The 103,559-nt window shown below is 37.3% G+C and carries 92 protein-coding genes, 2 pseudogenes and 1 other annotated feature (1 of these 95 cut by a window edge); of the genes and pseudogenes, 20 read left to right on the top strand and 74 right to left on the bottom strand.

All coding sequences use genetic code 11. The annotated features are described in order from the left end of the window. Positions 1–302: 302 nt before the first annotated feature. The 3 genes from ACE199_RS11290 (at position 303) to ACE199_RS11280 (ending at position 2,060) form a co-directional block, all read left to right on the top strand. A complete protein-coding gene (locus ACE199_RS11290) occupies positions 303–695 on the top strand; it encodes a DUF1259 domain-containing protein (protein ID WP_375349854.1) in 393 nt (130 codons plus the stop codon). Between the two features lie 378 nt (positions 696–1,073). Further along, positions 1,074–1,427, top strand: coding sequence for a hypothetical protein (locus ACE199_RS11285; protein WP_375349852.1), 354 nt, complete (start codon positions 1,074–1,076; stop codon positions 1,425–1,427). Between the two features lie 147 nt (positions 1,428–1,574). Further along, positions 1,575–2,060, top strand: coding sequence for an HXXEE domain-containing protein (locus tag ACE199_RS11280; protein WP_375349851.1), 486 nt, complete (start codon positions 1,575–1,577; stop codon positions 2,058–2,060). A 1,213-nt stretch (positions 2,061–3,273) separates the two neighbouring features. Here ACE199_RS11280 and ACE199_RS11275 read toward each other — a convergent pair. Both ACE199_RS11275 and ACE199_RS11270 read right to left on the bottom strand, forming a co-directional pair. After that, positions 3,274–3,399 (bottom strand): hypothetical protein, encoded by a 126-nt coding sequence (locus tag ACE199_RS11275; protein ID WP_257467276.1) that lies wholly within the window; start codon positions 3,397–3,399, stop codon positions 3,274–3,276. A gap of 258 nt (positions 3,400–3,657) precedes the next feature. Beyond that, positions 3,658–4,839: an acetyl-CoA C-acetyltransferase gene (locus tag ACE199_RS11270; RefSeq protein WP_375349850.1), complete on the bottom strand. Its 1,182-nt coding sequence runs from the start codon at positions 4,837–4,839 to the stop codon at positions 3,658–3,660. Positions 4,840–5,665: 826 nt separating this feature from the next. Here ACE199_RS11270 and ACE199_RS11265 point away from each other — a divergent pair. Further along, positions 5,666–6,571: a LysR family transcriptional regulator gene (locus ACE199_RS11265; RefSeq protein WP_375349849.1), complete on the top strand. Its 906-nt coding sequence runs from the start codon at positions 5,666–5,668 to the stop codon at positions 6,569–6,571. 387 nt (positions 6,572–6,958) lie between these two features. Here ACE199_RS11265 and ACE199_RS11260 read toward each other — a convergent pair whose 3' ends face one another. From ACE199_RS11260 to ACE199_RS11220, 9 genes are all read right to left on the bottom strand, one after another. After that, a complete protein-coding gene (locus ACE199_RS11260) occupies positions 6,959–7,618 on the bottom strand; it encodes an anti-sigma factor domain-containing protein (protein WP_375349848.1) in 660 nt (219 codons plus the stop codon). A gap of 59 nt (positions 7,619–7,677) precedes the next feature. Next, the gene (locus tag ACE199_RS11255; RefSeq protein ID WP_375349847.1) at positions 7,678–8,223 is read right to left on the bottom strand and encodes an RNA polymerase sigma factor; all 546 of its coding nucleotides are present in this window, start codon (positions 8,221–8,223) and stop codon (positions 7,678–7,680) included. A gap of 96 nt (positions 8,224–8,319) precedes the next feature. Further along, the gene (locus tag ACE199_RS11250; RefSeq protein WP_375349846.1) at positions 8,320–8,808 is read right to left on the bottom strand and encodes a hypothetical protein; all 489 of its coding nucleotides are present in this window, start codon (positions 8,806–8,808) and stop codon (positions 8,320–8,322) included. 38 nt (positions 8,809–8,846) lie between these two features. Then, a complete protein-coding gene (locus ACE199_RS11245; RefSeq protein WP_252289607.1) occupies positions 8,847–9,650 on the bottom strand; it encodes an extracellular solute-binding protein in 804 nt (267 codons plus the stop codon). 563 nt (positions 9,651–10,213) lie between these two features. After that, entirely contained in the window at positions 10,214–11,002 is a 789-nt protein-coding gene (locus ACE199_RS11240) for a glucose 1-dehydrogenase (protein ID WP_375349845.1), read from the bottom strand. A gap of 257 nt (positions 11,003–11,259) precedes the next feature. Continuing rightward, entirely contained in the window at positions 11,260–11,736 is a 477-nt protein-coding gene (locus ACE199_RS11235) for a 2,4'-dihydroxyacetophenone dioxygenase family protein (protein WP_375349844.1), read from the bottom strand. A gap of 216 nt (positions 11,737–11,952) precedes the next feature. Continuing rightward, positions 11,953–13,251, bottom strand: a complete 1,299-nt coding sequence (locus ACE199_RS11230; RefSeq protein WP_375349843.1) for an MFS transporter — start codon at positions 13,249–13,251, stop codon at positions 11,953–11,955. 213 nt (positions 13,252–13,464) lie between these two features. After that, a complete protein-coding gene (locus ACE199_RS11225) occupies positions 13,465–14,520 on the bottom strand; it encodes a TauD/TfdA family dioxygenase (protein ID WP_375349842.1) in 1,056 nt (351 codons plus the stop codon). Positions 14,521–14,935: 415 nt separating this feature from the next. Continuing rightward, positions 14,936–16,243: an MFS transporter gene (locus ACE199_RS11220; protein ID WP_375349841.1), complete on the bottom strand. Its 1,308-nt coding sequence runs from the start codon at positions 16,241–16,243 to the stop codon at positions 14,936–14,938. Positions 16,244–16,793: 550 nt separating this feature from the next. Between ACE199_RS11220 and ACE199_RS11215 the strand changes: the two genes are divergently transcribed. Next, positions 16,794–17,567, top strand: coding sequence for an SDR family NAD(P)-dependent oxidoreductase (locus ACE199_RS11215; protein ID WP_375349840.1), 774 nt, complete (start codon positions 16,794–16,796; stop codon positions 17,565–17,567). Between the two features lie 136 nt (positions 17,568–17,703). On the opposite strand, the gene ACE199_RS11210 is transcribed toward ACE199_RS11215, so the two are convergent. The 7 genes from ACE199_RS11210 to ACE199_RS11180 all read right to left on the bottom strand — a co-directional run bounded on the left by ACE199_RS11210 (position 17,704) and on the right by ACE199_RS11180 (position 26,003). Beyond that, complete coding sequence (locus ACE199_RS11210; protein ID WP_375349838.1) at positions 17,704–18,711, bottom strand: alpha/beta hydrolase; 1,008 nt, start codon at positions 18,709–18,711, stop codon at positions 17,704–17,706. A gap of 76 nt (positions 18,712–18,787) precedes the next feature. Beyond that, a complete protein-coding gene (locus ACE199_RS11205) occupies positions 18,788–19,786 on the bottom strand; it encodes a TauD/TfdA family dioxygenase (RefSeq protein ID WP_375349836.1) in 999 nt (332 codons plus the stop codon). Between the two features lie 201 nt (positions 19,787–19,987). Beyond that, positions 19,988–20,776 carry an SDR family NAD(P)-dependent oxidoreductase gene (locus ACE199_RS11200; protein WP_375349835.1) on the bottom strand — a complete coding sequence of 263 codons (789 nt, stop codon included), beginning with the start codon at positions 20,774–20,776 and terminating at the stop codon, positions 19,988–19,990. A gap of 49 nt (positions 20,777–20,825) precedes the next feature. Then, entirely contained in the window at positions 20,826–22,115 is a 1,290-nt protein-coding gene (locus ACE199_RS11195; RefSeq protein ID WP_375349834.1) for an MFS transporter, read from the bottom strand. Between the two features lie 104 nt (positions 22,116–22,219). Further along, a complete protein-coding gene (locus tag ACE199_RS11190; RefSeq protein ID WP_252289629.1) occupies positions 22,220–23,275 on the bottom strand; it encodes a TauD/TfdA family dioxygenase in 1,056 nt (351 codons plus the stop codon). A gap of 33 nt (positions 23,276–23,308) precedes the next feature. After that, a complete protein-coding gene (locus tag ACE199_RS11185; RefSeq protein ID WP_375349833.1) occupies positions 23,309–24,829 on the bottom strand; it encodes a long-chain-fatty-acid--CoA ligase in 1,521 nt (506 codons plus the stop codon). A 277-nt stretch (positions 24,830–25,106) separates the two neighbouring features. Next, a complete protein-coding gene (locus ACE199_RS11180; protein ID WP_375349832.1) occupies positions 25,107–26,003 on the bottom strand; it encodes a LysR family transcriptional regulator in 897 nt (298 codons plus the stop codon). Between the two features lie 120 nt (positions 26,004–26,123). On the opposite strand from ACE199_RS11180, the gene ACE199_RS11175 reads away from it, so the two are divergent. Both ACE199_RS11175 and ACE199_RS11170 read left to right on the top strand, forming a co-directional pair. Then, the gene (locus ACE199_RS11175) at positions 26,124–27,164 is read left to right on the top strand and encodes a YeiH family protein (RefSeq protein ID WP_375349831.1); all 1,041 of its coding nucleotides are present in this window, start codon (positions 26,124–26,126) and stop codon (positions 27,162–27,164) included. A 1,218-nt stretch (positions 27,165–28,382) separates the two neighbouring features. Next, the gene (locus ACE199_RS11170) at positions 28,383–29,090 is read left to right on the top strand and encodes a DNA alkylation repair protein (protein ID WP_375349829.1); all 708 of its coding nucleotides are present in this window, start codon (positions 28,383–28,385) and stop codon (positions 29,088–29,090) included. Positions 29,091–29,428: 338 nt separating this feature from the next. Here ACE199_RS11170 and ACE199_RS11165 read toward each other — a convergent pair whose 3' ends face one another. The 3 genes from ACE199_RS11165 to ACE199_RS11155 form a co-directional block, all read right to left on the bottom strand. Then, complete coding sequence (locus tag ACE199_RS11165) at positions 29,429–29,800, bottom strand: hypothetical protein (protein ID WP_375349828.1); 372 nt, start codon at positions 29,798–29,800, stop codon at positions 29,429–29,431. Between the two features lie 538 nt (positions 29,801–30,338). Then, a complete protein-coding gene (locus ACE199_RS11160) occupies positions 30,339–31,211 on the bottom strand; it encodes an HNH endonuclease (protein WP_375349825.1) in 873 nt (290 codons plus the stop codon). A 211-nt stretch (positions 31,212–31,422) separates the two neighbouring features. Beyond that, the gene (locus ACE199_RS11155) at positions 31,423–33,045 is read right to left on the bottom strand and encodes an ATP-binding protein (protein WP_375349823.1); all 1,623 of its coding nucleotides are present in this window, start codon (positions 33,043–33,045) and stop codon (positions 31,423–31,425) included. Between the two features lie 1,632 nt (positions 33,046–34,677). Here ACE199_RS11155 and ACE199_RS11150 point away from each other — a divergent pair. Next, entirely contained in the window at positions 34,678–35,526 is an 849-nt protein-coding gene (locus ACE199_RS11150) for a dimethylarginine dimethylaminohydrolase family protein (protein WP_375349821.1), read from the top strand. Between the two features lie 772 nt (positions 35,527–36,298). On the opposite strand, the gene ACE199_RS11145 is transcribed toward ACE199_RS11150, so the two are convergent. From ACE199_RS11145 to ACE199_RS11125, 5 genes are all read right to left on the bottom strand, one after another. Continuing rightward, complete coding sequence (locus ACE199_RS11145; RefSeq protein WP_375349820.1) at positions 36,299–37,093, bottom strand: fumarylacetoacetate hydrolase family protein; 795 nt, start codon at positions 37,091–37,093, stop codon at positions 36,299–36,301. A 131-nt stretch (positions 37,094–37,224) separates the two neighbouring features. Beyond that, on the bottom strand, positions 37,225–38,640 hold the full coding sequence (nhaC, locus tag ACE199_RS11140) for a Na+/H+ antiporter NhaC (protein WP_375349819.1): 1,416 nt from the start codon (positions 38,638–38,640) through the stop codon (positions 37,225–37,227). 105 nt (positions 38,641–38,745) lie between these two features. Further along, positions 38,746–40,185 (bottom strand): aspartate ammonia-lyase, encoded by a 1,440-nt coding sequence (gene aspA / locus ACE199_RS11135; protein ID WP_375349817.1) that lies wholly within the window; start codon positions 40,183–40,185, stop codon positions 38,746–38,748. Positions 40,186–40,326: 141 nt separating this feature from the next. Continuing rightward, positions 40,327–41,340, bottom strand: a complete 1,014-nt coding sequence (locus tag ACE199_RS11130; RefSeq protein ID WP_375349815.1) for an asparaginase — start codon at positions 41,338–41,340, stop codon at positions 40,327–40,329. Positions 41,341–41,622: 282 nt separating this feature from the next. Continuing rightward, entirely contained in the window at positions 41,623–42,633 is a 1,011-nt protein-coding gene (locus ACE199_RS11125; RefSeq protein WP_375349814.1) for an asparaginase, read from the bottom strand. Between the two features lie 457 nt (positions 42,634–43,090). Between ACE199_RS11125 and ACE199_RS11120 the strand changes: the two genes are divergently transcribed. Further along, positions 43,091–43,471 carry a helix-turn-helix domain-containing protein gene (locus ACE199_RS11120; RefSeq protein ID WP_286676579.1) on the top strand — a complete coding sequence of 127 codons (381 nt, stop codon included), beginning with the start codon at positions 43,091–43,093 and terminating at the stop codon, positions 43,469–43,471. Between the two features lie 658 nt (positions 43,472–44,129). On the opposite strand, the gene ACE199_RS11115 is transcribed toward ACE199_RS11120, so the two are convergent. From ACE199_RS11115 to desA, 10 genes are all read right to left on the bottom strand, one after another. Then, on the bottom strand, positions 44,130–45,833 hold the full coding sequence (locus tag ACE199_RS11115) for a 2-isopropylmalate synthase (protein ID WP_375349812.1): 1,704 nt from the start codon (positions 45,831–45,833) through the stop codon (positions 44,130–44,132). A gap of 68 nt (positions 45,834–45,901) precedes the next feature. Beyond that, positions 45,902–46,145 (bottom strand) — a binding site (T-box leader). Between the two features lie 247 nt (positions 46,146–46,392). Further along, complete coding sequence (locus ACE199_RS11110) at positions 46,393–46,761, bottom strand: nitroreductase family protein (protein ID WP_375349868.1); 369 nt, start codon at positions 46,759–46,761, stop codon at positions 46,393–46,395. A 103-nt stretch (positions 46,762–46,864) separates the two neighbouring features. Continuing rightward, a complete protein-coding gene (locus ACE199_RS11105) occupies positions 46,865–50,167 on the bottom strand; it encodes a DEAD/DEAH box helicase family protein (protein WP_375349811.1) in 3,303 nt (1,100 codons plus the stop codon). 14 nt (positions 50,168–50,181) lie between these two features. After that, complete coding sequence (locus ACE199_RS11100; protein ID WP_375349810.1) at positions 50,182–51,960, bottom strand: phospholipase D family protein; 1,779 nt, start codon at positions 51,958–51,960, stop codon at positions 50,182–50,184. Next, positions 51,953–53,158: a DUF6361 family protein gene (locus ACE199_RS11095; RefSeq protein WP_375349809.1), complete on the bottom strand. Its 1,206-nt coding sequence runs from the start codon at positions 53,156–53,158 to the stop codon at positions 51,953–51,955. Before ACE199_RS11095 ends, ACE199_RS11100 begins: the two co-directional genes overlap by 8 nt. Before the next feature lie 176 nt (positions 53,159–53,334). Then, positions 53,335–54,354 (bottom strand): hypothetical protein, encoded by a 1,020-nt coding sequence (locus ACE199_RS11090; RefSeq protein WP_375349807.1) that lies wholly within the window; start codon positions 54,352–54,354, stop codon positions 53,335–53,337. Between the two features lie 73 nt (positions 54,355–54,427). After that, positions 54,428–55,483: a flavin-containing monooxygenase gene (locus ACE199_RS11085; protein ID WP_375349866.1), complete on the bottom strand. Its 1,056-nt coding sequence runs from the start codon at positions 55,481–55,483 to the stop codon at positions 54,428–54,430. Between the two features lie 202 nt (positions 55,484–55,685). Then, a complete protein-coding gene (gene hprK, locus ACE199_RS11080; protein ID WP_375349806.1) occupies positions 55,686–56,606 on the bottom strand; it encodes an HPr(Ser) kinase/phosphatase in 921 nt (306 codons plus the stop codon). A 282-nt stretch (positions 56,607–56,888) separates the two neighbouring features. Then, positions 56,889–57,434, bottom strand: a complete 546-nt coding sequence (locus ACE199_RS11075; RefSeq protein ID WP_375349805.1) for a response regulator — start codon at positions 57,432–57,434, stop codon at positions 56,889–56,891. Positions 57,435–57,514: 80 nt separating this feature from the next. Continuing rightward, positions 57,515–58,546, bottom strand: a complete 1,032-nt coding sequence (gene desA / locus ACE199_RS11070; RefSeq protein WP_375349803.1) for a Delta(5) desaturase DesA — start codon at positions 58,544–58,546, stop codon at positions 57,515–57,517. A gap of 354 nt (positions 58,547–58,900) precedes the next feature. On the opposite strand from desA, the gene tnpA reads away from it, so the two are divergent. The 3 genes from tnpA (at position 58,901) to ACE199_RS11055 (ending at position 60,783) form a co-directional block, all read left to right on the top strand. After that, positions 58,901–59,299, top strand: coding sequence for an IS200/IS605 family transposase (tnpA, locus tag ACE199_RS11065; protein WP_375349801.1), 399 nt, complete (start codon positions 58,901–58,903; stop codon positions 59,297–59,299). A 4-nt stretch (positions 59,300–59,303) separates the two neighbouring features. Further along, on the top strand, positions 59,304–60,380 hold the full coding sequence (locus ACE199_RS11060) for an RNA-guided endonuclease InsQ/TnpB family protein (protein WP_375349800.1): 1,077 nt from the start codon (positions 59,304–59,306) through the stop codon (positions 60,378–60,380). 253 nt (positions 60,381–60,633) lie between these two features. Next, positions 60,634–60,783, top strand: coding sequence for a hypothetical protein (locus ACE199_RS11055; protein WP_375349798.1), 150 nt, complete (start codon positions 60,634–60,636; stop codon positions 60,781–60,783). An 87-nt stretch (positions 60,784–60,870) separates the two neighbouring features. On the opposite strand, the gene ACE199_RS11050 is transcribed toward ACE199_RS11055, so the two are convergent. From ACE199_RS11050 to ACE199_RS10975, 16 genes and pseudogenes are all read right to left on the bottom strand, one after another. Then, positions 60,871–61,029, bottom strand: a complete 159-nt coding sequence (locus ACE199_RS11050; RefSeq protein ID WP_375349797.1) for a hypothetical protein — start codon at positions 61,027–61,029, stop codon at positions 60,871–60,873. 191 nt (positions 61,030–61,220) lie between these two features. Continuing rightward, positions 61,221–62,180, bottom strand: a complete 960-nt coding sequence (locus ACE199_RS11045; protein ID WP_252289748.1) for an aldolase catalytic domain-containing protein — start codon at positions 62,178–62,180, stop codon at positions 61,221–61,223. Positions 62,181–62,430: 250 nt separating this feature from the next. Next, complete coding sequence (locus ACE199_RS11040) at positions 62,431–63,030, bottom strand: hypothetical protein (RefSeq protein ID WP_375349796.1); 600 nt, start codon at positions 63,028–63,030, stop codon at positions 62,431–62,433. 165 nt (positions 63,031–63,195) lie between these two features. Beyond that, positions 63,196–64,662: a protein adenylyltransferase SelO gene (locus ACE199_RS11035; RefSeq protein WP_375349795.1), complete on the bottom strand. Its 1,467-nt coding sequence runs from the start codon at positions 64,660–64,662 to the stop codon at positions 63,196–63,198. A gap of 265 nt (positions 64,663–64,927) precedes the next feature. Further along, positions 64,928–65,119 (bottom strand): annotated as a pseudogene (locus ACE199_RS11030) (gamma-glutamylcyclotransferase); the annotation flags it as partial. 166 nt (positions 65,120–65,285) lie between these two features. Further along, positions 65,286–66,458 carry an IS200/IS605 family element RNA-guided endonuclease TnpB gene (tnpB, locus tag ACE199_RS11025; RefSeq protein ID WP_375349794.1) on the bottom strand — a complete coding sequence of 391 codons (1,173 nt, stop codon included), beginning with the start codon at positions 66,456–66,458 and terminating at the stop codon, positions 65,286–65,288. Positions 66,459–66,780: 322 nt separating this feature from the next. After that, a complete protein-coding gene (locus ACE199_RS11020) occupies positions 66,781–67,512 on the bottom strand; it encodes an exonuclease domain-containing protein (protein ID WP_375349793.1) in 732 nt (243 codons plus the stop codon). After that, a complete protein-coding gene (locus tag ACE199_RS11015; RefSeq protein ID WP_375349792.1) occupies positions 67,509–68,519 on the bottom strand; it encodes a DUF294 nucleotidyltransferase-like domain-containing protein in 1,011 nt (336 codons plus the stop codon). Before ACE199_RS11015 ends, ACE199_RS11020 begins: the two co-directional genes overlap by 4 nt. Before the next feature lies 1 nt (position 68,520). Then, on the bottom strand, positions 68,521–69,792 hold the full coding sequence (locus ACE199_RS11010) for an ammonium transporter (protein WP_375349791.1): 1,272 nt from the start codon (positions 69,790–69,792) through the stop codon (positions 68,521–68,523). A gap of 373 nt (positions 69,793–70,165) precedes the next feature. Then, positions 70,166–70,420: a GlsB/YeaQ/YmgE family stress response membrane protein gene (locus ACE199_RS11005; protein ID WP_127760642.1), complete on the bottom strand. Its 255-nt coding sequence runs from the start codon at positions 70,418–70,420 to the stop codon at positions 70,166–70,168. A gap of 307 nt (positions 70,421–70,727) precedes the next feature. Then, positions 70,728–72,140 (bottom strand): threonine synthase, encoded by a 1,413-nt coding sequence (gene thrC / locus ACE199_RS11000; RefSeq protein ID WP_375349789.1) that lies wholly within the window; start codon positions 72,138–72,140, stop codon positions 70,728–70,730. 350 nt (positions 72,141–72,490) lie between these two features. After that, positions 72,491–72,735 (bottom strand): annotated as a pseudogene (locus ACE199_RS10995) (heterodisulfide reductase-related iron-sulfur binding cluster); the annotation flags it as partial. Then, a complete protein-coding gene (locus ACE199_RS10990; RefSeq protein WP_375349865.1) occupies positions 72,728–73,531 on the bottom strand; it encodes a CoA-transferase subunit beta in 804 nt (267 codons plus the stop codon). The gene ACE199_RS10990 and the pseudogene ACE199_RS10995, both read right to left, overlap by 8 nt. Positions 73,532–73,557: 26 nt before the next feature. Continuing rightward, entirely contained in the window at positions 73,558–74,532 is a 975-nt protein-coding gene (locus ACE199_RS10985; protein ID WP_375349788.1) for a CoA transferase subunit A, read from the bottom strand. 38 nt (positions 74,533–74,570) lie between these two features. Beyond that, the gene (locus ACE199_RS10980) at positions 74,571–75,767 is read right to left on the bottom strand and encodes an acyl-CoA dehydrogenase (protein WP_375349787.1); all 1,197 of its coding nucleotides are present in this window, start codon (positions 75,765–75,767) and stop codon (positions 74,571–74,573) included. A gap of 135 nt (positions 75,768–75,902) precedes the next feature. Next, positions 75,903–77,081: an acetyl-CoA C-acetyltransferase gene (locus tag ACE199_RS10975; RefSeq protein ID WP_375349786.1), complete on the bottom strand. Its 1,179-nt coding sequence runs from the start codon at positions 77,079–77,081 to the stop codon at positions 75,903–75,905. 336 nt (positions 77,082–77,417) lie between these two features. On the opposite strand from ACE199_RS10975, the gene ACE199_RS10970 reads away from it, so the two are divergent. Next, complete coding sequence (locus ACE199_RS10970; protein WP_375349785.1) at positions 77,418–78,011, top strand: TetR/AcrR family transcriptional regulator; 594 nt, start codon at positions 77,418–77,420, stop codon at positions 78,009–78,011. Between the two features lie 810 nt (positions 78,012–78,821). Here the strand turns inward: ACE199_RS10970 and ACE199_RS10965 are convergent. The 6 genes from ACE199_RS10965 to ACE199_RS10940 form a co-directional block, all read right to left on the bottom strand. After that, positions 78,822–78,998: a hypothetical protein gene (locus ACE199_RS10965; protein WP_252289779.1), complete on the bottom strand. Its 177-nt coding sequence runs from the start codon at positions 78,996–78,998 to the stop codon at positions 78,822–78,824. Between the two features lie 112 nt (positions 78,999–79,110). Then, on the bottom strand, positions 79,111–79,443 hold the full coding sequence (locus ACE199_RS10960) for a hypothetical protein (RefSeq protein ID WP_375349784.1): 333 nt from the start codon (positions 79,441–79,443) through the stop codon (positions 79,111–79,113). 194 nt (positions 79,444–79,637) lie between these two features. Further along, positions 79,638–79,994 (bottom strand): hypothetical protein, encoded by a 357-nt coding sequence (locus ACE199_RS10955; protein ID WP_375349782.1) that lies wholly within the window; start codon positions 79,992–79,994, stop codon positions 79,638–79,640. Positions 79,995–80,157: 163 nt separating this feature from the next. After that, positions 80,158–80,937: a hypothetical protein gene (locus ACE199_RS10950; protein WP_375349780.1), complete on the bottom strand. Its 780-nt coding sequence runs from the start codon at positions 80,935–80,937 to the stop codon at positions 80,158–80,160. A gap of 190 nt (positions 80,938–81,127) precedes the next feature. After that, entirely contained in the window at positions 81,128–81,913 is a 786-nt protein-coding gene (locus ACE199_RS10945; protein WP_375349779.1) for a LysM peptidoglycan-binding and 3D domain-containing protein, read from the bottom strand. A 506-nt stretch (positions 81,914–82,419) separates the two neighbouring features. Then, the gene (locus ACE199_RS10940) at positions 82,420–83,103 is read right to left on the bottom strand and encodes an SLC13 family permease (protein WP_375349863.1); all 684 of its coding nucleotides are present in this window, start codon (positions 83,101–83,103) and stop codon (positions 82,420–82,422) included. A gap of 450 nt (positions 83,104–83,553) precedes the next feature. Between ACE199_RS10940 and ACE199_RS10935 the strand changes: the two genes are divergently transcribed. Further along, on the top strand, positions 83,554–83,934 hold the full coding sequence (locus ACE199_RS10935; RefSeq protein WP_375349778.1) for an SLAP domain-containing protein: 381 nt from the start codon (positions 83,554–83,556) through the stop codon (positions 83,932–83,934). 104 nt (positions 83,935–84,038) lie between these two features. Then, the gene (locus ACE199_RS10930) at positions 84,039–84,230 is read left to right on the top strand and encodes a YbxH family protein (RefSeq protein ID WP_375349776.1); all 192 of its coding nucleotides are present in this window, start codon (positions 84,039–84,041) and stop codon (positions 84,228–84,230) included. Positions 84,231–84,325: 95 nt separating this feature from the next. Here the strand turns inward: ACE199_RS10930 and ACE199_RS10925 are convergent, their stop codons facing one another. The 5 genes from ACE199_RS10925 to ACE199_RS10905 all read right to left on the bottom strand — a co-directional run bounded on the left by ACE199_RS10925 (position 84,326) and on the right by ACE199_RS10905 (position 89,049). Next, positions 84,326–84,583 (bottom strand): DUF2533 family protein, encoded by a 258-nt coding sequence (locus ACE199_RS10925; protein ID WP_375349775.1) that lies wholly within the window; start codon positions 84,581–84,583, stop codon positions 84,326–84,328. Between the two features lie 439 nt (positions 84,584–85,022). After that, complete coding sequence (locus ACE199_RS10920; RefSeq protein ID WP_375349773.1) at positions 85,023–86,411, bottom strand: amino acid permease; 1,389 nt, start codon at positions 86,409–86,411, stop codon at positions 85,023–85,025. A gap of 363 nt (positions 86,412–86,774) precedes the next feature. After that, complete coding sequence (locus ACE199_RS10915) at positions 86,775–87,440, bottom strand: GNAT family N-acetyltransferase (RefSeq protein ID WP_375349772.1); 666 nt, start codon at positions 87,438–87,440, stop codon at positions 86,775–86,777. 2 nt (positions 87,441–87,442) lie between these two features. Then, positions 87,443–88,309 (bottom strand): carbon-nitrogen hydrolase family protein, encoded by an 867-nt coding sequence (locus ACE199_RS10910; protein ID WP_375349771.1) that lies wholly within the window; start codon positions 88,307–88,309, stop codon positions 87,443–87,445. 26 nt (positions 88,310–88,335) lie between these two features. Beyond that, a complete protein-coding gene (locus tag ACE199_RS10905; protein WP_375349769.1) occupies positions 88,336–89,049 on the bottom strand; it encodes a hypothetical protein in 714 nt (237 codons plus the stop codon). Positions 89,050–89,237: 188 nt separating this feature from the next. Here ACE199_RS10905 and pxpB point away from each other — a divergent pair, with 188 nt between their 5' ends. The 3 genes from pxpB (at position 89,238) to ACE199_RS10890 (ending at position 93,013) form a co-directional block, all read left to right on the top strand. Further along, complete coding sequence (pxpB, locus tag ACE199_RS10900; RefSeq protein ID WP_375349768.1) at positions 89,238–89,951, top strand: 5-oxoprolinase subunit PxpB; 714 nt, start codon at positions 89,238–89,240, stop codon at positions 89,949–89,951. A 29-nt stretch (positions 89,952–89,980) separates the two neighbouring features. Then, complete coding sequence (locus ACE199_RS10895) at positions 89,981–90,994, top strand: 5-oxoprolinase subunit C family protein (RefSeq protein WP_375349766.1); 1,014 nt, start codon at positions 89,981–89,983, stop codon at positions 90,992–90,994. Positions 90,995–91,225: 231 nt separating this feature from the next. Beyond that, positions 91,226–93,013, top strand: coding sequence for a S9 family peptidase (locus ACE199_RS10890; protein ID WP_375349765.1), 1,788 nt, complete (start codon positions 91,226–91,228; stop codon positions 93,011–93,013). Between the two features lie 80 nt (positions 93,014–93,093). Here ACE199_RS10890 and ACE199_RS10885 read toward each other — a convergent pair whose 3' ends face one another. The 4 genes from ACE199_RS10885 to ACE199_RS10870 all read right to left on the bottom strand — a co-directional run bounded on the left by ACE199_RS10885 (position 93,094) and on the right by ACE199_RS10870 (position 95,265). After that, a complete protein-coding gene (locus ACE199_RS10885; protein ID WP_375349763.1) occupies positions 93,094–93,420 on the bottom strand; it encodes a DMT family transporter in 327 nt (108 codons plus the stop codon). A gap of 52 nt (positions 93,421–93,472) precedes the next feature. Continuing rightward, positions 93,473–94,324: a metallophosphoesterase gene (locus tag ACE199_RS10880; protein WP_375349762.1), complete on the bottom strand. Its 852-nt coding sequence runs from the start codon at positions 94,322–94,324 to the stop codon at positions 93,473–93,475. Positions 94,325–94,541: 217 nt separating this feature from the next. Further along, positions 94,542–94,745, bottom strand: coding sequence for a helix-turn-helix transcriptional regulator (locus ACE199_RS10875; RefSeq protein WP_127760669.1), 204 nt, complete (start codon positions 94,743–94,745; stop codon positions 94,542–94,544). Positions 94,746–94,755: 10 nt separating this feature from the next. After that, complete coding sequence (locus ACE199_RS10870; RefSeq protein ID WP_375349761.1) at positions 94,756–95,265, bottom strand: DUF6773 family protein; 510 nt, start codon at positions 95,263–95,265, stop codon at positions 94,756–94,758. Between the two features lie 279 nt (positions 95,266–95,544). On the opposite strand from ACE199_RS10870, the gene ACE199_RS10865 reads away from it, so the two are divergent. Further along, a complete protein-coding gene (locus tag ACE199_RS10865; protein ID WP_127760671.1) occupies positions 95,545–95,817 on the top strand; it encodes an HU family DNA-binding protein in 273 nt (90 codons plus the stop codon). Positions 95,818–96,032: 215 nt separating this feature from the next. Here ACE199_RS10865 and phnE read toward each other — a convergent pair whose 3' ends face one another. The 5 genes from phnE to phnX are packed head-to-tail and all read right to left on the bottom strand — an operon-like array spanning position 96,033 to position 100,506. Beyond that, entirely contained in the window at positions 96,033–96,833 is an 801-nt protein-coding gene (gene phnE / locus ACE199_RS10860; protein WP_375349760.1) for a phosphonate ABC transporter, permease protein PhnE, read from the bottom strand. Beyond that, a complete protein-coding gene (phnC, locus tag ACE199_RS10855) occupies positions 96,820–97,602 on the bottom strand; it encodes a phosphonate ABC transporter ATP-binding protein (protein WP_375349759.1) in 783 nt (260 codons plus the stop codon). The genes phnE and phnC overlap by 14 nt, the downstream gene beginning before the upstream one ends. Before the next feature lie 26 nt (positions 97,603–97,628). Beyond that, positions 97,629–98,516, bottom strand: a complete 888-nt coding sequence (gene phnD / locus ACE199_RS10850) for a phosphonate ABC transporter substrate-binding protein (protein ID WP_375349758.1) — start codon at positions 98,514–98,516, stop codon at positions 97,629–97,631. Next, positions 98,513–99,670, bottom strand: coding sequence for a phosphonoacetaldehyde reductase (locus tag ACE199_RS10845; RefSeq protein WP_375349757.1), 1,158 nt, complete (start codon positions 99,668–99,670; stop codon positions 98,513–98,515). Before ACE199_RS10845 ends, phnD begins: the two co-directional genes overlap by 4 nt. After that, positions 99,646–100,506 (bottom strand): phosphonoacetaldehyde hydrolase, encoded by an 861-nt coding sequence (phnX, locus tag ACE199_RS10840; protein ID WP_375349756.1) that lies wholly within the window; start codon positions 100,504–100,506, stop codon positions 99,646–99,648. Before phnX ends, ACE199_RS10845 begins: the two co-directional genes overlap by 25 nt. Positions 100,507–100,752: 246 nt before the next feature. On the opposite strand from phnX, the gene ACE199_RS10835 reads away from it, so the two are divergent. Continuing rightward, positions 100,753–101,526 carry a DeoR/GlpR family DNA-binding transcription regulator gene (locus ACE199_RS10835; protein WP_375349755.1) on the top strand — a complete coding sequence of 258 codons (774 nt, stop codon included), beginning with the start codon at positions 100,753–100,755 and terminating at the stop codon, positions 101,524–101,526. A 69-nt stretch (positions 101,527–101,595) separates the two neighbouring features. Here the strand turns inward: ACE199_RS10835 and cls are convergent, their stop codons facing one another. Together cls and ACE199_RS10825 are read right to left on the bottom strand one after the other, a co-directional pair. Further along, entirely contained in the window at positions 101,596–103,044 is a 1,449-nt protein-coding gene (gene cls, locus ACE199_RS10830) for a cardiolipin synthase (protein ID WP_375349754.1), read from the bottom strand. Positions 103,045–103,224: 180 nt separating this feature from the next. Next, positions 103,225–103,559, bottom strand: the end of a protein-coding gene (locus ACE199_RS10825; RefSeq protein ID WP_375349753.1) for a sulfite exporter TauE/SafE family protein. Its footprint extends 442 nt past the window's final position; the window shows 335 of its 777 coding nt (coding positions 443–777); the start codon falls outside the window, past its right edge — the gene reads right to left on this strand; the stop codon is at positions 103,225–103,227.

Here is a 103,559-nt window from a genome sequence, read left to right as displayed (position 1 = left end):
GTTGTTTAAATTCTTGTGTAAATGTTCTCCGCTCTCTTTTGGTCATGGTAGGTTCTCCTCGTTTATATTAACTGTAGTCTACTTGACCTTAAAATTTCTGTCCAACTAAGTGTAGCCTATCCACATTGTCCAACCGTTAGTAAAAAAAAAACGCCTCCACATATTGTAGAAACGCCCCATTAGTTAAATAAGAATCTTCTTTTGTTGCATATAATCAACGAAATACGCATTAACATCACGATTATTAGTTCTAGACCTTCCCCTTAATTCATAAATTTTAGAAAAAAATGAGGTGTTTTACTATGCTGAACTTCCATGATATATGCCATCAATATGCTCAAATTGTTAACGGGAAGGCTAGTGTGAAACATGGAGTTTGTTCAGTAGAAATCAATCGAAATCTTCATGTCACTATTCAAGGACGTCCAAGTCGTGGTGAACTTCACGCAGGAATATCGTTTGAATCAATGGATCACGAAGGAAATGCACTTAATCTTGGAGAAGTTGTCCTCCTAGAAGAAGAAATCTCGCCTTTTGTTAATATATTAGTTCGTAATAACCTAATCATAAGCGCTATTCATAATCACTGGATTTTTACCAATCCCAATATTTTATATGTTCATTTTCAATCTGTGGAACCTCCATTAACGTTTGCACAAAAAGTCGCAAAAGCCTTTAGTGTTTTAAAACTTTAGATTACTTGACTCTTCGAACGGATTATTCCCAGCAATGTTAGTCTCAAATTATCATAAATATCTATTTGTTTTTATAGAATTTTAAACTTTGTTAAATGAAAACAGCACTACAGACTCATACTGTTTAGCCCCCCCTACCTCCATCTCAACATGGAGGTTTCTTAATGTCAGTTAGAAAAGCAGGTAAAGTATGGTCACTTCGAATGGATGATGGAATTGATAAGCGAACCGGCAAACGGAAACAAAACATCTAAATCCTATGAATATAGCATTTTTTTCATATTTTTAGCTACATCAATATGCTAAAATATCCCTATAATATAAAAGAGGAAGAAGTTAAGGTTGTAATATAACAAGAAGGAAAGGGATTTAATTTATTTGTTAAAATCAAAAGTATTTATAATAACTGCACTAATATTTAGCCTTTTATCTATATTTATCATCCAAAAAAGAGAAGTAATTTTCCAAGAGGGAAATCCTATTCCATTAGTTGTAGCTATATCAAAAATGATTTTTCAAGATAGAGAAATGGTTGACGTGTGGAAAGATGAAGAATATTTAGTGAAACAAGGAGAGTTCGCACCTTTTATTGAAATGATGGATAGAGACGGATGGAATTCAGTTGAAATAATAAAAAATGCAAATCATTTAGTTTTTGAGAAAGATAATATGACGAAAAGTATTTCTTATAAAGATTATACAAGGTACTACACAATAATTTATTCCTATTAGGCTACTACAGATAGCCTTTATTCAATAAAGAAAATACTTAATAAGCTGTTTAATGTTATTCACAGACAACAAGAAGCAGATATTGTCCTATATCTCGATATTTGTTAATTTAAACAATCAAACAAACAGTTATAAGGAAGTGGATTTATGCAAGAATCACTTTTAATTTTCTTTTGTTTAGCCATCACATTACATAATTTAGAAGAAGCTTTATGGTTACCACAATGGTCTCAACAACCTTCAAAATTTCAAAGGGCAGTAAGTGCAAATGAATTTCATTTTGCTGTGTTGGTTATTACATCACTAGCTTATTTATCTGCATTTAGTTATTTTTATTTTCCTGAGTCTATTCTAGTTAAATGGGTGTTTATTGGATTTTTAGGTTCAATGATACTTAATGCCATTTTCCCTCATCTTCTTGCAACAATTGTGATGAAAAGATATGCACCTGGTCTTTTAACAGGGGTTTTACTAAACATTCCTATCAATTCTTTAATATTATATAGAATGTTTATGGATGAACTAATTTCCTTAAAAGAAACTGTTTTTTCCACAATTATTGTAGGAGCAATTTTAATATTAGTAATTCCTTTATTATTTAGAATTGGGAAAAGAATATTCCCTGTTTATTAATTTCTTTATAGTTAATTTAGAGGCTTTACATAAAGATATTGCTCGTGAATTAAATAACTTTATTACTCAATTTTCACGCCAACAATCATAAATATGATTAGAACTTAAACAACTTAAACAACCTTCCAAAAATATAATAGTTGGAAGGTTTGTTGGTTTTAGAATTATGAAATTAAAGGACTTTATTATCACTAAACAGATACAAGATAAATTCCTGTATCTGCTCATATCCAATCACAAGTTATTGATAGAGCTAAATTTTGTTATGTTGTTGATGAATGTCATTGTCTGTCATTTGAACATATCTCCGTACCATCTCTATAGATGAATGTCCTAAAATCTTTTGAAGGGTCATGACATCCCTATTATTTTACAAGTGATATTTTACAAATGTAGATCTAAATGCGTGAGGTGAAACCCTTACACCTGTTATACCTGCATCTTTTCCATACCGCTTGCCCCTTTATATAAGCCTAACTTTCTCAATGATATTTCTATAAACAGTTGTAAAGAGGTATTCATTATTAAATTCTTCTGTTTCTGCAATCAGCCATCTTAATAATTTATTTGTTTTTTGACTGACTAGAACAACATTCAAAGGAACTCCAACCCTTGATCAATTTTACAGGTATAAAGCAAAAAAACCTGATAACTGAAAAATCAGTAATATCCAAGGGTTTCCGTAAATAATGACCTGTGAGGGACTTGAACCCCCGACCCCCATCCTGTCAATCTTATTAAGTAAAATCAATCTAGTTCAACGGAATTAAATAAGTCCAGAAAAGATTAATATATCAAGGTTTGTTAAAGGTTCAAAATTAGCTCAGTTAAATAAGTTTAGCTCAAAAAAATAAGTATGTTAGCAAGATGTCGAGCAAGTGGTCCACTAAAATCAAATTGAATAAAGCAGTATAATACATTTCTAACTCTGTATTAATAAAAAAACTAAGTAAGGGATAATAATTATTTTTTATATCCCTCACTTCACATGGTTTGAAAAGTGTAATTTTAAAAAGGTTATTAGCATTTTTATATCATGCCGCCCGTAATACGAGAGTGTGTAACATCTTTAAATAGAATTTACCGTTTTTCACTTCATTGCGTTAGCAAAATATTAACATTTTGTCAGCACACACTTGACTACATATCGATTACAAAAAAGTAGAATTAACTATAAACAAAATCTCAACTCTTTTTAAAGTTCAATTATAAATTATTTTTTAGATAAACTTTTTATTAAATCTTTTAGACTGTTAAAACCAAGTGCATTTAATTCTTTCTGCATCCCCTCAGAATAGAAGTTTTCATAACCGAAGATGCTGCCTTCTCTTTCGAACATGGCTTTCCCTCTCTCAATCATAAGGTTGCTAATGGAAAAAACTAATGAGAAACTAGTTTTTTCTTCAATATTGGTATAAACAATTTATAATTCACTTCTTTTCTACAAAATTGGCAAACAAACTTTGTGGAAGAAGCCTTTTCAACATGAGGTACTTGAATTGAATGGATTCCTTTAATCAAATGTTCCTTACAAACATAAATCATTACAATCCCCGCCTTACCATTGTGAGAGCATGTAATTCTATAGAATGTAATGTTACACAGATTCAATAATCATGGAAATTCCTTGTCCTCCGCCGATACACAAGGTAGCCAATCCATATTTCTTTCCTTGATTTTTCAATTCAATTGCTAATGAATTCAATATTCTTGCACCACTTGCTCCAACTGGATGACCTAATGCGATTGCACCCCCATTTACATTCACTTTCTCCCGATTAAGTCCAAGTTCTTTTTCGACAGCAAGGTACTGGGCGGCAAACGCTTCATTCGCTTCAATCAAGTCGATATCATTCATGCTTAAACCTGCTTTTTTTAATGCGATTTTAGTTGCTGATACAGGGCCGATTCCCATGATACTTGGGTCGACTCCAGCTATTCCCCACGAAACAATTCTAGCCATTGGCGTTACATTTTGTTTCTTTGTCACATAAGATTCGCTGGCCAAAATTATAGCTGCAGCTCCATCGTTGATACCACTGGCATTTCCAGCAGTAACCGTTCCGTCCTTTTTAAAGGCTGGCTTTAAATAAGCTAACTTTTCTAAGGTAGCATCATGGCGAATATGTTCATCCTCCTCAATATTAATTTGTTTTCCTTTATTCTCTACAATAACAGGCGTAATTTCCTGTTTAAACCGTCCTTCTTGCTGTGCTCTAGACGCTTTCTTTTGCGATTCTAGAGTAAATTGATCTTGTACGTCACGCCCTATTTCATATTGAGTAGCCAGATTTTCCGCCGTCATCCCCATTCCGCAACCCACATATTCATCCGTTAACGTCGCCCAAAGCATGTCATCCATTTCAGGAGATTTTAAACCCGTTCCAAAACGAACATTCCTTAAAACATGAGGTGATTGACTCATATTTTCCGTACCAAGGGCTAGAACGACTTGTGCTTCGTCCAACAAAATCGTTTGTGCTGCAGAAACAATGGCTTGCAAGCCGGAACCGCATAAACGATTGAGTGTTAAAGAAGGGCTCTCAATCGGTATCCCGGACTTTAAGGCTACATGCCTACCAAGATAAGTTGCATTTTTTGACGTATGAATAACATTACCAGCAAACACATGCTCAATTTCTTTCGCTTCCACCTTACTCTTTTCAATCGCTCCCCTGCTAGCAATCACTCCAAGCTCCACAGCAGAAACATCCTTTAAAATTCCACCAAAACTACCAAACGGAGTTCTCGATCCTCCTAAAATATAAACATTGGTCATTTGTCATTCCCCCTAAACCAGTTTTTCAATTCGTTTGACTAATTTACCTTAGTTTTCAATTCTCCTATCAACAGCCACTATTCGTTCTATATCCTAATTAGTAGCTCAGAGGCCATAAAAAGAAGCTCATACTACATTATTTTTTCTACTCCATCACTATTGAAATTTCGGAAAATAATGACGGGAACAAAAATTGTACAGACAGATTCATAATCTAGTACATTCCATCCTAGGGAAAGTACTTATCTTCCTAACGATTCCCCCCTTTACTCGCATGGAAGCGATTTTTTTGATTATTCTTACTATTATGATATTGATTATACTGATAAGTTGTAGTTAAATAAAATTAAAGATTTTAATTTGCAAGTAAGTTGGACTACTATTTAAAGCCTAGTGGGAATCTACCAAGCACTAAAACATAAAAAGAACTATAGCCAAAGACGGTATACCTAATAATCCTCGATATTTTTACTAGTTTTATTCCCAACTAACGCGAAGCTAGGCAAATGAAAGGATGTGAATAAGTAGCTCTTAAGTACAAATGATAGAACAATCTCGCTAGCTTTTAAAGCTACTGTGCGATTGCTTTACGATTCATCTCAGCAATAGTTTCAGCCACCAGCTCTTCCATCGCAGTCAATCAAATCGCAATTGGTCAGCAAAGACACTAGCATCTAAACAGTCTTGCTTAACAAGGGAATCCTACCTTATCTTGAAAAGCAACTTTTCTTACATTACATACATGATCTACCTTTAATTTCCCCATCGATTGAGATAACACAATATTTATTTTGGATAGGAATATACTAATATAAGGAGAAAAACTATGAACTTTGAACAATTACTATATATTGTTGAAGTCGCAAAACACAACTCCCTCTCTATAGCAGCACAGAATCTTCATGTGACTCAATCTGGTATTAGCCAGTCCATTACTGGTTTAGAAAAGGAATTAGGACTAAAAATTTTACATCGCTCACGGGGACACGGTGCTGTACCAACCGATGAAGGCAGAATTATTCTGAAACAAGCCTACGAAGTACTAAAAAAGCTTGAGGAAATAAAAGAGAAAGCCAACTCATTTAATTCGACGGAAGTAGGGGAATTAAGAGTATCTTCTATACCTGGTTTAACGACGGTTCTAGTAAAAGCTTTAGCCGCTTTTAGACAGGATTATCCACATGTAAATGTGAAAATAAACGAAAAAAGCGTTACTTCTGTGATAGAAGATGTTCGCCAGCATAAGACCGACATCGGACTAATTGCATATTCATCAGATTGGAACATAAATATGGAAGGAATCGCTTTTGAATCACTGTTAGAAGGGAAGCAGAAAGTCTATGTTTCCAAACAATCTCCCTTAGCATTTATTAGTACCATAACTCCACAAGAGATACTTGATCAAACTCTTGTTACCTATTACGGTGAATTTATGCAGTATTTTGTGCAAGATTTCTTTAGCAAATATAAGCCCTTGAAAATCTTGTTTACAGCAAATAATTTGGACGGAATACTACAAGCTATCATTGAAAATTTGGCTATTACATTTGCCCCTGATTTCATCATGAAAAATTATATTCCTGTCATAAATGGGGAGATCATTCCGATTGATTTGGTGAATCATAGAGGTGTAAATATTTCATTTGGTCTGGTTCTATCTGAAGATAAACATTTATCCATTTTACCCAACAAGTATATTCATTATCTAAAATCCCAAATTACGAAAAGTTAACAAAAAAAGAGTAGCCACTTCGTCTTAAATGGACGCTGGGCTTCTCTTTTTATATGAATCTATCATTTAAAGTTTGCTCCCAACTACTGGTTCCATCCCTTTAGCCGTGCAATAGTCATAGTATCAGTTCTGAATCAGTTGAAAGAGATGTATGTTCAGTGGTTTGAATATACGAGAAAAAAAACTCAATGTGACCTGACAAAAACGAAAGATCACTTTGAGCTTTTAATAAGAAGGGAGAGGAATTTTTCTGAGCGAAAAAATTCCTATACTGTAGCTTTAAAATAAAGTTTGATCATTTTGGGTAAGTTTCTTGAACATTAGCACCCGATCGTAATATAAGGTTAGCCAGATATTAAAAATGTATCTGTCCTTTTTTGTTACCATCTATGACCCGGCTATTTTTTCTCCCCTTGGCTGGCTGCCGTTGGCGTCCGGTTCGACAGTGATGCCGATTTGATCAAAAGTCTGCCCTTCTGCAAGCTGATAGGTCAGTATTCCGGATCCGTTTTCGTCCGGTTTGAATATGCCGCCATTTTCCCTCGTGCCGTTTTTCAGCAGCCAAACCTGGTAAACCTGTGAACCTTCGACGCCGGGCAATTCGTGAACCTGCACCACCAAATTTTTCTCTGATTCCTGTTGGACAATATAGGCGATGCCGTTTGTTCCCGGGTGGCTTTGATTAGCTGCTTTTAAGGGAATGGCCGTTAAAATTTCAATGGGTATATTTTCGGCATGGCGATTTTTTTCCTGTACATTCGCTATTCCAAGGCCAATAATCGCGAGCAACAAGACGGCCACGATACTGGTTGAAACTGGAGTGAACTGGCTTTTGAGCATCATGACAAGCTTGCTCATCTTAGCCATGAATGGTTCCGTACCGCTTTTCCTTTCGTGATCAAAAACAAATCCCAGCACCTCGCCTTTTAGCGATTCAGGCACCTCGATTTCGGTATAATCAAACGGCAAAGCATGCCAGACCTGGGACAATTCTTGATATTCTTTCTTACACTCCGTACAATCCTTTAAATGTTCAACAAAGGCCATGTGTTCGCTCTCCTTGAGCTCATTTGCTATATATGGAATTAAATGATCACAATCCCTTCTCATTTTATATCCTCCAGTTCCAGATGCTTCCTCAATCCTTTAAGAGCCTGATGAAGCCTGCTTTTAATTGTGCCGAGCGGCTCTTGTTCCAGCTTGGCAATCTCTGAAAGAGAATACCCTTTCCAATAAAGCAAATCGATTAATTTTCTTTGAGCCGTCGGCAATTTGTTTTTCGCTTTCGCAATATCATTCGTATTTACTCGTTGCTCGATTGCATTGGCAGGGTCGGCGATCTCTTTATGTTCCTCTTGATGGTGTTGCGTCTGCCTCTTCTCTTTGCGGAGATAGTCAATGCAAATATTGCGGGTAATCGTGAGGAGCCAATTTACAAAGCTGCCTTGAGAAGGATCGTAATGGCTGTTTGTTGTCCATAGCCTCAAAAAGACTAACTGAATAATCTCTTTCGTCTTATCCTCATTCCCATTGCAAAACTTCATAACGAAGCCGTAAACAAGCTTTATATATCGATCATAAAGCTCCTCTAATGCGTGACCGTGTTTTTCGCTTACCAATCTCATTAATTCCGCATCGTGTTTTTCTTTCATGTGGCACTCCCTGCTATTGGATAAAAATATATTGCCATTACACTATTTTAAAAGTAAGTATGGGAACGACCGCGACTGATCGTTCCCTAGGCAAACTTATTCAAATTCTGTTTTGCTGTTTACGACAAACCATACCTCTTTTACTCCTTGTCCGTTTACATCCCCTTCTTGCTGGTCTTTTGCAAAATAATAGAGAGGAAAGCCTTTGTACGTGACCTGCTTCTCCCCGTTGTCTTCTCTTGTGATTGTATCGAAATCCTTTTTATCAAAACCTTCCGGGACGGCGAAATCCTCCTGGGTAAATGCCGGCCAGTTTGCTAGGCAGTCTCCGCTGCAATTGCTTTTTCCTGCTGCGTCCTTTTTAAAGTAATACAGGGCCTTTCCCTGTGGATCCGCCAGGTACTCTCCAGCTTTCTCATTCTCCAAAAGCTGGAGGCTGTCAGCCGGGGCTTGTTCCGATTTAGTTTGTTCCGTTTGGGCTTGATCGGGTTGATCCGTCGCTGTTTTTTCCTCAGTGCTTTTTCCGCAGGCAGCCAAAGCAAAAATAATCGAAAGTATCGCGAGGGTAAAAATTCCTTTTTTCATGTATGTTCCTCCAAGTTTTTTAGATTTAAGGCTCATCCTTACTTCCAGCCCCATTTTTGAAAGATTTGGTGAGATTCTTCCGTTCTTAAATAATCAATAAATTGCTGTGCCTCTTTTTTCTGATCGGTGATTTTCGTCAGGGCGATTGGCGTTCCACGATAGAGCTTTTCTTCTTCAGGCAGTTCGACCAGGTCGGTCATATCCTGGAGCCGGTAATGCCACGATTCATAGGTAATCCAGGCGTCCAGGCTGGAATTCGATTTCCATCGTTCAATGGCTTCGGCACTCGACTTTACAGAAAGGTTAATATTTTGGGAAATGCCTTCGATCAGCCCTTTTCTGCCTGCCAGGTCTTCCCACAGGCCAAGCTGGCCAGCCCCATTCACATCGATTATTTTTACTCCCTTTTTCGTTAAATCCTCCAGACTTTCAATCTTCTTAGGATTTCCTTTCCTCACCAATATTCCTGCAGCACGCGGGTAAAGCTCCGTACGTGATTTAGTGTCGATCATTTCGGGGTGGTTAAAAATGAAGTCCTGCAGCATATACTCGGAGCCACCGAAAATAATATCTGCATCCTGCTTTGCCTGGCCGATCCAATTGCCCTCTGGTCCGGCTGTTACTTCCACCTTGATTCCCGTTTCAGCTGAAAAATGTTCAGCAGCTTCCTTAATCGGTCCAAGTGGTCCGCCCGGTCCGTACACCCGGATGACATGATCACTTTGGCTGGAATTTGGTGTCGCCTGTAACGCTGGCTTACGGTCCATTTTTGCATAGGCTGACAATCCGGCAGCCATAATGACAAAGAGCAGTAGAGCTGATAGGAACACGATCTTCTTCATGATTCTTCCTCCATTTCATACATGATTTTTATCGGTACTATTAAAGGAAACGAAGGGAGGCTGTAAACGGTTTGATTATAATTGCAAAATAGTTAGAAAGTTTCATAAATCTATTGAAAATTAGTCTGGTGAAGAATAAATAAAGGTGTACATGTTGGTTTAAAATATAGTTAGAACAGAAATATTGAATAAGCCTTTATTTTACGGAAAATAAAAAGAATCCATTTTGAAAAAAGATTGATTAAAATGGATTCTTTACTTACTAATTGGTATTGCGATTTTTTTAGGTTTGCTTTCATTACAAAAGTATAATTTCTCTATAAGATACCACTTAACCTTCTTGAAGTATTCTCCTTCAATACCCTTAGACAAAAATTATCTAAGAGAAAAAGTATCGCAACATTTTTATAAACGTCGCGACTTTATTTTAAACATCGCATCTTTTTTACAAACATCGTGACTCTATTTCAAAGCCATATATACAATATATAAAAATATCAGTAAATAAATAGGGGATAAGTAAAGGACTGTGTTTCCTCCCAAACTTTTAAGAAAGAACCTTTTTACTTAGCTCCAAGTCCCCCATCCACAACCAATATTTGTCCCGTACAATAATCAGAAGCTGTGGAAGCAAAGTAAAGGACCGCTCCTACTATATCATTGTCTTCGCCTAATCGTCTTACTGGAACTTGGGAGGCAATGATTGGACCTGCTTTTTGGACAAGCGTTCCCGGTATTTCTGGGTTATTCATTCCTGTTTGGAAAACGCCAGGAGCAATAGAATTCACAGTCACGCCATGACGCCCCCACTTTACAGCAAGGTCCTTCGTTAACGTCATAACAGCACCCTTACTTGTTGTATATCCAATAGAGTCCACAGCTTCTGGGTCAGTCCCTTTAAATCCAATACTAGAAGAAATATTAATGATTTTACCGTATTCATTTTCAATCATATGTTTTCCGACAGCCTGACACATCAAGAATGTTCCTGTCACATTAATATCCATCATTGCTCTCCATTGTTCCAAAGGCATTTCAGTAGCAGGCGCTTCATAAACTGTTCCACTGCTATTGACTAAGATATCAATCTTTCCAAAGTGAGAAATCGCTTGATCTAAACCTTGTCGAACCGATGCAGGTTCTGTTACATCCAAAGCGAGGGCAATGGCTTGGCTTCCTAACCCTTCGATTTCTTGTACCACTTTCTCGCAAACTTCTAAACGGCGTGAACATACTACCACATTGGCGCCTGCTTCTGCCAGCGCCAGAGCCATGACGCGCCCTAACCCACTACCGCCTCCTGTAACTATTGCTGTTTTTCCTGTTAAATCAAACAATTTTGCAGATGACATTCCAGATCTCCTCCTAGATACTATTCACATAGAAGCGCTTTACATAGCGATCACAGTAAATATTTTTAATATTCAAACTATTATGTTATTAATTATACTGATAAGTTATAATGAAAGAAAATTAAAGATTTTAATTTGCAAGTAAGTATGACTAATATCGCTGAGCACGGTCCAGACTTACTTCACTCCTAATGAAAGAGTGAAAAAAGAGAAGCATCCTCGTCAGACAATAGACTTCTCTTTTTTTCAAATCACTATTAAAATTGAGTCACATCAATAGGTTGAATTCCTTCAGCTGCACAATGATCATGGTATTTTTGTAGGAATGACTCCCAATTATCTCTAGCAATAATTTCTCCATTCTCATTCAAATAGTCTAATGTTGCCTCAACAATATTTAACGTAATAACCTCTTCATCCCCTACAGATTCAGGTGTATGTTTGGATCCAGCAGGCTCATAAACAACATCCCCAGCATTGGAAACCCAATCATTCTCCATATACCTCCAAGAACCTTTAACAGTATGCACAATAACCGTTCCAGGATGGAAATGGGTAGGAAGCTGTGTACCCGCAGGAACTTTTAACAGGGTAATAGTTTGTCCCGTTACTGGATTAGCCTTCAATAACTTAAAATGAGCCACTCCAAAATAAGGAATCCATGGTAAATCATCTGGACAGATATTACTTGCATCATATACTTCTACAGCTTTTACAGCTTTTGCCTTACTCATTCAAATCCCCTCTTCCAATGTAAGTTTTGAAATCCGTATATTGATAGCGTTTACAATAGGTAGCTCATTAACTAGTACGGATTTGTTAATTTTTAGTATACTTATAATTCTTTATTTAATAAAATTATGATTTTTAATATGCAATTTAGTCACATTAATATATACCAGTAATTTCCTTAGCCAGTCTATTTGGTCAAATTTAGAATTCCGATAAAATCAATGATTATAACTAGCTTCCTCCTCCGTTTTTATCGTTGTGTTGCTTCGCTTTGAAGGACGTACACTAACCCAAAACAATATTCCGATTACGAACATCATCAAAGAAGTTGATTGAAATGCATAACGATATCCGATTGCCTCAGTCGCTGCATATTGGATAAAATAACCGAATACAACTGGTGCAATTATACTTCCCATATTTGAAAGAGCAATATATGCTCCCTGTGCTTTTCCAATGTTTTGGGGAGAAAAAAAATCCATTAAAATGGCGGGTGCAAGTGAAAGAATAACATATGCAAAACCTGGAGCAAGGGTAAAGAAAATCATTGAGATCACACTCGAATTTACGACACTTCCAAGATATAAACAAATTGCGGACACCATCATCATGAAGCCTGCAAGATTGATTCGTGCTTTACGGATATCTCCTGTTTTACGATAAAGCCAATCGGATATCATGGCAAATCCAATTAGGCTAATGGCAGCGAAAAGAAAAGGTAAAGACACAGCTAGTTTTAATGTTTGACCTGTAAACTGTTGAACTGTGGAAAAGTAGGCTGGATACCACAACCCTTGAATAGACAATACCCAAAAGGCACAACTTGCACATAAAACAATAACAACAAAATTTTTAGAAAAGAGATGTGGAAGAAACTGACGCCAAGACACTTTAGAGAGGGCCGATGAATGTTTCTCCTCTTGATCAAACGAAGGTAACCCGATTTCTTGTGGACTTTCTTTACCGTAAAACAACCAAAAACCCATCCAAATTAGTCCAACAATACCCATCGCGATAAAAGCAGATCTCCATCCATATATATCAATTAAGGAGATTAATAATGGTGAAGCAATCGCAGGTCCGATCATTGTTCCAAACAATACAGCAGCAAAGCCTATCCCATGTCTTTCCTTCGGGAACCATTTCCCCAATATTGACGTTGATACAGCAGCTGATGGACCTTCGCCTGCTCCTAAGGCAATTCTGGTTAATATCAGAAGAGACAGACTGGAAACAAAAGGCGTGACAAATTGAACACCCACCCATATCAGTGACAGCCAAGTTAACATTTTTTTCGTATTTTTCGTATCGGCCATGCCTCCAAGTAAGAGAGAGGATATCGTAAATAACCAAAAAAAGGAACTTCCTACAAGTCCCCATTGTGAAGGACTTAAACTTAACTCTTTCATTAAGGGTACGGAAACCAACCCGATGATAATTTTATCAACCTGGTTAACCATACCAGAAATAACTAGAAACAATAAGATTAACCAAGAATATTTTGGTGTCTTCGACATAAAAACCCCCCCTATTTTTACCATTTAGGGGAGTACCAATAAGGCACTCCCCTTCACATAGATTATTTAGTATTCGTCTGAACGGTAATAAAGTGAAATTTCCACTCGGGCATATACTCCTAACCGATTTTCTTCGCTTCTTTGAATCTTAAGAAGTGAAATTTTACTTCCCTTTAATTTTGACTAAAAGTAATCTTCTGGATATAAACTCAACTACCTCAAATTTTCTATAATACCGCCAGCTGTTTTATCACGTATAGGAATACCGCCGCGTCCCGGTTTGCCTGTTTTCTCATCAAAAAACATAGCGAAATCTGGGGAAATTTCACGTCCATTTGGCATTGTGAGCCATAATCTTAATAAATGACGTTTCCGATTAGGTTCTTCATAATCCTCGTATATTGTACGTGAATGAAGAACGGTATAATTATTAACGAATTGCATATCACCAGGTTCCAGCATCATATTAAAATGCATTTTTTCATCATAAATGAGAGAATCCATTAAATCATAAGCTTCCAATTCAACTTTTGATAAAGAAATACCCGTTTTCTCTTGTGCCGATTCAACATATCCTCGATTATATCTACAGCTCAATTTTCCATCATAATAACTAAAGACCGGTGATGAATATACAGGAGATTCACCTGGCGCTTCCTCACCACGACGATCTATAAAAAATGGACGATAGAGAATGCCAAGATATTCTGGGTACTTCTCAAGAATTTCATTGTAAACAGCTATTGAACTTACAATACTACTAAGACCTCCAGCTTTCGCTTTACGAAGGCTTAATAATCCTACGACGTCAGAACCATCTGGGTGAAAAGGAAGATGTGCATTGGTTTGGTAACCACGTACATTGGAATCATTAATATTGAGGCCCTGATCCATGACATGTCCTAAAAGGTCACCTTTAGCGTTTTGCGTTACCGGAATACCCATGTGAAGTCCAAGACCATAGTAAATGATGCCTGCTTCTTCGTCCGTATATCTTTCCATCGGTAATCCACGAATTAATAGAAAACCTCTTCCATCCTCTAGCTCATCAACAAAGTAAGAGATTTCGTTAACGAGATCCGGAATCGGGAAGTCCTCCTTATTAAAATTAGGTGCTTGTAAACCTTTTTGTTTAACATGATGTAAAGCATTTTCAAGAGAGACGATTGTTTTTTCAGACAAATAATAAATCCATGAATTATTTTTCGCTAGGTCAATCCCTTTCCATGCTACCGGTCCTTGAATTTTCCCCTTAAAAATAATCGACATACACACTCCTCCTTCAATAAGATGGTTAGCTTTCCAACTCCAGTGAATTGTCTTAACTCTTTATGCCAAATTTCCACTGTAGTTTTTTTCTAATCTATCTTTTAAATAAAATGAGCTACCCAAAAATAAGGAATCCATGGTAAATCATCTGGACAGATATTACTTGCATCATATACTTCTATAGCTTTTGCATTACTCATTTAAAACCCCCTCTTCCAATGTAAGTTTTGAAATCCGTATATTGATAGCGTTTACAATAGGTAGCTCATTAACTATTACGAATTTGTTAATTTTTAGTATATTTATAATTCTTTATTTAATAAAATTATGATTTTCAATATGCAGTTTAGTTAAATTAATATATACAAGCAATTTTCCTTCCCTTTATCTTATTAGCTTTTAGATTTACATGATTCTAACTAGCATCTTCCTTATCTTCCTTATCTTCCTTATCTTTTATCGTTATATGACTTCGTTTTGCGGGGCGTACACCCATCCAAAACAATACGCCGATAATAATCATCCCAACAGCAGAGGCTTGAAACGCATAATGATATCCTAATGCCTCAGTCGCTGCATATTGGATAAAATAACCGAATACGAGGGGAGCAATCATACTTCCCATATTTGAAAGAGCAATATATGCCCCTTGTGCCTTTCCGATGTTTAGGGGAGAAAACAGATCCATCAATATAGCGGGTGCGAGTGAAAGCATGACGATTCCAAAACCTGGAGCAAGAGTGAAGCATAGAAGAGAGATAGAACTCGAATTCACAGCACTTCCAATATATAAACAAATAGCCGATAGCACCATCATAAAACTAGCCAGATTTACTCGCGCTTTCCGAATATCTCCTGTTTTGCGATAAAGCCAATCTGATAACATGGCAAATCCAATTTGGCTAAAAGCAGCGAAAAGAAAAGGTAGAGCCACAGCTAGTTTTAACGTTTGACCACTAAACTGTTGCACTGTGGAAAAGTATGCCGGATACCACACCGATTGAACGGATACTAACCAATAGGCACACCCTCCAGCTAAAACGGTCAAAATAAAATTTTTAGAAAAAAGATGCGGTAAAAACTGGCGCCAAGGAACTTTCGAGATGGTGGATGAATGCTGTTCCACTTGATCAAATGAAGGTAATCCGATTTCTTGTGGACTCGCTTTACCGTAAAACACCCAAAAAACTAACCAAATCAGTCCAACAATCCCCATCACTACAAAAACAGATTTCCATCCATATTGATCAATCATGGAAATTAAGAATGGCGAAGCAATCGCAGGTCCCATCATGGTTCCAAACAGAACAGCGGCATAGCTTATCCCATGCCTGTGTTTCGGGAACCATTTTCCCAACATAGTCGTTACTACAGGAGAAGCTGGACCTTCTCCTGCCCCCAAAATGATTCTTGTTAATATGAGCAGAGAAAAACTAGAAACGAAAGGGGTAGCAAATTGAACGGTCAACCAAATCAATGACATCCACATAAACAATTTTTTAGGGTTTTTGGAATCAGCCATTCCCCCAAGTAAAATGGATGTTATGGTAAAAAACAAATAAAAAGAACTTCCCACAAGTCCCCATTGAGAAGCACTTAAATCTAGCTCCTTCATTAGAGGGACGGAAACCAAACCGATGAGAATTTTATCGATTTGGTTGATCATAGCAAGAAAAACAGCAAACATTAAGATAATCCAAGAATATTTTGGAGTGCTTGACATATAATTCCCCCTAATTTTCATAATTCAAATAAAGAATGTGAAAAACCTTCCCCATTCTCCAGCTCGCCCGCAAAGTAAGCGGTTTCAAATAATAAAATCTCCTTGTTTGGTTCCTGATGGCTATAGCACTTCTGTAAAACGTCTCAATAAAACGAAAAGGCTTTCATAAATATCATGAAATGCTTCCTCCTTTTTAATATTAATAATATTATAACTATTCTGAATATAATTATATCCATTACGACCCTCATGCATAAAATTAAATAATTTAAACTGCAAGTAACTTACACTTATATTCAACAGAGGAACAACGATAAATAGTGAAAAACTACTACAAAATGGCCTCAATCCTCTCTCATACTCCATCATCCTATTAAAAAATAGCCGTACCTCTTTTTACATTAGTCACACTTAAGTGTAAGTTAAAATAATTAATTTTATATAACGATCATGAAAAGGTAGAATCAAAGAGAGAAACTGTTTAAATATTCAAAAAAACACCTTGAGTTTAGTCGTACAGGGTGTTGAATCAAACTAGGAGGTTAAATCTATGGACTTACAGTTATCAGGAAAAAAAGCACTCATTGTAGGAGGAAGCCGAGGGATTGGTAAAGCTATTGCCCGCCAACTGGCTTTAGAAGGTGTGGATTGTACGATTTGTTCAAGAAACGAATCCTCATTACAGAAAGCGGCAGAAGAATTAGCGCAAGAAACCAAACGAAAGATTTATCCCATCGTGGCAGATACCTCGAATCCTAACTCGATCCTCAATTTAGCTGAAAACGCAGCAGCTGCGATGGGTAGTATTGATATTCTCATCAACAGTGGCGCTCGCGTTGGCGGTACAGAGCCAGAGAATTTTCACGAGATTAAAGAAGAACTTATTTTGAAAGATTTTGAAGAAAAGTATATGGGCTATTTTCGCACGATGCGAGCTGTAGCTCCTTATATGATTGAAAATAAGTGGGGGCGTATCATCAATATCAGTGGTCTCGCTGCTAGAATTGGCGGCAATTATTTTAGTTCCGGCCCTCGTAATGCCTCTGTTGTTCATTTAACGAAATCTGCCTCATTGGAATTAGGAAAGCATGGAATTAATGTCAATGCGATTTATCCAGGAATTGTTGATACGGAAACGAATAGAAAACAATTCAACACGGAGGAAGCTGTAAACCAAGCAGCCGCCATGAGTCCACTTAATCGCTTGATTACACCGGAGGAAATTGCTTATGTCGTTACCTTCCTTGCTTCACCGTTATCAGCATCGATTACTGGCGATGTTATTTCGGTAACTGGCGGCATTGGGAATACGGTTCATTACTAAAACCCATTCTCACAAATAATAGATGAAGATCTCATTCGTAGAACAGACCAAGAACATGGTTTGTTCTACGATTTTTTATACAGTATGACAAACAAAAAGACACCTCTATTGATTCATAAAGGTGTCTTTTTATCATTTATGATGTCGTTTGATGGTTCAATGAACAATCCGAACAGTCTTTACATTTGGAGGTTTTAGTATTCCTATTAGTACTACCATTCGTAGCATATAAGAACCCCTTGATTCTAGAAATAGTCCGTTCAATATGCTTCGAAAAAACATCCATATTAGCAAAATAACCGTGAATCATACCTGATTCACAAGCATATTCCACTTTGACACCACATGCTTTCAAACGCTTAGCATATGCCCTGCCTTCATCACGAAGCACATCATTTTCCGCCGTAATCACAAAGGCTGTCGGTAAATTACTTAAATCTTCCGCAATTAAGGGAGAAGTGTACTCATGATGCTTGTCCTCTTCATTTCTTAAATAATGATCACGGAACCAAAACAAAAGCTCGCGATCCAAACCAAATCCTTTTGCAAATGTTTGATGAGACTCTGTATTAAACTCAAGGTTTGTAGCAGGATAAATCAAGACCTGTGCAGAGATGCTAGGACCTTTTCTGTCTCTCGCCATCATGGTAACAACAGTTGCTAGATTGCCACCCACGCTGTCTCCTCCTACTATCAATCTCGAAACATCTCCGTTAAAGGAGGAACCTTTTTCATACACCCATTCTAATGCTGCATACGCGTCTTCAACTGGGGTCGGAAACTTATACTCTGGAGCAAGACGATAGTTTACCGATACGACAATACTACCCGTCCTATGCGCTAGCATGCGACAACTGCGATCGGTCGCTTCGAGGTCTCCCAAAACCCATCCTCCACCATGGTAGTAAATAAACAAAGGGAAGGGACCTTGCCCTTCCGGTATATATACCCTGCATTTGATTTCAGCATCTTTGCTTACTGGAATCATCAAATCCTCTACCTTCGAAAGTGAATCTGATGAATCAGGAGGTTGTGGGGCTTTTGAAAGCATCTCTCGCACAGTTTGAGGATCCATTTTATGAATAGAAGGCATCTGATTAAATACTTGTAAATATTTTTCTGCTTGCGGATCTACATATGCCAAGAAACATCATCCTCCCTTTGCTTTCTATCTACTTTTCTACTAAACTCCCTTTCCGTACACTATCACTAGCTGTTTATTATTTATTCACTGCCATACCTTCTCTACAAACTTCGAAATCAGGCGCAATTTTTCGTCCATTTGGCATGTTGAGCCACAATCTTAATAAATGACGTCTGCGCTCATCTTCTTCATAATCCTCAAATGTAGTTCGTGAATGGAAAATCGTATAATTATTAACGAACTGCATATCACCTGGTTCCATCATCATATCAATATGCATGTTTGGATCATGCGTAAGGGAATCGATAAAGTTAAATACTTCAATTTCCTCTTTCGTCAAAGAAACGCCTGTTTTTGTTTGTGCTGATTCAACATATTGACGTAAATATCGGCAGCTCAATTTACCATCGTGATAGCTAAAGATAGGTGATGTAAATATCGGAGATTGACCTGGTGCTTCTTCCCCACGAAGATCATGGAAGAATGGACGATAGAGGGTGTCAAGATACTCTGGATGCTTCTCTAAAATTTCATTATAAACAGCATTTGCACTTGCAATACTACTTAAACCGCCAGATTTCGCTTTGCGAAGACATAGCAATCCAACTACATCAGCAAGATCTGTATGATAGTCAAGATGCACATTCGTTTGGTAACCACGTACTTTTTTATTATCCTTAAAGTCAAGACCTTGGTCTTTTATATGCCCTAAGAGAGTTCCTTTTAAGTCTTGCGTAATTGGTTTACCCATATGAAGTCCAAGACCCCAATAAATGATGCTCGCTTCCTCATCACTATACCTTTCCATTGGCAATCCACGAATTAATAGAAACCCTTTCCCATTCTCCAGCTCATCTACAAAATAAGCGATTTCATCCGCAAGATCAGGAATCAGGAAATCCTCCTTTTTAAAATCAGGAGCTTTCAAACCCTTTTGTTGAACATGAACTACAGCCTTTTCAAGCTCTGCGATTGTTTTCTCGGACAAATAATAAATCCATGATTCATCCTTAGCTAAATCCTTTCCTTTCCACGCTGATGGTCCTTGAATTTTTTCATTTAACTTAAGCGACATACAGATTCCTCCTTCAAATTAATAGCATTTATACCCGTCAGCTTATGAACTATGATGAGTTTATTAGGTTTCGAAATTCTTGTATAATTTTTTAAATATTCGGATTATTAAACTTACTATACTCTAAAAACTCACCTTGTAGATTCACTTCAAAATAATACATTCAAATTCCCTAACTAAGGTTGGTCACTCAGGGAGCATTTACTTAGCCCAAAGTCCCCCATCAACAGCCAAGATTTGTCCTGTACAATAATTAGAAGCAGCAGATGCAAAGTAAATGACAGCTCCTGCTAAATCATTGTCACTGCCTATTCTCATTAGTGGAATTTGGGAAGCAATAATAGGACCTGCTTTTTGTAAAAGTGAGCCTTGTACTTCTGAACCATTCATTCCTGTAGGGAAAATTCCGGGAGCAATAGTATTCACATTCACTCCATGACGCCCCCACTTAACGGCAAGATCTTTCGTTAAACTCATCACCGCACCCTTACTAGTTGTATATCCTATAGCATCAACTACTTCTGGGTCAGTACCTTTAAATCCAATCGTAGACGAAATGTTAATGATTTTTCCGTATTCGTTCTCAATCATATGTCTTCCTACAGCCTGACACATCAAAAATGTCCCAGTCACATTTGTATCCATCATGGCTTTCCATTCTTTTAAAGTCGTTTCAATGGCAGGCGTTTGTGAAGCGACTCCACTAGCGTTAATAAGAATTTCAATCTTTCCAAAATGAGAAACAGCTTTATCTACAGCTTGACGGGCTGATTCAGGATCTGTTACATCCAATACAAGCGCAAGCCCTTGGCTTCCTAACGCCTCGATTTCTTTCACTACTTTCTCACAAACTTCTATACGGCGTGAACCTACAACAACGTTTGCACCTGCCTCTGCCAGCATCAAAGCCATGAGACGCCCTAGACCACTTCCTCCTCCTGTAACGATTGCTGTCTGTCCTGTTAAATCAAACAATTTTCCACTTGACATTTTAGATCTCCTCCTCAAAGTGAAAAGAATCAATGAATTTGAAATAATACTAAATAACTTCTTCCTCAGCTTTTACCGTTGCATCGCTTCGCTTGGCAGGACGTACACCCATCCAAAACAATATGCCGATAATGAGCATTCCAACAGAAGAGGCTTGAAACCCATAACCATATCCCACGCCTTCAGTCGCTGAATGTTGAATAAGATAACCGAATACGAGTGGAGCAATAATGCTAGTTGAACTTGCTAGAGCAATGAATGTCCCTTGAGCCTTGCCGATGTTTTGAGGAGAAAAGAACTCCATCAATATAGCTGGTGCGAGTGATAGAATTACATAGGCAAATCCGGGAGCAAGGCTAAAGAAAAGAATCGCCATAGCTGTTGAATCGGCGGCATTTCCTAAATATACACATACAGCCGATAGCACCATCATGAAGCCAGCAAGATTGATGCGTGCTTTCCGTATATCTCCTGTTTTGCGATACATCCAATCCGAAAATATGGCAAATCCAATTTGGCAAAAGGCAGCAAACAGAAAAGGTAAAGATACAGCTAGCTGCAACGTTTGACCGTTAAACTGTTGAATGTTCGTAAAGTAGGCTGGAAACCAAACCGCTTGAATAGTCAATAACCAATAGGCACAACCTCCACACAAAACAACTAAAATGAAATTCTTCGAAATAAGATGTGGAAGAAACTCGCGCCAAGAAACCTTTGAAAGACTGGATGACTGCTCATTCTCTTGATGAAAAGAAGGATACCCGATTTCTTGTGGACTTTCTTTCCCAAAAATCTGCCATAACACAAGCACGATTAGTCCAATCACACCCATCGCAATAAAGGCAGATCTCCATCCATATTGCTCGATTAAAGAGATTAATAACGGCGAGGCAATCGCTGAGCCACCTGTCGTTCCTAATAACACGGCACCAAACCCTATCCCATGTCGGTGTTTCGGGAACCATTTTCCCATGATGGCCGTAGATAGAGCCGGAGCTGGACCTTCACCTGCTCCTAAAATGATCCTCATTAACACGAGCAGAGACATACTGGAAACAAAAGGAGTAGCAAATTGAATCAGCAACCAAATCAAAGACATCCACGATAACATTTTTTTCTTATTTTTGGAATCCGCCATGCCGCCAAGAAGAAGCGAAGAAAAGGTAAAAGCCCAAAAGAAGGAACTTCCCACCACGCCCCATTGGGATGGACTTAACTCTAGCTCTTTCATGACTGGAACGGAAACCAAACCGATGGTAATTTTATCCACTTGGTTGACCATACCGGAAAGAACTAGAAACAATAAGATAATCCAAGAATATCTTGGCGTACTTGTCATATACCTCACCCTAACTTTCACATAGGGGCACCTTTTCCTTCCAATCGGAAAAGGGACCATCCTTCACATATGTCATTGGTGTTCTTAGGAACGCCCCCCTCCCTTTACTTCAAGTTTTCGATAATACCGCCAGATGTTTGTTTACGTGGAGGTATACCGCCGCGACCTGGTTTCCCTGTATTTTCATCAATAAACATTGCGAAATCTGGGGAAATTTCTCGGCCGTTTGGCATCGTAAGCCATAATCGTAATAAATGGCGTTTGCGTTCTAGTTCTTCATAATCTTCGTACTGAGTACGTGAGTGAAGCACGACATAATTATTGACGAATTGCATATCTCCCTCTTCTAGCATCATATTAAAATGCATGTTTTCATCATGAAGAAGGGAATCTAGTATGTCTAATGCTTCGATTTCTACTTTTGACAGCTTGATGCCTGTTTTCTCTTGCGCTGATTCGATGAATAAGCGAACATATCTACAGCTCAATTTGCCATCATAGTAACTAAAGATAGGTGATGTGAATACAGGCGCTTCACCTGGTCCTTCCTCCCCGCGACGATCGAAGGAAAATGGACGAGAGAGGATGCCAAGATACTCTGGGTACTTCTCCAGAAATTCATTATAAACCGCCATCGAACTGACGATGCTGCTGTATCCACCCGTTTTTCCTTTTCGAAGACTTAATAACCCAACGACATCTGATCCATCTGCGTGGAAAGGAAGATGCAATTTCGTTTGATAGCCACGTACATTTGAATTTTCTAAACTAAGCCCTTGATCAATAACGTGCCCTAAAAGGTCACCATTTGCATTTTGCGATACCGGAATGCCCATATGAAGTCCAAGCCCCCAGTAAATGATGCTTGCTTCCTCATCACTATATCTTTCCATTGGCAATCCACGAATTAATAGAAACCCTCTCCCCTTCTCCAATTCATCTACAAAGTACTCGATTACATTCGCAAGATCGGGAATCGGAAAGTCCTCCTTCGTAAAATCAGGCGCTTTTAAACCCTTTTTTTGCACATGAGATAAAGCATTCTCTAATGAGGCAATCGTTTTTTCAGACAAATAATAAATCCATGAATCATCTTTCGCTAAATCCGTTCCTTTCCAAGCTACTGACCCTTGAACTTTATCCTTTAAAATAATCGACATATAGAATCCTCCTTAAATAATAGTATTAGTGTCTTACTTCACTTCCGTCAGTTGTCTTAACTCTCTTCGCAAAATTTTCCCTGTGGAGTTCTTAGGCAATTCCTTGAGAAATTCAACTTGTCGAGGAAGCTTATATTTTACCAGCTTATCCTGACAGAAATGGAGAATGTCATCTATTGTGAGTTGCTTATCCTTGACAACAACATACGCTTTTACACTTTCTCCGTATCCTTCGTCAGGAACGCCAACTACAGATGCCTCTACAATAGAAGGATGTTGATACAACACTTCCTCTACTTCACGCGGATAGACATTGTAGCCTCCAACAATAATAATGTCCTTCTTGCGGTCCACAATATAGATGTAACCTTCCTCATCCATTCGTGCTAAATCGCCCGTGTAAAGCCATCCATCTATTAGGGCTGCTGCTGTAGCTTCCGGCATATTCAGATATCCTCTCATGACATTTGGCCCTTGAACAACTAATTCTCCGACTTCTCCTCTCGGTAATTCGTTTCTTTCCTCATCGACTACCTTGCTTTTGACACCTGGAATATCGATACCAATAGAGCCTGGCTTGCAAGTTCCCTTTAAAGGATTAATAGCAACGAGAGGAGACGTTTCAGAGAGTCCATATCCTTCTAAGATTGAAACGTTAAACTTGTTTTGGAAATTTTGAAGTAGCTCGATTGGAATAGATGCCCCTCCTGAAATACACAAGCGAATGGATGAAAAATCCTCCGCAATCGCTTCAGGCAATTGATAGATAAAACTGTACATCGTAGGTACTGCAGCGAAAACGGTTGCCTTTTTTTCTCGAATGGTGCTGACCACGTCATGAGGGCTGAATTTAGGCTGGATCAGGACTGTTGCCCCACAAGCAATTGGCGCATTCAGACAAATTGTCATGCAGAATACATGGAACATTGGCAGAACAGCTACGACACGATCTTTAACATCGAGTTCTAGTAATTTTGAAATGGAGTCCGCATTTGAAACCAAGTTCCGATGCGTTAACATTGCACCCTTTGGTTTCCCGGTTGTTCCTGATGTGTATAGAATGACTGCAAGATCTTCATCATCAATGTAAGGGCTTCCATAAACATTAATGCTTGTGCCTGTTTCCATGAGATGCTCCCATGTCGATTCCTGATCCTCGGCTTCGGTATAAACCACAAGCTTCAGATTTTCCAATTGCTTTTTTACTTCTGATAACTTCGGTTCTACAGATACATGAGCAATGACCGCTTTGGCTTGACTATTGTCTAATAAGTAGTTGATTTCCCCTTGGGTATACAAAGAATTGATCGGAACAACAAATGCACCAAGCCGTAAAATACCGTAGTACGCAATGAGAAATTCAGGACTATTTCCTAAAATAAGAGCCACTCCATCTCCCTTCCTGATTCCTTGTACATACAGACCAGCAGCCAATCGATCCACCTTCTGATTTAGTTCTTGATAAGTAACACTTTTATCTCCATAGATATAAGCGATACTTTCTGGGAAATTACTTGCACTTCTTTTTAGATTTTCGTTTAAGTTATAACTCATTAAATGAAGTCCACCCCTTTTCTCACATAGGAGGCTTTGAATACCCACTATTTTGAATTTTTTAAATATTATTACATTTTGAGTATACTCATAAATTATAATTAAATAAAATTAAAGATTTTAATTTGTATATAAGTATTAATAATATTAAAAAGGAACTTCAGGATAACAGAAGGGCTACTTCGATGATCTCTCCATCTACTCCTAAATAAAAAGACAAAACCCCAGTAAAGAGCTTTGTCTTTTTTTATATTTTTGATTAATTTATAAAATAGAGCTATTGCAATAATTGGTTCTTTAGATATTTTTCTATTAACTCAATAAATAAGTTCATAGATTTCGTATGCGATTCCACAGATTCTGTTATAACTGAAAAATTTCTTTTTATCGGTGTCCCTTTTACATTTAATACTTGAATGGTACCAAGTATTCTTTCTTTTTTTACAGTAAGTTCAGATAAGTAACTAATGCCAAGCCCGGCTTCAACTGCTTCTTTTATAAGTTGTGTGCTGCCGAACTCCATTAACTTGGAAGGACGTATTTGTAAAGATTGAAATAATGTTTCTGTTGCCTCTCTTGTACCAGAACCTACTTCACGGACAATCCAATTCTCTTGTTCTACCTGTCTTCGTGTAACTTCCTTATTGAAATAAATTGGATATTTACCCCCTGCCACGATATACATTTGGTCGGTGGAAACGGATTTTATATATATATTTCGAAGAGAAATTTCCCCCTCTACAATTCCTACATCGATTTCATGACTTGTGATTGCTTTGGCAATATCCCTTGTGTTGCCAATCTGTACCGAAGGGAAGATATTAGGAAATAGGTTTTTCATTCTTGCAAGTATATGTGGTAATACATACTCTCCAAAGGTATAACTGGCACCAATTTTTAATGGTCCTGTTGGCTCATTATTTAATTCATTCACTAACATTGACATTCGTTTATATAAACCTGTTATTTCTTTAGCATGTAAATAGACTATTTCTCCTGCTTTAGTTAGCTGGACAGATTTGTTTGTTCGCAGAAGTAGTTTTGCACCTACATGTTTTTCCAATTGTTGAATTTGCTGGCTGACTGCAGGCTGAGTCATATGAAGCTCTTCCGCTGCTCTGGAAAAGTTTCTTTTATCAGCTACAGATATAAATACAGATAATAGTTGATCCATAGGTTCTCCTTCTCACTATCGTATTCACTTATTATAACTATAATAATCATTTATTTCCCTTATTATAAATCATCAGTTACGATAAATCACAAATAATCCAAAAAAAGGGGTTGAAAAACATTGGAACAAAAAGCGTTAATAACTCCCAGTCCAAATAAGCAAGAAAAAGCAGCAAAAAAACTAAATGTTTCTTTGATTTCTGGAATTGGTTTTACATTGATCATAGCCGTGTTAGGTTTTATTTTGGCAGCATTGCCAGGTCTAAATCATATTGGACCTCTTGCGTGTGCCATTTTACTAGCTGTGGTTTATAGACAGGTTTTTGGATATCCAGAAAAATTACGTACTGGTATTCAATTTTCATCAAAAAAACTATTGAGATTTGCCATCATACTTTATGGATTAAAGCTTAACATGATTGTGATATTTCATCAGGGTTTCCCTCTATTGCTAAGAGGGGCAATAACGATCATTTTTTCAATTGTTGTTCTTATGATCATTGCAAAATGGCTGAAGGCAGATTTTAATCTTTCTTTATTATTAGGTGTCGGCACAGGCATTTGTGGTGCGGCTGCCATCGCGGCCGTATCGCCAATTATAAAAGCAAAAGATGAAGATACGGCTATGGGAGTAGGCATCATCGCATTAGTCGGCACAGTGTTTTCAATAATCTATACGCTAATATATCCTTTTTTATCAATTGGTCCTATGAACTACGGAAATTGGGTTGGAATCAGCCTACACGAGATAGGCCATGTTGCTTTAGCTGCTGCCCCGGCAGGCCAGGATGCTCTTGCTCACGCATTACTTGCCAAACTTACACGAGTATTCCTATTAATTCCGGTTTGCATTATCCTCATGCTTTGGATGAAAAAGAAAGGAAAAATAGAAGGGGAGGCAAGATTCGAGTTTCCATGGTTTTTAATCGGCTTTATCGTTATGAGTTTTGTGGGAAGCTATATCATTGGTAATAAGGTATTGGTATCACAAAAAGTGATGTCTGATATTGCAGACTTCACATCATTAATGTTAACAATGTCAATGACCGGATTAGGATTAAATATTAGCTTGAAAGAATTACGTACCAAAGCAATACGTCCACTTATTGCCATTATTATTACATCATTTCTTTTATCATCGTTAACGTATATTAGTCTTTAACAAAGAATAAAAAGGAGAATTTTTACCCACTGCAATACATATATGACCGTCATGAATATGTTCAAACCGAATATTTTTCTTTTTTTAACTCATTATAGATGCATGGATCATAGCAAAATCGTAATTTTCCTTGTTGAAATTCTGAATAATATCTGTAGGGTTTTGCTCAACTAATTCAAATTCAAATGTTATTTCACTATTTTTCGAATTAAACTTTACCATGATTTGAAGTATAAAAGAAAAAGTAGGCGCAGGATCGGGAACATTGCTGACAAGTATACCAATTCATGTCGTCCCTACCTCTTATTCATGCTGTTCAAGGTTGGCTAATTCTTCTTCGTATATTAAACGAATATAAGATGAGGAGAAACTTAAAATTCTGCTCCTCCCACGGCCCTCCGACATCAGTCTCCCGAATCATGTGCTCTATTTGAGCAAGCATTCTTACAAATCTACTCATTATATAGTCAGGCTAGAGATTATTCATAGAGGTTTCGCTTTGCATCACTCCATCGATACAAGAAAAAAGAAGAAAACATTTTTCAAAGAAATATCGTTTTCTTCTTTTCTTTTTTCTTCTTTCATTGCTCTCTTCGTTGAGGAAAAATCAAATTAGTCTGTGTAAAGTGAGAATAAAGTTATTTAATTTTAAAACCTAAAACAAGCATAACCCCGTTCTAAATTTAGGACGGGGTTAAAATATAGTTGTTTAATTTTCGATATAAAATATTAAAGAAAATGGGTCTATATCGAATGTAATGTTGCGTAAAGAAAATAAAGAGAGTAAAAGATTATTATGGCAAATGATTATATTGATTATTTTGCTTATTATAGCTATTTTTCGTGGGCGTTAGTTGAAAAAGAATGGAGGAAACCCAATAAATAGGGCTTCCTTTTATCGTTTTATCAACATCAAGATTTAACAGAGCCTTTTAATTAATTTTCCGTTTAAATCATATATAGATAACTTACGTTTAATCTAACACACTTAGATAAAAGGACAAGATATTTCATATAGTCGTTCTATACACATAAAATACGTGATACAATTGCGAATATACGTTCTTTATTAAGCAATATTTTTTACAAGGGTGTGTTTTATGATTTTAAGAGTTTACGCTTATTTAAGGTTGAATAACACATTGCTTGATAAAGAATTTAAGAGAGATAGTTACAATATGAAGTGAGCATGATTATTAAGGAAGGGTGTGGAAAACGATGGATTTGGAAACGGTTATGCAGGAACTGGAGGCGCTCGGTAAGGAACGAACCAAAAAGACGTACATAAGCAACGGTGCACATGAACCGCTTTTTGGTGTAGCTACAGGCGCAATGAAGCCGCTCGCAAAGAAAATCAAGAAAAATCAGACTTTAGCTGAGCAGCTTTACTCTACCGGGAACTACGATGCTATGTATTTTGCCGGCATCATTGCGGACCCAATGACCATGACTGAGGTTGATTTTGAACGTTGGATGGATGCGGCGTATTTTTATATGCTGTCCGATTTTGTGGTTGCAGTAACTTTGGCAGAAACCAATTTTGCACAAGTCGTTGCTGATAAATGGATCGCAAGCGGTGAAGAACTTAGAATGTCGGCAGGCTGGAGCTGTTACTGCTGGCTTTTGGGCAATCGTCCCGACAGTGAATTTAGTGCAAGTAAAATTGCTAGTATGCTTGATAAGGTGGAAAATGAGATTCACAATTCACCAGATCGAACAAAATCGGCTATGAATAATTTTATTTACACAGTGGGGATTTCATATTTGCCACTCCATGATAAGGCGGTTGAAACCGCAAAGGCAGTAGGTCCAGTCGAAATCAAGCGGGAAAATAAAAAAAGCAGTATCCTGCTTGCTTCTGAAAATATTCAAAAGGCTATAGATAAAGGGCAACTTGGTTTCAAACGCAAACATGTAAGATGTTAGCATAATGAAAATGGTACAGTGACTATTCAGGTGGGTACGAAAGATGGTATTAACTCTGTATATACAACTGATGAGGAAGGTATTTATCATATTAAATAATTAGAGTTAATCGGGTTGCTGTACGCTAAGCACATCTCAGTATAAAAAGTCAATTTCTTTGAGGGCTCATACAAAGGAATTGACTTTTTTCTTTTATAGAACAAGCCAGAGTTATTCCTCCAGCCTACAGTATATTATAATTCCATTTTATTCAATAAATCTCTTAATGCCTTTACTGATATTTCCTCTAATAATATAAAGATTTTCGGTCTAAATATCTTGCTCCCTCTTGGACATTTTTAGTCTTTTCTCTCGCATCCTGATGGGTAACTGTGATTAGTTGTAAAGATATGTGTAAATCGTTTTTCCATTTGTCCCAATTCTTTTATTTTATAGCCAAAAAAGTTGTCTACCTTTCTAGCCCAAACCTTGTTTGTATCATAGTCTTTTTCAGACTGATAAATGACATGTGGTTCATCTCGATTTATAAACGTCACTCCATTAGCATGGTACAAATCAATCATTTGAATCTCTTCACCAGGTGGTGTATGAGCATCACATGCCTTTTGGTTACTTGTTAAATGTAATGTTGTCTCATTAATTGGCAAGGCTATACAGCAAAAATAATATTCTTCGCCATTGAGATGTCGGTAGAAGTCTCCACGCTTCATTTTATTCTCCTTTTCTAATCACCATAAAAAATAAATACTATTTATAAAACAAAAATAGTTTCTACCACTACCTTCTTAATTATGCAATACTTAATTCCTGTTTGAAGCTAGTTCCTTGATAACATCTACAAATACAAATTGAGGACATTGACCATGGGAAACAAATCGCCGTAATTGTTTAGCAATCGAAGGGAGCAATTAATTCCTTACTTTCAATCTATCCCTTTGTCGAAAATTACAACATATCATATTGATCAATTGTATACTCAAAAATTAAACGATGGTTTAGCAAGCGAGACTGTGAAGAAAATACACATTCTTTTATCTAAAGCGTTGCAGAAGGCTGTGAAGTAGGGATTAATCAAAAATAATCCGGCTAAAGATGTTTCAAAACGCCTAAGCAAATATGGCACTAGGAGGTGCTACGTATTTATGTGCGTTATTTGAATGGGGGCTTACTTCTTACTTTAGATTAGTATATAAATTTACTTATTATATAGGAAAAGCCCTGGACCCTATGAAATCCATGACCTTTTGTTTACCGTTGCATATGTAGTAGTTGCTTTAGTTCACTTGTTGATAACCACGGTCGTTTACGGTGGAGCATACGGTGGCAGTTAGCGCATACTAGGGCGATATCCTCTACCTTTGTTTCTTGGTTATCGTCCATTTCCGATACAGGTTTCGTATGATGACCTTCTATATAACCATGTCCAAGTTCACCGTAATATTGTTGGAAATCAAACTCGCATACTTCGCAAAATAATTTACCGTGCTGTTGTAAGAATCGTTCCTTGGCAAGTTTAATAACAAGGGGGTTTCTTTCACGTACTAAATGCTGTTTTAATTTAACCTTTCCTTCTGGAAAACCTTCGTCATCTTCCGTAAACCCTATACGATCAATTTCGTTAAGTTTACGTAGTACATTGCCTACGGAACTAAAACCGTACTCTAAAATTGCGTTTACTTCTGTATCAGTAATGCCCCGTCCAGACATAGTGCTATTTGCAAATTTAATGTTAATATTGCTTAGATATACGGGGTTATCAAACACTTTGAAGTCGGTAAGAATTATACATCCTATTTGACCCGTATGTACATCCGTTCCAAACATAGTATTCATTCTACCTATAAAACTTTCCCTATCTTCATCACCGTTAGCATTACGGTATCTACCCCATGCTTCAGCTGCCGTTAATACCTCGAAACGTATGTACGTAGCCATACCCAATACCGCTCTTTCTCCTTTAACTCTCTTATCATTTTTAACAAGAAAAAAGAACGGTTCCCCCATGGTTATCGATTTAAAGTTTTTAGTGTCCTTACGCCAAAAGTTAAATTCATCTGCTTCATTATGCGAAGATAAATTCATAAACCATTCCCTAGAAGTAACGCCAATATAACCATTCATGTTTAAACCTCCTGCAACTAACTAATAATGCCTGTACAATATTGTATCATTCTATTAACGTTATTATAGGGTAGATTAATAGTTTTGCAGAATTTAATCTCGGTTATGCAACCCACTACGTTGTTCTGATGCAAAAATTTTAGATGACTTGAGAAAACCTTTAAATTTAATTAGGATTAAATTTAAAGGGCTTTTTATCAAAAATCTATGTTTAATTTAGAAGCTTCCAGAACGCCATATCCTCCATAATTTCGTATCTATTATTGGTAACAGACGTGACTAAGCTATTGTGTTTTTGAAGTCGCGCTATCTTATTAACTATCTGATCACCCTCAGCCTGATTTTCTGGACTGAAGATAGCTTTTACTTCCTTCTTTTTAATGGTAGGTACTCTATGTATAATCCAAGTCAATATATACTGAGCATAGTCATTATCTGTAGTTGCAAAGTGATCTAAAAATTGGGTTGATAGGATTACACCAACGCCATATTCTCTTCCTTCTTTCATAATTTTCTTTAAAGAAGAGAAGTTTTGACTCAAGAAATTATCCGCCTCATCAACAAGTATCATTTTCGTTAATTCACGATAATCTCCTTGAATTGTACTGTGCCCCTTTGTAGACATCTGGGAATAGAAGGTGTCCAAAGTGATTCCTACTATTAGGTTCTGAACACTTGGATCATAGCCAGCCAGATGTACAACAGTTACACCTTGTATCATGTCATATAAGGACTTTGTATTCTCACTATTTGGAGAAAAGATTTCAAAATCATATATTTGTTTTAGTGCTGCATAAAGACTATCTTCTTTTACATCCTCCCGATTCATGAATAGTTCAAACACATTATTTAATGTAGGTGGTACCAGATCCCATGTAGCCATATCAGCCTTATGAATACCAGCTTGTGAATAAGCTTCAATGATTAAATCATTCAATAACTGCTGTTGCTTTATACCTAAATTAAAAGCATTAGCAATTGTTTCTTTAATAGTACTAGCTGTATGCAAAGGCAATAGCGGCTTTAGCTGTTTTCCCCTATATAAAGCTAACGGATTATACGGAAGGTGATATGGATGATACACTGTAGCATTTGTCGCTTCTATAAAGTCATCTTTGATATAATCACCTTTATAATCAAAGATGAGAATATCAATAGGTGTTCCATTTACATTAGATAGAGCACCATCATGTATCTGTTTAATGAGAGATTTAGTAAACTGAGTTTTCCCCGTCCCCATCGTACCAATAATACCTGTATTCGTATGCATGATTTTACTCGTCGTAGTTGGATACCAATACAATGGTTCATTGCTGTTGGCTGAATGACCAAAAAGAATTCTCATTGGTTCTGTTTCATCAGGCAATTTTGTAACGGAAGGTTCTGTAACTAGAGAATTATGATGTAAGTCATGATTCGCCTGAACCGAAGCAATTGCATGGCTTTTTTCATAATTTTTTTTCAAATTTTGCTTTTCTTCCGTTTTCATTTCCTCCTGTTCCATGCTAAGCATTTCACCCTTCGGTTGTTTATATATATCCTCCCAGCCTTTTATGAATTTCTCATACGCTTTTTGCATTGCGGATGGTGTTAAGTGGGTGTAAACGTAGTAATTGTTTTTTACAAAGATATTTTTCTTTTTACTTCCATTTTTGGCTACGAAGTATTCTGAATCGGAAGTACGTATTCCTGTGAACTCTATTGTTTTAATTGTTTTTTGTAAATCTTTTTCCATGAAGAACTGCCAGAAGTTGCGGAAGATTTGTGCGTGTGATTTTTCTGCCCATCTGATTATTTCTCCATCTATGTTCATTTCAAATTCATGAGTGCTCATTAGTAAATCCTCCTATATTTCTCCTCTTTATATATTAGTTTACTAAATTTTAGTTGGCAAATATAAATAAAGATATTAAATGAATTGGTTCTGTTGCAAAAATTTCTAGAGACTCGCAATTAATTTCCAAATTTCGAACATGACGATACTATTACTCTAAAGAAGGTGCGTGATCAAAGTTAGAAATCAGGTTTAAACCATATTCAAGGAGTAAATTAGTCAACTTTGATAAAAAGTTTTAATTTAGGAATGATATGGAAAAGTCAACTGTATTAAGGTGGAACTTATTATGACCAGTGAACAAGGAAAACAATTAAATGAAATAATCAGTCAACAAGACAGAGTTGTTAAAATGCGGATAGATTACTGAAAGTAATTTTCCAACGTGCAAACATGGCATTTTTGAGGAATCGTACTAATGTTAATAGTTCCACTTATCATTATTTATTTTTGCATTGATAAAAGAAAAGTATTTCATATAGGTTTGCGTTAGATGCATCACTAGTCCCAGTTTCTTTCATGCTGCTATACCAATGGTGTCTAAATCGTCAAAAAAATGTACTACTGTATGGTGTTCTTTTGAGTGCCTTTTTCTCTTTTGTTTTCAAGCCCTTGTTAGTCCTATTGGATTTTATGCAATTTAATAAAGGTATGAATTACCTTTATCTTTTTTTAAATTATTTATTGATCTTATTTCTTGCAACGTTTATAACGAAGGTCTTTTCATATTTAAAAAAGAAAGGAACAGGATAAGCGATATTCAGTACAAATGTATCTTCTATATAAAATCAGTGGACATATCTTTGAGTTCGCTGTTTTTTAATGCCCAAAAAGGTTTTGAAAAAATACCGCAAAATTTTTCAAGAGGAATCGCCGCTTTTTTAAAAGATGAAATCCTTAATCACCCAGCTATTAAAAGTGAAATTCCCTAGAATCCCCGCTCAGCCACACCCTTACCCCAAAAAGGTTTTAAAAGCGGCGTGTATTTGGTTCAGACATTAGACCGACCAATATAGACAGGGTGCGGGTGCCTTCCCCATTGGTAGCCACTTTGTCCTAGTATAGAAAATAGTAAAGCTGTGGCACTGATAGCTATAGATATTTCCCTGATCTACTCGTCTTTCATTCATTCGCTGTTGTCCTGTCCTTTTGCGGCCGTCCTATGACGTTACTTGTGTGCCTTCTATGCGCCCTTGCGTATGTAACTTGTATGGCTGTTATATGAGGCCCCCCAAAAAATTCATAGCGTAAATTAAATAGATCATAGTAGTAACGTTGTAGCTGTCCATTAAACATATAAGTCATCACATAAACTTCAGCAAACCCTTTAAATGCTGCTATAAGGAACAACCAATACATTGCAGTACTCTTTATTACATGTATGAAATTGAATATACAATTATTAACTGCTGGAATCAAGAATTATTAAGGTTAAGCAAACCCCTTCCGTAATTGAGCACACTTACCATTTTGAATGGGCTGCATCTTCAAAAAAGAATGCATTTCTAACCGTTAAAAGTAAACCATTTTATTTTCATTGAACAACAATATCCTCATTATAAGAATTCGTTCGTATATCACAGTAGACTTAGGAGATAGTATGACTAGAACTTTTTGTAGGAAGTGATAGCTATGAGAGCAAATTGTTTCAGTGAGTATGATCCTTTGAAACAAGTTATTTTATGTGAACCACAATACATGAGAATTAAAGACGTGATTAATGAAACACAGAAACATTTTGAAGATGAAGGCATCCATATTAAAACCGCAATGACTCAGCATCATAATTTTGTATCAGCCCTTAAAAAATTAGGAATAGAAGTTATCCTACTCCCTTCCTATAATAAGTATCCTGAGCAAGTATTTACTCGTGATATAGGATTTACACTCGGAGAGAAAGTTTTTGTAGCCGAAATGGGTACAGACATCCGGACAGGCGAAGAAAATGTGCTGAAAGAATGGCTTCAAAACAAACATGTACCTTTTCATAACCTAACAGGAGATCGAATAGAGGGAGGCGATGTCCTATTAGATGGAAATACGATTTATGTTGGAGTTAGTGAACGAACAAACATCGAGTCTATTGAAAAGCTTCAGAAGCTCCTTCCTGAATTTGATGTCATCCCTATTCCGTTTACTGATACCTATCTCCATCTAGATTGTGTATTTAATATCATTTCCCCGAACGAAGCATTGATTTTTCCTGGAGAAATTAATAAAGAGCAATTGAACCTGCTGGCATCTAGATACGATTTAATTGAAGTAACCGAAGATGAGCAATTTACTCTTGGGACGAATGTGCTTTCAATCGGAAATAAGAAAATTATTTCTCTCCCTGTCAATACAAAGGTTAACAAAGAACTGAGAAAAAGGGGCTACGAACTGATTGAGGTTGATATTACGGAAATCATAAAATCTGGAGGAGCATTCAGATGCTGCACCCTTCCTATCGTTAGAGAAAAACTGGATTACCAACATTAAACTAGACAACTTTATGAAGGTGTTCAAGTTTGGCACGCAATCAAAAAGCGCCTCTACAATTACTTGTAGAGACGTTTTTTGATGTTGGTACTACTTATCATACTCTAGAAAAATAAATGTAACGGTTTTCTAAGTATATTTTTACAAATCGTTAACCTTCATCATCTATCAGCGCTGTGAAAACAACGTGACAACTCTATAGCCATTGCTCCCCTTCCACAAATCCATGGCAATTCCTTTAAAAAATTGGATGAATATGAAATAATAAAACAAGTTTTTTATCATTATTATTAGGCGAGAAGACTCCCACCTCAAGGAATATGAAGGGTGATGAATCGCCTTTTTGCACAGTAAAACACTCGTTTGCATGGTATAATATTCCTGTACAAATGATTCTTTGAAAACTGAAGATAGGAGATTCTAGCAGGGAAAACGTCTGCTAAGTAAAATCTTCAACGTTCTAATCGCCTCCACACGCACCGAAGTAGCGAAAACCAAGCAGAGTAGGGCGTGTGGCGAGTTCAACGTACAAAATAGCAACACCGCGCAGGAGGCTAATAAGCCGTCTGTACTGCTAACTGTCGGTGCGACAGGGTTAGCCTGCTAAATAACTAGTGGATACACTGGTGTTCGCAGGAATCCCCCACTTCAAGCTTTAGCTAAGTGGTGGGTAGTTCAATGCTTTAAAATTAGTCAATTTAACATCTTAAGGTTCTACAGTTGAGCACATTTAAAGGTGACTTAGTACCTAAAATAGCCTTCCATATAATATCTACTTTACATGGTTGCACAGTTTACCAATATGCTCCACTTCAACTACTACTGTATCTCCCGATTTCATAGGACAACTCCCTGAAGGTGAGCCAGTAGCAATGACATCACCTGGCTCAAGTGTCATCACTTGTGAAATCCAACTGATAAGGAAAGGGATTGAAAATGACATCTGATTAGTATTCCCATCTTGTACAACTTGTCCATTTAAAGTGGTAACAATTCTTAAATTAGTTGGATCTATTCCTGTGACAATATACGGCCCCAAAGGACCAAAAGTATCAAAACCTTTACCACGCGTAAACTGTGGATCGGTTTGAGTAAGGTCTCTTGCGGTTACATCATTAAAGATTGTACAACCAAAAACATAATCCAATGCCTCTGCTTCTTTTATATTTTTACCTCGTTTACCAATAACAAGTGCTACTTCCCCCTCCATTTCTACCTGGTTGGTTAATTCACTTGATGGAAGAATAATTTCACTCTGATCTGGAATCAAAGAAGACGTTGGTTTTAAAAACAGGAATGGCTCATTGCGATTAGCCTCTCCTCCAGTCTCTTCTGCATGTCCAGCGTATGTCCAGCCAAAATTAATGATTTTCGAAGGGGTCACTGGCTCCAAAATCTTTACATCACTATATTTAACTCTTACATTATCATATTTCAGTTGATTGTTTACAATTTCAGTAAAATCACTAGACAATTGTATAATTTCGTCATCCTCAACAATCCCATAAAATACTTTATCATGGTTTTGATAACGAACAATAGTTTGTACTTTTTGTAATGTCTTCATTTCTAAACGAACTCCTTCATTAACTCCTTTACTAACTAGCTTACCAATAAATCGTACCTACTTGCTAATTAATATTGTCTTTTTTCTTTTTATTAAACCCTACCTTATTTTCTCAAAAAATGCCCGCAATTTTAATTAGCTGTTTGTTGCAACTGTTCTTCATTCTTTTCCTGTTGGACGTACCAAATGAATTTTCCTGTATAACCATAAATTATCGCAAGAATAATAGAAACAAAGCTTAACCACATAAATGGAGTATAAGAAAAGGTGGAAATGCCTAGAATCCCCGCCATGAAAATCCCATTGTCAGACCACGGGATCATACCAGAGGTTAATGTCCCCCCGACTTCAGAGTTTCGTGCTAATACTCTTCGATCAATATTTAATCTGTCATAGCTTTCTCCCATAATCTTAGGAGTTAAAATTAATGAAACATACATAGCACAGCCAAAAACATTAGCAAAGAATGCTACAATTAAAGTGGATAGGGTTACATTCCCAGCTGATGTTAAGTAAGCCTGAAACTTGGAAACAATCACTTTGAGTACTCCTAAATGTTCCAACAGACCACCAAATCCTAATCCAAATATAATTACAGCGACCGATCCAAGCATTCCTTCCATTCCACCACGATTAAGAAGGTTATCCATAAATTCAATACCAGTATTAATGGAGAAACCGCTGTAGGCAGTACCTACAGCATCGGTAACATCCATACCCTGGAACACTGCTGCCCAGATAGCTCCAAGCAGAGCTCCTGAAGCAATTGTAGGAACAGAAGGTTTTTTCATAGCAAGCATGACAATAACAAATATAGCAGGAACCAACATCCAAATGTGAATATTAAATGTATTAAGTAGTGCTGACTTCAGAAACTCTACTTTTTCTAAATCAGCACCTTCTCCGCCATATATAAATCCTGCGCCAGTAAAAAGAATTGCAGTAATAAGGTAGGCAGGAATGTCTAAGTATAACATAGCACGCACGTGTGCAATAACTTCTACTTTTGAAAGGGATGCTGCAAGTACAGTACTATCAGAAAGCGGAGAGAGTTTATCTCCAAAGTATGCTCCAGAAAGAACGGCACCCGCTACAAGGGGAAGAGGCATATCTAGTCCTTCTCCAATTGCCATCATAGCGATTCCAGCCGTTCCGACCGTTCCCCATGATGTACCTGTCGCCAAAGATGTGATTGAGCAGATAACTAATGTAGCTAATAAGAAAATACTTGGATGAATAAATTCCAATCCGTAATAAATAAGCGTTGGCACTACTCCCCCTGCAATCCAGGTCCCAATAAGTGCGCCAACTGCAATAAGTATCAATATTGCCTCAAGCCCATTTGAAATGCCTGTTGTAATGGCTTTCTGTAATTCTTCATAGCGAAATCCTAATCTCAATCCAAGTAAAATTACGATAAACCACGAAATAAAAAGCGCCAACTGGATTGGTAAATCAAAAAATGCAGTAAACGAGAAAACAATTACTAAAAACAATCCTAATGTACAAATGATTTCTAAAATAGATGGTAATCGTATATCCCTCACCCGTATCCCTCCAATAATAAAATGATTTTACAATATTTTAATCAAAAGATTTTTTTCTCGTTATCTATTAACTATGAATATACTAGATTAGTAGAAATACTAGTGTTACTTCCGATCAAAAAGAGAGCCCCCTGCAATTCCTGGATTAGTCATTTCGTAAGGATTCAAAATCAAATCAAGTTCCTCCTCTGTCAGTACATCATACTGAAGACAAAGCTCTCTTACAGATTTACCTTTTAAAATGGCCTCTCTTGCTATTCGCGAGACTACTTCATATCCTAAATGAGGGTTGACGGCTGTAATAATTCCTACACTCTTTTCCACATATCTCCTCATTCTATCTTCATTTGCCTCGATACCCTTTAAACAATAATCTGTAAAGCTTCTGAAACCGTTATTCATAATACTAATGGATTGTAGTAAGTTAAAAACAAGCACAGGTTCCATTACATTTAATTCTAGCTGTCCAGCTTCAGATGCCAGGCAAATCGTATGATCATTTCCTATTACCTGAAAAGCAATTTGATTAATAAGCTCTCCCATGACTGGATTGACCTTTCCTGGCATAATGGAGGAACCAGGCTGACGCGCCGGTAAATGAATTTCTCCCAACCCCGCCCTTGGCCCGGATGCCATTAACCGAAGATCGTTTGCAATTTTGGACATATTAATCATACAGACCTTCAATGCAGCAGACACCTCTGTATAAGCATCCGTGTTTTGGGTTGCATCAACAAGATGCTCTGCACCAACAATAGGAAGTCCACTAATATCTGCTAAGTATTCTACAACATGTTTAATATATCGAGGTTCTGCATTTAATCCTGTTCCTACAGCTGTTGCTCCCATGTTGACCTCGTATAAATGCTGGCATGTTTGTTCAATACGCTTAATATCACGTTCCAATACACGGCCATACGCTTCAAATTCTTGGCCAAGACGAATTGGTACAGCATCTTGGAGGTGAGTGCGTCCCATTTTTATAACATGATCAAATTGCTTGGCTTTACTTTTGAAAACATGCACCATGTCATTCATCGTATCAAGGAGCTTCCTTAGTAAATTAAGAGTTGAAATATGAATAGCTGTAGGAAACACATCATTTGTAGATTGTGACATATTTACATGAGTGTTTGGACTTAAACGTTGATATTCTCCTTTTTGATAACCAAGTAGTTCAAGAGCACGATTTGCAATAACTTCATTTGTATTCATGTTCATAGATGTACCAGCGCCACCCTGAATTGGATCAACAATAAAATAATCGTGCCACTTCCCTTCCAATATTTCATCTGAGGCTTGAATGATAACTGCACCGATTCCTTCATATAAACGTTTTACATCCATATTGGCTAATGCGGCTGCTTTTTTGATCATAGCTAGAGCTCTAATCATTTCTTCATGGATCCTGTATCCTGTAATGGGAAAATTTTCCACTGCCCGCAGCGTTTGAATTCCGTAATATACATTTTTCGGAACTTCCCTTTCACCAAGAAAATCACGCTCAATACGGTATGTTCGATCATTAACCTCTATGTTTTTCATCAAGTCCTCTCACTTTCATTCTGTATTTTGATTTTTACCCATTTATGGTATTTATTAACTTTTATATAAATGAAGATTCTATCCGCTTTTACCTAAAAACATATTAGTATTTCGCTTTCATTCACTTACTATTTTTACCATTTATAAAACTAAGCTATTGTTTTCCTGAATTTGCAGATCATTAGCTATAGGTGTCTCCATCCTTTTTTTCACTTGATCCAAGTCATTTGTTTTGCCTAATACCCACATCAGTTTCGTGACAATCGCTTCTGTGTTCATATTCCCTGAGGAAATAATAAGTTTTTTAGACAGCTTTCTCCCTACTTCATATCGTTGTAAATCAGTTCCCTCCTCAAGACATTGAGTGGTAATCACAACTGCAATCCCAGCTTCTATTAGTTCATGGATCTTTTGAAGTAGATTTCTCTTTTTAAATGGAATACCACCATTTCCGTAACTTTCTATTACAACACCTCGATAAGACTGTTTGATATAATCAAAAACCTCTGGTGTAATCCCTGGAAAAAGCTTTAAAACAAACACATTACTGCACATAGAAGTATCCAGTTTGACTACATTGCTTTCATTTACTGGGATATTTTCTAAGTAGTAAACTTCCGATCCCTCTATATGAGCGATGTAGGGGGAATTAATACTCATAAAGGCATTGTAACTCTTTGATCTTACTTTAACGACTCTAGTTCCACTAATCACCTTTCCATCAAAAACAGCATAAACCCCGCAAACCTTCTCACAAGCAAACCTAATAGCATCCATCATATTCTTCTTCGCATCAGTTTCTTCAAAACTAATAGGAACCATAGATCCTGTTACGATAACCGGCTTTGCTAGATCTTGGAGCATATAGGAAAGTGCCGCTGAAGTATACCCTAAAGTATCCGTGCCGTGGGTGATAACAAAACCATCATACTCGTTATACTTGTTATAGATAGTTTGAGCAATTTCCACCCAGTATTCCGGTTGCATATTTGTACTATCAATATTCATTAAAATAACACTATGAAGCAATAATTCTTCCTTATATTCAGGCAAATAACCGACCAGGTCTTTATCTGTAATTCCAGGGGTAAGTCCATCTTCCCCTTGAACTGAAGCAATAGTACCGCCTGTTGTTAGTAAAAGTATTCTTTTCATAATTACTTCCTTCCTAATCTTTTCGTAAGTAATTTCTTTGCTTTCTAATCTGCGAAACTATAATGGATGTTTCTCATTTCTGAATTTATCGCGTACTTTTCTATTAAAAATTAGTTTATTAGTTCTCGATTCGCGAACAAACATGCATAATTACCCATTTATTAACTACTTTTAAAAAAATATAATGATTTTCAACCTTTTTAAAAATAGAAAAATACACTTTATAAACCAAGAGGAAAGATTCCTCTTGTCATTTAGAGCTAGAAAAATAGTTTCACTGCCCTATATTTTTTTATCAGATTTCGGCAGTTTCATGTCATAGGCGATAGGTGTCGTCATAATCTTCTTCACCTTTTCGCAATCATTTGACTGACCTAAAGCCCACATTAGTTTCGGAATAATTGCTTCTGTATTCATATCCCTTGTACGAACAATCATATTCTCTGACACTTTCCTACCAACTTCGTACAAGCCCAGGTCTTCACCTTCTTCAAGTACTTGCGTTGTAAAGACTACCGTTATCCCTGATTCGATAAGTTCATGTACTTTTTGAACTAAGCTTCTTTCTTGACAGGGGATTCCACCTGTTCCAAAGCTCTCAATAACGACTCCTTTATATAGTTTTTTTATATAATCAAATAGTTCAGGTTTAGTCCCAGGGTGAAGCTTTAATAAAAAGACATCCGGGCAAACCGATGCATTAAATTTAATTTTTTTATGTTTTGGTAAGGAAATCGGCCTCTGATATAACACTTCCGAATTATTGACACGAGCTATATATGGAAAATTAATGCTTTCAAAAGCATCATAGCTTATCGTCCTTAATTTAACCACTCTTGTTCCGATTATTGCCACCCCACCAAAAACAGTAAAGACACCGCCTATATCTTCACACGCAAACCGAATAGCATCACTAATATTTTTCTTAGCATCAGTTCTCTTGTAATTAATCGGAATTTGAGATCCTGTTATCACAACAGGTTTGACAAGATTTTGTAGCATATAAGAAAGGGCTGCGGACGTATAAGCCATTGTATCTGTCCCGTGAGTTATAACAAATCCATCATACATATCATAATGCTCATAAATAGTTTCTGCTATTTTCACCCAGGATTCCGGTTGCATATTCGTACTGTCAATATTCATTAAAGTTTTACTTTCAACCTTATATCGATCATTTTGTTCAGGCAAATAATTAGCTATTTGCTCAGCGGAAATTTCTGGGTATAGCCCTTCTTTCCCTGGCACAGCTGCAATAGTACCTCCAGTAGTTAGCATAAGTATTTTTTTCATAGGGACTCTCCTCACTACATTTCATTACTCTTTTTTTTATGAACTCACCTTTTTTAAAAAGAGCTAGACATTAAGTCCATTATTTTTTTGCATATGTAACTAGAACATTAAGCCCCCTACTTTACTATGGACTGTTTAGTTTTTTCATAATAGAATTTCCATATCGCTTGTTTTCCTATAGTGTTATACTCGTTTTCTCAAAAAAGTGCCTACTTAGTAACGAAACATATAAAAATACTTATTAAGTTTAGGACAAATGAAATGTAAATTTGAGATTAACTGAATTCGCTTTCATTTAGAAACTCTAAAAATACGCATTTTGAGAACTTGTATTCACATTATAGGAAATAATCAGTAAAATAGCAAGATGATTAATTCATAACGCGAACAAATTAATTTCCTGCACCTGCAACCATCAATAACCAATGTTATAATAAAGTATAAGTTCTAGGAGGTTATGAAAATGTTAAAGCGATTAACTGAACTAAGAAAAAGTAGAAAGTGGTCAATGCAATATATAGCCGATCAACTTGGAATTGCCAAAAGTACTTATGCAGGATATGAATCTGGTTATCGAGAACCTTCGCTGGAAACAATAAAAAATATCGCTGAACTATTTAAAACATCCGTTGACTATTTATTAGAACGAACAGATGATTCATACTTCAATCCGAAGGAAGAACCAGTTGAAGTCAATTATCCTGTTGATTTAACAGATAATAAACAATTAGTTAATATTAAACTAGCAATAGACAAAAAAATCATCACTTCTGAAGAGCTATATCATTTTATTGCATTTATACGTGCAAAACGGGAAATTGAGGAAAACGGACTTTAAATGATTCAATCTTCTTTCCTCCAGTTAGGAAGTTAATAGTATATAATTTGTTCCAAATATGCTTTATTAGTATTTCAATTCTGCTGTGACTGTCTTTCCTCTATTTGACGTCTCTTCTAGAGAGAAAACTACTAGTAAAAAACTTTTTAATTCCTTGATACTCCCCAACTATTATCTTTATAGCATCTTTACTTTTTCTAAATAAACAATCGATTCTTAGTAAATATTTAATCATTTAATCTCTTGTTACATACAATCACCAAAGTCAGCTAAATTCCATAACGTTATTTTAATAATGCCGTTATCTATTTTAAAATTATGAAAAATATTTATATCTACATAACGCAAGAAATGAAAAAAGGCTTCTCAAAAATTTGGTCTGCTTATTTATTTCATTGGTCATTGGAGCAGTGGAATGGTGGTTCAAGAATGAAATGCCTTTGCCAGCTCGTGTCATGGCAGAATAAACGGGGGCTTTGTTAGATAGGAATCTAGAATAAAAAACTGCACCTCGAATTGTCAGTGTCTAACAATCGGGGTGCAGTTCAACTAATTATATCGTAGTTTTTTATCGGCTTTATCATGCAAAATTGCGTTTAAAATGAAGAGCAAGCATAAGAACATATTGTTGTCATAAAAGATAATACTATCTTCTCATTTATTTTTTTGAATGGGTAAATTCTTTTCCAACAGGAAGTTGTAAGCTGGATACCATGTTGTTAATAGCGCTAAATAGAGCTTTTACTGAAGAAGTCATGATATCAGTGTCAATTCCGCATCCCCAATATACCGTACCATTCTTAGCTGTGATTCCTACATAGGATACAGCGTTTGATCCTGAGCCTATTTCTAACGCATGCTGCTTATAGACCAAATTGGTATAGTCGATATCCAGTTTGGTTTGAAGGGCATTGCTGATAGCATCCAGTCTTCCATTTCCCATACCCGAAAATTCATGTTCTTCGTTATTCAGCCGGATTGATACAATCGTTTCGTAATGGCCATTTTCAGTATATTTATAACGGATAAATTCAACAGGAGTGTTGATATTCACATATTCATTCATGAAAATGTCATAGATTTCATTCGGCATAAGTTCCTTGTGCATATGATCTGAAACATTTTTCACACTATATCCGAAGCTCTCGCGCATTTCGGAAGGTATATCAATTCCATACGTTTGCTGAAGAATATAACCGATTCCGCCCTTACCGGATTGACTGTTGATTCGGATAATGTCTCCTTCATATTCTCTTCCAATATCCATCGGATCAATTAATAGATAAGGTACAGTCCAATACTGACGTTCTTCTTCCTCGCGCCATTTCATGCCTTTAGCAATGGCATCTTGATGGGAACCTGAAAATGCAGTAAAGACAAGCTCACCGCCATATGGGTGTCTTTCGTGAACCTTCATTCTTGTTAATTTTTCATATTTAGATATAATCGCAGGGATATTTTCAAAATTCAGCTTTGGATCTACCCCGTGTGAAAACATATTTAATGCAAGTGTTACGATGTCCACATTTCCTGTTCTTTCTCCATTTCCAAACAATGTTCCCTCGACTCTTTGCGCTCCTGCAAGCATTCCTAGCTCGGCATCTGCCACCCCAGTTCCTCTGTCATTGTGTGGATGAAGCGATAGGATTACATTATCTCGGTAGTTTAGATTGTCACTCATATACTCAATTTGACTTGCGTAAACGTGAGGCATGGACATGGATACAGTAGCTGGTAGGTTAATAATTACCTTGTTATCAACTGTCGGCTGCCAAATATCAAGTACCTTATTACAAATCTCAAGTGCAAACTCTACTTCTGTACCTGTGAAGCTTTCAGGAGAATACTGAAATTGGAAATTCCCTTCGGTTTCAGCAGCATATTTCTTAAGCATTTTTGCTCCAGTTACAGCAATATCAATAATTTCTTCCTTAGGTTTTCTAAACACTTGCTCACGTTGTGCCACCGATGTGGAATTGTACAAGTGCACCACTGCTTTGTTCGCACCCTGTAACGCTTCAAATGTTTTTTTGATAATATGTTCTCTGGACTGTGTCAAAACTTGTATTGTCACATCATCCGGAATCAAATTTTCTTCAATTAATGTACGTAAAAATGTAAATTCGGTTTCCGAAGCAGCTGGAAAACCTACTTCGATTTCCTTGAAACCTACTTGTAAAAGCAACTGAAAATATTCTAACTTTTCCTCTAGACTCATTGGGACGACCAAAGCCTGATTTCCATCGCGAAGATCCACACTACACCAGGTAGGAGCTTCTGTAATATACTCCTTTTCTGTCCATTTCAAGCTTTGAACTGGAGGCATAAAGTAACCTCTAGAATATTTATTGATATTTTTCATCCTGACTCCCACCTTTTCATAATAATTGTTCGTTTATCTAAAATAAAAAAAGCCCCGTCTCTAAGAAATATAGAGACGAGGCATTGCTCGCGGTACCACTCTAATTGATTAATCATAATTATATTAATCCACTCATTTTCGGTGGCAATCACCACCTATCTTCATAACGGTAGAAAACCGACATCCCCTACTGATTATGTTCAGGGAGTAGCTCTTGGACGAGTTCAAAGGTTATAACTACTGATTCTCACCAACCATCAGCTCTCTGAAAAGTTTATAAATCCTTTTACTATTTCCAATCCTTGCTTATTATTATGTAATTAAATATGATAATATATCGATAAACTCAAGTTGTCAATATTGAATTTACTGAAAATAAAGATTAGTAAAAATTTATTTTACTTCTTTTTTAACAACGTGAGAACTATCCCAACGATAGCTCTTTCCTTTCTCTCACATTTTTATATACCTCTAAAATGGATGACCTCTTCTAACGGGACACGGGTAGATCTTGTCTGGTTATACGGATGGTCTTCATCTGCATATCCCAGCATAATGCCTACATGGACCAATCCGTTAAAGAAGCATCTAAACATAAAAAGACCGCAACAGGCGCGTTGAAGAAGGCGAAATTATTCTTCCAATTGGCTTCGCGGGCTTCTTGATCATCCCGTTCAATCCCCATTGCCTTAAACGATGCTGCGTATGCTTGATTCATGCGTTCCTGTATATAGTCCGGCCACTCTTTCGGAACTGGCATCTCCTGCTGGCCCGGTTCTCCATTTTCATAAGATTGAAGATAAGCTGACCTTAACTCTTCTAGCGTTTCTCCCGCAGCTACATAAATCTCCCAAGGCTGTGAATTCGCCCACGACGGTGCCCGAGTCGCATCGTCAAAGACTTTCACAAGCGTCTCCTTTGATCGTATCTTCCTCTATAAGTTTTTTGAGATTATCTTAAAAAGGTGCCTAACCCTCAAGAAGGTAATGCATTAAAGCATTGAGGCAGACACCAGAATCTCTAAATCGATCCTAAGATTTATCTTTGTAATAAAACGGACTTAAATTCATAATCAACTTTTGGAACAGATCAATATCTTCCTCACTATAGTTTTCCATAAGAAAAGTAAGAAACTCTTCTTGGCGCGCTTGTCCAAGTGATATTCGATATAGAGATAAGATTTTTAATAACCTTTCTAGAGTGCTGATATCTTTGCTATATGGATATTGGTAGATAATCCTTTCAATTTTAACAGCGTCTTCTACATCCTCCATTAACCAGAAAGGAATGATATCACAATGTTCTCCCTTTTCCCCCTTATAACTTGCTTCGAATAGTTGATTCCAAATTGGCTGAGTATTATCAAATCTAGTTTGCGCATATTTATTCGCAACATTTTGCCTTATCACGAGGCCTTTGTAACGATTAATTCTTCCTTCTCGTTGTTCTAGTTCTACAGGGTTACTTGGCAGATTCCAGTGAACGATTTTTCGGCAGTACCAGTGAAAGTCAAGGCCCTCTTGACCGATTGAGGTCGTACTTAACACGAATGGGCGGAACGGAGAGTTAAACGCTTGTCTCATATCATCCGTTCTTCCTTGGGATTTCTCATCTGTTTTCCGGTTTGAGAAGCTAACAGCAAAGTGTGTCCTTAAATTAAATCGGTGCTGATCATTTTTGTTTAGAAAGGCACTTTGGGTATCGACCTTGAAACTAGCCGAACGTAAATTAAGTGTATCTCTGATTAGGCCACCAGCCTCTTTAATAGACTCTACACTTACAGAATGTAAATTATAATTTTCAAGAATCATGTAGGTATATTCATCTAAAACAGATTGGAGATTTCCGTCCGCACAATACTGCATGACTTTTCGCCAGTAATCCAATTTTTTTTGATAAGTTAAATCAATAATACTGATTGATTCAGGGAGATTAAATTTATTCCGAAATTCATCAGCAATTAATAATGCTAAATCTAATTTTGCTCTTGATATCTTCTCTTCTTCACCATGAAAGTAAGTAGATAATGTACGAAGAGCAATTACTGCAGGAGATCCAAGAATCTGTATTGCTAATACATCTACTAAATCGTCAGGTATTTTTCCTAATAGAAAATGTTGAGGATTAAATACTCCTTCTTTTAAGTAATAAAAATGGTCTAAAAATGCACTGTCACCAGAAGCATTCTTCGTTTCAAACTCGGTATAAACTTCCGTATGTTCAAACCAGCTAACTACTTGCTCGTTATAATGTAAGATATCCATTAATAGTGGCGCAGCCCAATACCAACCATAATCTACAGTTTCATCATCACTAACCTGAAATGGTTTTAGTTGTTCTATATAAGGAATTAGCTGCTTTTTCGCCATCATCATAAGCTCTTCATAGCTTTCCGCTTCCACAAGTTGATTCCTGGACAGAATATCCTGTGCAAATGTGATACAAGGGTACAAAAGAGTCATGTTTGACATTGAAGCAGGCCGTTTCTTACGTTTAGTTTTTGTTGTTTGAAACGTTAAACGCCCTTTTGGATTACGCTGCTGCCCTTCCTTCGCAAAGTACTGGAGTTTTTGTTTATCCTTTTTTTTCGTAGGTAACTTTCCAATTGTTCTTCGTTCGGCTTCATAGGAAACGAGTGTTGATATCATTCTCGGTACCATTTCCCAATGTGAAAAAACAAGATACTTTGAAAAGCTCTTACTTCCCTTAAAGGCACCTCGTAATTCATAATATGGATTCGATGGTGGTACCCAAAGTAGTTTTTCGCTATTTTGCTCGAACACGTCTTTTAGTAGCTCTCGAAACAGTGCGTTCGGATAATTCAATTGCTGATATTGATTGATTTTCTTTTTCTCAAGCCAAATCTCTGGATACTTCCTCACCATTTGTTGGAGTTCATTTGAAGCAATAATCCACTTTTCCAGATTCTTTTTCAATTTATATTTTTCCATAAACGAGAACATATAGGGGACGGATTTGTAATATTCCATTGGTGAACTAACATTCTTCGTTAATTCCTTAAGAGTATTGGTGATTTTTTCAGCTGCCACATAGGCGGAAATATCCTTTTCATTCACAGATACAGCTTTCACCTTTGACGTATCAATCATGGCATTCCCATCTTTTGAAACACTTACCCGCTCTGTTCTACACATGATACCTCGTAATAAACTCTCCACACTTTCTTTCTTCTCAATGGTATTTTCAGAAAGCAAAGCATCCTGTTTCACAAGTGAGTCCGTATACATTCTCCACTTCTCTATAAAGGACTGAAACGACTCCTCATGATTAACTAAAAAGTGAATCACTTCTTCAAATTCTTGATAATGGTCTTCTCCATCTGCCAGCTCTTCCGATGTGGAATACAGCTTATAGGGTGTCGCTGAAAGTAGAAGAATCCGTAAATCCTTCCGAGCAAAAAATTTATCAGCAATCACCTGTACATCATTGCCTAAATCATGATGGCTAATTAATGTTTTAAAACGCTGGAATTCGTCTAAAATCACAAAATCAGGATGTAGACACTGAATACTAACCTCTACAGTAATCTGTCTCAATTGCCCGATCAACCGACGAATCTTTCTCTTTTCTACATGAACCCTGTTCTGACAAATTTCAATGATTTGGTGTAATATCGTCTCTCTATTCGTCTCTATTTCTGCTTCAAATGCATTAGCCATTTCATCATTCAACTCTTTTTCATAACGACTGGCAATGCATTCTTCACCTTCCGGATGGACGTACCACCGTTCCCAATTATTCTTCTCAACGTCAAGACGTAAAAGGTCTGATAACTCAGCTTCAAAGCCTTCTAGTTTTGACATTCTTTTTAATAATAGATAGAGAACAACTCGTTCCCGAGCCATTCCACCACCATCTGTTAGATAAAAAGAAGTATTCGGAGTTAACGGAATAAAATTTAGATAGAAATCCTCTACATGTTCTTGTTTAAACGACTTGATAGGTAGCATCGTTAAGCGTGATTCAGTTGTTTTCTCGATATTGTCATTTTTAAATATGTGAAGTTTCTTTAAATTTTGACTTGCGATGCTTTGGTTTGAGCAAATGTACACTACGTTCAAGTTTTTCTTCCCTTGATGATAATAATAATCTGAAAGCTTTGCAATCACGCCTTTTGCAATCAGGGTCTTCCCTAACCCCACTTCATCGGCAACCAAAACCCTATTTTGTTCTGTTTCGGTGCTAGTCATTACATTGAATACCCTTTCGACTGTAGCAAGCTGAAAATCTTTTAAGCTATTCAGGACATGATTGACTTTGGTCGTAAACTCGCTAGTCACCGTGTTATGTTCCTTACTTTTAACTTCCATCATTTCCTCCAAAACTGTTACCTAGCAAATTTTGAAAACTCTTCATATAAACTCTTAAAGTCTTTTGGGACAATCTCTTCTTCATCCGCAAAGAACTCCATCACATCGCCAATCGTTTTAAGCTTGAATGGTTCATTCGCTGCTGCTTTTAACATTTTCTCGAACATATCCTTTTTAATGACAGGATTTCTACTAAGACTCACAGATTGATCGGTTTCTTTAGGCTCCAGCTGTGCTTCCAGAAAATCCATTACAGAACCATCACCAAGAAGGAAATTCATATATGCAAGAAAGGCCTGTTTATTTGAAATAATCGCTTTTAGGATGTTTTTCTCGCGGTTCTCTGGAATATTGCTGACATTTATTTTGAGAAGTATTTTTTCAGATTCTTCCATATACCTGCATTCAAAAACAAAAAAGCGTGTAATCTCTTGTTCCGTTAATTTTTCAAATGAGAGATAGGGTTTATACTCCCTCTTTAAACCTGATGTTGTTAATGGATACACTGTAATTGACATATCCTCTAACATTACGATTTCTTCAGACTCCACAATCAAATTGTAATGTTCACCATTTTTAATCACGTTTCCATGGATGGATAATTTACAGAGTTCACGTATTTTCTGCTCTAACATTTTTTTAGCCTGTTTTGTTTCATCCACTTCTTGGTCTTGATTAGTGCTTGGGATAAATGGTTCGAAATACTGTTTCTTTTCATCCTCTGGTAATAAATCTCGTACTACATCACTGACTTTGAGATAGTTGGAATCCACGGAAAGCTTTACTAAAAATTCTACATTTCCGTGAAAAGCATTATAGGAACAATTTGCTGAACCTAGATACACATCCGTTTGTTGATCGTGTTCGCCAATATAAACCTTCGCATGTATATCCTGCTCTTTGTGATTAGCATCTTCGCTATCTATGATTTTTTCCCCTTCAACAATTAACTCTTTTAAATGATAAGCTTGGATTCCTTCCAATGTATTTCGTTTGAGCTTCAAAAGTTCTTCTTGCCTGCTAAATAAGTATGTATTTGTTTTTCCCCTGTTTCTGTAGTTCAAGTTTTTAACGGTTTGATCAGTCAAAAATGGCGAGATGATAAGAAGATTTTCATAGTCGGTTTGTAATAGATCTTGCTCGTAAGCATAGTTAGGAATGCCAATTGGATAAAAATCAATTGATTGAAATAAGCTTTTTCTGTCGTCCTTTAAATCAAACTCTACCTTATACAGTTCTTTAGTAAATTCCTGTGATCCATCAAAATCAGCCTGTTTTATTAAATAAGTAACAAAATCCACAAGTGGTTGATTGCTTTTTATTTTTCTCGTTCCTACAGTGCCGTCAACACACATGGATACATCCCAGCTTCTATCGAATGTAAGATTTCTGCTGAGGACAAGTAAGCGAAACTTTACATCCTTTTGATTTCCTTGATGAACATACCGCAAAATCCATACTTTCGGATGAAATGAGTATGGATTATTATTCACTTGGGTAATCATGTTTTCCAACAAAGCGTAAAGTGGGTATTGTGCCTTAGGAACATGAATTTTCCCTTTCTGACAATACACTTTGATATGCTCTGTTGATCTCCTAAGCGCTTCTATTAGGTATATCCTATCCCTTTTTTGCGATACTTCAACCGATTGCGCAAAACTTAACGCAACAGGAATTCCTAAGAGGGCCTCTAACTCCAAAGAATAAGTTGTACCAATAGCCCTACTCAACTGGTAACCATCAGGAGGTGCCATGAGAGTTCCATAATCAAGTCGGTCTTTATCAGGTCTAAACATTTGATTCTAGCCCCCGTTTAATATCTTCCAAAATGGTTTTAACATTACTCCATCGATAAGTGAGTTTTCCTAATCCAATCCATTGATTATTTGCTTGATGATTGATTCGCAATTTGGCTCTCCCGCCCTTAAGGTAAACCTCTCGCTTCCTGATCCACTCATCTATCTCATCTGTATAGTCATAATCTCTCGATTTTACAAAATCAATCCATCGCTTCACAAATGTTCTAGTTGCATCGTCTGGATTTGTCTTATGAAATAATACAGTTGTATCCCAGCGTTCAAAAAGAAACTCATTTTTCATATGATGACACCATTGTTCCCATCGATCTTCCACAATTTCATTAGTTCTATCATTGAGTTTGTTAAAAATGACATTAAACCGAATATTTGCTCCGTACATGATTTGTGCAAAATCTAATGCGAGCTGAAACATTTGCTTCAGTTCTTCTGGAAGCCGTGGAAGAATCGCTGTTACAGCTTCGATTGACTTGAAATCGTCAACCTTATGTAAATGATTTAAAGATAATAAGTGTGCCAAAAGAGAATGTGGAACAGCTAAACGTATCGTTTCTCGTAAGAATTCTGCCTCTCTTTTAGCTAAGTGAATAGATAGTGTTTCCATCCATTTTTCTGGAGGTGGACAGACATTCCAAAAAGATTGAAACCTATTATCTAAAATAGCATCTCTGTCATCCCCAAGCTGATCTTTCTCAGCTGCTTTTAGTTCCTGTGTTGTTTTTAATTTATTTGCAATAACCTCATCTAAAAGCTCCGCATACTGATTAAGCGTCACGTCGAGCTTGCAAATCTTATACTTTCGTAAGGCATACCAGTAGACTGAAGATGGCTTTCGTTGCAAGTCTCCTCTTGAATCACGACCAATTATCCCAAGTTCGTTATTTCCTTCAGAGAGAACATCAATAAACTTGTATTCAAGTTCATGTAATTGCTTTATAAAATTTTTACTAGTGACATTCCTTGACTCTAAATATTGGATAATCCAAGGTATAAGTAGTAAATATTTTGCCCTGGTCTGGATCGTGGAGATACCTGGAAATAAGTAATCTGATAGGCGATCTCTAATGGTCCCAATACCAAGCTCATCAACTGCCCCTTGCTCCTTAAGAGAATCAAGAATGGTCATCACTTTATCCCGATGGTCACTTGAAAAATCAATCCAACCAATTTGCAGCATGATAATTCTCCTTAGTAATTTATCGTTTAGAAATACAATAATTTCTGTTAAATCCTATCATTAATTTTAGCATAATTTGACACAAAAATGACCTGACCCCCAACACGGTATGCCTACCGCACTGGAGGTCAGGCACCAGAAAAGTGGTTGTACCAATCTTCCGACTGAAATGAATCTCAGCCCTTGTCCTTCTCTAACAAGTCAAGAAGTACATTTACCACTTCATCTAGGTTTTTACAATCTGTCAATTGGACTTCACAACAAGAACCATTCCAGAACTTTTGAACAGAAGCGGATAATGATTTGATTGAATGCGATGGCAACATAGGTCTCACGTAGTCCTCTTCTCTCATCAAAACAATTCGAAGACTCTTCTTATTAAAAATAAATTGAGCCTGTTTTTTACTTTCTCCTTTTCTTAAACCTATATAATATTTCGTCGCGTTAAATTCAGCATCTGAATAAGATTCTTTCACCTTGCTTCGAATTGAAAGATAAAGGGTTCTAATCTTTTCGATCGCATATTCCATTAATATTTCTTCAGTGTACTCTTTTTTCACTTCTTCGTCTGCGTCTGCATCGATATTCATCACGGAGTATTCAACATTTTCAAAATCAGGTTCAAGTGTAAATACGATGTCCCTGCCGTCGCTATATTTTTTTAGGATTAATAGTTTCACCGTATTACCCCATTCTGAATAAGTTTCCATGATGTCAGGTAATTCTTTTTTCTCTCCATCAATAATAATCAAAATGTTTCGGCTGTTTTCCACAGTATCCTTCATGAATTTATAGAGTTCTTTTTTCCCAATCAAACTCCTGAACTTTTCAGTGATTTCCTTATCCTCCTGTACAAGGGAATAGAGCTTGTTTATTAATTCATCCTGGCTTTTACGGTTATTAAAAAACGCAAAGAATTTTGTAATTTGCGGGAAGATATGACCATAAAAATTATGTTGACTTAACTCAGCTTCAACAATATAAAAAACAGGATTATTTAAATCAGCTAGATCGAACAAAAAACCATCTGGTATGCTCCCGCCAAGTGATTTTCCTTCAATTTTCTTTTTAGCATCAATATAAATAGAACGTAGACAAAAAAATAATTCAGCGTTTAGGACCACGTCTCTTTCTAATTCACTTTCTCTGCTATAGGCGACTTCTGAAAAACGTTGATTCTGATAGTACACACTCATATTCGTTAACTCCCTTTAAAATATAGTCATCCATTTTGCATTAAAAATTAACTTAGATTTGGTGCTGAAAATTTTATCCTTTAACAGCAGGCTTCAGTATCTGGTTAACCAGATACTCAGCATCCTTCCCAACACCGCCAAGTAAGGCTGAACTTCGGCTATGCAACCATGGTAACCCAATAAAATAAAACCCTGTTACAGGAGTTACTCCTCTTTCATGGATTGGAAAGCCTGTTTGATTGAATAGATTGCTAATATGAATCCATTGATAATCTGCCTGAAAGCCCGTTGACCAAATCACATTACTAACCTTTAATTCTGTGTCATCTTGAAATTGGAAAGTATCATCTTGAATAGAGATGGTCCTAGGTTTTAGCTTTATTGTCTTATTATCAAGCAATGGCTTTAGTTCTGAACCTAAAATGGGATCCTTTAGTTTTCGAATCTTACTTCCAATAAAAGAGTCTTTACCAGCGCTGTATAACCCAAGTTTATCAATATACAAAAAAATACTCTTGCCTCCCACATCTAATGGGATAAATTTCAATTTATGACCAACAGAAAGATAGACGTCTCTTTCTCTCGATAACTCGACTGCAATTTGTGCCCCTGAATTACCGCCACCGATGACTAGCACGGAACCCTTTTGAAGCTGATCTGGATTTTTATACTCAGAGGAATGCAGCTGGAGGACATTGCTAGAAAGAAACTGTGAAAACCCTGGAATAAACGGTTTCTGAAAAGGGCCGGTCGCAACAACAACCTTTTTGCTATGAAGATCCCCTCTGTTTGTCACAACATGAAAGCCGTCTGTTACTTGATGTAATTTCCGAACGTCTGTTTGGTGCTGAATGGGAAGCTGATTTTCTTCTGCGTAGGCCTGCAGATAGTTCGCTACTTCGTCCTTTGTTGGATACAAATTCTTTGTTCCGTTAAATTTAGAACCCGGCAGTGCACTGTAGAAATTGGGTGTAAACAATGTCAACGAATCGTAACGCTTTCTCCATACTTCTCCCACTTCACTGCCTTTATCAAGGATGATAAAAGAAAGTGCTGTCTTTTTCAGATAATATCCAAGAGAAAGTCCTGCCTGCCCTCCTCCAATAATGATTACATCATATTGACTCATATTCACAATTGCTCCTCCGCTTGGAATCTTTGGTGCCAGGCACCCGTCGAAACAAAAAATCCCCTCGCTGTATTTGATTCACACGAGAGGATTTTACTAAGGTTTCGTATTTTGTCTATCGCTAAAATTGTTTTTCAACAGTATCCATTGTTGCTCTTATACCAACGAAATAAGGAACAACAGGATGTTCACAGTAACTGTTCTAAGAAAATTCAGGTGCCAGTCGGCTGTAAAAGTCCTCAGCGGCACTGTAGCCTTGTTGTCTGAGGTACCAGTTGTTGGCGGCGGCCTCGATTAGGCCGGCTATATCGCGACCGGGTTGCAGTTGAATTTCCATCGAAGGAATCTTAATACCCATATAATCTGTATAAGCCGGTTCTTGTTCCAAGTCATTGTACAACGCATCTTTTTCCCATTTCGTTAGATTGATTTCTAGAGCAATACGGGTTTCATTTTGAAATGCCTTTTGTCCATAAGAGCGAACAACATTTAACAGTCCAATGCTACGCAGAGCCAAGAATTCCTTTGTTTTTTCGTCATGTGTTCCTAAAAGGGTTTGGGCACTAAGCTTTTTTAACACTACAATATCATCTGCGACTAATCGATGTCCTCGGCCAATTAATGTGTGAGCTGTTTCACTTTTACCAACTCCTGAATCTCCACGAAGCAAAATGCCTATCCCAAATACATTGACACATACTCCATGTACAGCTATTTCGGGTGCTAATTCTTTGACCATATATGCATCGAGTTGCGCTACAAAATCCGTCGTCGCAACAGGTTCTTTCGTCACAAGCAGTGGAATGTTCTCTTCGATACAATGTTGGGTCAGATAGGTTAGTCCATCCTTACCAGCCGTTACAATAAAACATGGTGGATGATATTGAACAATATTTTTAACTCGCATTTTTCGTTCTTTATGACTTAGCTTGTGTAAATAAGTAATTTCCTTTTTCCCTAGAACTTGAATTCGCTCGGTAGGAAAGAAGTCGAAATGACCAACAAACTCCAAACCTGGTCGATGCGCCCCTGGCTGTTTAATTTCGCTCTGTAAATGCTGCTCCCCCACTAATACACTTAAAGAAAATCTACGAACTACCTGATCAATAGTTAATCGCTTCACTTTTTTATCCCCACATTTTCTCTTAATCTTCTAAATCTAGATTATACTAGAAAAAGTAAAAAATCTCATCTATCATATGGACTCCCCGAAGAAATTTGTTCCACTTCATACATTGGACTTAAAACTTTACATTATTTAGGGTTAGAATAACTAAAATAAAAACTCTTTCTCACTATAGAAAAAGAGCTCAAAAGAATTTCTATTTCAGTACAACATCGTTGCCTTTCTCTCAAGGAGGTTTCTTAGATGTGATGTATTTTTTGAGTGAATGTTAAACAGATTCTATCCAGTTGGCAACTTCATTTTATTCATGACTGTTGAAAAGTAATTTCTAACCGTTCCAACTGTGTTACTTCGCTGATTAGAAAGTTCATTTGTGATTTGACCATCGTCCACCAGTTCTGACACTGGTATTTCCTGTTCGTTATCACTCGAATTATCATCTATTAATTCAGGAGAATAAATTTTCTTGCCGTCCATAATACTGCGAATCGAGCAGACTAACTCCTCGCTTGGACTGTCCTTCAATAAATAACCTCTTACCCCCGCTTTTAGTACACGTTTAAAATAACCAGTCCTTGCGAAGGTTGTTAAAATGATTACCTTGCATTCTGTTGACATTAAAACATCTGCTGCCTCAAGTCCGCTCATTTTGGGCATCTCTATATCCATAATACAAACATCGGGCTGCAATTGGTGCACAAGAGTAAGTGCTTCTTCTCCATTCCTTACCTGACCAACCACTTCCATATCTTCCTCCAAATCGAGCAGGGAGCCTATTACCCCCAACAGCATTTCCTGATCCTCAGCAATGACAATTCGAATCATTTAAGTTCCCTCCTACCTGGAAGCTACTATTAAACAGAAACTCCCCATAAATAAAGGGGAGTCAACTATAGATGGTGAAATTACAGTTCAGTTTTTACTTGAACGGAAATTTTATTTTTAGCTAAAGCTTTGACGTCCTTAAAACTCACGAAATTCTTATTTTCCTCATCCCATAGACGGAAACGGAGCGACTTCAAACTTGTAGCAAGAGAAATCGTCGGTACGTTTTGTAATGGAGGCGTATTTTTGTGTGCCTCTTCTAGTCTATAGTTAGGAACCCTTGGACTTAAATGGTGAACATGGTGAAACCCAATATTTCCGGTTAAGAATTGGATGATTTTCGGAAGTTTATAGAAGGAACTTCCTTCCACTGCTGCTTTCACATATTCCCAATCTTTATCTTCTTCAAAATAAGAATCTTCAAAAGTATGCTGTACGTAAAACAACCAAATACCTATTGAACCTGATAGTAAGAAAATAGATCCTTGTACTAGAAGAAATGACTGCCATCCAATTGCCATACAGAGCACTCCGATTAAAGCAACGATAAGAATATTCGTTAAATACGTGTTCATACGTTCTTTCTTTCTGGCACCTTTACGGTTAAATCTATTTTTAAGAGCGAATACATAAATTGGTCCTAATCCGAACATAACGAATGGATTGCGGTAAAAACGATAAGCCAAACGAAGTTTAAGTGGTGCTGTTAAATATTCCTCTACTGTAAGCGTCCAAATATCACCTGTACCTCGTTTATCTAAGTTACCACTTGTCGCGTGATGAACAGAATGCTCATGTCCCCATTTATCAAAAGGGAATAACGTTAAAACACCCATAGCTGTCCCAACTATTCGATTGGCACGGCGGTTTCTTAAAAAAGAATGATGCGTGCAATCATGAAATATAATAAAAATTCTTGTCAAAAATCCTGCAGCTATCACAATAGGAACTAATGCTAACCAATAAGAAACGGACAGACTTATATAAGCAAGATACCATAATGTAATAAATGGCACGACTGTGTTAATAATCTGCCATACACTTTCTTTTGTCGTTGATTTTTCAAATGGAGCCACTTGTTTTCTCAAAGTTTTCGTATTTTGTAAGGTCATTTTATTTGAATTTCCTTCCTTGTTTCTATCGTTATGTCTAATTATAAAGGAAGAAAATTGGAGTTGTTAGTAGTAGGTGTCATGTACAGAGTATGATAAATGTCATATACAAACTGATAATATGGAAAAACCTCTCCTAAATGGAAAGGCCTTGTTCTTACGGTTACAGATTTTCCGAACGAGAAAGCCCATCAGGGTGCGATAGCACCGCCTTTAGGCATGGGATGAGAGTGAGGTCAAATACGGAGTACCACGAATAAACCGAAGGTTCATAGTACTTGAATCATTTGGTAAAATCACTATTTTTTCGTTATTTTTGTTGTAGTTTATAAACAAAACTAATACAATTGATACATGAACAAATACAGAAGAACAAGCACAACCGTATCATTATTGAACTATCATTTTGTGTTTTGCCCTCGGTACAGAAGAAAGATTTTTCTGCAAGCAGAGGTGGAGCAACGCTTCAAAGAATTAGTACGTGAAGTGTGTGAGGAACTGCAAATACAAATTGTCGTTCTTGAATGCGACAAAGACCATACGTATATGTTTCTCAATGCACTTCCATCATTAAGTCCTGCGAATATGATGGCAAAAATCAAAGGGGTGACTTCTAAGAAATTGCGTGAAGAGTTTCCACATCTTGGGCATTTGCCGAGTTTGTGGACACGCTCATACTTCGTTTCTACCGCAGGAAATGTATCGAGTGAAACGATAAAGCGTTATGTTGGACAACAAAAAACAAGGGGGTGAAACCATGTCGCAAATCATCACAGTCAAAGTGAAACTGCTTCCAACAAAAGAACAGGCAACTATCTTGCAGGAAATGAGCAGGGAATATGTCTCCACTATCAACACACTTGTATCTGAAATGGTTGAGGAAAAGAAAAGCACTAAGAAATCAAGCAAAAACATTTCTACCAATTTGCCGAGCGCGGTCAAGAACCAAGCCATCAAGGATGCAAAGAGTGTGTTTAAGAAAGCGAAGAAGAACAAGTTCTCTGTTGTTCCTATTCTCAAGAAACCTGTCTGCATTTGGAACAATCAGAACTATTCGTTTGACTTCTTGCATATCTCACTCCCTATCATGATAAATGGAAAGGCGAAAAAAACACCGATTCGTGCTTTGTTGATTGATAAGGAAAACCGTAATTTCGGCTTGCTGAAACATAAATTAGGAACGCTCCGCATCACTCAAAAGTCTGGAAAATGGATAGCTCAAATCTCTGTCACGATTCCAACTGTGGAAGGTACAGGTTTAAAAGTTATGGGGGTGGACTTAGGTCTTAAAGTTCCTGCTGTTGCGGTAACAGATGATGAGCGTGTCCGTTTCTTTGGCAACGGTAGACAAAACAAATACATGAAGCGGAAGTTTCGCTCTGAACGCAAAGCATTAGGCAAAAAGAAAAAGCTAAATGCAATTCGTAACTCAAAAGACAAAGAACAGCGTTGGATGAAAGACCAAGACCATAAAGTAAGTCGTACTATTGTAAATTTTGCAAAAGATAATAAAATCTCTGTCATTCGCTTAGAACAACTGGCGAACATCCGACAGACGGCAAGAACGAGCCGTAAAAACGAGAAAAATTTGCATATATGGTCATTCTATCGCCTGTCTCAATTCATTGAATATAAGGCAAATTTAGCTGGCATTAAAGTTGAATATGCGAACCCTGCTTATACAAGCCAAACGTGTCCAAGATGTTCCGCTAAGAACAAGGCACAAGACCGCAAATATACATGCGAATGTGGCTTTCAGAAGCATAGGGATGTAGTGGGTGCAATGAATATTCGATATGCACCTGTGGTTGATGGTAAAAGTCAATCAGCCTAAGAACCTATATGGTCTGTCTTAGGAGGGGCAATGAGATGCCCTCATCTTGAAGGCTGTTCAAAACAGAAATGGACTGCGAACGCTTAGTCACTCAAGAATCCCACCCGTTTAACCGTAAGGTTTAGGGCTGGCGACTTTAGTCGTGGGAGTCTCAAATCTTTTTAGTAGTCCTAAAAATTTCTTCATTAAAAGGAGAAATTACCTGGCATTTGAATTTATTTTTCAACCATCCTATTAAATGGAGGTGAAAATAATGACAGATATAAATCCAATTAAGTATACAGGAAAAGTCCTAGATAAAAGAAATACCCTTACTGGTCCTGACGATGCAGGTAAGCAAACATATCCCGCTCCCCCAAAACATGTATCTATTCAACAGCCAAACAGTAAAAATGTTCAATAGCCTGTTTAAAAGGTTAAGTAATAAGAACAGTCTGTCGCCACCTTTATAAGCTGGCGACAGGAACTTCCTCTTCATATTTTAGCTTGCTTATATTTTCCTTCCTGTAGTCCCCACCGACTTGTCTGAATTTCCTCGATTGTTATATTCTTCGTCATTTATTCCTTTGGGCTGATTTCCTTCGCCCAAATATTGTCCTTCGTGTTTTTTCTGGGTTTTAATAAATTTATCGAAATCAAGGTTCACCATTGTAAGCCCTCCACTTAAGTTTTTATCGCTTTTGTAATCTTAAGATACACCTTAGGACTTTTTTTATTCGATAAGGAAATATAAGTACATTAACTTCCTTCGTTAAACACAAATTCATAAACAAAACCAGCTTCGCCGAGGAAGCTGGTTTTGTTTTCTTTCTAATATCAGTAGAGGTACCTTTAAATAACCTATTTCGACGTTGGAGCCAGAGTCACTTCAGGTGATGTTACCTTGTCATAAAACTCTACGAATTTGTCACGATCGTCACTATCACGGTAAGCCATAGCTACACGTGGATGTTCATTAAGTACACCAGAGATCATGTAAGGAATGATATAGCCCCACTCCCACTTTTGACGCATTTCTAGCATATGCTTTTCAATTACACCAAGAACTGGCTTAAGCTCATAGCTTGTCTTTTTTATGTAGCTAACAAGAAGCTCTGTATGGCAGTTACCAGCCGCTCGACCCATACCATAGACAGACGAATCAAGGAAAGTAACCCCATTTTGCATCGCAGTTAATGTATTGGCGAATGCTAATTGCATATTATTATGCGTATGTATTCCAAGCTGTTTGTTAGGAATCATCGCTTGGAACTTTTTCACTTGATGCTCAATATCCGTAGGATCTAAGCTTCCAAAGGAGTCAACGATATATACAACATCTACAGAACTTTCCTGCACCATTTTAAACGCTTCAATAAGCTGATGTTCCGGCACACTAGATAAAGCCATAATGTTAAGTGAAGTCTCATAGCCCAAATCGTGAAACATTTCTACAAGCTCCAGGCCTTTATCCACTTCACGAATATAGCATGCTACTCGAATCATATCTAAAACACTTTGTTCACGTGGCAGAATATCATTTGGATCTACACGCCCAATGTCTACTAAAGCAGATAGCTTCGTGAACTTTTTCTCAGGGATAATTTCTTTCAAGAAGTTATCGTCAAGAAATCTCCATGGATTGGGCTCAGTCGCGTTAAGAAGCTTAGGGGAGTTTTTGTAGCCAATCTCCATGTATTCAACACCAGCTGCACTTAAGCCATTATACAAGTCTTGAACAAATTCGACACTGAAATCCCAATTGTTAATCAAACCTCCATCACGAATGGTACAGTCTAAAATTTTCACATCATTTTTCATTATGTTAATCTCCTCCTATTTATCGCACTTTTCATTAATTTTAACCCTTATACTTTCGCGCTTTTACGCTTTTATGTAATAAAGTAACTTAATTATGTTATATCACGATTCTTTCAAGGGTGTCAATCTAGTGTCAATCTATTTTGAAAAAATTTGATTTATCAAAAAATAAATGATATCCATCCAGTATAAGCTAAATCCGTTAAAGATTACATCTCTTTTATTAATCTTTTCTTAAATTCTATGCATTCTATATTTTTATTTTATGAATGATATTCTCCGGTTTTGCTCTAAATACGGGATATTCCTTATTATCAAGCACTACCTTTTCTCCTAAATAATCAAATCCAATTTTGGGCAAAATCTTTTCTCCTTCTGTGCTAACTGCAAAGGCACCGACCTCTTTTATATCTATCCCTTTTTCCTTAAGACGTTTTAATTCTAAAGGAATATCTTTTATAAGCGTACTTGCGTATTCTTTCCTTCGATCATCGTGAATATCAACTATTATGGTAACCAAATAAAGATATACAGTTGTTGGATTAGTGTAGTTAAGAACAAATTTTCCAACCTCATTCTCTTCCAGCTTCCCTTCTAATACAGCTGTATAATCTCCTTTATCCAAAGGAAATAGCCCATATATCCCCTTTACCCCAGCCGGAGTTTTAAGAACTTTATAAATCTCGGGATTCCTGAGCATAATTTCTTTAATATACTCTGGAGACACATGCCACTCTTTCGGATAAATTTTATCATTTAATGAAAGCATACTTTCGATATCTTCTATTCCGGCTGTTGTAACTTCTTCTTCGGGATGCTTGCGGTACTGTTTCATTGTTCTATCCCTCATTCTCAATTTAATTTTCATATATATAAAAGATTTTTATTAACCATCATTTCATTATCCAGACCTTGCCTAAAAGAGCCTTTCTAAACCAAAAGGCTCTCTCTACCACTGTTATATCTTATTTATGTTTCCTTACAAGCAATGAACAGCACTCAGCATGTACTATTATTATGTACCGCAAAAAGTTCGATAAGGACGTGTTGATTCAGCAGGCAATGTAGCATACTCAGCCTGTTCAGGAGAATGCGCATAAGGATTTGAAAGAACCTGAAGAAGTCGCTCCATCACGCTGTAATCTCCTTGTTTCACTGCGGCTTCTAGTGCAGCTTCTACCCGGTGGTTCCGAGGGATTATTGCAGGATTGCTATTCCGCATCAACTGATGTGAGTCAGCTTTTGATTCCTGCTGCCTGCCTAGTCTTGCCTGCCACAACTCATACCATTGAGTAAATTCTGGATTCCCAAACAGAACCGTATCCTCTAATGTATCAAAAGTTAACGCGCGGAAGGTATTCGTATAATCGGCACGATACTTCTGCATGATACTAAGGAGCTCTTCAATAAGAGATCTATCCTGTGCCTCTTCATTAAATAGGCCTAGTTTTGCTTTCATTCCTGCAAGCCAGTGACTTTCATACAGCTCACCAAAAGCTGACATTGCATTTTGAGCCAATTTAATTGCTTCCTCCTGATCGTCATGCAGCAGCGGCAATAAGCTTTCAGCAAATCGCGCAAGATTCCAGCCGCCAATATATGGCTGATTACCATAAGCATAGCGGCCCTCCCTGTCGATGGAACTAAATACTGTTGCCGGATCATAGGTATCCATAAAAGCACAAGGACCATAATCAATCGTTTCTCCGCTAATCGTCATGTTGTCAGTGTTCATAACCCCGTGGATAAAACCAACCAACTGCCATTTAGCAATCAGCATAGCTTGGCGCTTAATCAACGCTTGAAGCAGTGAAAGATATCGACTCTCATCCGCTTCAATATCCGAAAAATGGCGCTTAATTGTATAATCAGCTAAAGCCCGGAGTTCCTCAATAGTGCCCCATGTTGCAACGTATTGAAACGTACCGACGCGTAAATGACTAGCAGCAACACGGGTCAAAATTGCACCAGGCAGCTCGGTTTCACGGATGATTGACTCGCCGGTGGTCACTACTGCTAGACTACGGGTAGTAGGAATATCGAGCGCATGCATCGCTTCGCTAATGATGTATTCACGCAACATCGGTCCAAGTGCCGCTCGACCATCTCCCCCGCGAGAGTATGGCGTTCTACCTGAACCTTTAAGCTGAATATCCACCCGCTCACCTTGAGGAGTAATCTGCTCACCAAGCAGCACTGCCCGACCGTCCCCTAACATCGTAAAATTCCCGAATTGATGCCCCGCATAAGCTTGAGCAAGCGGGAAAGCTCCTTCGGGACTATCATTGCCAGCAAGCACCGCTACACCATTTTCGCTTTGCAGTTCCTCTACGTTTAATCCTAACGATGTCGCCAACGAATCATTGAGAATAACCAAATTCGGTGAGCGTACAGGGTTTAGATTAAGACTGGAAAACAATGATTTTGGCAAACGAGCATAACTGTTGTCTAAGTTCCATCCTGTTTCTTGATCCTTTGTCATCTTATCCCCCTTTTCTTCTTTTGTCTTTTTCCTAGTTAGACAAAAGACATTCTATAATGAATTATTTTTAGTTATTTACATTTCATTTCAGTATAAAGTTACCCTCTTTTTAATGTCTACTTCTGCCAATTTATTATACCATTCCAGATAAAGATAACATCTTTTAACGCTCGCATTAGACACAAAATAAACGACACAGGTGAAAATCCCTTTATTTTTTGACACAACAAAAAGGTCCTGCATGAAGCTAGGATCCTTTGATCAATCATTTACCTTTAAATTCTCTCCATGAGTTGCATTCAATTTTTTCTAATCCTTCAACTTTTTCAACGGAATAAACATAAACAAACCCCTCAATATCCCCCGATACGTCTTTCACCCAAACACGTTCATAGTCATTGTGAATTCGATTTTCTTCGTAACCTTCAAGCCAGTCCATTCTCTTCAAGCCTTCTTCTGTTACTTTGAACTACCCCCACCTACTCCACTACGTTTCGTTGAGGAGGGGGATTCCTACGTACAAGATTCTATCGAACCTTAATGGAGTAGGCGATCCCTGTCGCACCGACAGTTAGCAGTACAAACGACTAACCTAGCAAGTCTCCTGCAAAAAAAGAATCTAGTTAGACAGCTAACGCTAATTCTTTTATATTTTTAGATGCGTTCACATCCGCGTTGTCTGTGTGACCGCATTTTTGACACACAAATTCAGCTTGCGATAGACGATTGGCTTTTTCTGTATGGCCGCAAGCATGACAACGCTGTGAGGTACGTGTAGGATGGACAGCGATGACGGTTTTCCCATACCATTCCGCTTTATATTCCAGCATGGTACGGAATTGTGACCAAGATGCTTCACTGATCGCTTTTGCCAGATGGTGATTCTTCCTCATATTCGCTACCTTTAAATCTTCTATTCCGATCACATCGTGGTTTTTGATGATTTCGGTAGATATTTTTTGAAGGTAGTCTGTTCGTGCGTTCACGATTTTTTCGTGAATACGCGCCACTTTTTTTCGTTGTTTTTGATAATTTTTTGCTTCATTTAGTGGTTTCTTTTGTTGATGCGCTCTTTCTTGTCTTCTCGATAAGATCCGTTGTGCTTTGACCAATTTTTCCTCCAGAGAACAGAAAAACTTTGGGTTTGAATAGATGGTTCCATCTGACAGAATCGCAAAATCTTTTAGGCCGACATCGATGCCAACAGCCGAATTTGTTTTTGGTAATTCTGTTCCTTCTACTTCGGTCGTTAGAGAAACAAAATATTTCCCCGATGGATTCCGTCTAATCGTCGCACTCAAAATACGACCGTGTACTTCACGACTTTTGGCAAAACGAACAAGACCTAGCTTTGGCAACTTGATCTGGTCGTCTATAACAGCGATATTTCCATTCGTATGCTTCGTAACGTAAGACTGAACAGGATTCTTTTTGGATTTAAAACGTGGTAGCTTATTCTGTTTTTTGTAATATCGACTATAAGCATCGGCTAAGTTTTCAACTGATTTTTGCAAAGCGATACTATCCACTTCTTTCAAAAAAGAATACTGTTTCTTTAATTCTGGAAGTTCTTTGATGGTTTCATATTTATTCAAATAGTCCCCTTTCCAATTATTTGAGGAAAGTTGACCATTCTGCTTCATTTCTTCTGTGATAGACCAGTAAGCGTCTTTTTCTTTCTGTTTACCAAGAAAGAAATTAAAGACAAATCTTGAACAACCGATCGTCTTATGGATGAGTTCCCTTTGTTTCTGATTAGGGTATAAGCGAAATTTAAAGGCTTTGTGGATGAACATGGTTGAGCACCTCCTTCACTATTTACCTTATTATACCATATACAAACCCAAATACACAAACATACGTTCCGTTTTTATGAAATAGTCACTAATCAAAAGGACAAAAGGGATGGTCCTCCTATCATCGTCATTTTCTTATGACTCAACCAACAGTCGGACAATCGAGATGGCAAGTAAGCCATCCCAATCAGAAGGTGATTCATTACGTCCCCCTGAAATCTTTATGTACCTCACCTAAAATAATATAAATATATGTATATCTTAAGCTTCAACTAAAAAAGCACCTTGAATAATATATCTCAAAGGCGCCTCGCTATAATCGTCAGCTTATTTTGGCTAAATGAGCATATACATCTGACAAATTAGAAAAACCTAGTTGTTGGGTTAAACGAACACCCTCTGCCCATAGCTTGGCAGTTCCAATGGCATCATGTAATGCATGGTGTCTTTTTTCAATTGAAATACCAAAATGGTTGCAGCAATCATCTAAAGTAATTAAATCTTTTCTAGGCTCCACGACCTTCGTTAAAAAAGATGTATCTATAATACGATGCTGAAAATTCAGCTTTAAAGCAGAAGATGTGGCATGTTGCATAAAACTCTTTTCATGATTGGCATGATGAGCAACCAGAGGCTGACTTTCAATAAATTGATAAAATTCTTTTAGCACTTGTTCTAACGAAGGAGCTTCGGCAAGTTCACCTTCACAAATACCCGTTAAATCTTTAACATGTTCTGAAAGTGGCTCATTACAATTCACTAAAGAATAATACGTTTCATCTTCCATAACTTGATCACCAACCATTTTAATAGCACCAATGGATAAAATTTTATCCCCTTTTTGCGGATGAAAGCCTGTCGTTTCTAAATCAAATACCGTTACCTTTAATTCTGAAAAAGGTACCTGCAAAACATCTTTAGCTTTCACATCCCTCTGAAGCTGTCTGAGAAACGCTATGCTTGCCGGATCAGTTTGATGTGCAACAGATGTGTACATACTCGGACTTAGCTTTCCAGATAATTGTTTAACAAAGCGAATCATCGGATTCATCATGATGAACACCCTTTATTAATAATATGTTTTGTTTCATTAAAAAGCCTATAGCCATGTTTCATAATTTGTTTAAGCTCTTGCTTTTCTGATTTTGCTAAATAATCCACATTTAAGAGATGAACATCCTCGTAACTTTTCGACTGCTTTTTAAAGTAAAGACGTAAATGTAATAGCTTTTCAAAATCAACTTGATATTTTTTGATATTATTATAACGATTAGGCAGCTGTTGAAAACGGGCTAGAGTAGACGGAGTAAAAATCCCTTCTTTCAATGAAAGTAATCGCAAGGAATTGATATATGGAAAAAAGATTACTTCCTTCATATTAATACACCTTGTTTCCTTACCAAAAGAATCCGGTAGAAACTGTCCAAGAATACCGAGTCCTTTCTTCATATGACGGATATTTTCAAATAAACGAATATATAAATAAGGATCTTTCCTCAAATGGTTAAATGCACGTTCTTTTAATCTTAATAGAAAACCATCCTCTCCTATTAAAACACGCGAATCAAAGAAGGTAGAAAAATAACGGAGAGATTCCCAGCTTGCCTCATTCAGCCAATTGCTAATTTGCTGTTCCCAAGAAGCGACTGAATTGCACCATTTAGGGTTTGATGACATAACCTTTCCATCACACAATTCATAACCAACTACACTTAATCCATTAGAAATTTCCGCTCCCATCCTTAAAAAGTAGGATTTAAATCCTTCATTGCCTGCAAAAATAATACCGTGGTCTTGATCACTCCAAATAGATTGTTCAGACCTTCCGCCACTACCCATTATAAAGAAAGCAAAGTGAGCCGGGGCTGGCCCAAGCTCACTTTCTACTTTCTCGATTGCTTTTTGAACAGTTTTCTTAATTAACCTATCATGAAATTGATTAAGAGCTATTGGATTCTCCCAAACTTCATGAATATGTTCATCTCGCCACTGTCTCGCTCCAAGATAGCAGTTTATACGCTCTTCAAACTCACCATGATTTGAAGGGTTAACAACAACCATTTTATACACCTGCTTTTTCTTTATGCTCAGGCATGCTTTCTGGGTAACCATAACTTCCGTGTTCACTTAAATCAAGCCCAATGATTTCTTCTTCCTCAGTAACACGGATACCTCCCATGACTGCATTCATCACTTTTAAGATAATATATGAAACAACAAATGCGTATACACCTGATGCCGCTACACCCATTGCTTGAACACCTAATTGTGTAAAGCCGCCGCCGTAGAATAATCCCGCTTGGCCCCAGTCAATATCTGTTGAAAGTGCAGGTACCGCAAATAGTCCATTAGAAAGTGTCCCCCACACACCAACTGTACCGTGAACGGATAATGCAAAAATCGGATCATCAATCTTCGCCTTATCAAACAATTTCATACTATAGAAAACCATAAGTCCACCAACTAAACCGATCACAACCGCGGCCCAAGGTTCAACGAATCCACAAGATGCAGTAATGGCAACAAGACCTGCTAATGCACCATTTAATGTTGTTGGAATATCGGCTTTACCCGTTACTACCCAAGCGATAAACATCGCAGCAACTGCTCCAGCACCAGCAGCTAATTGTGTGTTTAATGCAACAAAACCAAAGAATGCATCTGCAACTCCGAATGTACTACCAGCGTTAAATCCAAACCAACCTACCCATAAAACCAGAACACCTAATGCAGTAAAAACTTGGTTATGACCAGCAATATCATTCGATGAGCCGTCTTTATTGTATTTACCAATACGCGGCTTTAAGATCATTGTAGCAGCTAAAGCAGCCATTGCACCTGTTAAATGAACAACTGTAGAACCAGCGAAGTCTTGTTTACCATGTTCACCTAACCAACCACCGCCCCAGATCCAGTGAGCAACGACAGGATAAACAAATGCCGAGAATAAAATGGCAAAAATAACATAAGCAGATAATTTTGCACGTTCAGCGAAACCACCAAATGCAATTGTTAGAGAGACTAAAGCAAACATCATTTGGAACATAAAATCCACAGCGGGAGCTAACCCTTCCTCAACCGTTGAGGCATCACCGTAAAAGAAATTTGATAATCCTATAAATGCATTACCTTCTCCATAAATAAAACCATATCCGACAGCCCAGAAAACTAAAGCTCCAATTCCTGCAGTGAAGATTGTCTTACCGGCAATGTGACCCGCATTCTTCATTCTAGTTGATCCAGCTTCAAGTAATATGAATCCACCTAACATAAAGAAAACTAAAATTGTACCAATGATTACCCACAGATTATCCATTAAAACTGTAGCATCCAATTCCGCTCATCTCCTTTTCTGTTAATCTTGTAATATATTTCAAAGTATAAATGTGAGGAAACGTAACATCAAGCGTTATGTAAGATTTCCTAACAAACAAATCGCACAAAAGATATTTCCACTATAAACGAGCAACCTATTCACTCTCTCCCCTTTCCTTAATTACTTCTATGTAGTTTAGTTATGAATCTAAATAAATAAGTTTTATGACATAAAACTTTAGACGACGGCATTCACCGTCGTCCGTTCTCCGTCCTATTTCACTTATAACAGCGACCAATTCAGCTATTCATTAGAAAAAGCATCCATATCCGACTCAAAGTCTTTTAAAATCAGATACCAAGACATTACTGTTTCTTCTTTCAACACAAAGCTAATCAAAAAGCTTGGCAATGATGCCCGCAACAATGACAACAATAATGGCACCGATCAGGGCAGGAACTAACGAAAAACCTGCTACCATAGGGCCCCATGTCCCAAATAAAAGCGGACCAACCCAAGCTCCTATGAAACCAGCTACTATAGCTCCAGCCCAGCCTCCTGGCATATTAAAAGGTGATATCTTATCGGCAACCGTACCAATTATCATCGCAATAATAACAGAAAGAATAAAGGTAATAACACTCATTCAAACACCCCTTTTTCCCATCGTATGCAAGCCTTGTACTAAATGTTCGAGTGGAAAAAAGGGTTACATAAACATATAAGTCCTATCCTTCTTCATACATAATATTATTCCTAATGCCACTATAACGATAAAAGGCCCAGTCCTAAGACTGAGCTCTTTATCGTTATATTTATTTAATTCATTCTTATGCAATCATTCAGATTATCACAACGAAGCTATACACTCTTCTCTTAAGTCCATTTCATTCCAATCAGAGAAATCTAAACAAATCTCTTCCATTTGTTTTTATCGAATTTACGTTAAAATTTTATTTCACATTTGATTGAGCAGAACTAAAATGTTTCTCTAGTTTACCAACAATTTCATCATTGGCCGCCTCGACAACTTCCAGGTATTGTGGTTTATCAAACAGTTGACTAATTTGTTCAGGGAATGTCTGTTCAATATTACAAAGTTCAATGGATTCATTGAATTTTGCTGGATGCGCTGTTGCGAGTGTGACACATACTTCACTAGGATCATTACAAGTTTCGTAAGCAGCAACTCCACAAGAAGTATGCGGATCAAGTAAATAATTGGTTTCAGCATAGTACTTACTGATAGTTTGCAGGCATTCTTCTCCCTCTACTCCATATGCCGCAAAATCTGCTTTTACCTGACGAAGCTGCTCCTCATTCACAACAATTTTGCCTTCTGTTTTGAATTGATCCATCAAGGCAGTTACTGCACTGGCATCTTCATCAAGCAAGTAGTACAGATAACGCTCAAAGTTGCTCGCTACTTGAATATCCATAGAAGGGCTATATGTACTGCGGAATTCACTAGGCTCGTACACTCCATCCTTGATAAAACGTTCTAAAATATTATTCTCATTCGTTGCAACAATAAGCTTACCAACTGGAAGACCCATTCTCTTCGCCAAATAACCGGCAAAAATGTCGCCAAAATTTCCTGTTGGCACACTGAAGTTAAGGCTCTCTATGTCTTTCTCTTTTGCGACTTGGAAGTACGCATAGAAATAATAAACGGTTTGCGCTAAAATACGAGCAAAGTTAATGGAATTAATGGCACGCAGATGATATTTGTTTTTGAATTCCAAATCTGCGAATAATTCCTTGATGATTCTTTGCCCATCATCAAACGTTCCTTTTATTGCTAAATTTAAAACACTTTCGTCATGAACAGTCGTCATTTGCAGCTCTTGCACCTTACTTACTTTTCCATGGGGATGCAAAATACATATACGAATCCCTTCTTTTCCTCTTACACCCTCAATAGCTGATGCACCTGTATCCCCTGAAGTAGCACCAAGAATGTTGATGGTTACACCCGTTTTCTTTGCTATATAAGAATACAAGTTTCCTAAAAATTGCAGAGCAACATCTTTAAAAGCAAAGGTTGGTCCATGGAACAGTTCTAACACATACATGTTATCCTTTACCTTTTGAACTGGAGTTACCTCAGAATGGCGGAAGGTTCCATAGCTTTTCTCGATTAATTCCTTAAGTTCATTTTCTGGAATTTCCCCATCGACATAATAGGAAATGATTTCGTATGCTAATTCAGGATAAGTCAACTGGGACATTGCCTGCAGCTTTTCTACAGGAATTTGTGGGATTTTTTCCGGAACTAAAAGTCCTCCATCCGTTGCCAACCCCATTAAGACTGTATCAATAAAACCAATTTTACTTACATTCCCACGTGTACTAATATATTTCATAACATCCTCCAAGAAAAATATAATTTATTACTATCCTTACCTAGAATTCGCTGTGAGTCAATATATAATTAAAATATTAGCTGAAATATCAGACTTCTTTATTCTTCATATTGTTCTTTCAACAGTTCGATAATAACCCTATTACTTTCATTTTTGTCGTTTGACACAGGAATGATTTCGTAACTAGTCATTTACATCGTTAGCTCAATGGGAATAGGTTAACCACAGCGATTTAGCAATATCAACACCTATGCTTTTATTAAGTTCTCAAACACTCTTCTTTAAAGAAAAAAACACTCGCATTCATCATGCAAGTGCAAACCAAACATTATTACTCTTAATTTCTTTTTCTACTGTAAAGATTTCCCCAAAATTTCTACAATATCCATTGTTTTGACCTGGTCTTCTGCTTCCTTTACCTTGGTCCCATCACTCAGCATGGTCAAGCAGCAGGGACAATTACTTCTGAATCATTGTTGGACTAAGCCGAAGTGCTTATTCAACACGTTCAACCTTTATCCGTTTTCCCCTGTGTTTCCTCTATCCACATCCTGCCGCCGCCAGCCCCGCAGCACATAGTATTTTCTTTAGTTCTTCGGAAGAAAGATTCCTTCAGGGTCGACGACTTCATAAAGAATATCCAATTCCTCATGTGTCGGAGGCAATGTTTCACCGCGACAACGTGAGAAATCCAGAGTAAAACCAGTGTTTTCCTGGAGAATCTCTTCGGTAATTCCCGGGTGCAAAGTGTCTACATACATCTTCCCAGTTTCCTCATCAAAGCGGTACACTGCCATGTTCGAAATTACAGCGGATGGACCGCCTAGAAATTTTTTGCCGTAGGCCTCACGGCGGTGCATCCACTCACCGGAAGGCCATTGGCGGACACGCCAGCCCGGAGAGGTGAGATAGTCAACTTCTTCTTTAAAACGGCGTTTTTCCTGAACCATGATAAAAACGGTACGTTTTGCCAGCGAATTAATATCATTATTTCCGCCGCTGCCCGGGAAGCGCATGTCAGGATTTAAGTAATCACCGACAACGGTCGTATTCACATTTCCATACTGATCAATTTCTGCTCCGCCCAAAAAAGCGAGATCCACTCTTCCTCTTTGCAACTGGTCAAAAACATCCAGTAAACCGGAGGCAATCGAACAGCCTTCCACGCAGCGAGGATCCCCCACAGACGAAGGCAGAGAAGTACTTCTGGATCCAATCGTCCCCGCTTCGTAAATAACCTTACAGTCAGGTGCGGTGGTTTGAGCAGCCAACATGACCGCTAGCACCGGAAGCCCGGTACCGGCAAAAACAACTTCATCGTTATTTACTTCCCTGGCTGCAGCCACGGCAAGCAAATCGGCAGCAGTATACTCACCAGGGGCTGCATACATTTTATTCTGTACTAGTACCTTTTCCATTAATTACTCCCCCTTTTTGCACGAGTGCTATATTTGTAAAAACTGTTCGTCCTCAAGTTCATCAGGCGGGAAACATTCAGTTTATCCAGATATTCCTCATGGCTTCCGACCCCGTAAACCCATTCGTCAAGCCAGTCTTGCGTTCCGGACTCTGTTTTGGAGGCGGTTGCAAAATCATTGATAAACGCACCGTCCACATCATAGCAGCCGTACATACCGGTTGGGTGCGCCCCCCATGGAACTTCAACAATCGCATCAACCATGTAGCTCGGGAGCAGATTGCGATCAGGATCTTCTCTCAGATAGGACTCCGGAACAATTTCCTCGGCAATGACAATGACTTTATCCGCTGCTTTGGCGGCCTGTTCATCAGAGAAAGTTTGTCCCATCACACGTACCGTACCCTCTTCCCCCACCTGCTGGGCGTGAATGATACATACATCCGGCCTTGCCGCCGGTACAAGAATAATTTCGCCTTCATCGTAGAACGGATCGGGTGCATACCCAAACTTTTGAAAAGGAATGTGCGGGTTCTTTCCGTCCCTTAAGCCTGCTTTGCCGAGCATATCATATTCCGGATTCAAAATGTCCGTACCCCTTGAGGCCCATGTTGGGAGATACGGAACTCCAGCTGCTCCTGCCTGCATTCGGTACAGGATATGCTGATGGCTGTAATCTTCAACGATTATTTCGCCTGATTTCATTTTTCGGTCCATACAATAAGGCACTTTCCCGTAAAGTTCATGGCCGTTCCAGCAAGATTCCCAAATGGAGACAGCACCGGCCCCAATCAGCATTTCGGTATGCGTTCCCGAATTAACCTCGATTAAATGAAGATTTCTTTTCCCCTGGCGCAGCATTTCATAGATTGCGGCCATTGGACGCCGCCAAATGGTAAATCCGCTAAAGGTAATCATGTTGCCATCCTGGATCATTTGCACAGCTTCTTTTAAAGAACATCTCTTGTCCTGCATACTTCTTTCTCCCCCTATCTATTGTCGTCTGTAAAAAATTACACTGAGACCGTTTGCCCTGCGTTTTTTGGTTGAGTGTTTTGTGCCTTTGATTGATCTCCCAACAAATATTTTGAAATTACCAATCTCTGAATCTCATTGGTACCTTCATAAATTTGGGTAACTTTTGCGTCCCTGAATAATCTTTCCACCGGATAATCCTTCGTATAGCCATAACCGCCATAAATTTGGATCGCTTCTGTCGCATTTTTCATCGCTGTATCGGTTGCATAGCGTTTTGCCATCGAAGCTTCTTTCCCACATTTGATGCCCTGGCTGCGAAGCTTGGCAGCACGGTAAACAAACAGTTTGGCCGCTTCCACTTCTGTAGCCATATCGGCAATTTTGAAGGCAACCCCCTGGTTTGCTGCGAGCGGCTTGCCAAACTGAATCCGTTCCTTTGCATACTGGATCGAATATTCCAAAGCGGCTTCGGCAATACCCAGACCCTGGGCTGCGATGCCAATCCGGCCTACATCAAGGTTGGCCATGGCAATTTTGAAGCCTTCTCCCTCTTGGCCCAGCAGATTTTCTGCGGGAACTTCGGCATTTTCAAAAATTAATTCCGTTGTATTAGAACCATGGAGCCCCATTTTTTGTTCTTTTTTGCCAACCGTGAAGCCTGGGGTATTTTTCTCGACGATAAATGCGGAAATACCTCTTGTACCTGCAGTTGAATCCGTTACAGCAAACGTAACATAAGTATCGGCAGCACCGCCGTTTGTAATAAAGATCTTGGAGCCGTTCAAAATGTATTTATCGCCTTTTTTCACCGCGGAAGTACGAATTCTCCCTGCATCGGATCCCGCACTTGGTTCCGTTAGTGCAAAGGCGCCAATGTACTCGCCGGATGCTAGCTTCGGAATATATTTTTGCTTCTGTTCTTCCGTTCCGAAATACAGAATTGGATTGGTTCCCACGGATGTATGAACGGATAAAATGACTCCCAGGGTAGCGCTTACTTTGGCAATCTCATTAATAGTCAATATGTAGGAAGTGAAATCTGCCCCTGCTCCTCCATATTCCTGTGGAATCGGAATCCCCATCAAGCCGTATTCGCCCATTTTGCGGATAATGTGCAATGGATATTCGTCCGTTTCTTCCATCGTTTCAACAAAAGGAGCAATTTCATTTTGAGCAAAGTCGCGTACCATTTTTCGCATCATTTCTTGTTCTTCAGTAAATTCCAAACACATGCTTTTTCCTCCTCTGTATTTTTCTTGTTTCTTTTATTAGTTGTATTGATAAAAACCGCTTCCCATTTGACCTGCGCCAATAACCATAAACGTTTTAATTTCTATACTTCCTTTGCCCCTCTATTTCAAGTTTCTTTATCGTACTTCAATGAGGATAGCGTCGCCCTGTGCAGCTCCGGAGCAGATTGCTGCAATACCGAGACCGCCGCCGCGCCGGCGCAGTTCATAAATCAGCGTCATTATAATCCGCGCTCCGCTTGCACCAATTGGATGTCCGAAGGCAACCGCTCCACCGTTTACGTTTACCTTTTCCAGGTCATATCCGGCAATTTTCTCACTTGTGAGAGTTACAGCTGCAAATGCTTCATTTACCTCAAACAAATCAATTTGATCTATGGTATATCCTGTTTTTTTCAGCAACTTATTTATTGCAAGGCCAGGAGTTGTGGCGATGTAAGGAGCTTCCTGTCCCACCGCGGCGTGTCCAAGGATGACGGCTAGCGGCGTTTTGCCCAGCTCAGCTGCTTTCTCCTCCGACATCAAAACCATGGCACCGGCACCGTCATTTATACCAGGTGCATTCCCTGCTGTAATGGATCCGTCTTTGGTGAAAACCGGAGGCAATTTTTTCAGTTGTTCTAATGTTGTCTCACGCGGTGCTTCATCTTTATTTACCAAAATTGGTTCGCCCTTGCGCTGCGGCACAGCTATAGGCACGATCTCTTCGTTAAATTTGCCTGCCTCCATTGCTTCAATCGCGCGCTGCTGGCTGCGCAATGCCCAGTTATCCTGGGCTTCACGTGAAATCTCATATTCAGCAGCAACATTACTGCCATGAACGGCCATATGCTGTCCATCGTAAGCATCGGTGAGTCCATCATTCAGCATCAAATCGACTACCTTGCCGTCCCCCATACGCATACCCCAACGTGCATCTTTCAATATGTAAGGTGCATTGCTCATACTCTCCATTCCGCCTGCCACAATGACATCAGCGTCACCAGCACGAAGGATTTGGTCTGCTAATGTTACGCTGCGAAGGCCGGAAGCACACACTTTATTAATCGTTTCCGTTTGAACTTCCCAGGGTAATCCCGCGATTCTTGCTGCCTGCCTTGAGGGTATTTGCTTCGCTCCGCCCTGAAGAACCATCCCCATAATTACTTCATCCACCTGATCTCCTTCAACTCCAGCACGGACCAACGCTTCTTTTATCGCAACCCCGCCAAGGTCAACAGCTTGCAAATCCTTTAAAGCTCCTCCAAATTTTCCAAAAGGAGTTCTGGCCGCACTAACAATTACTGTTTTTCCCATTTCCCCACTTCCCCCTAAGACCGATTTTGAAAAAATAAACAACAAAGACCACAGTCCCAGACTGAAGTCCGAGACTGTGGTCTGTATGTTAGATTTTATTTTAAATGTTTTAAATTGTCAATATTTTTAAAAAATTCCTTAATTACAAAAAACACGGAATTTTTTCATCCATCCTTAAAGACCTATGAAGATATGCCACTGACAATTTGGCCAGCTTCAAAGAGCCCTTGAACTCTAAAATTTTCTTTCTTAATTCCATAAATTAATTTGTTTATGCTAAAATTATGAATTATAGGATAACAAACACATTTTTTGTTTAATTAAGGAGATTCATAGATGTCAGATTTAACCCCCAGACAAATAAAAGCCAGGAAAACAAGAAAAAAGATTCTGGAAGCGGCTTTAGAGCTTTTTAGCAAAAAATCCTTCGACGATACAACCGTTGATGAAATAGTTAAACTGAGCGGTACATCAAAAGGGGCATTTTACACACACTTTAAATCTAAATACGAAATTTTCTTTGAAAAATTTAAAGAGATTGACGAGGTTTATTGGGAGTTTACTCAGTCTTTTCCTGAAGAAACAGATGCCAGTGAAAAATTGCGGCAGCTTTCTGAATTGCAAATGGTTTATCTCAGAGATTATTGGGGAAAGGATCTGTTTCGAACCCTATATACAAACGCTTCCCCAAATAACAATTACTTTTTGAATAAAAACAGAGCTATCTTTAAAATAGTCCATCAGTTTGTAAGTGAAGGTCAAAATAAAGGAGAATTCAAAAAAGATCTTTCCCCCGAAGAAATCACCATAATCATTACACGATGCATGCGCGGAACACTTTTCGATTGGTGTATCGGCGATGATAATTTTGACCTTTTACTGGAAACGCAAAAGATTATACACACTGTATTAGATGGCATAAAAGCATAATTTAATAAAAAAGCACCATTCCGAAATACCATGTCCCCTATAGAGTAGACACTTAAAAAAGTCTACCTATAGGGTCATAGCTATTAATTTTAGAAAAACGAGTTCGATGCCAAAGTCATCGAACTCGTTTTTTATCATTTCCCGACAGAATACCCCTTCCTCAAAGAATGTGAAGGGCAAAGCCCAATGAGTAGGGAGGGGATGAATGTCGGTTGGTGGTAGCCAGAACATTTGTTTGTATGGTACAATATTCCTGTAAGTTGTTCTTTGAAAACTGAAGATAGGAGGTTCTAGCAGGAAAATCGTCTGCTAAGTAAAATCTTCAACGTTCTAATCGCCTCCACACGCACCGAAGTAGCGAAAACCAAGCAGAGTAGGGTGTGTAGCGAGTTCAACGTACAAGATATTTTTGCCATCACCGTAGGGACTACGGGTAGAGCCTGCTAAAAAACTAGTGGATACACTGGTGTTCGCAGGAATCTCCCACTTCAAATTTTCGTTAGAAAATTAAGTGGCGAGTAGTTCAAAAAAGGAACTAGGATAGATATGTTTTGAACATACTCAAATAAGACTTCCTTCGTTCCGTATTTTTATACGGCTTGGTGAAGCCCCATCGTATATTGTTAAGTGATGCCAAGAATATCGAATGACGTACGCTTATTATACCTTCGTACTTTTCGCCCATTTTGAACAAGTTCCTAGAAAAGCCTGGTTAGCACTGATACAGGAGAATGAAAAAACACTTTACTCTAAGAAATTAGAATAAAGTGTTTTCAACAGGTTTAAATACACAATCAATGTGCATTCTTGCTAATCTTGATACTTAGATAATTGTTGCTGCGCAGAATTAAGTGAATTAATGGCTTGTTCAATCTTTTCCTTGTTGTCTGGTTTTTCTACAGAACTAAGCGCTTGCTGTAATGTGTTAACAGTATCCTGTACAGATGACATACTTTGGTCAACGTATTGTTTAGCTTTTCCTGGCATATGTAACCCTCCCTATACTAATTTCAAACATAGTATCTGCACAAATGAAAATAAAATTCCTACAAATTATTAGCTCGAAGGAAGGGAAAAGATACTTCCGTTTTCTCTTCTGTCATTTTATATCCTCTAGCGCATCAAGGGGGATAGGATGCCCTACCTCTATCGTTCGATTTAATTTTTTCCCTTTAATTTGTTCGATATGAGTGACATACTTCCCTTTCATTTTTTTGACTTCTAATGTTTTAAACGCTTCTGTTCCCAATAAATCTGTTTGCTCCTCTAAAGGTTTTTGGATGTCTAAACCTTCACTCTTTACCACAAATAAATCGGTCATATCATTTAACGTCTTATCCAATGAATAATTAATGCCAACTATCGCAATAATCACTACAAATATCCCAATTATGCTACCTATGATTCTCTGTTTTCTTTTATTTTGTCGCATTTCAACTCTCCTCTTTATACTATATTTGTTTACTGAACCTTCCCCGCCAAACTGTATCTAGTTGACGGTATACTTAACAAAAACAATAGCAGTAAAAGAGAAATGAAAGTGATGAAAAGGAGGCACCAGGGAGAAAGCATAAAAGAAATGGGAACGCCATTTCTATCAGCCAAATAAGGAACAAACTTACACTGTTATTCCTTATTACTAAATGATAAGCTGAGGCTCTTTAATGTGTGAAGTCTGGCAGTAAAAATGAATAAATCATCGTAGTTATTTTCTACGTACTCCTCAATAATACTCAGCCCTTTCTTAAATCTATTGACTAATAAATACGTGTACTCTTCATTCCAAATAAACCGATTTATTCTCAAAAGTTCATCTGCTAATATTTGAAACTTAAACTCCTCAACAAGAAGTTTTACTTGATACAATTTATCTCGATTTAAAATCAAGCTGTTTTTTTTATTTTGATAATGTTTATGAACAAATTTTACAAAACCATCTATATTTTCAGCCAGCATTTTCGCTATTTCCATCTCGAAGTTCATTTCTTCATCTCCTCAATGTCTAATAATCACTATGAAGAGTTTATGTTTTGAGACAATATTTTAACACCAACAATACAATCTACTAAAAGAAGCCTGTCCCCCTCATTCGTTGACGCTTTAATGTCGTCGGGGACAGGCACTGATTTTTTTATACACGTAATCATCATTTATCTTTAGTACTATTTCTAAAATTATCGTAATCCGTCTTAATGTAATGAAATAACTTTGCGTTGCCGCCTTGGTCTGGATGAGTTATTTTTAATAACCCTTTATATTCTGCCAACACTTCTTTAGTACTCGCCATTTTTGAAAGCCCTAATTTTTTACTATAATTATTTGATTGAGTGCTGGAGGTGAGAGTGTAATGGTCTCCTTTGCTCTCTTTTAATTTTTTTAGTTCATTACGTAATTCAATATTTCGTTTTACTAAATCCTTTATTTCACTTTGTAATTTACTTTCCTCATTCTTTAAAATGACCACTTCTTTTTTCAACTTGTCTCTTTGCTCAATTAATCTGCGCTTTGCATTCTCATGAAGTTCTTCCATTCCTTCTATATGCTTATCTTGTGCCTGTATTTTTAGTTTTAATCGGTGAATCATTTCATCCATATTTTGATTTGTACTATCATCGATAAACAGCTTTGAGGTTGTATCATCAACTATGTAATCAGTTTTCTTGTTTCTGTTTCCTTCGTATTTAATCCTGCCTTCATGTAACCAACGTCTAACTATTTGATTACTAATACTTTCTGATACTCCTGCATCTTTTAACAGGTCAAACGCTTGATCTGTGTCATCAATTATGCAGCCAGTTTCTCTACTCCTTTTTCCTCCCTCATATTTAATCTTCCCTTCACGCAGCCAACGTCTCACAGTTTGAATACTAGTACTTTCTGATACTCCCGCATCCTGTAACAGCTCAAATACTTGATCTGTGTTCACAATGTTCCGCCTTCCCCTCTTATTACGCCACATCATGTTATATTGAGTGATATCAGCCTAAAAAATGAATCATTTTTGTACCTCTTCACAAAAATTTCAACAGCGTATTCAAATAAACATTCTTATGTCGGTTTAACAAGTTGAAATCGAAGTAGAAGATATCTTCTACACGATCAATTATATAAATGAGTTAATCCAACACTTGCACTTTCACCTTTTTAACGCCCCAATTTAAAGCATCCTGCTCATTAGGAATAAAGACATCTACTCTATTTCCTTTTATAGCACTACCTGTATCCTCGGCTGTTGCGTAGCCATAGCCCTCCACATACACTTTTGATCCAAGCGGGATGACAGATGGGTCAACTGCTATTACTTTTGCATCCGGATTCGATTTTAAGTCGACACCTGTAGCTGTAGTCCCGATACACCCCTGACAATCAGCAGTATATGCCGTTGCTCTTACGGTAATCTCTTTTTCTATATCTGATTGATTCGTAGTTTCACTTTTTGATACTGTTTTTTCTTGTTCAGCTGTATTAGCTGGTACAGCTGTGTTAGTTGGTGCAGCTTGCTCTGATTTCGTTTCAGATTCTGCGTTCTCTGTCTCAACTTTATTTACCCCTGGTTTCATAACTAGGTTCTGTTCCGGATGAATTGTATCTGAATTTAAACCGTTCCAAGACTTAAGGTCGTTTACTGATACATCATTTTTATGCGCGATTTCCGATAGCGTGTCCCCCGACTCGACCATGTAATCCACTTCTTGAAAAACCTGTAGTGTTTCTCCCGCATAAATTGTATCTGACGACAACTGGTTCCAAGACTTAATTTCTTCTATTGAAGCTTTATATGTTTGAGATAGCCCCCATAATGTGTCTCCATCTTTCAGTTCGACATCTTCTGCTTGTACCGGACTAGTAAATGCACTAGATATTGCAGCCGCTGCCACTAGCGATAAGATTGATTTTTTCATATGTTGTTACCTCCCTGTAAGCTAATATTTGCAATCATATCACAGTTATTTTCTATACAAAGAACAGGCAGATAAAGAATAGATGACAGATATCACAGAAGTATAACGGGAAGATATCAATTTTTAAAATAATACTAGAATAATTACTATATTTGTCCGTCGTATCTAAATCACGACACCCATGGCGGAGTTCAGTTATTAGGTGCCCCAACTGTACTGGACCGTCTATTCAAACAGGCTATCTTCCAGAAACTGAATATGATGTATTTAAATAATTTTACATAGGCACTACATAATTAAACTTAATTTACAAATTTAAAAATACACTAGCTGTTCTGGCAACATAGAGTTCAGCAATACAATCCATACATACAGCCCATATTAATGATTAAGTGTCCTTATCTTTTATTTATTACATCAGATTTTCTATCATAATATATGTAAAAATAAAAAAACGAATAATGGACTTTTTTGTATATGTCCATTATTCGTTTTACAGTTTTGTACTACCACGGTGTTCCAATTACTACGAATATGAGCCAGGCAAGCCCTGGTCCGAAAGCCACAAAACAAGCAGATACAATTAAAAGTTTTCTAAAAAACTCATTTTGCTTTGTCCCTTGTGCATTTGCAAGCATCATTGCTCCATTGGTAGAGAAAGGACTTATGTCGACAATACTCGATGCAATTGAGATAGATGAAACAACTCCGATTGATGAAACCGCAGGATCCTGTAAAATTGGAATAGCAAGTGGAATAATAGCTGCTAAGAAACCTGTTGTGGAAGCAAAAGATGAGATAACTCCTCCAATATAGGATGCCGCAAGAGCTGCCATTATAGAATTATTCATACTAGCTATTAACTTTGTCATATAATCAATGGCACCTATTTGTTCTAGTACTCCTACATAAGTGACAATCCCTGTTACCATAAGAATAATTGGCCAAGGCATACTCTGTAGGACACCTTCTTGTCTTTTCGGAGCCATTAATGATAAAGCAAGTCCTACCCCGAACGCTGCAAACCCCATGTTTACATTGTATCCAAGAGCTAAAATAACTAAAAGGGCTATTCCAAGAAGTGTAAATCCCTTATACCAAGTCAATTTATCTTCTGATTTTTTAGGACTTTCCTCAGGAAGATCATTTTCATTTAAATGAACACCTTCTACTGTAGCAGCTGTATATATTTGAGCAGAATCTTTCTTAATAAATGAACATAAAGCTTTCGTAGAATATCTATCTTCAAATGAAATCGAAAAAGCAAAAGCCTTATTAAATGCCCATAATGAAGCTGTATTTCCACGAGTTAAAGGATCATTTGAGGATAAAATCTAACATGTAAATATGAGTCGACAATCGACGCTAATAACCATGAAACCCTTTTGTTATAGGAAATTTCCAACAATCTTTCATTCATTAAACCAAATCTTTTCTTTCTTTATAGATAACCGCCAGCCTCCTTCGCGTTTTTGGAGGCTGGACTATCTGAAAACTAAGCCTCATTATAAAGACTGAGCTAAGCACTCTAACATGACTAGCCTGGTGATTATTGATGTAATAAGTTAAAACTATGGCTGCCTTTTTGAAGCAACCCCTATGTTAAAATAAGGTTAGTTTAAAAGAAGAGGTGTCCGTACATGCAAAAGCTTCAGTTTGAACCATCATGGGATAAAACCTTATCCCTTAAAGATCGTAAAAGAATTGAGGAAATTCATTCCGAAACGAGCTTATCCAATCCTGCTAATATGCAACTAACCCCTTTATGGCAAGCCACTAATCATAAAGGAGAACTATTAATTACCGTACTTGTCCATAATTTTAGCCAACAGGTACTTTTATTCCATAATAAAAAACTACGTTATATTGAAAATAAAGAAATCATCGCAGAGCATATCTTTAGCCTTCCAGCACTAGTCATTCAGCAAGAAACTAGCATGCCATGGACATTTATTTTTCCTGTTGAAAGTTTAAAGAAGCCAACAACATTAGAAAAAGGCCACTTAGAATCTGTTGATTAATTAAATCAATAAAAGAAAAATAACACTTCGAGATTATTACAAGCTAGAACGTGAAATAATAATAACAGTGAATACATTGAGTTTTAAGGAGATGCTTTTTACAGATGGGTGCTATAGAACGAAATGGGTATAGATTTGAACCCGAGTATAGTGTAGTCGAGCAAAATGGGGCAATTCACGTCTATAATAAAGGGCAGTTTGTTGAAGAGGTAAAATTTTCCTTTTCCGGGAAATATCCAGAACTTAATCAAATTGAACAGCTAATTAATGAATATTGCGAACAGCATGGAATCTAAATTCTATATGTCCTCCCCCCTGTCTCTTCCTACGAAGGATGGTAAGTAAGATGGTTGCGAGAAAGAATCCCATGGCTTTTTAGCCATGGGATTGGTTAGTTCAATGACTCGACATAAACACGAACCATTTCGGGCGTAACGAGTTTACGAGTAGGGATAAATCTTTCATTTGCAAGAACATTAATTTGCAAAGTGACTTCATTAATTTTGTCTATTGTAAAGTCCTTTCCTGCTTTACATAACTCTATAGCCTCTTGAATATACTCTTCCCGTTGTTGGTCTAAACGAGTAAATTTAGTGAAATCTTGATTTTGTTTTTGGGCATGTAACGTGATAGCCTTGTGTACACTCATGATTGTTCACTCCTATGATTGGTATAATAGTTAACTTCTATATTAACAAGTTTATATAAAAAACTAAAGAATGCGAATTCCTAATTTTCAATCATTTTTAACGGGAATTAATCCCACGTTCCTGTCACTCCTAAAAGATTGGTAGTTTTGATAGAAAGAATCCTAGAAATATAAGATGATTTTATGTGTATATACTATCCATTATCTTTACCTTGAAACAGCTATTTCATAACACAAGGAGAGCTCAGTCTTTAAAGACTGAGCTCTCCTTCCTATTTACTTCTATTTTAACAAACATTACGTTTGCAACCTTGCTTAAATTTAAATGATGATCGCAAATATTATGTTTCCTTGAATCAGATGACAGGACTTTAATCCCTTACAACAGAATCACTTGTATTACGAACTCCTTTATCGAAATGACGTCAGCTTGTTATTATTATTTAGAAATATTATCATCCGGTTTAACTTCTAACGGTACTCGCTTGTCCATTTTTAACACGTAGTAGCTTACTACGACAAGAGCTAGAAAAACGATTCCAACAACAAGAGATAGACGAGTGCTAGGGTTAAACCACATCCCAACTAGCACAATTAGTAAAAATGCAATTGTCACATAGTTACTATACGGGGCAAAAGGCATTTTAAACGGATGGTTGCCCATCTCAGCGGCTTTTACCTTTCTGAATCTAAGCTGACTAATCAGTATCACAAACCATGGAATCATTCCAGGCAGAACGCTGGCACTATAAACATAGACAAAGATTTCTGGCGGAGCAAGATAATTCAAGACAACACCAATAGCTAAACCTATAAGGACAGCAATCGTACAATAGGCTGGGATGCCATTCTTAGATACTTTCGCAAAGATTTTAGGAGCTTGACCGTTCATGGCTAGCGTGTAAAGCATGCGCCCTGCACTGAAAATCCCACTGTTGCATCCCGACATTGCTGCTGTGATGACGACAAAGTTAATGATACCTGCAGCTGCAGTAATTCCGACTTTAGCAAACGTTGAAACAAAGGGACTGCCGAGTTCATCCAATTGATCCCAAGGATAGACTGTTACAATAACAAAAATGGCACCAATATAAAAGACTAAAATACGCCATATAATGGTTTGAATTGCTTTTGTTATGGTCTTCTGTGGATTTTTCGCTTCACCCGCAGTGATTCCAATCAGTTCAACCCCTTGATAGGCTGCTATAACAAGAGAAAGTGCAAAAAAGAAGCCTGTCCATCCTCCTGTAAAGAAACCGCCATTTTCCCAAAGATTTGATAATCCAATCGCCTGGCCATCATTTCCTAATCCGAAGAAGATTAAGCCCAAGCCAGCAACAATCAGAAGTACAATTGTTACAATTTTAATAAGTGCAAACCAAAATTCAAATTCTCCGAAGGATTTTACAGAAATGAGGTTTGCAGCTCCTAGAATACCCATGGCAATCACGCCTGGTATCCATGCAGGTAAGTCAGGGAACCAATACTTCATATACATCCCAACAGCAATAATCTCAGACATTCCGACAATTACCCATTGGAACCAATTACTCCACGCAGTCATATACCCTGCTAAAGGATGAATATAATCGCTCGCAAAGGTTGCAAATGAACCCGTAGTAGGCTCTAAATAAAGCATTTCCCCCATTGAGCGCATAATGAAAAATATAAAAAGACCAGCGACAGCATAAGCTAGCATGACAGATGGTCCGGTCCATTTAATTGTACTAGCTGAGCCCATAAATAAGCCCACACCAATGGTACCGCCCAAAGCAATCATCTGAATATGACGTGCCTCTAATCCTCTCTTTAATTCTTTGTTTGACATGATTGACTCCTTCGAATACAAATTAACGGCTATACTTCTCTATACTAGCTTCTTAATTGATTCTCGATTTATTAGCAAGATTAATACGCGCAACCGTTTTCCTATTTTATAATAATAAACAACCCATAAAAACACAAATGTATTTTTCAAAAAAACACATTCTATTAATATACTAAGAATACTCTGAATAAATATATCATTATCTTTAAAAGTATTTTTACAAAACATATAAAAAGTAGTTATCATCATGAAAATTGGTAAAAAGTTAAAAGCTAGATCCATTAATACGGACCTAGCTTTATATAAAAATACTTAATTACCAATGAAAAACATAACAGCTATCCTTATTTACGCTAGCCGTCACTATTTAAACGGATTTTTCCATTCCATCAACACGCCATAATTTTGTGATTCATCATCTTCCAAATAGTTTTCAACAACAGCGATGGGCGTTCGGCCACATTTTAATAAAAAGCTAATGACTGGATCATTTAGCTCACCAGACAAAACTTTTTCTACATATTCTTTCGCTGTCATCCTGCCAGAAACCCGCTTAAAGCCAGGTATTCGGCCACCACCTAATAAGCGATCAAGCTTCTTCTCAATAACGAGCTGATACATCGCCAGCATCATCCATTTTCCAAGTCCAAACTTTCGATACTTTGGTCGAATACTAATATCGACAACATACAGTGTATTTCCGTTTCCTTGATGATTACGAATATAACCATCATCCGTTATCTCAGACCAGGAATGTGTAGGATGAGCTGGATCAAAATCCACGCAAAGAGTCGTAAGTGAACCAGCTAATTGTCCGTTTACTTCCACACAGATAGCTCCTTCTGGAAAAAGTGTAACATGATTGTTTAACTGCTCACGATTCCACCATAGTTCCTCTGGAAAAGGAGGCGGAAAGCACTCCGATTGAACTTTGATTAATTCATCAAAATCCGCTTCTGTATAATTCCGTAAAACGGCACGCCGTGGCTTCTGTTGATCGAACACAAAAAAACCGCTATAGTATGCCATTATTAATCGGATGTCTCCCAATCAGGATATAAATCCGTGCGGCGATCTCGCCATGTTGTCACGGAACCTTTCTCGCGAACTTGATATAGTAAGTCTAAATCAAGGTCAGCCGTAATAATCATATCATGGTTCAGCTCACCTTCACATAAAATGCCTTTTGGCGGGAATGGAATATCATTAGGTGTAATGACCGCTGCCTGACCGATATTGGCACGCATAAAGTCAACCGTAGGAAGCGAACCGACTGTCCCAGTCGTGACAACATACACTTGATTTTCAATTGTACGAGCATGCGCTGTATAACGAACGCGATGAAAGCCATGACGATCATCTGTACAAGACGGGCAGAAGATAACATCGGCCCCTTTCGCTTTCGCCATTCTTACAATTTCCGGGAATTCGATATCATAGCATGTTAAAATCGCAATCCGTCCTTTATCCGTATCAAACACATTCAACTTATCACCTTTATGCATATTCCATTCATGCACTTCAGTCGGCGTACTATGAAGCTTCGCTTGCCCCGCAATCCGACCATCTGGATAAAATAAATGAGCTACATTATACAAACACCCTTCTCGTTCAATAACGTGAGTGCCTCCAATAATATGCATCCCTGTTTCTTGCGCAAGCTTACTAAACAGTGCGTGATATTTCTCCGTGAAACTTGGTAAATCTTGAATCGTTAAGCTTTGCCCTTGTTCATCACCAATTGATAATAGTTGAGTCGTAAAAAACTCAGGAAATAAAACAAATTCTGCTTCAAACTCTTGAGCTGTCTTTACATAATGTTCACATTGCTTAGCAAATTCCTCAAATGAGCTAATCGTATGTAAATGATACTGTACTGCAGAAACACGAAGTTTCATTGCCCTATTCCCCCTTAAACTCCCAATTAGGATGTTGTTGTTTTCTTCAGCTTTGATGGATTATTTATTTTATAACGAATCGCTTTGTCAAACTTTTTATCAACAATTTTACCATCGAATTCAAGGCTGTCCCCTTCTGCTAATTCCAGTTTTTTTAACGTTTTGCTATAGCTGCACCAAGCGTCTCCAATTTCTAGCTCTTGTTCGCCTTCTATTTTGACATGTTCAAGAAGAATGACCTCATCTTCTTCTCCGGTAAAATGATTCATTTTCGCTGTGAATTCTTTAACCGTTGCGGTGAAATGAACCTTATCTTCAGGCAACACAAGTTTCGGTTGTGCCGGCTCTTTTTTAGCCTTAGATTTAGGCTTCTTGTCAGACTTTACCTCTACTTGTTCTGCATGGGAATCTGTTGCCGTTGTCGCCTCTTCTATTAATGAGTCTTTTCCAAAACTAGCGCTTTGCATTTCCTTTAAATAAGCAGGATGAATACAGCCAAGGCTGCCATCTTCAAACTCCACTACGATAGTTTGTGTACTGCCGCCATACTCTTCATACCCAACTAGCTTAACCTTTGCTTGATAACCGTTTGATTTATATACAAGCTCTTTCTTAACTGAACGTTCTGTGAACAATTTCCACTCAGTACCTTTTGCAATATAAGCTTCCTCGTTCTCAAAAGTAATAAAATCACCCTTGGGCGGTATATAGCATATACCATTCGATAACCTGTCATTCACCAGACAACACTCCTAAAATATTTAGCTGTCCTTATTCTAGCAAAAGTTTACCTCGTTGCAAATTCATTGAACTGTGTGTTTATTCAGAAACCAATGTACTCAAACTTCCCCTCACTATCAGTATTACAACTAGCTGAACTTGAATAGGTTCTTATATAACCATTCTATACGATTTGGAGGTGAAAAGAATGACCTATTCCATTTATCCGCTTGGCGATCAAGCAGTCACAATTGAATTAGAATCTGAGCTAAACATTGCACAATGGCAAAAACTACGTCAACTCACGCAAACATTAGAGCACCTCAAACCTGATTGGCTGATTGAGTATATCCCAGCCATGACAACGCTCACCATCGTATATAACCCTCTAATTGTACAAAAACAATACGGAGCAAAGCGTTCTCCTTATGAAATCGTTTGTGAGGAAATAAACATCCTTTTCAAACAAACTCCTCCTCACACAACGAAGAAAGTGAAACACATCGATATCCCTGTTTGTTATGGGGGACAGCTAGGACCGGATTTACTTGATGTGGCGCAGTACACAAAGCTGACGCCAAAAGAAGTCATCCAACTTCATTCTGAGCGTACATACACCGTCTATATGATTGGCTTCGCTCCTGGTTTCCCTTATTTAGGTGAATTAAATCAAAAACTTCATATCCTGCAACGTACGAGCCCGCGTCTATTTGTTCCAGCAGGCTCTGTCGGAATCGGCGGTGAGCAAACAGGCGTATATCCACTCGATTCACCTGGGGACTGGCAGATAATCGGTCAGACACCGCTTGCACTATTTCTTAAAAATGCCGAACCACCGTCTTTACTGAAAAGCGGCGATCAAATACGTTTTGTACCAATTTCAGAAGCAGAATACACCACTTTACGAAACAAAGAGGGGTAGATAATAAGGATAAGGAGCTGTATAACACGATGTTTACCATTATCAGGTCTGGCATGTTAACGACAATACAAGATTTAGGACGTCACGGCTATCAGCAATACGGGGTCAGCGTTTCTGGAGCGATGGATACATTTGCCCACCGAACCGCCAATCTCTTAGTTGGAAACGATGAACAGCAAGCAACACTAGAAATGACCCTTATTGGACCTGCCATCCTTTTCGAAAACGATACATTCATCTCTATTTGCGGAGCGGATTTGTCTCCAACCATCGATAATGAACCATTGCCGTTATGGCGACCGATTTTTGTTCGCAAAGGCAGCAAGCTTTCATTTGGTTTTTGTAAAAATGGCTGTCGCGCCTATTTAGCCATTGCAGGAGGGATTCGTGTTGCAAACGTAATGGGCAGTCGCTCTACTTTTTTAAAAGCACGGATAGGAGGTGTACAAGGACGCGCCGTTCAAAGCGGCGACCAATTATCAAGTTATTCTCCCTCTCCTTACATAACCAAACTTATCGAACGATTTACTTGCATGACAACGAAAAACCACCTTCCAGTAAAATGGCATATTTCTTATGAATGTATCCCGCATTTCAATAAGAAACATACCGTTTTTGTTATGAAAGGAAAACATTTTTCACAGTTTACACGAGATAGCCAAGAACACTTTTTCACAAAACCTTTTACCATTTCCATGAACTCAGATCGTATAGGCTATCGTTTAAAAGGAACTCCTCTATCATTAGCAGAGCCAAAAGAATATTTGTCTGAACCCGTTATATTCGGTTCGATTCAAGTTCCTACTAATGGCCGCCCAATTCTTTTAATGGCTGATCATCCAACAACAGGCGGCTATCCACGAATCGGTGAAGTCGCATCAGTCGACCTACCGCTCATCGCTCAATTAAAACCAGGTGATGTCTTATCCTTTCAAGAAATCTCCGTTCAACAAGCACAACGACTCTTACTTGAACGAGAAGCGATGATAGGTGTCCTTAAACAAGGAATTAAATTAGCACTTAAAAGAGCAGGAAATACATGATTGATTTAAGGTGGGGCACTCAAAGCTTTGCAAATGAGAAATAGAGCTTTTTCAAATAGTGATTAACCGCCACCTTCTTACACATTAATAAAGCATGATACTCATTCTGTCTAAATATAATGAATTGATATGTATTGTTTTGTTTAGTAAAGATTACTCCAAAGAAGCAACACTCAAAAAATACTATTTTGGTAGACTATTTTTTGAAACTAGATAAAGGGTGATCATACAATGGATGAAATAGGTCTAGACCCTTATGTACATGTTCGTACCGTGAAAAATCTGGAATACGAACCGAACGAAGAAAAGATAAGCTTTATTTCTGATTATACGGGATTACCACAGATATGGGAGTATAATCAAGAAAATGGATGGATTGCTCAATCTTCTTTCACAAAGGAAGGAATCACCTTCTTAAAATATGTTACTGGTAAATCAGATCTGATTATCGGGATGGATGTTTCGGGTGATGAAAGAGAACAATTGTACTTATTAAAGATGGATGGAGAGTTGATTGCCCTAACAAACTCCCCAGAACATGTTCATTTATATGGTGGAAGCTCTCCAGATGGAAAATGGATTGCATGGTCTAGCAATCGACGAAATCAAGCATTTTTTGATATTTATATTCAGAATCTTGAGACCCTTGAAATTCGCCTCGTTTTTGCCAAAGATGGGAAGTTTTCCGTGGTGCAATGGTTTCCTGACGGGAATTCATTATTGATTAGAAAAACTAACTCTCCTCTTGATAATGATTTAGGTGTATTTTCTCTTTTAACTGGATGCATAGACTGGATAACAGAACATTCGGGAGAAGCGAGTTTTAAGAATGTCCATTTTAATAAGAATGGAGATCATATTTATTTATTAACAAATAAAGACCGTGAATTCTTTGGGCTGGCATGTATACATTTACCTACTAAACAATTCACTTGGCTGGAGCAGGGAAAATGCGATTTTGAAGGCCTAGCCATGAATGAGAAGAAAAACCAATTAGCGTTTACTATCAATGAAGGGGGAATATCCAAAGGGTATTTACTAGACTTAAATATAAGTACTCTTTATACATGGGAAACGCCAATGGGCGTAATCACAAACCTCAAATTTTCACCAAAAAATCAAAGGCTCATCTATATATTGAATGGACCTGCACACCCATCTGATATATGGGAGCTTGACCTTGAAACCCTCAAGACAAAACGCCTTACCTATGTTTCCCGAATTCCTATTCTCGAGAGGAAATTAATTGAGCCTAAGCAAATATTCTTTCGTTCTTTCGATAATCTTCAGATACCCGCCTTTTACTATAAGCCGAAATGCGCGGCTGAGAAATTCCCTGTTGTCATATATATTCATGGTGGCCCGGAAAGTCAAAGTCGTGCTGTTTATAACCCTCTTTTGCAATATTTTTCAAGTCTTGGTTATGCAGTGGTAACTCCTAATGTTCGCGGCAGTACAGGTTACGGAAAAACGTATACCCATTTAGATGATGTTCGTAAACGTATGGACGCTGTGAAAGACCTTATTTCTTTAGTGAAATGGCTTAAGGAAAATACGAATGCTGATGTTGGTAGGATAGCGGTTATGGGGGGCAGCTATGGTGGATTTATGGTTCTTTCCGCAATTAGTCATTATCCTAATTTGTGGGCAGCTGCCGTTGATATCGTAGGAATATCAAGCCTACGAACGTTCCTAGAAACAACAAGTCCTTGGCGGAAGAAGTTTAGAGAGGATGAATATGGAACGGTTGAAAAAGATGGAGAATTTTTCGATCAAATCGATCCTCTGAATCATGCGGATAAAATCACCTCTCCCCTTATGGTAATCCATGGAGTTAATGACCCGCGAGTCCCGATTAAAGAATCAGAGCAGATTGTGAATAAACTTAAGACACGAGATCATCCTGTTACATATATTCGTATAAAAGATGAGGGGCATAGGTTAGTAAAACTTAAAAATAAAATATATGCCTATTCTAAGTTGGCTGATTTTCTTGAAACATACATTGGAAAGAATTAATCTTCTTAATACGGAAGTATATAAGATGGTTTAAAACATCAGTATTGCTATTCCATTGTTAATAATGGAATAGCCTTTTTTTAGTGTACTCCAGATTTTGATGTATTCATAAATACAACTCCTAAAATGATACAAGAAATCCCTAAAACAACTCCTAAACTAAATGGTTCGGCAAATATTAAAATCCCTAAAATTGTTGTTAACGCTGTTCCTACTCCAGACCAAATGGCATAAGCTAAGCTAAGTGGTAGAAAGGCTAATGCTTTACTTAGCATAAAAAATGCTAATCCATAGCCAATAATAACGCCTATTGTTGGGACTAACTTTTTAAATCCTCCTGTTAATTTCAACATTGAACTACCAAATACCTCAGCTATAATAGCAATCGCTAACCATAAGTAACCCATTAATTAACCTCCGAAAAGAAAAAAGCCGTTAATAAATAACAGCTTTTTTTCCTTATATTACTTTTACTGCTTCTCTATTAGCAATTTCCAATGTTAGTTCATGAAGAGTCATTTCAGGTCGGCTTCCTACACGGATATTAACACCTGTTTGACCAAGTCCTTCACTGATATAGAATGGCTTTCCATCCTGCATATGAAATCCTTTAATAATATTCATTCGTGCCAACTTCCCCATTTTTACAAGGTGATACGCTTTTGGATAGCAAATTTGTCCACCGTGAAAATGGCCGGCAAGCAAATAATCAAAATGATAGTTCTTCATATTCAAAACAATATTTGGATCATGAGTTAATACTAAGTTTGTTCCAAATGTAATTCCTTCATAAGCGGCTTCAATGTTGCTTCGTTTTGTACTAAAGTCATCAATGCCAATGATATTGACTCGTGTGCCTTGGACAGAAATGATGTCCGTTTCGTTTTGTAAAACCTTACAGTTATATTTTTCAAGTGTTTGAATTAATACCTTTAAATTTTTGGGACGTAGTACATAATCATGGTTGCCTAAGACAGCGTAGATTCCATACTTTGGCTGTAATTGGTTTAGTGTTTTTAAATACGGAATAAGCTTGGGGATTGTACGTTTACGATCGAGAAAATCTCCAGTGAGTGCAATTAAATCAATGGGTTCATCTTTTAACTTCTCATACAGTTCATTAGGGGAAATTGATATATTTTCGAGATGCAAATCAGAAAGCTGCAGAATATTTAATTTTGGATGGTGTTGATTCGATAATTGTGCATTGATTTTCAATTTATTTATCACGATATCTTTCGTGTTTTTATATGCTTTTTTAATGAAACAATAAAGAATAATCATTAAAACAAAAATCAATAATATTTTCAATAATCACGCCTCCTTCCTAACAGATTATACAGGAAAAAGGCTGTTATTTTTACAAGAAATAGATGGGATAAATGTTATCTCCATATGTCTTTCTTTTATTTTGGACAGAAACTATATAAATCCAAATTGATTTTCTGGCATTATCCCATCTAGTCGGCAGAACGATTCCTGGCTCCTGCTTGCTCTAGCTCCATGAACTGATGAGGTAGTAAACCTTTCACTTTACCTCTTCTTCCCAAAATAAATCATTTAACGTACGAGATAATGCTTTGCAAATATTAACGCACAAACTTAATGAGGGATTGTACTTTCCAGATTCAATCAATCCAATTGTTTGTCTAGAAACACCGACAATCTTGGCTAACTCTTCTTGCGACAAGTCCTTCTCTACTCTTGCAAGCTTCAATTTCATATTTTTCAAAAGACTTCACCTACAACTTCTTATCATCATCTTGATATTTCATACTAACTTTCTTTGCTAGCAAGTATATACCACCAAACAAGAACAGTAAAATAGGCAAATAGATTATAACTGAAACAAATGATACTAATGTAAAATACCATAAACCTTGAGAGCTGCTATCTGCATAGGATACAGCACTATTTATGCCCATCACTACAGCTATAATAAAAGCTAAACCAACACTACTAAAAATAGTCTTCATACTCATAGATGTTTTGCTGGTACGATCATGCATTTCGACTTCATCCCAGAATACCCCTAAGAAAATAGAACGAGCTAAAAAGTATACTCCTCCTCCAATCAAAATCACTAATTCTAGAACTACCTCTTCAATGCCTGCACCATACTTATACATTTTCACGACAAAACTGACTAAGCAAATCGCCATAATAACATGATACATTTCTTTATAAATTTTATTTCTAACATTTTCAATTCGTTCATCCGTCGTTTTTTTCGTTCGTTTAAATAGATTCATTTTAATCAACCTCCCGTTTTTTTGAACCCTTACACTTATTATATGCTTCACTTAACATTTTGCAATATATATATTACATTTTTAATTATATATATTGCAAATCTCATGAATGAAAGAATGATTAAACTTTATTTAAAAGCAACAAATTCAACAAGTTTTATAAAAGTATTTGGAGAAGAGAAAGAAAAAGAAAAAGTCGAACACCTTAAAGTGGCAAACGAAGAAAATTTATGTTATATTTTGGTTTCCATATAGTATCTAAAAAAGAGGTGTATCAAAATGAATAAAACCGAATTAGTACAAGCTGTATCCGCGCAAGCTGAAATGACACAGAAGGATGCTGCAAAAGTAGTTGATGCATTATTTGAAACGATTTCTAACACACTTGCTAAAGATGAAAAAATCCAATTAATTGGATTTGGTACATTTGAAGTACGTGAACGTTCAGCTCGAAAAGGTCGCAATCCACAAACAGGCGAAGAAATAGACATTGCTGCTTCTAAAGTTCCAGCTTTTAAACCAGGTAAGGAATTAAAAGAAGCCGTTAAATAAAATTACTATACATTTAATGTAAAAGACTCTGGAGATGGGACAACCTCCAGAGTCTTTTCTTCTTTAGTTAAATTCTTCGTCAAAGCATTCTCCCTTATTCAAAGAAAAAGATGCTCAAATTTTGAACACCTTTCATTACTATGGATATATTAACTTTATTTACACTGATTAGAAGCAATCTTTTCTTTCACCTTATTAAATATCTTAAAATGGTATTAAATAATTCGGCTCCGAATACTCGCACATAATTTGTCCATAATGACTACTGTAACTAATATAAGGATAATAATCGTTGCCGTTTCTTCATACTTAAACAATCTCTGAGTGGATAATAAATCAAAACCAATCCCTCCAGCACCTACAAGTCCTAAAACGGTTGCTGCACGTACATTAATTTCCCAACGATATAAACTTACTCCAATAAACTCAGGTAAAATCTGCGGCCATACAGCAAATCGTAAAATCTGAATCTTATTCGCACCAGCTGCTTGTAATGCTTCAATTTCGCCCTTACCAATATTTTCAATAGCCTCTGCGTAAAATTTCCCGAGCATTCCTGCCGAGTGTATTGCCATTGCCATTACCCCTGCAAAAGGACCTAATCCAACGGCAGCCACAAATACAAGTGCCACAATTAATTCTGGTATCGATCGAATAACATTTAAAATAAATCTGCAAGCTCGATAAATGGATGAATGCGGACTCATATTTTGTGCCGCTCCTATTCCTAACGGTATCGAAAGAATAATCGCAATTAAAGTTCCTGTAATAGACATTTGAATAGTAATCAACATTGAAGAAAAGTATTGTCCGAAATTGGCCAAACTCGGCGGAAACATGGAAGAAATTATGTTCCACATATTCGGAAGTCCTTCCATTAGTTCGACTACGTTAAACTTTACACCTATTGCGCTCCAATAAATAACGGCCATAAATAGCAAAGTATAAACTAGAACTTTAATATTGCTTTTAAGTATTTTTTGGATAGTCGTTCTTTTTTTATCAATAGCCTGCAATTAATTCACCTACTTTCATTTCTTGTTCGCTGTTATTTTCATGTTGCTCATATAATTTGTACAACTGCTCTACCGAAATCAGATGAGATAAAGTATCAATTTTGATTACACCGTGATTTAAGCCAATGATTCGCTGGGCATATTCTTTTGCCAGCTCTACATGATGCAAGGTCATAATAAGAGTAAGGTTTTCCTCCTCTTTTAAACGTTGCAGCAGGTCCATAATCGAGTGAGCTGTTTTAGGGTCTAAACTTGCTACAGGTTCATCAGCGAGAAGAATAGTTGGTTGTTGAATAAGTGATCTTGCAATGGCTACCCTCTGTCTTTGTCCGCCACTTAATTGGTCCACTCTTTTATGCCGATATTCATAAATGCCAACTTTATTTAGATAGTATTCGGCTAATTCACGATCTTCTTTACTGAATATTTTGAAAAATGATTTTACTGTCGAAGTATACGCAAGTCTGCCACAAAGGGCATTATCAAGAACCGTCATTCGATTTACTAGATTAAAATTTTGAAAGATAAAACCAATATTTTTCCGGAAGGCCTGTAATGACTTTGGTTGTGTTGGAATAGGTTGCCCATTAATCGTCAATACTCCTGACGTTGGTCGCTCAAAACCATTTAAACATCTTAACAAAGTAGATTTCCCAGCTCCACTAGGACCTAATAAAGCTATTATTTCACCATTAGAAATAGTTAGATTGATATCTTTCAGTACAGTTTCATTGTTAAAATTCTTTTTTAAGGTTTGAATGTTAATCATTCATGTATTCCTCCAAAATTGATCTGTTATTCCATCTTGCTTAAATCAAGGTTCAATAACTTAGCTAATTCACGTAGCCCATCATACTCGTGATCTTCTACACTTGTAAATCCTTGAGCTTCCTTAAAGGAGTCTAGAATTTCTGGAGCATTTTTATCCATCTCGATAAATGCTGTTCTTATTTTTTCAATCGTTCCTGCATCTAAAGAGCTGCGTGCTACAATAGGCTGAGTTGGAATTTTTTCAGATTCACCTAAAGTGACTGTATTTTTTGTCATCTCTTTTTGTTTCATATCTTCATATATATTGACAGCCACAAAAGCTGCATCTACTTTGTTATTTTCTACAGCAAGCACAGAGGCATCGTGTCCGCCACTATAAATAACTTCTTTTAAATCTTTATCTGGATCAATTCCATTGTCCAATAACCATTTTCTTGGAACTAAATTTCCAGAAGAAGACGCAGGGTCGACAAAAGCGACTGTTTTTCCCTTTAAATCTTCAATAGATTTAATGCTAGAATCACTTTGAGTAATAAGTAAGCTTGTATAGAATTTATCTCCCGTTTTTTTACTGATTTCAGCTACTAATGGTTCTACTTTCGTTTGGTCTGCTGCTAAAATATAAGAGAAAGCACCTAAGCGCGCAATATCAATTTTATTGTTTTTCATCGCTTCAATTACTGCCGTATAATCATTAGCTAAAAATAATTCAACGTTCATACCTGTTTCTTTTTCTAAATACTCTGCTACAGGTTCATACATTGCAGAAACATCCGCGTTGTCGTCTGTTGGAATAACTCCCATTTTGATAGTTTCTTGCTTCTCTGTGCTAGCTTCATTAGTTTGACTACAAGCAGCAACACTTAATAAACAGATTACGGCTAAGATTGCAGTTACTATTTTTTTCATCATTTTACCTTCTCTCCTTGATCATTAAATATCGACATAAGAACGCTTATAACATCTTCCTTTGTTAACGCGATAGGATTATTATCCATCCGCCCTTTAGTAAAGGCATTTTCAGCTATAGATTCAATAATTTCCGGATTAGCATTGTAATCTTTAAGATTGCTGGAGAAACCTGCACATTCATAAATATGATCAATAAACTGCTGAACTTCCTTACAATGATTTACATCAAATGCTTCAAATAATTGATCTTTCTCAATAATTTTCTCAAGATTTAATTCCATTATTTTGGATAGGGTTAAGCTTGCTGCTACACCGTGATCTATTCCTAGATTCAAAGTAAGAGGATAAGAGATTGAATGGCATGCCGTCGTCTTTGTATTGCTAAAAGCTAACCCAGCATATAAACTTCCTAAAGCAATTTCATTTCTTAATTGAATATCATTAGGTTGATTTAATACTTTTTCCAAGTTACCTACAATGCGTTTTATTGCTTCTAACGAATATACTCTTGATATTTCATTAGAGCTCTTTGACCAGTAAGCCTCTGTAGCATGACATAAAGCATCAAGTGCTGTTGAAGCCGTTAATTTTTTCGGTAATGTTATCGTAAGAGCAGGATCGATAATAGCGGTATGTGCATACAACTTTTCACAATCTATTGATAATTTCACTCCTCTAGCTCTATCCCAAATAGTAGCCCAGCAAGTAACTTCTGAACCTGTGCCTGATGTAGTCGGTACTCCAATCCATGGAACGATGTTTTCATTTTCTACATAGCTTTTTTGCTCAATCACTGATTGAAGTGTAGGAATAGAATCAATCTCCATATGAGTTAATGCCGACAAAGATTTCGAAAGATCTAAAATACTCCCTCCTCCAACACCGATGATGCATTGGAAATCAAAGTTTTTAGTTTCTAAATAATAATGAAATAAATCTTCAATATCAGGATTAGAAATTTCTATTTCGATATGTTTAACGTTAAATCTTTCAAGACACTTAACTAAGGTATAAGCAGGTAGAGAATCTGAAAAATCTCCACCTCGGGTAAGAAGCACAATATTTTTTACTTGAGTACTAAGATTTCCCAACATATTTTCAATTACATCAATACTATCTATTACTACCTTTACTGGATTATGGAAGTTTCCCATTGTTCCATTTCCCTTCTTTTTGTATATTCGTGAGGATAGATCCCTTGTTGCAATAAATCATTTATTCTTTCAATGGATTCAGGTAACTCCTTAATTGAATTAATGACGAAATGAGCACCAGCTTGATAGAATTTTGTTCTAGCTGCTTCCATACTCATGAAAAGATCAGTCTGATTCATGTAATTTATTTCTCTCTCACTGAACCCATGCAGACTGCTTCCTAAAATGACTCCAACACTCCACATCCCTGCATGTATGCCTTCTTGAATATCAGATACTGTATCGCCTACTTTAATCATTTTTTGCATCCCATTAATGTCTAACTGAATCGCATTTTCATAACACATATAAGGAAATGGGCGCCCTTTTCCGACTGTCTCTGACGTAATCCTAATATCCGGTTTATACCCGTGTTCGGCTGCCTCCTCAGCTACAATATCCAACATTTCTTTCGTATAGCCACTCGTCGATCCTATTTTAATCCCTTGTTTACGTAGCTTATCTACTACATCAATTATTCCTTCGATTGGTTTTGCAAATGATCTAAGATTAGAGAGTAAAATAGGTTCGAATCTCAAATACAGCCCATCTATATCCTCTTCCCCTGGATATTTGTCGTATTTTGCTCTCCATTGCGTTTTTACGCTATGTAATTGGCATAGTTCATAAATATGATCCCACTTATTCATCCCCATCGGCCCTCTAACCTCTTCAGAAGTGATGACAATTTCCCTTTCTTTAAAGATTTCTACAAATACATTCATTGGAGCTAAACAACCATAATCTACCGTTGTTCCTGCCCAATCAAAAATAACTGCTTCAATTTTTTCACTCAATAGCTTCACCTGCTTTGTTATTGTTTCATGCTTCATAATGCAAGATTAATCCGTTTTACGCAGTTTTACAATGGTATTTACGCTTTATTCATATAACATTAACGTTTTTTACATAGAAAATATGGACTTTTCACTTTACAAACTGCTCTTTTTTGCTTTATTTTGCTTTTTTATAATAAATGTTAATATTTAATGGAGGAATAATAACTATTTTTATCAAATGAATATAAATCGGAGGAAAGAAATTTGTTACAAGAACATCGGCATCAAAAAATTGAATCTTTTTTAAAACAACATAAAGCTGTAAAAGCTGCTGAACTTGCATCATTATTAAATGTCTCTATAGATACTGTTCGCAGGGATTTAGAAACGCTTGAGAAAAAAGGAACAGTAAAAAGAGTTCATGGAGGCGCTATTTTAAAACAAAATAATAATAATGTTTTAAATAAACTTTTTAATGAAAGAGAAGTCAAAAATTTAGAAAACAAACAAGAAGTTGCTGCATTAGCAGTTGAATTAATTGAAGAAGGACAAGCAATTGCTCTCAATGGCGGGACAACTACAATCGAGATAGCAAAAGTATTAGTAGAAAAATTTCAGAGATTAACGATTATTACAAATGATATTCGTATTTTAAGTATTCTTGGAGCTAATAAACATTTCAACGTTATCCTTTCTGGTGGTTTTTTTAATCCAGAAGAGTACACCCTATACGGAAAACAATGTGAAGAAATTCTTTCCAATTTTAATATTGATATCGCTTTTATTACTGTAAATGGATTATCACTTGAAAACGGTTTAACAGATTTTAGAATTCACGAAGTAGGAGTTATCCAAACGATTCTCTCACGAACAAAATATAAAGTTGTAGCAGCAGATTCATCAAAGTTTGAAACATCCTCTTATATTAATGTTTGTCCATTAAAGGAAATTGATCTTATCGTCACAGATAGTTCAATACCTTCAAATATAGTAGAAGATTATAACAAGGCTAATATTCGAATCCTTTCCCCTCACTAAATTACATAGCACCTATGTCGGGAGCATGAAAAAAGCAGCCAGATTTTTAATCTGACTGCTTTTTTATACTTATAATATTGGCGATAATAATCTCGATAACGATTCCTTCATACGTATCTTTTTAGAACGTTTTTCATACAATTCCATCGTTAATTCTGTGGACACTTCGATATCTTTATAAAAAACGGTTGTCAGCGTCTGTGCAATACTTTCATCATAAATGAAGGCATTGACTTCAAAATTCAGCTTAAAACTTCTCACATCAATATTGGCTGTGCCAACCGATGAAACTTCTTCATCTACTACAATCATTTTGGCATGAATAAAACCGTTATCATAAATATATACTTGTGCCCCAGTCTTTAATAACTCTCCTGCATAATACGTCGTTGCCCAATACACAAATACATGATCCGGCTTATTCGGAATCATAAGCTTCACGCTAATTCCCGAAAGACTGGCAATTCTTAGTGCATCTAACAAGCTGGAATCCGGAATAAAGTACGGCGTTTGAATCAAAATCGACTTTTTCGCCGATGTAATTAATTTAATATAACCGTTTTTAATTTGTTCCCATTCTGAGTCTGGGCCGCTTGTAACAATTTGTAAACCGATAGAGCCATTTGGTTCAAGCACAGGAAAATAATTTGGTTGATACACAATATCATGATGTTTAGACGCTTGATTCCAATCGAGAATAAACCGAGTTTGAATCGCATATACCGCTGAACCCTCTATCCGCAAATGGGTATCGCGCCAGTAGCCAAATTTTTGGACTAATCCTAAATACTCATCCCCTACATTAAAGCCTCCAACATAGCCAATTTTCCCATCAATAATGACTAATTTCCGGTGATTACGAAAATTAAGACGCGGATTAAAAAACTTTACTTTAGACGGAAAGAACACTTCCACTCGCCCACCGGCCTCGCGGAACTCTTTAAAAAACTTCTTCTTCAATGTTCGCGATCCTAAATCATCATATAATACACGAACTTTAACCCCTTCTTTAACCTTAGCTGTTAACGCTTCAATAAACCGTTTCCCTAAGCAATCATTTTGAATAATATAATACTGAATATGTATATGATTTTTCGCTTGCGCAATATCTTTAAACAATTGCTCGAACTTTTGCTTACCATCCGTAAAAATCGAAACTTCATTATCTTCCGTTAACACGGCATCATTTGTCCATAAATGCATATAAATTAAATCTCGATAGTCTCTAGTTGAATCATTCCTAAATAAAAACTGGTTATTTGTCAAGCCCGTTAACTGTTGATCTAAAATCTTTTCAATTCCAACTTTCTTCTTATCCTCCCAATGAAATAAATGGGAGCGGCGTAATGTGCGTCCAAATAAAAGGTAAAGAACAAAGCCAACAACAGGTAAAAAATATAACACTAATAACCAAGCCCATGTTGTACTCGGCTCTCTTCTTTCAATAAAAATAACAATCGTCGCAAACAAAAGATTTAAAATGAGAATCAAAATAAGGAAAATCGTTGTAATTGACATAGTTAAATCCTCACAAACAAGTTTTATCTTCTCTGTTAAGGATAACATTCATTCTTTATTAAAAAAAGGAATAAACGTCGTTTAATAAGGACCATTTCACTAAAAAAATAAGAGGCCCATCCAAAAACTATGGAAAGCCTCTTTCTATAACGGCAAAAAATCAAGTGACTCCATTATTGCTCACACAATATCGATCCATATTTTTATTGCTGTCGCGGAAATTAAGAGCGCAAGGAGCACTTGCAAAACCTTTGTATTCATTTTTTTACCTGCTTTCGCACCAAGCGGAGAGGCAAGTAAGCTTGCAATAATCATAATAACAGCTGGATATAAATCCACTTGTCCGGTAGATACTTTACCAACTGTTGAGCCAATAGATGAAATAAACGTAATCGCTAAGGAAGAAGCAATCGTCATCCTTGTCGGAATTTTTAACACTGTCAACATAATCGGCACAAGTAAGAAAGAACCTGCGGCACCGACAATTCCTGAACCAATTCCAACAATAAACGCCA

Origin of the sequence: Peribacillus sp. Hz7 (genome assembly GCF_042136355.1) — a bacterium.
In the GTDB taxonomy this organism is placed as follows: Bacteria; Bacillota; Bacilli; order Bacillales; family DSM-1321; genus Peribacillus; species Peribacillus asahii_A.
The sequence above is the reverse complement of the archived record's forward strand: the minus strand, read 5'-3'. Positions and strand labels throughout refer to the sequence as shown.

Coding starts and splice junctions, on each gene's coding strand:
- ACE199_RS11290 (WP_375349854.1), top strand. CDS start 303: ATGCTGAACTTCCATGATATATGCCATCAATATGCTCAAATTGTTAAC.
- ACE199_RS11280 (WP_375349851.1), top strand. CDS start 1,575: ATGCAAGAATCACTTTTAATTTTCTTTTGTTTAGCCATCACATTACAT.
- ACE199_RS11275 (WP_257467276.1), bottom strand. CDS start 3,399: ATGTTCGAAAGAGAAGGCAGCATCTTCGGTTATGAAAACTTCTATTCT.
- ACE199_RS11270 (WP_375349850.1), bottom strand. CDS start 4,839: ATGACCAATGTTTATATTTTAGGAGGATCGAGAACTCCGTTTGGTAGT.
- ACE199_RS11265 (WP_375349849.1), top strand. CDS start 5,666: ATGAACTTTGAACAATTACTATATATTGTTGAAGTCGCAAAACACAAC.
- ACE199_RS11260 (WP_375349848.1), bottom strand. CDS start 7,618: ATGGCCTTTGTTGAACATTTAAAGGATTGTACGGAGTGTAAGAAAGAA.
- ACE199_RS11255 (WP_375349847.1), bottom strand. CDS start 8,223: ATGAAAGAAAAACACGATGCGGAATTAATGAGATTGGTAAGCGAAAAA.
- ACE199_RS11250 (WP_375349846.1), bottom strand. CDS start 8,808: ATGAAAAAAGGAATTTTTACCCTCGCGATACTTTCGATTATTTTTGCT.
- ACE199_RS11245 (WP_252289607.1), bottom strand. CDS start 9,650: ATGAAGAAGATCGTGTTCCTATCAGCTCTACTGCTCTTTGTCATTATG.
- ACE199_RS11240 (WP_375349845.1), bottom strand. CDS start 11,002: ATGTCATCTGCAAAATTGTTTGATTTAACAGGAAAAACAGCAATAGTT.
- ACE199_RS11235 (WP_375349844.1), bottom strand. CDS start 11,736: ATGAGTAAGGCAAAAGCTGTAAAAGCTGTAGAAGTATATGATGCAAGT.
- ACE199_RS11230 (WP_375349843.1), bottom strand. CDS start 13,251: ATGTCGAAGACACCAAAATATTCTTGGTTAATCTTATTGTTTCTAGTT.
- ACE199_RS11225 (WP_375349842.1), bottom strand. CDS start 14,520: ATGTCGATTATTTTTAAGGGGAAAATTCAAGGACCGGTAGCATGGAAA.
- ACE199_RS11220 (WP_375349841.1), bottom strand. CDS start 16,243: ATGTCAAGCACTCCAAAATATTCTTGGATTATCTTAATGTTTGCTGTT.
- ACE199_RS11215 (WP_375349840.1), top strand. CDS start 16,794: ATGGACTTACAGTTATCAGGAAAAAAAGCACTCATTGTAGGAGGAAGC.
- ACE199_RS11205 (WP_375349836.1), bottom strand. CDS start 19,786: ATGTCGCTTAAGTTAAATGAAAAAATTCAAGGACCATCAGCGTGGAAA.
- ACE199_RS11200 (WP_375349835.1), bottom strand. CDS start 20,776: ATGTCAAGTGGAAAATTGTTTGATTTAACAGGACAGACAGCAATCGTT.
- ACE199_RS11195 (WP_375349834.1), bottom strand. CDS start 22,115: ATGACAAGTACGCCAAGATATTCTTGGATTATCTTATTGTTTCTAGTT.
- ACE199_RS11190 (WP_252289629.1), bottom strand. CDS start 23,275: ATGTCGATTATTTTAAAGGATAAAGTTCAAGGGTCAGTAGCTTGGAAA.
- ACE199_RS11185 (WP_375349833.1), bottom strand. CDS start 24,829: ATGAGTTATAACTTAAACGAAAATCTAAAAAGAAGTGCAAGTAATTTC.
- ACE199_RS11180 (WP_375349832.1), bottom strand. CDS start 26,003: ATGGATCAACTATTATCTGTATTTATATCTGTAGCTGATAAAAGAAAC.
- ACE199_RS11170 (WP_375349829.1), top strand. CDS start 28,383: ATGGATTTGGAAACGGTTATGCAGGAACTGGAGGCGCTCGGTAAGGAA.
- ACE199_RS11165 (WP_375349828.1), bottom strand. CDS start 29,800: ATGAAGCGTGGAGACTTCTACCGACATCTCAATGGCGAAGAATATTAT.
- ACE199_RS11160 (WP_375349825.1), bottom strand. CDS start 31,211: ATGAATGGTTATATTGGCGTTACTTCTAGGGAATGGTTTATGAATTTA.
- ACE199_RS11155 (WP_375349823.1), bottom strand. CDS start 33,045: ATGAGCACTCATGAATTTGAAATGAACATAGATGGAGAAATAATCAGA.
- ACE199_RS11150 (WP_375349821.1), top strand. CDS start 34,678: ATGAGAGCAAATTGTTTCAGTGAGTATGATCCTTTGAAACAAGTTATT.
- ACE199_RS11145 (WP_375349820.1), bottom strand. CDS start 37,093: ATGAAGACATTACAAAAAGTACAAACTATTGTTCGTTATCAAAACCAT.
- aspA (WP_375349817.1), bottom strand. CDS start 40,185: ATGAAAAACATAGAGGTTAATGATCGAACATACCGTATTGAGCGTGAT.
- ACE199_RS11130 (WP_375349815.1), bottom strand. CDS start 41,340: ATGAAAAGAATACTTTTACTAACAACAGGCGGTACTATTGCTTCAGTT.
- ACE199_RS11125 (WP_375349814.1), bottom strand. CDS start 42,633: ATGAAAAAAATACTTATGCTAACTACTGGAGGTACTATTGCAGCTGTG.
- ACE199_RS11120 (WP_286676579.1), top strand. CDS start 43,091: ATGAAAATGTTAAAGCGATTAACTGAACTAAGAAAAAGTAGAAAGTGG.
- ACE199_RS11115 (WP_375349812.1), bottom strand. CDS start 45,833: ATGAAAAATATCAATAAATATTCTAGAGGTTACTTTATGCCTCCAGTT.
- ACE199_RS11105 (WP_375349811.1), bottom strand. CDS start 50,167: ATGATGGAAGTTAAAAGTAAGGAACATAACACGGTGACTAGCGAGTTT.
- ACE199_RS11100 (WP_375349810.1), bottom strand. CDS start 51,960: ATGTTTAGACCTGATAAAGACCGACTTGATTATGGAACTCTCATGGCA.
- ACE199_RS11095 (WP_375349809.1), bottom strand. CDS start 53,158: ATGCTGCAAATTGGTTGGATTGATTTTTCAAGTGACCATCGGGATAAA.
- ACE199_RS11090 (WP_375349807.1), bottom strand. CDS start 54,354: ATGAGTGTGTACTATCAGAATCAACGTTTTTCAGAAGTCGCCTATAGC.
- ACE199_RS11085 (WP_375349866.1), bottom strand. CDS start 55,483: ATGAGTCAATATGATGTAATCATTATTGGAGGAGGGCAGGCAGGACTT.
- ACE199_RS11075 (WP_375349805.1), bottom strand. CDS start 57,434: ATGATTCGAATTGTCATTGCTGAGGATCAGGAAATGCTGTTGGGGGTA.
- desA (WP_375349803.1), bottom strand. CDS start 58,546: ATGACCTTACAAAATACGAAAACTTTGAGAAAACAAGTGGCTCCATTT.
- tnpA (WP_375349801.1), top strand. CDS start 58,901: ATGAACAAATACAGAAGAACAAGCACAACCGTATCATTATTGAACTAT.
- ACE199_RS11060 (WP_375349800.1), top strand. CDS start 59,304: ATGTCGCAAATCATCACAGTCAAAGTGAAACTGCTTCCAACAAAAGAA.
- ACE199_RS11055 (WP_375349798.1), top strand. CDS start 60,634: ATGACAGATATAAATCCAATTAAGTATACAGGAAAAGTCCTAGATAAA.
- ACE199_RS11050 (WP_375349797.1), bottom strand. CDS start 61,029: ATGGTGAACCTTGATTTCGATAAATTTATTAAAACCCAGAAAAAACAC.
- ACE199_RS11045 (WP_252289748.1), bottom strand. CDS start 62,180: ATGAAAAATGATGTGAAAATTTTAGACTGTACCATTCGTGATGGAGGT.
- ACE199_RS11040 (WP_375349796.1), bottom strand. CDS start 63,030: ATGAGGGATAGAACAATGAAACAGTACCGCAAGCATCCCGAAGAAGAA.
- ACE199_RS11035 (WP_375349795.1), bottom strand. CDS start 64,662: ATGACAAAGGATCAAGAAACAGGATGGAACTTAGACAACAGTTATGCT.
- tnpB (WP_375349794.1), bottom strand. CDS start 66,458: ATGTTCATCCACAAAGCCTTTAAATTTCGCTTATACCCTAATCAGAAA.
- ACE199_RS11020 (WP_375349793.1), bottom strand. CDS start 67,512: ATGATGAATCCGATGATTCGCTTTGTTAAACAATTATCTGGAAAGCTA.
- ACE199_RS11015 (WP_375349792.1), bottom strand. CDS start 68,519: ATGGTTGTTGTTAACCCTTCAAATCATGGTGAGTTTGAAGAGCGTATA.
- ACE199_RS11005 (WP_127760642.1), bottom strand. CDS start 70,420: ATGAGTGTTATTACCTTTATTCTTTCTGTTATTATTGCGATGATAATT.
- thrC (WP_375349789.1), bottom strand. CDS start 72,140: ATGAAATATATTAGTACACGTGGGAATGTAAGTAAAATTGGTTTTATT.
- ACE199_RS10990 (WP_375349865.1), bottom strand. CDS start 73,531: ATGTATGCAGCCCCTGGTGAGTATACTGCTGCCGATTTGCTTGCCGTG.
- ACE199_RS10985 (WP_375349788.1), bottom strand. CDS start 74,532: ATGCAGGACAAGAGATGTTCTTTAAAAGAAGCTGTGCAAATGATCCAG.
- ACE199_RS10980 (WP_375349787.1), bottom strand. CDS start 75,767: ATGTGTTTGGAATTTACTGAAGAACAAGAAATGATGCGAAAAATGGTA.
- ACE199_RS10975 (WP_375349786.1), bottom strand. CDS start 77,081: ATGGGAAAAACAGTAATTGTTAGTGCGGCCAGAACTCCTTTTGGAAAA.
- ACE199_RS10970 (WP_375349785.1), top strand. CDS start 77,418: ATGTCAGATTTAACCCCCAGACAAATAAAAGCCAGGAAAACAAGAAAA.
- ACE199_RS10965 (WP_252289779.1), bottom strand. CDS start 78,998: ATGCCAGGAAAAGCTAAACAATACGTTGACCAAAGTATGTCATCTGTA.
- ACE199_RS10960 (WP_375349784.1), bottom strand. CDS start 79,443: ATGCGACAAAATAAAAGAAAACAGAGAATCATAGGTAGCATAATTGGG.
- ACE199_RS10955 (WP_375349782.1), bottom strand. CDS start 79,994: ATGAACTTCGAGATGGAAATAGCGAAAATGCTGGCTGAAAATATAGAT.
- ACE199_RS10945 (WP_375349779.1), bottom strand. CDS start 81,913: ATGAAAAAATCAATCTTATCGCTAGTGGCAGCGGCTGCAATATCTAGT.
- ACE199_RS10935 (WP_375349778.1), top strand. CDS start 83,554: ATGCAAAAGCTTCAGTTTGAACCATCATGGGATAAAACCTTATCCCTT.
- ACE199_RS10930 (WP_375349776.1), top strand. CDS start 84,039: ATGGGTGCTATAGAACGAAATGGGTATAGATTTGAACCCGAGTATAGT.
- ACE199_RS10925 (WP_375349775.1), bottom strand. CDS start 84,583: ATGAGTGTACACAAGGCTATCACGTTACATGCCCAAAAACAAAATCAA.
- ACE199_RS10920 (WP_375349773.1), bottom strand. CDS start 86,411: ATGTCAAACAAAGAATTAAAGAGAGGATTAGAGGCACGTCATATTCAG.
- ACE199_RS10915 (WP_375349772.1), bottom strand. CDS start 87,440: ATGGCATACTATAGCGGTTTTTTTGTGTTCGATCAACAGAAGCCACGG.
- ACE199_RS10910 (WP_375349771.1), bottom strand. CDS start 88,309: ATGAAACTTCGTGTTTCTGCAGTACAGTATCATTTACATACGATTAGC.
- pxpB (WP_375349768.1), top strand. CDS start 89,238: ATGACCTATTCCATTTATCCGCTTGGCGATCAAGCAGTCACAATTGAA.
- ACE199_RS10895 (WP_375349766.1), top strand. CDS start 89,981: ATGTTTACCATTATCAGGTCTGGCATGTTAACGACAATACAAGATTTA.
- ACE199_RS10890 (WP_375349765.1), top strand. CDS start 91,226: ATGGATGAAATAGGTCTAGACCCTTATGTACATGTTCGTACCGTGAAA.
- ACE199_RS10885 (WP_375349763.1), bottom strand. CDS start 93,420: ATGGGTTACTTATGGTTAGCGATTGCTATTATAGCTGAGGTATTTGGT.
- ACE199_RS10870 (WP_375349761.1), bottom strand. CDS start 95,265: ATGAATCTATTTAAACGAACGAAAAAAACGACGGATGAACGAATTGAA.
- ACE199_RS10865 (WP_127760671.1), top strand. CDS start 95,545: ATGAATAAAACCGAATTAGTACAAGCTGTATCCGCGCAAGCTGAAATG.
- phnC (WP_375349759.1), bottom strand. CDS start 97,602: ATGATTAACATTCAAACCTTAAAAAAGAATTTTAACAATGAAACTGTA.
- phnD (WP_375349758.1), bottom strand. CDS start 98,516: ATGATGAAAAAAATAGTAACTGCAATCTTAGCCGTAATCTGTTTATTA.
- ACE199_RS10845 (WP_375349757.1), bottom strand. CDS start 99,670: ATGGGAAACTTCCATAATCCAGTAAAGGTAGTAATAGATAGTATTGAT.
- cls (WP_375349754.1), bottom strand. CDS start 103,044: ATGTCAATTACAACGATTTTCCTTATTTTGATTCTCATTTTAAATCTT.